Annotated in this window: 83 protein-coding genes and 4 tRNA genes; 35 read left to right on the plus strand and 52 right to left on the minus strand. The window is 38.8% G+C overall.

Going from position 1 to position 96,248, the window contains the following annotated elements; all coding sequences use genetic code 11:
* Nucleotides 1–222: anion permease (locus MMU07_RS13385; protein WP_241126383.1), on the plus strand; the 222-nt coding region annotated here is incomplete at its 5' end.
* A gap of 34 nt (nt 223–256) precedes the next feature.
* Here MMU07_RS13385 and MMU07_RS13390 read toward each other — a convergent pair.
* The 7 genes from MMU07_RS13390 to MMU07_RS13420 all read right to left on the minus strand — a co-directional run bounded on the left by MMU07_RS13390 (nt 257) and on the right by MMU07_RS13420 (nt 7,230).
* Nucleotides 257–745 carry a phage tail protein gene (locus tag MMU07_RS13390; RefSeq protein WP_241126384.1) on the minus strand — a complete coding sequence of 163 codons (489 nt, stop codon included), beginning with the start codon at nt 743–745 and terminating at the stop codon, nt 257–259.
* Between the two features lie 5 nt (nt 746–750).
* A complete protein-coding gene (locus MMU07_RS13395; protein ID WP_241126385.1) occupies nt 751–1,203 on the minus strand; it encodes a phage tail protein in 453 nt (150 codons plus the stop codon).
* A 38-nt stretch (nt 1,204–1,241) separates the two neighbouring features.
* Complete coding sequence (locus MMU07_RS21780) at nt 1,242–2,816, minus strand: phage tail sheath family protein (protein ID WP_241126386.1); 1,575 nt, start codon at nt 2,814–2,816, stop codon at nt 1,242–1,244.
* A gap of 278 nt (nt 2,817–3,094) precedes the next feature.
* Nucleotides 3,095–3,469, minus strand: a complete 375-nt coding sequence (locus tag MMU07_RS13405; protein WP_241126387.1) for a hypothetical protein — start codon at nt 3,467–3,469, stop codon at nt 3,095–3,097.
* A 1,039-nt stretch (nt 3,470–4,508) separates the two neighbouring features.
* Nucleotides 4,509–4,581, minus strand: a tRNA-Thr gene (locus tag MMU07_RS13410).
* 171 nt (nt 4,582–4,752) lie between these two features.
* Entirely contained in the window at nt 4,753–6,606 is a 1,854-nt protein-coding gene (locus MMU07_RS13415; RefSeq protein WP_241126388.1) for a DUF349 domain-containing protein, read from the minus strand.
* Between the two features lie 54 nt (nt 6,607–6,660).
* Nucleotides 6,661–7,230 carry a YqgE/AlgH family protein gene (locus tag MMU07_RS13420; RefSeq protein ID WP_241126389.1) on the minus strand — a complete coding sequence of 190 codons (570 nt, stop codon included), beginning with the start codon at nt 7,228–7,230 and terminating at the stop codon, nt 6,661–6,663.
* A gap of 91 nt (nt 7,231–7,321) precedes the next feature.
* On the opposite strand from MMU07_RS13420, the gene pdxH reads away from it, so the two are divergent.
* The gene (pdxH, locus tag MMU07_RS13425) at nt 7,322–7,957 is read left to right on the plus strand and encodes a pyridoxamine 5'-phosphate oxidase (RefSeq protein ID WP_241126390.1); all 636 of its coding nucleotides are present in this window, start codon (nt 7,322–7,324) and stop codon (nt 7,955–7,957) included.
* Nucleotides 7,958–7,976: 19 nt separating this feature from the next.
* Here pdxH and bshB1 read toward each other — a convergent pair whose 3' ends face one another.
* The 8 genes from bshB1 to MMU07_RS13465 all read right to left on the minus strand — a co-directional run bounded on the left by bshB1 (nt 7,977) and on the right by MMU07_RS13465 (nt 16,796).
* On the minus strand, nt 7,977–8,693 hold the full coding sequence (gene bshB1 / locus MMU07_RS13430) for a bacillithiol biosynthesis deacetylase BshB1 (RefSeq protein ID WP_241126391.1): 717 nt from the start codon (nt 8,691–8,693) through the stop codon (nt 7,977–7,979).
* 37 nt (nt 8,694–8,730) lie between these two features.
* Complete coding sequence (locus MMU07_RS13435; RefSeq protein ID WP_241126392.1) at nt 8,731–9,765, minus strand: peptidoglycan DD-metalloendopeptidase family protein; 1,035 nt, start codon at nt 9,763–9,765, stop codon at nt 8,731–8,733.
* A gap of 9 nt (nt 9,766–9,774) precedes the next feature.
* The gene (gene trxB, locus MMU07_RS13440) at nt 9,775–10,719 is read right to left on the minus strand and encodes a thioredoxin-disulfide reductase (protein WP_241126393.1); all 945 of its coding nucleotides are present in this window, start codon (nt 10,717–10,719) and stop codon (nt 9,775–9,777) included.
* A 196-nt stretch (nt 10,720–10,915) separates the two neighbouring features.
* Complete coding sequence (locus MMU07_RS13445) at nt 10,916–11,779, minus strand: sigma-70 family RNA polymerase sigma factor (RefSeq protein ID WP_113922161.1); 864 nt, start codon at nt 11,777–11,779, stop codon at nt 10,916–10,918.
* A gap of 84 nt (nt 11,780–11,863) precedes the next feature.
* Entirely contained in the window at nt 11,864–14,005 is a 2,142-nt protein-coding gene (pnp, locus tag MMU07_RS13450) for a polyribonucleotide nucleotidyltransferase (protein ID WP_241126394.1), read from the minus strand.
* Between the two features lie 109 nt (nt 14,006–14,114).
* Nucleotides 14,115–14,390 carry a 30S ribosomal protein S15 gene (rpsO, locus tag MMU07_RS13455; RefSeq protein WP_241126395.1) on the minus strand — a complete coding sequence of 92 codons (276 nt, stop codon included), beginning with the start codon at nt 14,388–14,390 and terminating at the stop codon, nt 14,115–14,117.
* A gap of 65 nt (nt 14,391–14,455) precedes the next feature.
* Nucleotides 14,456–16,324, minus strand: a complete 1,869-nt coding sequence (locus MMU07_RS13460) for an LptF/LptG family permease (protein WP_241126396.1) — start codon at nt 16,322–16,324, stop codon at nt 14,456–14,458.
* Nucleotides 16,325–16,400: 76 nt separating this feature from the next.
* Nucleotides 16,401–16,796: an START-like domain-containing protein gene (locus MMU07_RS13465; protein ID WP_241126397.1), complete on the minus strand. Its 396-nt coding sequence runs from the start codon at nt 16,794–16,796 to the stop codon at nt 16,401–16,403.
* Between the two features lie 320 nt (nt 16,797–17,116).
* Between MMU07_RS13465 and MMU07_RS13470 the strand changes: the two genes are divergently transcribed.
* From MMU07_RS13470 to MMU07_RS13480, 3 genes are all read left to right on the plus strand, one after another.
* Nucleotides 17,117–17,190, plus strand: a tRNA-Met gene (locus MMU07_RS13470).
* 50 nt (nt 17,191–17,240) lie between these two features.
* On the plus strand, nt 17,241–17,495 hold the full coding sequence (locus MMU07_RS13475) for a GIY-YIG nuclease family protein (protein ID WP_241126398.1): 255 nt from the start codon (nt 17,241–17,243) through the stop codon (nt 17,493–17,495).
* Between the two features lie 102 nt (nt 17,496–17,597).
* Nucleotides 17,598–17,852 carry a GIY-YIG nuclease family protein gene (locus MMU07_RS13480; RefSeq protein ID WP_241126398.1) on the plus strand — a complete coding sequence of 85 codons (255 nt, stop codon included), beginning with the start codon at nt 17,598–17,600 and terminating at the stop codon, nt 17,850–17,852.
* 359 nt (nt 17,853–18,211) lie between these two features.
* Here MMU07_RS13480 and rplT read toward each other — a convergent pair whose 3' ends face one another.
* The 4 genes from rplT to thrS all read right to left on the minus strand — a co-directional run bounded on the left by rplT (nt 18,212) and on the right by thrS (nt 21,473).
* Nucleotides 18,212–18,556, minus strand: coding sequence for a 50S ribosomal protein L20 (gene rplT / locus MMU07_RS13485; protein WP_241126399.1), 345 nt, complete (start codon nt 18,554–18,556; stop codon nt 18,212–18,214).
* A 110-nt stretch (nt 18,557–18,666) separates the two neighbouring features.
* Nucleotides 18,667–18,864: a 50S ribosomal protein L35 gene (gene rpmI, locus MMU07_RS13490; protein WP_241126400.1), complete on the minus strand. Its 198-nt coding sequence runs from the start codon at nt 18,862–18,864 to the stop codon at nt 18,667–18,669.
* A gap of 21 nt (nt 18,865–18,885) precedes the next feature.
* Entirely contained in the window at nt 18,886–19,437 is a 552-nt protein-coding gene (gene infC, locus MMU07_RS13495) for a translation initiation factor IF-3 (RefSeq protein WP_241126401.1), read from the minus strand.
* Nucleotides 19,438–19,523: 86 nt separating this feature from the next.
* Entirely contained in the window at nt 19,524–21,473 is a 1,950-nt protein-coding gene (thrS, locus tag MMU07_RS13500; RefSeq protein ID WP_241126402.1) for a threonine--tRNA ligase, read from the minus strand.
* A gap of 766 nt (nt 21,474–22,239) precedes the next feature.
* Here thrS and lhgO point away from each other — a divergent pair.
* Entirely contained in the window at nt 22,240–23,445 is a 1,206-nt protein-coding gene (gene lhgO / locus MMU07_RS13505; RefSeq protein WP_241126403.1) for an L-2-hydroxyglutarate oxidase, read from the plus strand.
* A gap of 28 nt (nt 23,446–23,473) precedes the next feature.
* Here the strand turns inward: lhgO and MMU07_RS13510 are convergent, their stop codons facing one another.
* Nucleotides 23,474–24,436, minus strand: a complete 963-nt coding sequence (locus MMU07_RS13510) for a YheT family hydrolase (RefSeq protein ID WP_241126404.1) — start codon at nt 24,434–24,436, stop codon at nt 23,474–23,476.
* A gap of 94 nt (nt 24,437–24,530) precedes the next feature.
* On the opposite strand from MMU07_RS13510, the gene MMU07_RS13515 reads away from it, so the two are divergent.
* Nucleotides 24,531–25,874 carry an amidohydrolase gene (locus MMU07_RS13515; RefSeq protein ID WP_241126405.1) on the plus strand — a complete coding sequence of 448 codons (1,344 nt, stop codon included), beginning with the start codon at nt 24,531–24,533 and terminating at the stop codon, nt 25,872–25,874.
* A gap of 241 nt (nt 25,875–26,115) precedes the next feature.
* On the opposite strand, the gene MMU07_RS13520 is transcribed toward MMU07_RS13515, so the two are convergent.
* Genes MMU07_RS13520 through MMU07_RS13530 form a run of 3 tightly spaced genes read right to left on the minus strand, consistent with a single transcriptional unit; the run spans nt 26,116 to nt 28,059 of the window.
* Nucleotides 26,116–26,802, minus strand: coding sequence for a TIGR04283 family arsenosugar biosynthesis glycosyltransferase (locus MMU07_RS13520; RefSeq protein WP_241126406.1), 687 nt, complete (start codon nt 26,800–26,802; stop codon nt 26,116–26,118).
* Nucleotides 26,803–26,809: 7 nt separating this feature from the next.
* The gene (locus MMU07_RS13525; RefSeq protein WP_241126407.1) at nt 26,810–27,403 is read right to left on the minus strand and encodes a DUF6134 family protein; all 594 of its coding nucleotides are present in this window, start codon (nt 27,401–27,403) and stop codon (nt 26,810–26,812) included.
* 56 nt (nt 27,404–27,459) lie between these two features.
* A complete protein-coding gene (locus tag MMU07_RS13530) occupies nt 27,460–28,059 on the minus strand; it encodes a TIGR04282 family arsenosugar biosynthesis glycosyltransferase (protein WP_241126408.1) in 600 nt (199 codons plus the stop codon).
* A gap of 173 nt (nt 28,060–28,232) precedes the next feature.
* On the opposite strand from MMU07_RS13530, the gene MMU07_RS13535 reads away from it, so the two are divergent.
* Nucleotides 28,233–28,868 (plus strand): peroxiredoxin, encoded by a 636-nt coding sequence (locus MMU07_RS13535; protein WP_241126409.1) that lies wholly within the window; start codon nt 28,233–28,235, stop codon nt 28,866–28,868.
* A gap of 114 nt (nt 28,869–28,982) precedes the next feature.
* The gene (locus tag MMU07_RS13540) at nt 28,983–30,059 is read left to right on the plus strand and encodes a 3-oxoacyl-ACP synthase III family protein (RefSeq protein ID WP_241126410.1); all 1,077 of its coding nucleotides are present in this window, start codon (nt 28,983–28,985) and stop codon (nt 30,057–30,059) included.
* Between the two features lie 13 nt (nt 30,060–30,072).
* On the opposite strand, the gene MMU07_RS13545 is transcribed toward MMU07_RS13540, so the two are convergent.
* From MMU07_RS13545 to MMU07_RS13555, 3 genes are all read right to left on the minus strand, one after another.
* Nucleotides 30,073–30,858: a PhzF family phenazine biosynthesis protein gene (locus MMU07_RS13545; protein ID WP_241126411.1), complete on the minus strand. Its 786-nt coding sequence runs from the start codon at nt 30,856–30,858 to the stop codon at nt 30,073–30,075.
* A 126-nt stretch (nt 30,859–30,984) separates the two neighbouring features.
* Nucleotides 30,985–31,986, minus strand: coding sequence for a bile acid:sodium symporter family protein (locus MMU07_RS13550; RefSeq protein WP_241126412.1), 1,002 nt, complete (start codon nt 31,984–31,986; stop codon nt 30,985–30,987).
* 19 nt (nt 31,987–32,005) lie between these two features.
* A complete protein-coding gene (locus tag MMU07_RS13555) occupies nt 32,006–32,752 on the minus strand; it encodes an RNA methyltransferase (protein WP_241126413.1) in 747 nt (248 codons plus the stop codon).
* Between the two features lie 18 nt (nt 32,753–32,770).
* Here MMU07_RS13555 and tamL point away from each other — a divergent pair, with 18 nt between their 5' ends.
* Both tamL and MMU07_RS13565 read left to right on the plus strand, forming a co-directional pair.
* Nucleotides 32,771–35,185 (plus strand): translocation and assembly module lipoprotein TamL, encoded by a 2,415-nt coding sequence (gene tamL, locus MMU07_RS13560; RefSeq protein WP_472843679.1) that lies wholly within the window; start codon nt 32,771–32,773, stop codon nt 35,183–35,185.
* Between the two features lie 26 nt (nt 35,186–35,211).
* Entirely contained in the window at nt 35,212–35,505 is a 294-nt protein-coding gene (locus tag MMU07_RS13565) for a hypothetical protein (RefSeq protein ID WP_241126415.1), read from the plus strand.
* Between the two features lie 53 nt (nt 35,506–35,558).
* On the opposite strand, the gene MMU07_RS13570 is transcribed toward MMU07_RS13565, so the two are convergent.
* Nucleotides 35,559–36,512: an aldo/keto reductase gene (locus MMU07_RS13570; protein ID WP_241126416.1), complete on the minus strand. Its 954-nt coding sequence runs from the start codon at nt 36,510–36,512 to the stop codon at nt 35,559–35,561.
* Between the two features lie 393 nt (nt 36,513–36,905).
* Between MMU07_RS13570 and MMU07_RS13575 the strand changes: the two genes are divergently transcribed.
* Nucleotides 36,906–37,130, plus strand: a complete 225-nt coding sequence (locus MMU07_RS13575; RefSeq protein ID WP_241126417.1) for a DUF3820 family protein — start codon at nt 36,906–36,908, stop codon at nt 37,128–37,130.
* Between the two features lie 35 nt (nt 37,131–37,165).
* Here the strand turns inward: MMU07_RS13575 and MMU07_RS13580 are convergent, their stop codons facing one another.
* The gene (locus MMU07_RS13580) at nt 37,166–38,383 is read right to left on the minus strand and encodes a S8 family serine peptidase (RefSeq protein ID WP_241126418.1); all 1,218 of its coding nucleotides are present in this window, start codon (nt 38,381–38,383) and stop codon (nt 37,166–37,168) included.
* Nucleotides 38,384–38,696: 313 nt separating this feature from the next.
* Here MMU07_RS13580 and MMU07_RS13585 point away from each other — a divergent pair, with 313 nt between their 5' ends.
* The 3 genes from MMU07_RS13585 to MMU07_RS13595 all read left to right on the plus strand — a co-directional run bounded on the left by MMU07_RS13585 (nt 38,697) and on the right by MMU07_RS13595 (nt 42,115).
* Nucleotides 38,697–41,003: a TonB-dependent receptor gene (locus tag MMU07_RS13585; RefSeq protein WP_241126419.1), complete on the plus strand. Its 2,307-nt coding sequence runs from the start codon at nt 38,697–38,699 to the stop codon at nt 41,001–41,003.
* A 27-nt stretch (nt 41,004–41,030) separates the two neighbouring features.
* The gene (locus tag MMU07_RS13590; protein WP_241126420.1) at nt 41,031–41,624 is read left to right on the plus strand and encodes a hypothetical protein; all 594 of its coding nucleotides are present in this window, start codon (nt 41,031–41,033) and stop codon (nt 41,622–41,624) included.
* Between the two features lie 68 nt (nt 41,625–41,692).
* The gene (locus tag MMU07_RS13595; RefSeq protein WP_241126421.1) at nt 41,693–42,115 is read left to right on the plus strand and encodes a hypothetical protein; all 423 of its coding nucleotides are present in this window, start codon (nt 41,693–41,695) and stop codon (nt 42,113–42,115) included.
* A gap of 42 nt (nt 42,116–42,157) precedes the next feature.
* Here MMU07_RS13595 and MMU07_RS13600 read toward each other — a convergent pair whose 3' ends face one another.
* Nucleotides 42,158–42,673: a hypothetical protein gene (locus tag MMU07_RS13600; RefSeq protein WP_241126422.1), complete on the minus strand. Its 516-nt coding sequence runs from the start codon at nt 42,671–42,673 to the stop codon at nt 42,158–42,160.
* Between the two features lie 139 nt (nt 42,674–42,812).
* Here MMU07_RS13600 and MMU07_RS13605 point away from each other — a divergent pair, with 139 nt between their 5' ends.
* From MMU07_RS13605 to MMU07_RS13615, 3 genes are all read left to right on the plus strand, one after another.
* The gene (locus MMU07_RS13605) at nt 42,813–44,405 is read left to right on the plus strand and encodes an ATP-dependent DNA ligase (RefSeq protein ID WP_241126423.1); all 1,593 of its coding nucleotides are present in this window, start codon (nt 42,813–42,815) and stop codon (nt 44,403–44,405) included.
* On the plus strand, nt 44,395–46,848 hold the full coding sequence (locus MMU07_RS13610) for a ligase-associated DNA damage response DEXH box helicase (RefSeq protein ID WP_241126424.1): 2,454 nt from the start codon (nt 44,395–44,397) through the stop codon (nt 46,846–46,848). Before MMU07_RS13605 ends, MMU07_RS13610 begins: the two co-directional genes overlap by 11 nt.
* Nucleotides 46,849–47,030: 182 nt before the next feature.
* Nucleotides 47,031–48,938 carry a tetratricopeptide repeat-containing sensor histidine kinase gene (locus MMU07_RS13615; protein ID WP_241126425.1) on the plus strand — a complete coding sequence of 636 codons (1,908 nt, stop codon included), beginning with the start codon at nt 47,031–47,033 and terminating at the stop codon, nt 48,936–48,938.
* Here MMU07_RS13615 and MMU07_RS13620 read toward each other — a convergent pair.
* The 5 genes from MMU07_RS13620 to MMU07_RS13640 all read right to left on the minus strand — a co-directional run bounded on the left by MMU07_RS13620 (nt 48,935) and on the right by MMU07_RS13640 (nt 54,797).
* Nucleotides 48,935–50,386 (minus strand): TrkH family potassium uptake protein, encoded by a 1,452-nt coding sequence (locus MMU07_RS13620; RefSeq protein ID WP_241126426.1) that lies wholly within the window; start codon nt 50,384–50,386, stop codon nt 48,935–48,937. The two genes, MMU07_RS13615 and MMU07_RS13620, sit on opposite strands and share 4 nt — an antisense overlap.
* Before the next feature lies 1 nt (nt 50,387).
* Nucleotides 50,388–51,734: a Trk system potassium transporter TrkA gene (gene trkA, locus MMU07_RS13625; protein WP_241126427.1), complete on the minus strand. Its 1,347-nt coding sequence runs from the start codon at nt 51,732–51,734 to the stop codon at nt 50,388–50,390.
* A 101-nt stretch (nt 51,735–51,835) separates the two neighbouring features.
* Nucleotides 51,836–52,495 (minus strand): tetratricopeptide repeat protein, encoded by a 660-nt coding sequence (locus tag MMU07_RS13630; protein ID WP_241126428.1) that lies wholly within the window; start codon nt 52,493–52,495, stop codon nt 51,836–51,838.
* 48 nt (nt 52,496–52,543) lie between these two features.
* Nucleotides 52,544–53,794: a DNA recombination protein RmuC gene (locus MMU07_RS13635; protein WP_241126429.1), complete on the minus strand. Its 1,251-nt coding sequence runs from the start codon at nt 53,792–53,794 to the stop codon at nt 52,544–52,546.
* The gene (locus tag MMU07_RS13640; protein WP_241126430.1) at nt 53,784–54,797 is read right to left on the minus strand and encodes an alpha/beta fold hydrolase; all 1,014 of its coding nucleotides are present in this window, start codon (nt 54,795–54,797) and stop codon (nt 53,784–53,786) included. The genes MMU07_RS13635 and MMU07_RS13640 overlap by 11 nt, the downstream gene beginning before the upstream one ends.
* Nucleotides 54,798–54,929: 132 nt before the next feature.
* On the opposite strand from MMU07_RS13640, the gene MMU07_RS13645 reads away from it, so the two are divergent.
* The 5 genes from MMU07_RS13645 to MMU07_RS13665 all read left to right on the plus strand — a co-directional run bounded on the left by MMU07_RS13645 (nt 54,930) and on the right by MMU07_RS13665 (nt 59,751).
* Nucleotides 54,930–56,021 (plus strand): DUF2891 domain-containing protein, encoded by a 1,092-nt coding sequence (locus tag MMU07_RS13645; protein WP_241126431.1) that lies wholly within the window; start codon nt 54,930–54,932, stop codon nt 56,019–56,021.
* Nucleotides 56,018–57,232, plus strand: coding sequence for an Nramp family divalent metal transporter (locus MMU07_RS13650; protein ID WP_241126432.1), 1,215 nt, complete (start codon nt 56,018–56,020; stop codon nt 57,230–57,232). The genes MMU07_RS13645 and MMU07_RS13650 overlap by 4 nt, the downstream gene beginning before the upstream one ends.
* A gap of 260 nt (nt 57,233–57,492) precedes the next feature.
* Complete coding sequence (locus MMU07_RS13655) at nt 57,493–57,642, plus strand: hypothetical protein (RefSeq protein ID WP_241126433.1); 150 nt, start codon at nt 57,493–57,495, stop codon at nt 57,640–57,642.
* Between the two features lie 17 nt (nt 57,643–57,659).
* Complete coding sequence (locus MMU07_RS13660) at nt 57,660–59,075, plus strand: sensor histidine kinase (protein WP_241126434.1); 1,416 nt, start codon at nt 57,660–57,662, stop codon at nt 59,073–59,075.
* A gap of 1 nt (nt 59,076) precedes the next feature.
* Entirely contained in the window at nt 59,077–59,751 is a 675-nt protein-coding gene (locus MMU07_RS13665; RefSeq protein WP_241126435.1) for a LytR/AlgR family response regulator transcription factor, read from the plus strand.
* 285 nt (nt 59,752–60,036) lie between these two features.
* Here the strand turns inward: MMU07_RS13665 and MMU07_RS13670 are convergent, their stop codons facing one another.
* Entirely contained in the window at nt 60,037–60,795 is a 759-nt protein-coding gene (locus MMU07_RS13670) for a 3-keto-disaccharide hydrolase (protein ID WP_241126436.1), read from the minus strand.
* A 172-nt stretch (nt 60,796–60,967) separates the two neighbouring features.
* On the opposite strand from MMU07_RS13670, the gene MMU07_RS13675 reads away from it, so the two are divergent.
* Nucleotides 60,968–63,505 (plus strand): M14 family zinc carboxypeptidase, encoded by a 2,538-nt coding sequence (locus MMU07_RS13675; protein WP_241126437.1) that lies wholly within the window; start codon nt 60,968–60,970, stop codon nt 63,503–63,505.
* A gap of 158 nt (nt 63,506–63,663) precedes the next feature.
* The gene (locus MMU07_RS13680) at nt 63,664–65,868 is read left to right on the plus strand and encodes a B12-binding domain-containing radical SAM protein (RefSeq protein ID WP_241126438.1); all 2,205 of its coding nucleotides are present in this window, start codon (nt 63,664–63,666) and stop codon (nt 65,866–65,868) included.
* 153 nt (nt 65,869–66,021) lie between these two features.
* Here MMU07_RS13680 and MMU07_RS13685 read toward each other — a convergent pair.
* Together MMU07_RS13685 and MMU07_RS13690 are read right to left on the minus strand one after the other, a co-directional pair.
* Nucleotides 66,022–66,093, minus strand: a tRNA-Glu gene (locus MMU07_RS13685).
* Between the two features lie 42 nt (nt 66,094–66,135).
* Nucleotides 66,136–66,207 (minus strand) — tRNA-Glu (locus tag MMU07_RS13690).
* A 193-nt stretch (nt 66,208–66,400) separates the two neighbouring features.
* On the opposite strand from MMU07_RS13690, the gene gap reads away from it, so the two are divergent.
* Nucleotides 66,401–67,396: a type I glyceraldehyde-3-phosphate dehydrogenase gene (gap, locus tag MMU07_RS13695; protein WP_241126439.1), complete on the plus strand. Its 996-nt coding sequence runs from the start codon at nt 66,401–66,403 to the stop codon at nt 67,394–67,396.
* 5 nt (nt 67,397–67,401) lie between these two features.
* On the opposite strand, the gene MMU07_RS13700 is transcribed toward gap, so the two are convergent.
* The 4 genes from MMU07_RS13700 to MMU07_RS13715 form a co-directional block, all read right to left on the minus strand.
* A complete protein-coding gene (locus MMU07_RS13700; protein WP_241126440.1) occupies nt 67,402–67,764 on the minus strand; it encodes a hypothetical protein in 363 nt (120 codons plus the stop codon).
* Nucleotides 67,764–68,978 (minus strand): BaiN/RdsA family NAD(P)/FAD-dependent oxidoreductase, encoded by a 1,215-nt coding sequence (locus tag MMU07_RS13705; RefSeq protein WP_241126463.1) that lies wholly within the window; start codon nt 68,976–68,978, stop codon nt 67,764–67,766. Before MMU07_RS13705 ends, MMU07_RS13700 begins: the two co-directional genes overlap by 1 nt.
* Nucleotides 68,979–68,990: 12 nt before the next feature.
* Nucleotides 68,991–70,532, minus strand: coding sequence for a helicase HerA-like domain-containing protein (locus MMU07_RS13710; RefSeq protein ID WP_241126441.1), 1,542 nt, complete (start codon nt 70,530–70,532; stop codon nt 68,991–68,993).
* A gap of 92 nt (nt 70,533–70,624) precedes the next feature.
* Nucleotides 70,625–71,032: a DUF4332 domain-containing protein gene (locus tag MMU07_RS13715; RefSeq protein ID WP_241126442.1), complete on the minus strand. Its 408-nt coding sequence runs from the start codon at nt 71,030–71,032 to the stop codon at nt 70,625–70,627.
* A gap of 290 nt (nt 71,033–71,322) precedes the next feature.
* On the opposite strand from MMU07_RS13715, the gene MMU07_RS13720 reads away from it, so the two are divergent.
* Nucleotides 71,323–72,090, plus strand: a complete 768-nt coding sequence (locus MMU07_RS13720) for a molecular chaperone DnaJ (RefSeq protein ID WP_241126443.1) — start codon at nt 71,323–71,325, stop codon at nt 72,088–72,090.
* Nucleotides 72,091–72,286: 196 nt separating this feature from the next.
* Here the strand turns inward: MMU07_RS13720 and MMU07_RS13725 are convergent, their stop codons facing one another.
* On the minus strand, nt 72,287–72,886 hold the full coding sequence (locus MMU07_RS13725; RefSeq protein ID WP_241126444.1) for a tetratricopeptide repeat protein: 600 nt from the start codon (nt 72,884–72,886) through the stop codon (nt 72,287–72,289).
* A 17-nt stretch (nt 72,887–72,903) separates the two neighbouring features.
* Complete coding sequence (locus MMU07_RS13730) at nt 72,904–73,722, minus strand: 2,3,4,5-tetrahydropyridine-2,6-dicarboxylate N-succinyltransferase (protein ID WP_241126445.1); 819 nt, start codon at nt 73,720–73,722, stop codon at nt 72,904–72,906.
* Nucleotides 73,723–74,010: 288 nt separating this feature from the next.
* On the opposite strand from MMU07_RS13730, the gene MMU07_RS13735 reads away from it, so the two are divergent.
* The 4 genes from MMU07_RS13735 (at nt 74,011) to mnmE (ending at nt 78,303) form a co-directional block, all read left to right on the plus strand.
* On the plus strand, nt 74,011–74,883 hold the full coding sequence (locus MMU07_RS13735; RefSeq protein WP_241126446.1) for a glycosyltransferase family protein: 873 nt from the start codon (nt 74,011–74,013) through the stop codon (nt 74,881–74,883).
* A gap of 447 nt (nt 74,884–75,330) precedes the next feature.
* Entirely contained in the window at nt 75,331–75,993 is a 663-nt protein-coding gene (locus tag MMU07_RS13740; RefSeq protein ID WP_241126447.1) for a metal-dependent transcriptional regulator, read from the plus strand.
* Nucleotides 75,994–76,468: 475 nt separating this feature from the next.
* Entirely contained in the window at nt 76,469–76,918 is a 450-nt protein-coding gene (locus MMU07_RS13745) for a thioredoxin family protein (protein WP_241126448.1), read from the plus strand.
* Between the two features lie 2 nt (nt 76,919–76,920).
* On the plus strand, nt 76,921–78,303 hold the full coding sequence (gene mnmE, locus MMU07_RS13750; RefSeq protein WP_241126449.1) for a tRNA uridine-5-carboxymethylaminomethyl(34) synthesis GTPase MnmE: 1,383 nt from the start codon (nt 76,921–76,923) through the stop codon (nt 78,301–78,303).
* Nucleotides 78,304–78,381: 78 nt separating this feature from the next.
* Here the strand turns inward: mnmE and MMU07_RS13755 are convergent, their stop codons facing one another.
* Nucleotides 78,382–79,512 carry an ATP-grasp domain-containing protein gene (locus tag MMU07_RS13755; RefSeq protein ID WP_241126450.1) on the minus strand — a complete coding sequence of 377 codons (1,131 nt, stop codon included), beginning with the start codon at nt 79,510–79,512 and terminating at the stop codon, nt 78,382–78,384.
* Between the two features lie 1,380 nt (nt 79,513–80,892).
* On the opposite strand from MMU07_RS13755, the gene MMU07_RS13760 reads away from it, so the two are divergent.
* Both MMU07_RS13760 and MMU07_RS13765 read left to right on the plus strand, forming a co-directional pair.
* Nucleotides 80,893–83,655, plus strand: coding sequence for an outer membrane beta-barrel protein (locus MMU07_RS13760; RefSeq protein ID WP_241126451.1), 2,763 nt, complete (start codon nt 80,893–80,895; stop codon nt 83,653–83,655).
* 875 nt (nt 83,656–84,530) lie between these two features.
* Complete coding sequence (locus MMU07_RS13765) at nt 84,531–85,919, plus strand: linear amide C-N hydrolase (RefSeq protein WP_241126452.1); 1,389 nt, start codon at nt 84,531–84,533, stop codon at nt 85,917–85,919.
* 334 nt (nt 85,920–86,253) lie between these two features.
* Here MMU07_RS13765 and MMU07_RS13770 read toward each other — a convergent pair whose 3' ends face one another.
* The 6 genes from MMU07_RS13770 to MMU07_RS13795 form a co-directional block, all read right to left on the minus strand.
* Nucleotides 86,254–86,403, minus strand: a complete 150-nt coding sequence (locus MMU07_RS13770) for a hypothetical protein (protein WP_241126453.1) — start codon at nt 86,401–86,403, stop codon at nt 86,254–86,256.
* Between the two features lie 32 nt (nt 86,404–86,435).
* Nucleotides 86,436–87,455, minus strand: coding sequence for a hypothetical protein (locus MMU07_RS13775; RefSeq protein WP_241126454.1), 1,020 nt, complete (start codon nt 87,453–87,455; stop codon nt 86,436–86,438).
* Complete coding sequence (locus tag MMU07_RS13780) at nt 87,421–87,990, minus strand: P-loop nucleotide/nucleoside kinase family protein (protein ID WP_241126455.1); 570 nt, start codon at nt 87,988–87,990, stop codon at nt 87,421–87,423. Before MMU07_RS13780 ends, MMU07_RS13775 begins: the two co-directional genes overlap by 35 nt.
* 80 nt (nt 87,991–88,070) lie before the next feature.
* Nucleotides 88,071–89,054, minus strand: coding sequence for an MlaD family protein (locus MMU07_RS13785; protein ID WP_241126456.1), 984 nt, complete (start codon nt 89,052–89,054; stop codon nt 88,071–88,073).
* A gap of 2 nt (nt 89,055–89,056) precedes the next feature.
* Nucleotides 89,057–89,800, minus strand: a complete 744-nt coding sequence (locus MMU07_RS13790; protein WP_241126457.1) for an ABC transporter ATP-binding protein — start codon at nt 89,798–89,800, stop codon at nt 89,057–89,059.
* On the minus strand, nt 89,801–90,580 hold the full coding sequence (locus MMU07_RS13795) for an MlaE family ABC transporter permease (protein WP_241126458.1): 780 nt from the start codon (nt 90,578–90,580) through the stop codon (nt 89,801–89,803).
* A gap of 375 nt (nt 90,581–90,955) precedes the next feature.
* Here MMU07_RS13795 and MMU07_RS13800 point away from each other — a divergent pair, with 375 nt between their 5' ends.
* On the plus strand, nt 90,956–91,618 hold the full coding sequence (locus tag MMU07_RS13800) for an ROK family protein (protein ID WP_241126459.1): 663 nt from the start codon (nt 90,956–90,958) through the stop codon (nt 91,616–91,618).
* Nucleotides 91,619–91,623: 5 nt separating this feature from the next.
* Here the strand turns inward: MMU07_RS13800 and MMU07_RS13805 are convergent, their stop codons facing one another.
* Both MMU07_RS13805 and MMU07_RS13810 read right to left on the minus strand, forming a co-directional pair.
* Entirely contained in the window at nt 91,624–93,714 is a 2,091-nt protein-coding gene (locus MMU07_RS13805) for a site-specific recombinase (RefSeq protein WP_241126460.1), read from the minus strand.
* Between the two features lie 149 nt (nt 93,715–93,863).
* On the minus strand, nt 93,864–94,820 hold the full coding sequence (locus MMU07_RS13810; protein ID WP_241126461.1) for a sugar phosphate isomerase/epimerase family protein: 957 nt from the start codon (nt 94,818–94,820) through the stop codon (nt 93,864–93,866).
* Nucleotides 94,821–95,014: 194 nt separating this feature from the next.
* Between MMU07_RS13810 and MMU07_RS13815 the strand changes: the two genes are divergently transcribed.
* Nucleotides 95,015–95,881 carry an alpha/beta hydrolase gene (locus tag MMU07_RS13815; protein ID WP_241126462.1) on the plus strand — a complete coding sequence of 289 codons (867 nt, stop codon included), beginning with the start codon at nt 95,015–95,017 and terminating at the stop codon, nt 95,879–95,881.
* Nucleotides 95,882–96,248 lie beyond the last annotated feature (367 nt).

Below are 96,248 nucleotides of genomic sequence, written 5' to 3' on the forward strand. Positions count from 1 at the left end.
GGATTGATGGTCGGTGCGACGATGGCCGCGAGTTGTGCTTTTATGCTGCCTGTAGCGACACCGCCCAATGCCGTGGTATTTGGATCGGGTTATCTCCGGATTCCCGATATGGCCAAAGCCGGCTTGTGGATGAATATTGTTTCTATTCTCGTGATCACCTTGTTTACTTATTACCTTTTGCCGTTGATTTGGGGGATTGATTTGAAGGTTTATCCTTTTTAGGGTTTTTAGAATATCCGAAAATTTGAAAAATAATCTAAAAGGTTTTACTAAACTTTCTATACTTCAAAGTCAAGGTCTCTATCGTAAATTCATTTTTCCCAGATCCTGTGGGTGCAAGTTCCCATGAAATAGGATATGCCTTTTCAATAGACCATGCCGCAAGCTGGATCGGAATATGAGATCCAACTCCTTCTGAATTGAAGGATAATAAACTCAATTTGATATCCAATGGCTTAAATTCAAAATTCTCTATTGCATCTCTACACCATTTTTCAAGTTCTGAACCTTTCATAAGGCACCTTTTGAGCACTAGATTATCGTATTTGATGGATTTGGGAAGGTGGTGGACAAAAATATTGTCCTCACTTTCCTTTTTTACCATTGTTTCTACTGTAACTTTTAAGCCAGAAACCTCCTGAAAACTGCTGTCCATCTTGGAGTTTCCGTTTCCTATAAAAACTACTTCAAAATAGAAAGCAGTTGGTGGTATATACCCTTCCGTAAGGAAACTTGAGGTATCCATGCTGATTAACCGTTAGCAATTGTAAGCCCCTCATGTGAAATTTCAATGATTTCCACAGCCACTTCATTGGCATCAGATTTCATATCCGTTGAAATGATTTTTGTGGGCCAAACATTGGCTAAAGTCCAGGTCATGGTTGGATTTCCTCCTTCGTCACATAATTTGATGACGATATTTTGACGTTCGACCGTGTTCATTTTGATCTTGGTGTACCAATCAAAGAACTTATTGTCCTTCACAAATACACCTTTTTTCATTGTCACATTGTTGTTTTTGACGATTCCATGCATATTGATTGTAGAGAATACGGGGCTATTTCCATGGCTGTATTCTATGGGCTGTGCAGTAACTTCCAATCCACTTACTTCTTGAAAAGGAACGTCTGTGGTGCTTCCCAAATCTACTTTGAAGTAAAACTTGGGTAAGGGCCAATCGCTATCTTCTGCTTCTCCTGCCATGTTTTTGGGATTAATTTTATTTAAGTTACCGTTTTAATTTAAAGTTTTTGTTGTTTGAAAGTGATTACGATGAATTCCGCAGGACTGACAATGGCTAATTTCACCGATACTAGCATCTTACCTTCAAGAATATCTAAGCTTGTCATCGTTGCGCCCAAGCCGATCTGAACATCAAAGGCATCCTCAGGAGATGCCCCTGCCAATGCACCTTGCTTCCACTTTTCGGTCAAGAAATTTACAATCATACTTTTTACAGTCGTCCAGGTATTGACATCATTGGGTTCAAAGATATAAGCTCTCAGTGCAAGCTTAATAGATTGCTCGAGCATAATGATTGTTCGCCTGACATTGATATATTGCCAGTCGAGGCTGTTACCATCTAGGGTTCTTGCACCCCAAACCAAAGTTCCTACACCTGGAAAAGTCCTGATCGCATTGATTGATTTTCCCGAAACATGTACATTTAAGTTCTCCTGTTCTTCATGGGATATCTCCACAGCAGGTTTAATCACAGCATTCGGGGAAACATTTGCAGGCGATTTCCAAACTCCTCTGTTATTGTCCACCATCGTATATACACCTGCCAAAGCTGCGGCAGCTGGCAATAAATTCATCAATCTTCTTATTTCTTCCAAAATTGAGCCATATGTTGGACTTGTTGCCATCAAGCCCAAGTGTAAGTGGTCTTTTTTCTGATTGACAAAGTCATTAAGAGCAACCTCAGGTATTTGTGAAATATTGGGAAATTCTATTTGAAAGGCAATTCTAAAATCAGCTTCATTCTTTGGAAATTCCAATATCAATTTTTGGGCATTTGACTCAGGAAGAATTGATTCCAAATCTATTTCAGGATCAAGATTTTTGAAACTCACTTCACCTTTTTGGACCAATGTGGTATAAAGCCATGGATAATAAGCAGCAGCATAACTCAAAAAATCCGTCCCTATATTCTCTCTGAAAAAATCAATAGGATCGTATCCATCTTCTCTACTATTATATCCATCAAAGAGGTCAAAAATCCCGATTCTGTTTTGCATTTCACCACAATGTATCAAGACTTGCTTGTAAACCTCATAGCATTCCTTCCCCAATAAAACCGCCTCCGGTATAACCACCATGGTAGGTTCATGTTCTTTTTCCAATGAGCGCAAACCCCCAGCAATAGGTTTACCATTTTCATCCTTGCCGTAACCCAAAAGCTGATCCTTATTAATCTTTAGGGAATCTTTTCCCTCATAAGTACCCACTGCTACTATATAACAAGTCTCTCCCCCATTGGCATAAAACAGTCTAATGCTGTTATAAAAAAGTAGATGGTTGTCCTCCGCATATTTTATAGCAAATTCAGTATCTCCAATAATAACCTTACTTCTATCTCCGTCTTGTGGTGTTTCAAGTTTGAATAATGGATTAAAAGCACCGCCAAATAATTCTATATATTCCGCAAAGGAGCTAATCCTTGTGGGGATATTTATAAGTGATTTACCGCTGTGAGAGGCCTTTTCGGTATATCCGATAAATGCGGGTAATGCAGACGAGACCTCTACGACAGAACCTTGGAAGACATTTTTTTCTTCAATGTAAATTCCCGGAGTTTTGAGGTTTTGAGGCACGGCTGGTTATTGGTGGATTGAAAAAAAGTTTTGATTGGTTTTACCAATAATCAATATACCGATTATTTACAAAAAATTGAAATAGGCCGAAATGAAAAAAGGGTAGCTTTTGCTACCCTTTTAAGTTCCAGGATGGATCACCAAATATAGTTCTGAAAGTTTTTGCTAAATGGTCTTTACAATTACCTTTAGCTAATTGATACTAAGAAAGACCTTCGAAATTCATAAAAAATTCAAAGGGCTATGTACTGAAATTTGATTACTTGATATTTTAATTACTATACTCGCTTTCCTTCAGCGGTAAACATATCCATCAACGAACCAGAGGTCACATCGCTATCCTTTTTTACCATACTAATGTAGACATCATATCCTGCGATATTGAAATACGCAACCAAATTGTCACCAGTTATAGTGACAGAAGTCATTTCCTTCTCTGTACCGGATGCGTCTTCGATAAAAAAGCCTTTGGTAATGCCCTCTTCAGTTTCAAAGCGCATCGGGATGGTAGCTGTGCCCTGAGGTGTGTCAAAGACTGTTACTTCCCATTTTCCCTCATAGTATTCAGGGGTAATGTGCGTAAAGCTGGAAAGCGCAAAAGAGGCAGATAGTGTTATCAGTAGGCCAAGGGTAACGGTAAATAAATTTTTCATTTTTTTATCAGTTGATTAAAGCAGAAAATTAAGAAAAAATATTGAGGATTGGGATTGGATAAATAAATATGAGTATCTGTAATGTTGTAAGTTAGAATTGTGGTGGGATTATCGGTTCAAAATCCTCGTCATTAGACGTAAATCTACTGTTCACGCATTTGCTTTACCCAACCATTATTTGTTAGGGTAAGCGTAATAGAACAAATGCCAAAAATAAAGTTAAAGAATACTTGATTATTTGTTTGGCACATTATAGGCTTTTCATGATTGAAAGAAGCGGTTAGCATGATGAAAAAAATGCGAGAATTTGAAAGAGTTTGATTCCATATAGGGTCGGTGGGAATCTTTCGTATTTAAAGTTTTCCACAAGTTTCACCAATGGCCAATGATAAGTTTGAGCCTTTTCTCGGTATCAGGATTTGTAAACATAAAAAAGAATAATAAGCTATCCTCAAAGTATGGAACCTTTCAAAATCCCTTAAGTGTGGTTATAGATCGAAGCCGAACAACGAACTGAGGAGAATTAAATCAGGATCTGGGACGAAAACCTTAAATGGATTGAACTTTCAAACTTTCTAAGAAAACTCTTAAATGAAAAAAGCCACCTAGATTGTTTCTAAGTATCTTAAAATTGAGCCCCCTGCCGGGATCGTCCCGATAGCGCGGATAGCGACCCACTGATTACAGGTCTTTCTATTTACTGTAATTTTCAAGGAGTTTTTGAGAAATTTGGGGATACTTAGCCAAATCCAATAAATACTTCTTTGACCTATTTTTTTTGATGCGTTTTTCAATTTTCAATGCCTGTGATGAAGATTGGCATTCAATCACATAAAAAACTTCCCAAACTCCTGCCCTTTTGGTAAAGGCGCCTTAAAAAAAATGACTATTATATTGGTCGATTCTAACTTCCAAATTCTCTTTGGAACCTATGTAATATTGGTCAACAAGCTTGGAATAAAGTATAAAAACATAAAAGTTTCCCATAAAACCAAAAATTGATATAAAAAGGAAAAGGCAACATTGCTGTTGCCTTTTGAGCCCCCTGCCGGGATCGAACCAGCGACCTACTGATTACAAGTCAGTTGCTCTACCAGCTGAGCTAAGGAGGCATTTTTTTTAATCTGTCATCCCGATAGCAATCGTGACAAGTAGGATTTTATTTTACATTCCGGGACCGTTGTCTCAAATCGTGGTGCAAATATAGCCGTATCATGCAATCGTGCAAAAAGAAAATCAAAAAAAATAAGGAGACATTTGGTATCTCCTTATTTATGAGTGAATTAAAATTCTTTTAGAATTGTTAATTTTTTCTTCAACTTCTCTATTTCACTCTCAGCCTTTTGGATTTTCTCATCAAATTGGTTTTTGAGCTTATCTGCGGTCTTGGAAGCTGCAAAAAATTCAATATTATTTTTCCACAAGGTGACATTATTTTCCAGATCGGTGATTTGTTTTCTAATCCCATGTTCTTTTTTGTTTAGGACACGGTTACTGTTTGGATCCGATTGGAGTTTGTTTAGATTAAGCCTGAATAAGAAATCATCTTTCTCTCCCCCAGCAAAACCAAGGTTCTTCACATATTCATCAACAGCCTCATTGAATTTGTTGAGAATTTCTTTCATGTTTTTTCTTGGAACAAAACCCAAAGAATTGAATTTTGCAATATATCCTTCTAGGGAACTTTCCGAAAGGGAGCTACCCCTTCCCTCCTCTTTTATTTTACTGATAAGTTCCTCTTTGGCTTGCAAATTTATCTCAAACTCCTTGTTGACCTGCTTATTGGAATTTCTTCTATTTTCAAAGAAGGCGTCGCAAGCAACCTTAAACCTTTGATAAAGTTCATCCCTTACCTTTTCAGGGGTTGGACCAATTTGTTTCCACTCCTGTTGAAGCGAGATCATTTGATTTGCTGTTTGTTGCCAATCAGTATTTTCCTTTAGAGATTCTGCTTTTGCTATCAGCTCTTCGGCCTTGCTTTTGTTTTTTTGACGGATTTCGTCAAGTTCTTTGAAGAAGTGGTTTTTATTTTGGAAAAAATGTTTGAAAAGGCCCCAAAACTGCTTATTGATCTCTTTGCCATTTTCTCGTGGTACGGGTCCAATGACCTCCCATTCCTTCTGAAAGGCTAAAATTTCTTTTGTTTTGCTGTTCCAGTCTTTGATTTTGGTCCCTTTATAATCAGCCTCAGCATCAAGCTTCTTTATGAGCGCTTCCTTTTTCTGAAGGTTTTCTTTCAAACTTTCCTTTTGTCCATCATAAAATTCCTTTCTTCGGGAATATACCCCATCGGATGCAGCTTTGAATCTGTTCCAAAGCGTTTCTTGTTCTTCTCTCGGGACAGGCCCCATGTGTTTGAATTCCTCATGCAGATCATTCAGAATCCTGATAGCCTCTTTTAAGTCTTGCATTCCCACCAAAGACTCTGCCTTTTCACAAATCTCCAGTTTTTGCTCAAGGTTTTTTTTCCTGTCAAGCTCCTTTAACTCAAAGTAGATGCTTCTATTGTCATAGAATCTGTCCATCAATGCATTGAAAGATGCCCATAAGTTTTTGTTTTGGGCAGCAGGTACAGGACCGATTTTCTTCCAATCATCCTGAATATGCTTGATTGTGTTGATGCTGTGGGTAGTTTCCTCACCGTCTACAAGCTCTCTTAGTCTGTCGAGAATTGCGTTTTTAGCAATGAGGTTTTTTTCTTTATTTTTTTCCTGTTCTTTCAGAAATTCTATTTTTTTCTCCCGAAATTCATTGAAAGTAGCAAATAGAGACCGGTCATCTTCAGAAGCCCTATACTCAAAATCATCAGCAGTACCACCATTATTGGTAAATTCCTCTAAAGCTGATTCTTTTTCTTTATGAAAAATCTCCTCAAAATGGGATTTAATTTCATTTACCTGACTGTCTATCTTGAGGTATTTACCTGTTTCCAAAAGTTGCTTTAAGGCAGACAAAAGTTGGGACTTAGTGAAATTTGAGTAATCGACTGATTCCGAAATTTCCTCTTCTGGGTCATGTTCGGCCGATTCAGGTTCTGACTCTTTTCCATCAATAACTACAATACCCTGTTCCCCTTGAATAACTTCATTGGTTTGGGTCACCTTGTCTTCTTCAGACACTTCTTTTTCATTGCTCATAATAAAACTAATACTTTTTTGCAGGACGTCTAAAACAAAAGTAATAAAATTGAATCAATTTAGCCTCGGATCAATTGGATAATTTGCCAATAGCTGAAATTCACCCCCCATGTTTTTTAATATGTTTCTCCATAATTCTACAGGGGAATCATTGAAAATATTTTCAGGTTTAATTTTTTCACAGATTATCCAAGTTTTTTCATCCAATTCCTCATCAAGCTGTCCCTCTGTCCAACCTGAATAACCGATAAAAAAACGGATATTTCCACTATTTAACTCCCCTTTTTTGAGCTTTTGGATCAGGGCTTCAAAATCTCCTCCCCACCACAAATCTTCTCCAAGTCGGATACTGCCTGAAAGCGCTTCTTTCCCTGAATACACAAAATGAAGTGTATTTTGTTCGACAGGTCCACCGACATAAACATCAAAGTCCAAAAAAAACAAATCTTCAACAAGTTCACTGATTTTTAATATCGAAAGCTTATTCAATACGAGACCAAAAGATCCTTTCTCATTATTTTCACATATGAGTATGACGGACCTTACAAAATTTTCATCCTGTAAAAATGGCTCAGATATCAGTAGTTGGCCGGCTGAAGGTGTTTTTTTGAAACTTTGACTCATAAAAAAAAGTGTTTGTTTATTTTCTTAAGTTATGTCTAAATTTTATAAATGCAATAAGTCTGGTAATTTTAGAAGAAAATATAAAAAACATATGAAACTTGCAGATATACGCATAGACTATACCCTGAAATCGCTTGACGAAAAAGAGGTGACTATATCACCTATTGATCAATTTAGGAAATGGGTGGAAGAGGCTAATCAATCCAAAGTACATGAGTGGAATGCCATGAACCTTTCAACGGTTCGTCCTGATGGGAAACCTAATTCAAGAATAGTTCTTTTGAAGGATGTTGATACAGGTTTGGTGTTTTTTACAAACTACAATAGTGCAAAAGGGAAAGAACTAGAGAACAACCCCTTTGCAGCTATCACATTTTTTTGGCCTGTATTGGAGAGACAAGTGAGGTTTATCGGAAAAGTTTCAAAAATCACTCCAAAGGAATCGGATGATTATTATTTTTCAAGACCCTTTGCGAGTCAGGTAGGGGCATGGGCCTCTCCGCAAAGTGAGGTAATTCCTGACAGGGCTTATTTAGAGGCCAAAGAGGAAGAATTAATAAAAAAAGTAAATCAAGATTCAATCACAAGACCAGAACATTGGGGTGGCTACAGACTAATCCCTGAAGAAGTGGAATTTTGGCAAGGAAGGTCCTCCCGGCTTCATGACAGGATTCACTATCAAAAAATGGAGGATGATTCTTGGAAAATCGAAAGATTAGCCCCTTAAAGGCATTTGAACCACGGATTTATTTGAGGTCAAATAAATCCGTGATCCCCAAAGTTCTTTCTACTGTAAAGCCTTCTCCAAATTTGACCATAATACTATGTCCAAACTCCCGAGAACGGGACTCAACAAAATCCAAAAATTCGGCTGATGAAATAAAACTCTGAGGCTCTTTGTTGTTGGGATCATAAAACTGGGACCTGAAAGCTTTGATACTTTCAATTTTTACCTCCCAAAAATCGGTTATATCAACTACAAAATCCGGCTTGATATAATTATTTTGGATGTAATGGTAAATATATTTAGGTCTCCATGGATCTTGACTAATCCCTTCTAGAGTAGTTTCAATTTTTCTTAATCCACTCATAAAACAGGCATTGGAAGCCAGAGCACTTCCCTTCCCATGATCGGGATGCCTGTCTGTTATGGCATTTGCCAATACTACCTCAGGCTTATATTTTCTGATTATTTTTACTATTTCAAGTCTGTGGCTATCATCATCTTTAAAAAAAACATCTTTGAAACCCAGATTTTCCCTCACTGAAATCCCTAAGATTTTAGAAGCCTCCTCAGATTCCTTAATTCTGATTTCAGGTGTACCTCTTGTACCCATTTCGCCTTTTGTAAGGTCAAGAATACCAACCTTATACCCTTTGGAAATATGTGCGGCAATGGTTCCTGAACAAGCCAATTCAGCGTCGTCGGGATGTGCTGCAATCACGAGGATGTCCAATTTCATAGTAATAGTACTAACTGATTTATAAAATACAAAATACCTATTTGACTCTTAATCTCCTTCCAACCTTGAGGATAGTAGAGGTAGAAATACCATTCAGCCTAGTCAAGGTGCTCACCCTTACTCCATATCTTCTTGCGATAGAACTCAGCGTTTCACCACTTCTTACCCTATGATATATGGCCTCCTGGGTTTTGATCACATGGTCAAAACTAGATGAAGTGACATCATAGTATTGGCCTTTAATGCTTCCCAAATTAAAATCAAAAACTTCAGTAGGGTTGATAGAAAGTCCTTGAAACCTGATTTCGAAATGCAGGTGTGGCCCAGTACTTCTTCCGGTATTGCCTCCCAAACCAATTAATTCACCTGCTTTAACCTCCTGACCAACCTCGACCCGAAATTTTGATAAATGACCATAAAGAGTCTCAAGCCCATTTTTATGCCTGACTACAACGTAGTATCCATAACCGTTCCTATCATAAGACCGAATCCTTACAATACCATCAAAGGAACTATATACAGGATCTCCAACATTTAACTTTAGATCCGTCCCATGGTGCCATCTATATCTTCTAAATCCAAACTCTGAAGTAATCCGGGTTTCATCTAATGGCATTTTCCAATCAGTTCCAAAAAAGGGATCAAACAACTTTATTTGAATAGTGTCTTTGAATTCTTTTGGGTTAAAATCATAAATATTGATTTTTTTGCTATCCCATGATGAATAATATTCAAATGCAGTAACCCAAATACTGTCAATCAATACCTGTTCGGAAACCTGTACTAACTGGTTTGTAGGTGCCCAATCAAGAGATACGGTATCCTCCGCTACGATACTGAGCCTTTTTTTTAACTCAATAAAGTCCTTAAATAATAGAGAATCAGTGGATTTGGTTATATCCTGCAGGTATTTATCAGGATCAAAAAGTCTCAAATCCCTCAATAAAGGATTTGCTTTTGGTTTATCAGCGGATTTCTTCTTAATTATCTTTGGAAAATTTTGGGCATGGGAATGAATTGATCCCATGCCCAAAAACACAAAAAACAATATCCAGAGACCTTTTATTTTCATTTTTTCAAATTATGCAGATTCTTTTGCAGCAAGATATCTTTCTGCGTCCAAAGCTGCCATGCATCCGGTTCCTGCAGCGGTAACGGCCTGTCTATAAATATGATCTTGGGCATCACCGCAAGCAAATACACTTTCTACGTTTGTCCTAGTGCTTCCGGGAATTGTCATAATGTAGCCATTTTCATCCATATCGATAATATTTTTGAAAATGTCTGTATTCGGTTGGTGTCCGATTGCCACAAAGAAACCAGTAATGGAAAGGTCCATAGATTCTTTAGTAACATTGTTAAATACCCTCACACCTTTTACTTCATCCTCTCCGAGTATTTCCTCTGTTTCAGTATTCCAAAGAACTTCAATTTTAGGATTGTTCAATACCCTCCTTTGCATGATCTGAGAAGCACGCATTTCATTTTTCCTTACCAGCATATATACCTTACTACAGATATTTGCCAGATAAGACGCTTCTTCGCAAGCTGTATCCCCGGCACCTACTATCGCCACATCTTGTCCTCTAAAAAAAAATCCATCACAAACTGCACAGGCAGATACTCCTCTTCCATTAAGTCGTGTTTCACTTTCAATCCCAAGCCATTTGGCTGAAGCCCCTGTAGATATAATTATAGTATCTGCAAGTACCTCATGTTGGTCATCCACGATTACTTTTCGAGGAAACGAAGTGAAATCAACCGCGGTTACTACTCCATATCTGACTTTGGTACCAAATCTTTCGGCTTGTTTTCTAAAGTCCTCCATCATTTCAGGTCCTTGTATTCCTTCAGGATAGCCCGGATAATTTTCTACATCTGTAGTTATTGTCAGTTGACCGCCGGGCTGACCACCTGTATACAAAACAGGATTTAGTCCCGCCCTTGAAGCATATATGGCTGCAGTATATCCGGCCGGTCCCGAACCAATTATCAAGACTTTGATTTTTTCAATTTCGGAAGTCATTTGTTTGAATTTTTTGAAGTTGGCAAATTTTGTTAAAATCCCTTTCACAACAAAGTTAATGGGTGTTAAAATTCCCTAATAAGCTTATAAGAAGTGACGTTCAAGGAGTTAATTTTAAATATTTGCTTTGGTCGGTAATTAAACAAAAAAAGGGGATAAATCCCCTTTAATTTTTATTGAAACTCTAAGAATAAAATTAACCAAGGTAAGGCTTTAATGTTTTACTTCTAGAGGTATGTCTTAACCTCCTGATTGCCTTTTCTTTAATTTGTCTAACTCTTTCTCTGGTCAAGTTAAATTTCTCACCAATTTCTTCCAAAGTCATTGCATGCTCACCGTTCAAACCAAAATAAAGAGTGATGACATCAGCTTCTCTTTGTGTCAGTGTTGAAAGTGCACGCTGTACTTCCTTCCTAAGTGAGTCAGTCATCAATCCGTCGTCCGGTTTTTCATCCCCATCATTTTCAAGGACATCCAACAAACTATTTTCTTCCCCCTGAACAAAAGGAGCATCCATAGATACATGTCTACCGGAGATTTTCATGGTATCTACCACCTCAGCTGCAGTCACTTCAAGGACTTCAGCCAATTCCTCCGGAGAAGGTTCTCTTTCAAACTTCTGTTCAAGTTCACTGAACGTTTTACTTATCTTATTCAATGAACCTACCCTGTTTAAGGGGAGCCTTACAATCCTTGATTGTTCCGCCAAAGCTTGAAGGATAGACTGCCGAATCCACCAAACAGCATAAGAAATAAACTTAAAACCTCTTGTTTCATCGAATCTTTGGGCTGCTTTGATCAAACCGAGGTTTCCCTCATTGATCAAGTCACCCAATGAAAGGCCTTGGTTTTGATATTGTTTGGCTACAGAAACAACAAATCGGAGGTTGGCCTTTGTAAGTTTTTCTAAAGCCAATTGATCGCCCTCTCTGATTCTTTTTGCGAGAACCACTTCCTCATCGGCTGTCAATAGATCTACTTTTCCAATCTCCTGTAGATATTTATCAAGGGACTGACTTTCCCTGTTGGTAATCTGTTTGCTAATTTTTAGCTGCCTCATTCAAGAATAAATTTTCAGTTACGATTCAATTAATAACAGGAATCCAAATAAACAAAGTTCAAAATAATAAATACTCTATTGAACTTAGTCGTTTTTATCAGATTTTTCTGGTTTTGGCAATAATACTTTTCTGGAAAGTTTGAATTTTCCTGTTTTTTTATCCACATCGATAAGTTTAACCATTATTTCTTCACCCGGTTCGAGTACACCTTCCATATTCTCAAGTCTTTCCCACTTAATCTCAGAAATGTGAAGCAAACCATCTTTACCCGGCATAAATTCCACAAAAGCTCCAAATGGCATGATATTCTTTACTTTGCCAGTGTAAGTTTCTCCGATTTCCGGTTGGGCAACAATAGCCCTGATTCTTGAAATAGCGGCATTCATTGATTCCTGATTGTTTGAGAAAATATTGATTTTTCCCATATTATCCTTTTCTTCAATGATGATCGTGGCTCCGGTATCTTTTTGGATTTCTTGAATGACCTTTCCTCCTGGCCCGATCACTGCCCCGATAAGCTCCTTAGGAATACTCATCATAAATGACCTTGGAGTATGTGGCTTGAGATCAGGCTTAGGTGCCGAAATGGTCTTTTTTATTTCATCCATGATATGAAGCCTGCCTTCTTTGGCCTGATACAAAGCTTCTTTCAAAACGCTATAATCAAGGCCCTCTACCTTAAGGTCCATCTGACAGGCTGTGATTCCTTTTTCGGTACCAGTAACCTTGAAATCCATATCTCCCAAATGATCCTCATCTCCCAAAATATCGGAAAGAATGGAATATTTTCCTGTTTTTGCATCAGAGATCATTCCCATTGCTATTCCAGTTACCGGGGCTTTGATCTGAATCCCTGCATCCATCAAGGCCAAAGAACCTGCGCAAACTGTAGCCATGGAAGACGATCCATTTGATTCCAAAATATCAGATACAATTCTGATTGTATATGGATTCTCATCACCTGAAGGAAGGACTTTTTTCAAAGCTCTCATAGCAAGGTTGCCGTGACCAACTTCCCTTCTTCCAACTCCTCTGTTAGGCTTTACTTCACCTGTAGAAAAACCAGGGAAATTATAGTGAAGATAGAATTTGTTATATCCTGAAATCATTGCACCATCTATCATCTGCTCGTCCATCTTGGTACCTAGAGTACAAGTGGTAATGGATTGGGTTTCACCCCTAGTGAATACTGCCGACCCATGAGCCGAAGGTAAATAGTCGATTACCGACCATATAGGCCTGATTTCATTCAGTTTTCTACCGTCCAATCTCTTTTTCTCATTCAAAGTCAGATTTCGGGCTGCTTCTTTATGGATTTTTGAAAAATATGGACCAATAAGGCTAGCTTCAAAACCATGCTCCTCCCCAAGAGAAGCAACAAATTCCTCTTTAACTGCTTTAATTAGATCATATCTTTCTGATTTATTGGCAATCAATTTTGCCACTACCTCATAACATTTCCCGTATAATTCAGCATGCATTTTTTCATATAATGCAATATCTGACTTTTCGTGGTTGTACTCTCTTTTCTTTTCTTTTCCAACAGCAATAGTCAGTTCCTTCTGAATAATACAGTGTTTCTTTATCTCTTCATGGGCAAACTGAAGGGCTTCTACCATTTCATCCTCAGATATTTCATTAGCTTCACCTTCTACCATCAGAATATATTCTTCAGAACCTGCAACTATAAACTCCAATGAAGCAACTTCTAACTGGGCTGGTGTAGGATTGATGATCAACTTTCCGTCAATTTTTCCAACTCTTACTTCAGAAATCGGTCCATTAAAAGGAATATCGGATACTGCTAAAGCAGCCGAGGCGGCAAGACCTGCAAGACAATCCGGAAGAACTTCTGAATCTGCAGACATCAATGTTATGCCAATTTGGGTGTCAGCATGATAATCATCGGGAAATATAGGTCTGATAGCCCTGTCTACTATCCGGCTGATCAATATTTCATAGTCGGAAAGCCTTCCTTCTCTTTTCAAAAAACCTCCGGGGATCTTACCGGATGCAGCAAATTTTTCTTGATAATCGACAGACATCGGAAGAAAATCAACTCCCTCGGTTACTTCCTTTTTAGAAACAACAGTGGCCAGCAACATGGCTTTTCCCATGCGGACAACAACTGCTCCATCGGCTTGTTTTGCCAATGCGCCTGTTTCAATAATGATCTCTCTACCATCCTCAAGGATAATAGATTTAGAAATTACGTTTGGTAACATACAATTTTGTAAATAATAATAAGTGTAGAATAGTTATAAAAGTAAGGCTTAAAATCAGGGGTAAATAAAAAAGTAAGGTTCTCCCATGAGAACCTTACATTGAATCGAGTTATTTTCTAATTCCTAATTCGGTGATAATAGCTCTATATCTTTCGATATCATTATTAATAAGGTAATTGAGGAGACTTCTTCTTTTACCTACTAATTTCAAAAGACCAAGTCTTGAAGAGTGATCTTTTTTGTTTGTTTTCAAGTGGTCGGTCAAATGCTGGATTCTGAAAGTGAATAGAGCGATCTGTGATTCCGGAGAACCAGTGTCGGTTTCAGCTTTTAACCTGCCATGATTTTTAAACAACTCCGCTTTTTTCTCTGATGTTAAATACATGCCTAGTTAATTAATTATATTTTAAAACAGGTACAAAGGTAAAGCTTATAATCGAATTTCAAAAATCAAGACCGAGTTTTAGTGGTTTTATACGAAAATTTGGCTTTAATTCTTTTGAAAAAATCAACATAAATCTCGGGTTCAAACAATCTGGCATCTTTCCTTGCTTGCCTAAGGAAAAAGAACCCAAACGGCAACAAAACCAAATTTGAAAACCAAGTTCCAAAAACAGAGTTGGTGACTCCTTCTTTGGCCCATTTTTCACCTGTAATAGTCAACATGTAAAACAAAATAAAGAAGATGATTGACAACAAAACGGGCATACCCAATCCCCCTTTTTTTATAATAGCCCCGAGAGGTGCTCCTATCATAAACATCACGATACAAGCAAATGCTGTAGTGTATTTTTGATACCATGCTATTTCAAACCTTCTGAACTCCCGTTCCAAGGCATCGATCTGGGTTAACTTTGTGCTAAAATTGTTTTTTATGGTTCGGGCATTGTTCATCCCGACTGTAGCGGCTTTTGACTTGTAATCTCCCTTTAAAATAATTGAGTCTAGTGCTGCTCTTTTTTCATCAGAAAAAGTTAGGGATATTTGGGTTGAAGCGGTTTTTTTCAGGGAATCTTGGATCTCAATATTGCTGCCTTGATCGGAAGTAAGGGTAATAGAATCGAGGTCACTTACCAACCTGTTTAATTTCAGAAGCTTCCTGTTTATATTCTTTTTCTGTCCCGTAGTTTCTAAATTTCCCAAAGTATCAACAGAAACTACAATTTCTTTATTAGATATCTCCTTATTTATATCAATCAGGTCCGGATTAGCATCTTTTTCAAATACCAATTCCTTACCCAATGTAGATACTGAATCTTTATCAGAATATGATCCCTGATTTAATGAATCCAAAGCTTTTGAAGCTATCAAGTTTATATTTTCTTCAGTTTTTTTTTGCAAAACAGCCTTTGCAATTTTAACAGAATCATCTCTTTCTTTCCTTTTTACCACCTCAATCGGTGGAGTCAATTTTCTTTCTCTAGTAAAGTATGGATAAGAAGATTCAGTATTAAGAAAATTATAATAGACTATCTGATTAATTTCAGAGTTCATAGAATCTAGACCCAATTTTAGTTGGGCGATATTTTTTATCGACCTGTTGGTGGACCATAAGTCCTCAGGAGTTCTGTTTAACTGAAAAGAGGCAAGATCAAATACTATCTGATTTTCTGAAAAAGTTGTCCTACTTAGGTCAACCGGTTTTTCACTGATTCCCCTTTGAGATCTGGATTCCTCGTAACTGACTCCACTATACAAAGTCAATTTCATGTAGTTGTCGTTAAAAAAAGGCTCCATTCTCCCAGAATCAGCCATAATCACATTGATATTTCCCTGCCCCTCAGAGTGGTTGTAGATAATGATATCGTTCAACCTTATTTCATCGAGTTTTTTATTGACCTTGATACTGTAATTCGGAATTCCATTGTAAAAAACACCTTCTTTGATATCAAGCGCAGGAGACTTCATTCTGATATCGTACAGCAATCCAAATGTTTTGAGATTTACTTTTGGTACCAGATAATTATTTGATAGGAATGCAGCAACAGTAAGTAACAATACAAAAACGCCAATTGGCACAAGTGCCCTGACTAAAGATATCCCCGCACCCTTCAAGGCAGTAAGTTCAAAATGCTCTCCAAGATTACCAAAAGTCATCAGGGCTGAAAGAAGAACAGCCAATGGTAAGGCCATTGGCGAAATACTGATAACAAAATAAGAAAAAAGCTCCATGTATATCCAAAAACTCAGGCCTTTACCAAAGATTTCATCAAAATACTTGAGCATGTTCACAGTGAGTAGAATAAAATCTACCACCACAAAGGTCAAAAAGAAGGGTCCTATAAAAGACCCCAAAATCAATTTATCTATTTTTTTCATTAACAATTATTACCACTTCAAAGAATTCTAACGGCAAAGGTTAAAAATATTTTCAAAAGAAAAGAAAATACACTGTTTAACCACCGATAATTTCTTTGAGAGAATGAATCAAACTTTCCCAAATAGACTCCAACTCTTCATCATCATAGGAATCACTGTAATCAATGACTTTCAAAAACATGGTTTGGGTAAGTTCGTTCTCATCCACTTTAAATTCTATAAAGGAATTGTCTTTCTCTTCCGGGTTAGCGGGATCAAAAAATTCAAACTTCACATGGATATTTGTCCTAAGAGCTGTAATTCTTGCATAATGGTCTTCACCATCAAAATGAAACTTATAGGTCTTATCTTCATTGATATTCACATCATCTGCAAACCATTCAGCCAATCCGCTAGCCGTACTTAAATATGGAAATAAAATTTTCCTGGAAGTATTGATTTGATAATCAGCAACAAACTTATTTTTCACCATTTTTACTTTAATTTAGTTAACAAAAAGTCACTTTTTTTGGAACATTTTGTTTGCAATTCAAGACTTAAGAACTCATATTTGCAATCCGATTTGGAAAGGTAGCGCATCCCGATAGCTATCGGGAGGTTTGAATAAAGGATTCCTATCCACCAAGGCAATAAGGGGTTCTAAACCAAACCGATTATGTACCCTTCCATTACCAAATAATATTACCTGGCAAGGTAGTTCAGTTTGTTAGAGCGAAGGATTCATATCCGCCGCGGCGGACAGGGGTTCCGATCTAAACTGATAGTACCTGTTCATTTCCTTAATCATTACCTGGCGAGGTAGCTCAGTTGGTTAGAGCGCAGGATTCATAACCCTGAGGTCAGGGGTTCAACTCCCCTCCTCGCTACTCTTAGCTTCTCCTTGTGAGAAGCTTTTTTTATTTCAATTCTTTTTGAGATGTATACTGTATATGTTCTTTATTCCTTTTCGGCCTCAAGATTTTACACCGGAATGACCTCAGATCTCATAACCCGTTTTAAGTTTCACAACGAGAAAGGAATCAAAGGTTTCACAACTCGATTTAGACCTTGGTACTGCATCCATGTGGAGTTTTTTGATGATAAATCAATGGCAATCCAAAGGGAAACGGAACTCAAATCAGGAAAGGGAAGAGATTGGATCAAAACAAACATTCTTCCACTTTACATCTAGCTTGGATTCATATCCGCCGCGGCGGACAGGGGTTCAACTCCCCTCCTCGCTACTCTTAGCTTCTCCTTGTGAGAAGCTTTTTTTATTTCAATTCTTTTTGAGATGTATACTGTATATGTTCTTTATTCCTTTTCGGCCTCAAGATTTTACACCGGAATGACCTCAGATCTCATAACCCGTTTTAAGTTTCACAACGAGAAAGGAATCAAAGGTTTCACAACTCGATTTAGACCTTGGTACTGCATCCATGTGGAGTTTTTTGATGATAAATCAATGGCAATCCAAAGGGAAACGGAACTCAAATCAGGAAAGGGAAGAGATTGGATCAAAACAAACATTCTTCCACTTTACATCTAGCTTGGATTCATATCCGCCGCGGCGGACAGGGGTTCAACTCCCCTCCTCGCTACTCTTAGCTTCTCCTTGTGAGAAGCTTTTTTCAATCTTTTGAGAAGCTTTTTTAATCTTTTCAATTAGCCAATCGTTTCAATTTTCCAAACCTTAGTTTACATTTTTGACTATTTTGACTAAAACTTCGCATAAATGTAAAAGCTTCTTGTAATAGGAGATTTCAATAGAATTTCAGGTTTGATAATTTAAACTTAAGGACATTTGTAATATAGCAAAAAATCCCAAAATAGACCCCATCACTACAAAAAATAGAAATAAAAAAGCCCCTAACCGGGGCTTTAATATTAAAATAAGAAAGTGCGTTCTTATTTTACTTTTTCAACAACAGCTTTGAATGCCTCGGGATGGTTCATGGCTAAATCTGCAAGAACTTTTCTGTTCAATTCGATATCAGCTTTTTTCAACAATCCCATAAATTGAGAGTAAGAGATGCCAAATTGTCTGGCACCTGCATTGATACGCTGGATCCATAATGCCCTGAATTCTCTTTTCTTGGCTTTTCTGTCTCTGTAGGCGTATTGTAAACCTTTTTCGTATTTGTTTTTAGCTACTGTCCAAACGTTCTTACCTCTTCCGAAGTAGCCTTTCGTTGCTTTAAGGACTTTTTTTCTACGTGCTCTTGAAGCAACCGAGTTTACTGATCTTGGCATAATTTTTTGATTTTTTGACCCTTGGTGCCAACTTTTTTCTCAGTTGATCTTGTAGACCGAAGCGCCTGGTGAATAAATAAACCTAATTTTCAAAAGAAACAGGAATCGAATTAACCGATTCTCAACATAGCTTTTACTCTTCCTTCATCTGATTCGTGAACCATTCCCATTTTAGTAAGATTTCTCTTTCTCTTGGTTGATTTTTTTGTCAGAATGTGGCTTTTGTAAGCATGCTTTCTTCTAATTTTACCGGTTCCCGTTAAAGAAAACCTCTTTTTTGCACCTGATTTTGTTTTTACTTTAGGCATAACTGTGTTTGTTTGTTGAAATTATTTCTTTGATGACTTCGGAGCCAAGAATAAAAACATCCGTTTCCCTTCTAGTTTGGGAAGCTGCTCTACTTGAGCATAATCCTCCAACTCCTGCGCAAATCTCAATAACAACATCTCTCCTCTTTCCTTAAATACAATTGACCTTCCCACGAAATGGACATAAGCTTTTACTTTTGCCCCCTCCTTTAGGAAGTTGATTGCATGCTTCAATTTGAAATTGAAATCATGGTCATCGGTATTAGGTCCAAATCTGATTTCTTTGAGAACAGTCTTAGCAGCATTTGCTTTAATCTCTTTCTGCTTCTTTTTCTGTTCGTATTTAAATTTCGCATAGTCAATCACCTTACATACAGGTGGTGTTGCATTTGGAGAAATTTCTACGAGATCAAGTTCGTTCTCCTCGGCTACCTTTAGGGCCTGAGCAAGTGTCAAAACAGCGTTTCCGCCTTCTACGTAGTCACCTACGACCCTGACTTCTCTAGCTCTGATCCTGTCGTTAACCTTGTAAGGCTCTTCTTGTCTCTGTCTGAACGGTGGTTTTCCTTTCAAATTCTTATGGTTATTTAATGAAATTGCGTGCAAATATCGGAATTAATTTGAGATTTAAAAAATTTGCCTCATTATTACCGATTAATTTAATTTTTTAAAGACTCTCCTATTATTTTTTTGAAATAGGATACAAATTCAGCCGGAGAAAGACTTCCAAGATCTCCCTCTCCGTGCCTCCTAACAGAAATTTTACCTTCCTGTTGCTCTTTCTCTCCCACGATAAGCATGAAAGGGATTTTCTTTACTTCAGCATCTCGGATTTTTCTTCCGATTTTTTCATCCCGGTTATCAATCATTCCAATGATGTCCTCATCCTCAAGGATTCCTTTTACTTCCTCTGCATATTCTATGAATTTCTCAGAAATAGGCAAAATTGTAATCTGCTCGGGAGAAAGCCAAAGAGGGAAATTTCCGGCACAATGCTCGATCAATACCGCCACAAATCTTTCTAAAGAACCAAATGGTGCCCTGTGAATCATGACCGGTCGATGCTTTTGGTTATCAGACCCGATATATTCCAATTGGAATCTCTCAGGAAGGTTATAATCAACTTGGATAGTTCCAAGTTGCCATTTTCTTCCCAAAGCATCTTTGACCATGAAATCCAGCTTTGGACCGTAGAATGCGGCTTCTCCTAATTCTGTGACAGTCTGCAATCCTTTCTCAGCTGCTGCTTCTACTATTGCAGACTCTGCTTTTTCCCAAGCTTCGTCTGTTCCGATGTACTTTTCCCTCTTTTCAGGATCTCTTAATGAAATCTGCGCTGTATAATCCTCAAAACCCAAGGCTTTGAATACATATAAAACCAAATCAATGACTTTAATGAATTCCTCCTTGACCTGATCAGGCCTGCAGAAAATATGGGCATCATCCTGAGTAAATCCACGAACCCTAGTCAATCCATGCAATTCCCCACTTTGCTCATACCTATAAACAGTCCCAAATTCAGCATACCTGATTGGAAGGTCTTTATATGATCTTGGTTTATGCTTGTAAATCTCACAATGATGCGGACAGTTCATCGGCTTCAGCAAAAATTCCTCACCTTCATTAGGAGTATGGATCGGCTGGAAGGAATCCTTCCCGTATTTCTCGTAATGACCGGAAGTTTCGTAAAGTGCCTTATGCCCGATATGTGGTGTCACCACTTGTTGGTACCCTGATTTGTCTTGGGCTTTCTTCATGAAGTTTACAAGACGCTCACGAAGCAGTGTTCCCTTTGGCAACCAAAGCGGTAATCCCATCCCGACCTTTTCGGAGAAGGTAAACAACTCCAATTCCCTTCCTAATTTCCTGTGGTCACGCTTTTTTGCCTCCTCAAGCATAAAAAGGTAATCCTGAAGCTCTTTGGCTTTGGGGAAAGTAATGCCATAAAGACGAGTCAACATCTTGTTTTTCTCATCCCCTCTCCAATAAGCTCCTGCAATATTGAGAAGCTTTACAGATTTGATAAAACCCGTGTTTGGAATATGAGGACCACGGCAAAGGTCTGTGAAGTTACCCTGCTCGTAGAAAGTAATTGAACCATCTTCAAGTCCTTCCAACAAATCAAGTTTGTAGGGATCATTTTTTTCTGTGAAATAAGCTACCGCTTCTTTCTTAGAAACTTCTTTCCTGATAAAATCGCTTTTCAATTTGGCCAATTCCAACATTTTGGCCTCAATCTTTTCAAGCTCTGAGCCGTCAAGAGATTTATCCCCAAAATCCACATCATAGTAGAATCCATTTTCGATGGGCGGACCGATTCCGAATTTTGTACCGGGATAAAGCGCTTCCAAAGCTTCTGCCATCAGGTGGGCGGAGGAATGCCAAAAAGTATTTTTCCCTTCTGTGTCATTCCAAGTCAAAAGTTGGACTTTGGAATCTTGGTGAATAGGCCTGCTCGAGTCCCAAACCTCACCGTTTACTTTTGCTGCAAGAACATTTCTGGCTAGACCCTCGCTGATACTAAGTGCAATTTGTAGCCCCGAAACTCCCTTTTCATACTCCCTGACCGAACCGTCGGGAAGGGTAATGTTGATCTGTTGGTTAGACATTTAAAATTTTAACTTGATGAAACATCACACCTTTACAAACAGGTGTGTTTTTGATTTGCAAATATGCGAATTGATGTTGGCTTTTTTTTAAAATTAAAGTAACAAACTCAGAAAAAATGAAATTTCTAATCGCAACGGGCTCTAAGGTTCAGCAAGGATCGTATTGACTTTGACTCCTTATATTTACGATTTAGAGTTCCTCACCTTCATATTAGAATTCTCTTCTCCCCTAATTTATATTTTGAAATTTAGTTAAAATGTAAATGCTAAAAACTAGTTCGATCTTTTTTAAAGATCAATCTACACTCTTACTTCAATCTAAAAAGAATTTGAGTCATGGCTATCTAAGTGTTTGATTGTGAATTATAAAATCATCCTAAAAATTTAATAATATTCTCATTCCCATAACCAAATTCAAGAGAAGTCCTCTCCGACTTCAAAAAGGAAGACTTGACATAAATCGTTCGAATTCAGGATAAAGCTAGATTTATTCCCTTCAAAATGAAATTTCCAAAAAAACCTATCCCCATTTTTGTCTTCAGATACATTTCCATTGTAATTAAATTGTGCTTGGGAAATTATTAAAAAACTCAAAACAAATCCCACAAAAAAAAGTACTCTTTCCTTATTGGATTACTTTAGAACCAAAAACACATGCAAAGGGGTTTTGATAATATTTTAAGTCAAATTTTGTCTTGATTTCTTCTTTCAAATTAACCTATTAAAAATAAATCCCATCATTATATTTGTCTGCAATTATAAAAAAATGACATACGATATCATCATCATTGGAGGGGGAATTGTCGGGCTAGCGACAGGTTTGAAAATCAAACAACAAAAACCTGATCTTAAAATCGCCATTCTGGAAAAAGAATCTGAAGTAGCCAAACATCAGACCGGTAATAATAGCGGAGTGATCCATTCGGGTCTTTATTACAAACCAGGATCGCTCAAGGCCATCAACTGCATCAATGGCTACCATGAACTGATCAAGTTTTGTGAAGAAGAAAATGTTCCTTATGAACTGACAGGAAAAGTAGTGGTCGCTACAAAACAAGAACAGATTCCAATTCTAAACGGATTGCTAGAACGCGGGCTTCAAAACAAGCTCACGGGGGCACGTTCCATTACTTTAGATGAGTTGAAAGCATTTGAGCCCTACTGTGCCGGTGTGGCTGCAATACATGTCCCACAGACAGGAATTGTTGATTATAAGATGGTTGCGCAGGCATATGCCACAAAATTCGAGTCTGTTGGTGGCTCTATTTTTTTAAATCATAAAGTAAACGAAATCAAAATTTTAAATGGAATATCTTATGTAAGTTCATCACTTCATGAATTTGGATGCAAATTGGTGATCAATTGCGCCGGTCTATATTCCGACAAAGTCGCCCAAATGAACCAAATAGAAGACATTGATGTCAAGATCATTCCATTCAGGGGAGAATATTACAAAATCAAAAAAGAAAGGGAATACCTAGTCAAAAACCTGATCTATCCTGTTCCGGACCCAAACTTTCCATTTTTAGGAGTTCACTTTACAAGGATGATGAAAGGTGGCGTCGAGGCCGGACCAAATGCTGTACTGGCATTCAAAAGGGAAGGATATAAGCGAACTGACATCAACTTCTCAGAGCTTGCAGAAACATTATCCTGGCCGGGATTCCAAAAAGTGGCGGCAAAATACTGGAAAACCGGAATGGGTGAAATTTACCGTTCTTTTTCCAAAACCGCATTTACCAAAGCATTGCAGGAACTGATTCCTGATATCAATGAATCTGACCTGGTCGATGGTGGCGCCGGTGTGCGTGCCCAAGCCTGCGACCGTACAGGAGGATTATTGGATGATTTCAGTATCCGGGAAAATGAATTTGCCATCAATGTCCTCAATGCCCCCTCTCCTGCTGCAACGAGTTCCCTGTCGATTGGCGGCACTGTCTGCGAATTGGCTTTGAAGAGGTTTGGGAAATAGAGGATAGTCAAACTGTTCCTGCAAATATTCACAAATCCAAAAACTCCAAAAATCTATACTCCGCCCATGTAAATTCCTGACCGGGAACCAAAAAACCGGTGTGCCCCCCCCTAGTTGGCATTTCAAGAAAAATGTGGGGATGTGTTTCGGCAAGCTTAACTGGAAAACAGCGGTCCATAATCAGCGGGTCATTGAGCGCATTGATGATCAAAGTCGGAATCTGGATATGTTCCATCCAATTGTCGGCACTGACGCTACGGTAAAAATCCTGCGCATCCCTGAATCCATGCACTTTGGCGGTAAAGTGGGTATCAAATGTGTCAAAGTCTTTGACTGATTTGAGCAAATCCAAATCTACCAATCCCGGAAACTGTTCCCCCTTAACCTGCATTTTTGCTTTCAGCTTACCGAGAAACCTGTTTTTATAAAATGCATTTCTCTTTTCTTTCAATGTTGCTGCCGAATCAGGCAGGTTGCAGGGAGTGGAATAAACGGCCGCTCTTTTGATTTTTGAATTGAGGTCAAGTCCGTTTTCTCCCAAGTATTTCAATGTCTGTGCTCCTCCCATGCTGATTCCTACCAGATAATAGGATTCGTAAGTATGGGATTTTTCGACATGGTCGATGACAGTTTTCAGATCGTAAGATGCACCGTGATGGTACAAAATCGGTCCCTTGTTCATCTCTCCGCCACAGGACCTATTGTTCCAGGCCAAAGCATCAAAACCGTGTTTGTTGAATAATTTGGCCAATCCCATCGCATAATGCCTGTCCGAACTCCCTTCGAGGCCATGTGAAATGATGAGGAGTTTTTTGCTTCCGATTATTGACCAATCAATATTCAAAAAATCCCCATCAGGAGTATTGATCTTTTCCCTCGAATATTGGATCCCTTGAATTTTTCTAAAAATACTGGGTATGATCGTTTCCAAATGCCCGTTGAAAAGGAATTTGGGAGGTTTACCATAGGTGGACTTTCCAATCAAAGGCATAAAAAAGGAGAAATCAGTTTGGCGAAAATAAAAACATATCCACAAAACAGGGAATTATTTGTTTTATTTGGTTAACAAAAATAAATGAATCCCAATGAAATTGATCAAAAACACCCTATTCCTTCTGATTATGTCCTTCTTCATTACTGAAATTTTACCGGCACAGTCTGTTGATTCTTACATTGACGGGATCTATCCCGAACTCGATGGGCTATATAAACACCTACACCAAAACCCCGAACTTTCCCTTCAGGAAAAAGAAACTTCTGCGCGCATTGCAAAGGAACTTAAAGCTATTGGCTATGAAGTGACCGAAAATATTGGCGGATACGGTGTGGTGGGAGTATTCAAAAACGGTCCCGGACCCGTATTGCTTATCCGCTCGGATATGGATGCTTTGCCTATGGAAGAAAAAACAGGGCTGCCTTATGCTTCGGTAAAAAAAGGGATCAGCAATGACGGAAAGGACACTTTTATTGCCCATTCCTGTGGACACGATATCCATATGACGGTATTTATCGGGACCGCCAAGATGATGATGGAATACAAAAACTCCTGGAAAGGAACCTTGCTGATGGTCGGGCAACCTTCAGAAGAAAATGGAATGGGTGCCTGGAATATGATGAATGACGGTCTCTATAAAAGATTCCCACATCCCGATTTTGCCATTGCCCTGCATGATGACCCTTTTCTCCCTGCAGGAACCCTTGGATATAAAGAAGGTGCGCTGATGGCAGGTGTCGATATGATGAATGTGACAGTAAACGGAGTCGGTGCACATGGGGCAGCACCGCATACAGGAATTGATCCAATCGTATTGAGTGCACAAATGATACAGGCTTATCAGACCATCGTCAGCAGGAGAATCGCCCCGATGGAACCTGCGGTGGTTACAGTAGGATCGATTCACGGAGGTTCGGTTCATAACATTATTCCTGACCAAGTGGTCATGCAACTCACTTTGAGGTCATATTCCATGGATGTCAGGGAAGAGATGATTTCGGGTGTGAAAAGAATCAGTGAGAACCTGGCAAAGGCTGCAGGAGTGCCTGAAAACAAAATGCCGACTTATTGGATCCGCGAACCCCACACGCCCGCGCTGATAAATGATGCAAATCTGACCAAACAAATGGTGGAGGTTTTCAAAAAGAATATAGGAGAGGAAAAAGTAGTGGAGGTAAAAGCCCAAATGATCGGTGAAGACTTCAGCAGGTTTGGAATGCAGGAAAGGAACATTCCTATCACCATGTTTTACTTGGGAGCGAGTGATCCAAAATTTCTTGAGGAAGCAAAAGAAAAGGGATTGGAAATTCCGGGATTGCACAGCCCCTATTTTGCACCATTACCCGAACCCACCATAAAAACCGGAATCAAAGCTATGAGTCTGTTTGCGATGGATATTTTGAAAAATCAGGATGTGATGATGGAGAAAAAGTAAGCTGATTCTAAGTTTGGTTTGTAAAGACACAAACCATGGCGTCAAATGAGCTAAGTTTGGTTGGCAAAGACACAAACCATGGCGTCAAATGGGCTATAAAAATATAAGTTAACATACAGATGCCATAAGTTCATAATACCTTAACCAAGCTGAATTATTGTTGACTTAAATTTGCATAAGTAAGTTTTCTTCATAGGTATTGATGATATTTTAAACGGAACGGCCATGCTGTTCCGTTTTCTTATTTTAAAAGTCTTGAATAGAGAGTCTTCAATTTTATTGGGGGATGTTTTAAGAAAAAAAGCGCAAAAACAATCAAATTGGCAAGCTGTACCCTTAGCCATGAGTTGTTGTCGTATTTGCGGGCAGAAACTAAAATCCTTTTTGGGATAACCTTAAACCTGTATTTCTTTTTGATCCTCTGAACGATTTCAAAATCTTCCATCAGGCAATATTTCTCATCAAACCCTCCCAATTCCCAAAAGACATCTTTACGAATGAACAAAGTCTGATCGCCTCCCCCTGAAAGCAACCCGTTAAATTGGGTAAACCAGGAATTGATCCTAAGCATGCTATCAGGGGAATCGAAATTATAAGCAAAGCAACCCGCAGAAAACCCATCTTCTATACTTGATTTGATATCTTCATGAAAAGTGGGCAAAATCCTCACATCAGCATGGACAAAGTATAAAATATCACCAAAGGACTCTTTTGCACCCAAATTCATCTGCACTGCCCTGCTTTGGATGCTACAGGGCACAAACCTAAAACCAGCCCTTTCTACGACTTCTTTGGTATTGTCAGTGCTCCCTCCATCCACAACAATCACTTCCTGAAGTTTCTGATTATCAACATTTCTAAAAAGCGGCAGCAATTCATTTATGTTATTTGCTTCATTTAATACCGGAATAATGATGCTAATTTTCATACTGTTCTCACAGGTTTTTCCTTTTCATGACAAAATTTTTGATAGGAAATTCCATTACTGCCTTGTCCAATTTTCCATTGATATAATAAAACCTGTTTCTATTTCCATTGACATTGACCTCGTAATAATCTTTATGCTTGACTACAGGGCAGACCAAACCATACCCTTCAGCGATAAATTCACTTACATTTTTTGGTTCCTCAAAATAAAAAGAGGAAGAGCTGAAAAACATTTTTTTTCTGACTTCTGTATCCAACTCATATTTATAGTTGCGCGAAATGACCTTATAATGGTCATTGACCCAAGTAATGAGCGATCGGAAATTTCCCTTATTGGTTTTTGAATTGACCTCACTTTTGATAAAATGGGTTCCTTTAAAAATAGAAACGGTATGAAAATCAAGCTCAACTTTGCCAAAAAACCAGAAACCTACTTTACTTCTTACATCGATTTGGGAATCATCTCCTGATATTTTTCGGGTAGCGGTCATCTCTCCAATGGATATTCCTGCAATAGAAATGTCATACTCTTGGTAGTCTTGGGCAAACAAACCAAAGGGCAGAAAAAATACCAATAAGCATATTTTGTAGCTGTTTTTCATTTATTTAACTTCTGAAGGTGCCAAATTTCAAAATAATTATGACATCTTGGAAAGGTTTATTCAGGGAAAATTGCAATCATATCCTCTTCCGTGTCAATATCGCGGAGTGTTTTCATCAAATCGTAACTTATTTGGCCATGGTTGAGTATTTCCAGGGTTCTTTTCCAGACTTCTGATGAACTCCATGGGATATTCTCAAAAAGGGCTCCATAGAATTGGCACATTCCGAGTAAATAATATCCCCCATCCAATGCGGGTCCAATACAGACATCTTTCTTTTTCAAAGCTTGGAAAGCATCCTTTATGTCAGCAGTTCTGATTTCCGGACAGTCCGTACCAATAATAATTACCTTCTTGTAGCATTTCTGAAAGAGCGAGAAGAAGGCATTTGACATTCGTTCACCCAAGTCCACTCCTATTTGCACTTTTTCAAAATCAGGCTTGAATTGGCCAAATGAATTTTCTTCGATAAAATCCGAATAAAAAATGGAAATATCTACGTCTTCCAGTTTTTCGATTTGCCTGTAGGTATGCAAAAGCAATGACCGGTATATTTCCAAAGCTTTTTTTTCTCCTATGGTTGCGGCTAGCCTTGATTTCACTTTTCCCAGAACTGCGTTTTTTTGAAAAACAATCAGGGCATTTTCATTTTTCATACTTTTTTGAATTCGAAGCAAACTATCAATATAATCCGAATTTATTTTATTTTTTTATATGTGTCATACCTGATGAGCAGAAACAAACAGAATACTTTTTTTAAATAATGAACTTTAAATGAAAGTGGATAGTTATTTACCTATTATTTCTATAGACTTTAAATATTATATTCATGTCACTAAGATTAGGAGATTTAGCACCGAATTTTGTCGCAGAGACGACTGATGGAAAAATTGACTTCCACGAATATTTGGGAGACGGATGGGGAGTTTTATTCTCACATCCGGCAGATTACACTCCTGTTTGTACTACAGAATTGGGTGCTGTGGCCAAATTGAAATCTGAATTTGAAAAAAGAAATGTCAAAGTAATGGCATTGAGTGTGGATGGATTGGTCGACCATGCAGCTTGGATCAAAGACATCAATGAAACCCAACATACAACAGTTAATTTTCCTTTGATTGCGGACAAGGAAAGGCATGTATCCGAATTGTATGACATGATCCATCCCAACGCCAATGAAAATTTCACGGTACGATCGGTTTTTGTAGTCGGACCAGACAAAAAAATAAAACTGATCATCACCTATCCTGCCAGTACGGGAAGAAACTTTGATGAATTGCTCAGGGTAATTGATTCTTTACAACTGACAGCCAAGTATGCGGTGGCGACACCGGCCAACTGGAAAAATGGCGAAGATGTGGTCATCACACCTGCTATCAAAGATGAAGATATCCCTGCCAAATTCCCAAAAGGGCATACTAGAATAAAATCTTATTTAAGAACTACTCCACAACCAAATATTTGAACCTAGATTAAGAAAGCTCTGCAAAAACAGAGCTTTTTCTTTGTCTGATTTTGGTTGATTTAATTTTTTTATTGCTTAATTGGAACTTGAATCCAATAGCCAAACATCACCACCATGTCAATCTATACTGTCATTATTGGTTCAGGTTCTTACCTGCCGGAAATCATTGTAAAGAACGAAGATTTTTTAAAAAATGAATTTCTGGATGTCGCAGGAAGGAAAATTCCAAAAGACAATACTGCCATCATCCAAAAGTTTCAAGATATCACGGAAATCGAGGAAAGAAGGTACCTGACGCCGGAAATGAATACCTCCGACATGGCTTTTATTGCATCCCAAAGGGCTATTGAAGCAGCGGGGATTGATCCTGAGACTTTGGATTACATCATCGTGGCTCAAAATTTTGGGGAAATAAGACATGATAATAAAAAAACGGATATGGTCCCGACTATTGCGACCAGGGTAAAACATTTACTACAGATCCAAAACCCGGATTGCGTGGCGTATGATTTGCCTTTTGGCTGTCCAGGTTGGGTACAGGGGGTGATACAGGCGGATTATTTTTTCAAGTCAGGTGATGCCAAGCGTGCTTTGATCATCGGGGCAGAGAATTTGTCAAGGATTATTGATCCCCATGACATAGATACCATGATATATTCTGATGGTGCAGGCGCAGTGGTTATTGAGGGTATTAAAAGTGAAAAACCTGTTGGAATCATTGCACATAAGACAAGAACAGATACCCTTACACAAGCGCACTACTTGAAAATGGATGTGTCCTACAATCCTGATTTTAAGGATGATACACTATTTTTAAAAATGAATGGGCGTAAGCTTTATGAATATGCGTTGAATACAGTTCCTATTTTGGTCAAACAAGTAATTGAAAAAGCTGGATTGGGGATCGGCGATATTGACAAAGTTTTGATCCATCAAGCCAATGCAAAAATGGACCATGCTATTCTAGAAAGGACTTTTAAGCTGTTTGGTAAAGAGGACATGCCGGATGAGATCATGCCTATGATTATCTCAAAAATGGGAAATAATTCTGTGGCAACTGTTCCCATCTTGTATGATATGATTGTAAGGAACCAATTGCCTGCGCATCAGTTCCATCCCGGGGATATTTTGGTTTTTGCTTCTGTAGGTGCCGGAATGAATGTCAATGCTTTTGTTTACATCCAGCCATAAATCTCCTTCAGCCTCAAGTGTAAATCTTTCCTATCAGGTAAGTAACCGCATTGCCGGTCAAAATCACCCTCTCTCCTAGTAATTTACAGCCGATTTTCCCTTCCCTAGCGGAAACCTGAACGGCGGTCAATATCTCTTTACCAAGTTTTTGTGACCATATCGGTGTCAAACTAGTATGTGCCGAGCCTGTGACGGGATCCTCAGGAACACCAACTTGAGGTCCAAAAAAGCGGGAAACAAAATCCACGGTATTTCCTTTGGCGGTGACGACCACACCACGGACAGGTAATTTTGCAATCCGAGAAAGGTCAAAATTTAAGTTTCTGATTTGGTTTTCATTTTCAAAAATCAAGATGTAATCCGATTTACCCTTAAAAGCCTGAATTGGTTTTGGATTAAAGGGTTTTGTCAATTGCTCTGTCAGTTCGATCTCTTGAATCAGATCAAGGGGAAAGTCCATCACCAGTTGGTTTCCCTCCTTTTTCACCTTCAAAACCCCTGACCTCGGAGAAAAAAAGGAGATTTCAGAGTCCTCAAATCCCTCATGTTCAAAAAGCACATGTGCTGTAGCAAGCGTGGCGTGACCACAAAGATCCACTTCTGTTCCCGGAGTAAACCACCTCAAAACAATATTTTTCTCCTCTCTGACATAGAAAGCGGTTTCCGAAAGGTTATTTTCCATAGCAATTTTTTGAAGGGTTTCATCCTCCAACCATTCGGTCAAAGGAACAACAGCAGCAGGATTACCTCCAAAAACCTTTTCTGAAAACGCGTCAATTTGGTAGATTTTAAGTTCCATTGGGTAGAATAGTTGTAGTTGTTGAAATGGTTGTAGTTGTTTTAATGGTTGTATCGGTTGTCGTGTTGTCGGATTATCAATGTTTTCTGGGTTGGAGATTTAGAGGAAAATGAGAGTGATTACTGCCTACTGCTTCTGACCGCTGCTCTTGACATCACCCAACTTTTGAGCGATAGCTGAACCGACCATCAGCTGAAGCGCGTGGTAAACCATCAGCGGCAATAACATCACACCAAACACCACAGGATCCGGAAACATCACCCTTCCCATCACGGCTCCCTGAACCAATGATTTTTTGCTTCCGCAGAAAATCACAGTGATCATATCTTCTCTTGAAAATTTCAAAGCCTTGGACAAAAGGTACATCAATCCCATCATCAGGAGGAAAAACACCAACATCAAAACACCAAGTAAAATCAACTGCCCCGCAGTATGACCATCAAACATATTCTCTGAAAACGACTCTGCAAAGGCTGTGAAAATGATAAGAAGAATGATCGCCTGATCGAAATTCTTCAATGTTGTTTGGTGTTTATTGACATACTTCACCAAATACTTATGTACAAATAAGCCCAAGATCACAGGAACCAACACCTGAAAACTCAATTTGATGATGGTATCCGTCAGGTCAAAATCCACCGCAGTTTCCGGTAACATCAGGTCCATCCAAAGCGGCGTGATAAAAATCCCCACCATACTTGAGATACTCGCATTGAATATTGCTGCAGGAAGGTTACCTCCCGCAATAGAAACCATCACCACAGAGCTAGATACGGTGGAGGGTAGAGCGGCGAGGTAAAATGTCCCGATCCAAAAGAGATTTGTTTCATCACCCCAGACTGCATAAAGCAACAAGACAACCAGTGGGAAGATCAGAAACGTCGTCGATTGGACCAGAATATGGAGCTTCCAGTTGGACAATCCCTGCTTGAGTTTCTCGGGGCTTAACTTGACTCCGTAAAAAAAGAAAATGACGGATATTCCGATTCCTGTTATGGCTTTCAAAGGCAAAGGACTTGCCTCAGATCCCCATTCGGGAAAGGCTTTGGCCAAAATAATCATACCCACAAGCAGGAAAAAGAAGGTATTTAGTCCTACTCTGTTAAGGGTTTCCCAAAGTTTGGCCATTTAGATTTGATGTTTGCTTCTATATTGATTGCCTTCTAATATTGTCACAAAAGATTGCCGTAGCTACTGCGACGTTTAGTGATTCTGCATAACCAAATCTCGGGATAGTGACTTTGTGGCTTACCAAGGGCTGAAGTTCTTTGGAGATTCCATTGGATTCATTGCCCATAAGGATAATTCCACCATTTCCAAATTTGGTTTTATGGATAGATTCTCCCTCCAAATAAGCCCCATAAATGGGAATACTTGATTTTTCAAACTGCTTTTTCAAATCCGTGTAAAAAAACCTGATCCTTGTAAAACTTCCCATACTAGCATGCAATACCTTAGGATTGTAAAATTCTGCAGATTCTTCGCTTAGAAAAAGATTTTGAATTCCGTACCAATCTGCAATCCTGATGATGGTTCCAAGGTTTCCCGGGTCTTTGACATCATCCAAGGCGATGGCCCATTCTTCCGAAGACAAACTGATCGGAGTGTTGGGTTTGCTTTTGGCAACGACAAGGGCAGAGTCGTTACTTTGAAATGAGCCCACTGATTCGAGGGTAGATTGGCTAACTTCAAAAACATCCGCCTTTATGGAGTCAAGAAGCCGGGCATGCTCCTTTCCATATTGTGTTGTGAACAATACCTGACTTACTTCATAATCTGACTGAAGCAATTCCGTTACGTTTTTACCTCCTTCCACAAAAAATAGCTGTTCTTGTTTTCGGAATTTTTTCTGTTGTAAGGATTTAATAAACTTAAGCGTATTTTTGCTTAACATTCGGTTAATTGCCTAATTGTGAATAAAGCCAAATATATAAACTTTCTTTTTCTGCTTTTTTTAATTTCTTCCTGTTCTTTGACAAAAGGACTAAAGGAAGGTCAATACCTAGTATATGATGTAAAAGTAAACGGAGCAAAAAAAAGTTCGAAATCGGACCTTTCAGGTCTGATTCAGCAAGTTCCAAATACAAGAATCCCTCTTTTGAACACCTCTGCAGGAATTTCCATTTACAGGTTTGGTGAATGGATTTATGACAGTTCAAGGCATATCAATAAACAGGCTGAATTCCTTACTGAAAGAGACGATCTTAGAATGATCAGTAACGAAAAAGAACTTACCAGAAAACAGATCAAAAGGTTGAATAAAATCAATGACAACCTTACCTCACTTGAAAAAAAACTTGAGTTCGGTAATTTTTTTATGAGAACCGGAAATCCCAGAGTCATATTTGACAGTACGCTGACTTTGGAAACAAGCCGGCAGATGAAATACTATTTGGTCAATAATGGTTTTTTTGATGCTGAGACGGATTTTGAAGCGGCATTTAAAAACCAAAAAGTAAGAATTACTTACCTCATCAATGAGCATGAGCCTTATGTGGTGGATTCTTTTTTTACCAAATCGGATGATGAAGGAATCCTGACCTTATTGGAAAAAAGTCAAGAAAGTATACAAATCAAGGTTGGTGAAAATTATAACCAAAACGCCATCACCAGGGAAAGGCAAAGGGTGGAAGATTTACTGAAAGACAATGGTTATTATACTTTTTCTCGGTCATATCTTGAATATAACGTTTATAAAGATACTGTAGAACACAAGGTCAAAATCGAGGAATTTATCCGAAACCCTTCATTTTCAGATAGTCATAAAGTTTATACATTGGATTCTATCTACTTTTTCATTGATCCTCCTTCAGAGAATTTTGTTGACTATGACTATCATAAAACCTACGGGGATATAATTTTTGAGTTATATGAAGACCGTTACTCCGAAAAAATAATATCCTCTAGGATTTTTCTTGAAAAAGGAAATTTATACAACAGGACAAATGTCATCGAAACCCAAAGACAACTTGCAAACCTTGACTTATTCCGATTTGTTAACATTGCTTTTGATACCTTGGGCAATGTATTGCGGCCCAGAATTTATACCCAATCCAACCAAAAATATTTGATTACAAACCAACTCGGAGCCACTATTACTGAACAAGTTCCAGGGCCATTCTTCAGCCATTCATTGAGAAACAGAAACCTATTTAGGGGAGCCGAAATCTTCGAATTCTTCTTTAGGGCAGGCTTGGAAGGAGTCGTATCAGCTACCGGTGAAGGTGGTGTTTTCAGAAGCCGGGAATTGAATACTTCGGCTTCAGTGATTTTCCCACAGTTTTTACTGCCCTTAAGTGTCAATTCTCTTGAAAGATTAGGAAGGTACAACCCAAGAACAAGAACACTGATAGGGTATAATTATGTGAATCGGCCGGAATATATTCGAGAAAGTGTGAACGGAATCATTGCTTATAATTGGAATACTAGGAACCTCCGGCAACAATATACCGTCAATGCCTTGGATGCAAATTTTATTCGATCTAACCTAAGTGATGATTTCAGAATTTTATTGAAAAATCTTCAGGATCAAGGGAATAACTTGATCAACTCTTTTTTACCTTCATATGTCAGTAGTATTTCGGGTCAGGTAATTTTCAACTTCAATCAATACGGGGCATTTCAAAAAAACAATGCTTCGCTTTGGCGTCTGTTCTTTGAAAGTGGTGGGACAACTTTAAATTTTGTCAGTAGCAGTTTTGTAGAAGAGAGAAACCTCTCTTACTTTCAGTTTCTAAAATTCCAGACAGATTACAGAAAGTATATTCCTATTACCAAAAACCAAACGTTTGCCTATAGACTAAATCTAGGTCTGGCTAAACCTTATGGGGTGAGTGATGGTGTTTTACCTTATGAAAAATACTTTTTTGCAGGTGGCAGCACTGGGATAAGGGCGTGGCAGCCAAGACGGTTGGGTCCGGGATCTTTTGCACCGGAGCTTTTATCTGACGGTTCATTTGATTACAGATTTGAGCAGCCCGGTGAAATTCTGTTTGAAGGCATGTTTGAATTTCGATCAAAAATATATGGCTACTTTGACGGGGCTTTTTTCATTGACATAGGCAACACCTGGACATTTAATGAAGACACTTCCCGGCCTGGAGCAAATTTTGAATTCAATAGATTCTACAAAGAAATTGCAGTGGGAACAGGTGCAGGTCTTAGGATGGATTTTGACTTTTTGGTAGTCAGGTTGGATATGGGAATCAAAGCTTACGATCCTGCACGACTTCCGGGTAAAAGGTATATTTTGAATAATTTTTTCAGGAGTTTTCCCGGACAAAGGGGACAAACGGTATTTAATATAGGTATTGGTTATCCATTCTAAATCTTAGGTTTACAAATCAAAATGCCATGACATTTTCTGAATTCAAAGCTTCAATCAATGAAAAAAATCCTCCAAAAGGTATCAGTTCTCAATTGGAAGCATTGTGGTATGATGGAAAAGGAGATTGGAAAAGGGCCCATGAATTGGCTGATGGACCATCGGATAAACTTTCTGCTCGGGTCCATGCTTACCTTCACCGTAAAGAGGGTGATATTTGGAATGCGGATTATTGGTACCGACGGGCAGACGAAAAAAGACCGGATTTTAGTTTGGAGAAAGAATGGAAAATTTTGGTAGATAGAATATTAAAAATCAGATAAAAAATATTTTGCCCGATGTCTGCATCAGGCAAAATAGCCAATTATTTCAATTATTATTTTTCCCAAAGGTCAGTCAATTTGTATGGGCTTTGTGCACCGGTAAAAAAAGAACCGTCAATAAAACGGTATGCTATTCCAATATTGGCAAGTTTTTCCATGTCACTTTCGTCAAGATTTATTTCAATAGAAGCCAGATTTTGAATGATTCTTTCCCGATTGACAGATTTGGGAATTACTGCGATATTCCTTTGAACAGAATATGAAATTAGAATTTGGGCCGGCGAAGCCATATGCTTAGATGCCAGTTCTTTTACAATATTATTATCCAAAAGACTAGGTTCATTGGATTTTTTGGAGGAAGCTGCGCGGTCTCCTGAACCAAGGGGAGAATAGGCTGTCATCAGAATCCCATTTGCTTTGCAAAAATTGACCAATTTATCTTGGGGAAGAAAGGGATGCATTTCAACCTGATTCATTTCAGGTCCGAATTGACAAGATTTTATTACCTCCTCTAATTTGGCAATGTTAAAATTTGAAACTCCGATGTGCTTTACAAGCCCCATCATTTTGGCCTCCTCCATTCCTTCCCAAGTCTGAACCAATGGGACATCCCTATAAGTAAAAAACTCTTCTCTGGTCTGAGCAAAACTAACTCCTTGTTTAAAACTTACAGGCCAATGAATAAGATAAAGATCAAGATATTCCAACCTGAGGTCTTTCAGGGTTTTTTTCAAAGCAGGGACCACATCATCCAAGCGGTGGTTACTGTTCCAAAGCTTGGAAGTGATAAAGAGTTCTTCTCTTTTTACAAGACCATCATTAAATGCCTTTTGTAAGGCATTTCCGACCTCCTTTTCATTCTCATAAATCGCCGCGCAATCAATATGTCTATACCCAGACTCGATTGCCCAGAGAACTGCCTGATAGACTTCTCCTGGTTTTGATTTCCAGGTACCTAAACCTACGACAGGCATTTTGTCTCCATTGCTAAAAGTGATAGATTTCATGGTTTTGTTTTGGTTTTTTGAACTACACGAAGTTATTAGCTAAATACTGCATTCGGAATGAAAACCTCATTTTTTTGATGGATGTTTTGGAATTCATTTTTTAAAACGGAGAAAGTCACATTTGTTATCATTTAATTTAAAGTGTGCACGCAAAATTACACCTTCAGATTGGGTATCCATTTTAATGCCTTGATCCAAATTAAAACACCCGGTACATGTTATAGAAGGCTGTCTTCCTACTTTGTCTCGCCACCGGGATCCTACAGGACTGAAGGAGAGTATAGGTTTACTTGCAACGAAGAGAATACCTTAATTTCTCTTTATGGAATCTTAAAAAACTTGACAAAAGGAAATTGCGATTGAAAGTATGACTTTATACTTTACTTTTGATTAATGGACAGACAAATACTTATAGACCTGGTCTCAAAAAAAATGCCCTTTGGAAAGTATAAAGGAAAGTTACTGTGCGATATTCCGGAAGAATACTTGATTTGGATGCATAGGAAGGGATTTCCTGAAGGTAAACTAGGCATGTGGCTGAGTACCCTTTATGAAATCCGGCTTAATGGTTTAGAAGAAATTCTTTGGGAATTAAAAAAAATAAACCGCCAACTGTGAAGGTGGCGGTTTGGGAATTCAATGTTATCATCTAATTATCTTGAAATGATTGGGTCTGGACTACTGTCCTTGTCACCGGTAACAAATCCTGATGTCCTTGCTATTCCAAGAAGCAGAACACCTGCAGCATGAGGTGCGGCCATTGAAGTACCGCTAATGGTATTGTATCCGCCACCTTTCCAGGTTGATTTGATACTTACTCCAGGCGCGCAATAGTCGATTGGAGGATTTGCGAAATTGGAGAAAGTAGCAAATCTGTCGTTAATATCAGAAGCAGAAATGGTGTATATATTGGTGCCATTCACCCTAGCAGGAGAATAATTGTTGGCATTTGCAGCACTATTTCCTGCGGCAATTACAAACCTTATACCTTTTGCAGCAGCGGCCAAAATTGCGTTGTCTAAAGCCAGGGAAACAGGCCCACCCAAACTCATGTTGGCTACATCACCTGATTTACCTTTAGCTGCTACCCAATCCACACCTGCAATGACGCCGTCATAAGATCCTGAACCTCTAGAATCGAGTACTTTAATTGGAACTACCGGTGCTCCGGCAGCTACTCCTACGACTCCAATATTGTTGTTTATTGCAGCTATAGTTCCTGCCACATGGGTTCCATGTCCATCTCCGTCGTTAAGATTGGCATCTCTACCGGAAGTAAAAGCAGTAAAACCATCAGCTGTTCTTACATTAAGGTCAGGATGGGTCAAGTCAATACCAGTATCAATTACCCATGCTACATTTGTTCCTGAATAATTTACTGAACCGCCCACTCGGGTAATACCCCAAGGAGTCTCCTGGCCTGTAGTGCCTCCCCCTCCTCCCGGCTTTCCTTTTTGGGCTATAGACATCACCCTGTTTGGTTCTATATAACTCACAGAGGGATCATTTCTCAATAATTCAAGTTGACTTTCATCCAACTTAACTCCAAAACCATCCAAAGCTGCAACATAGACTGCACCAATATTTTCATCTGCAATCCTATATTTGGCCAAAATGCTAGATACGCTTTTCCTCATGGATGCCTGCATGTCTTCATAGCGTCCATCTTTTCTAAAACCCAATGCTTGGGGCTTAAGCACTACAATAAAACTTCCTGGAATGATATCACCATTTTGATATCTCATGACTTGATCTTGGGAATCCATGATTGGGGATTCGGTATTTTCCTGACAGGAAAATGTCACTAGGGCAAAAGCTAATGCTGCGATTCCCGCCGGCTTACCAATAAAACGGTATATTTTTTTGTTCATAATTAAATAATGTTGAAGTGGTTTAAATTACAAATTTAATTTTGCTATGCTAAATAAAATCAAAATAAAAATAAAATTCAACAAAAAAATACAAAATATTAATTTAAGCAAAAAGTTGAAATATTTATATATTTAGGTTCAAGATTATTATTTTTTAAAAGTTTAATAAAAGTCATAACCTATATATTTAGAAGAATATTAAATCAAAAGAGAAGTATTAACAATTTATTTTTGAAATGAAAATTGAAACAAAGTTGCATTAAGATTAGGTCAAAAGATTGGCTTTACGTATTTTTGCAACATAGTTTCATTTATGATTAAACAGATTAGTCTTTTGTTTTCCATTTTATTTATTTCAACCAATGCAATTGGACAGGATTACTGCAACCTTGTAGTTAGAGGGAAAGTTGTCCATGAGGAAAACAATGAACCCATAATGGGGGCATATATCTGGCTTTTGGAAAGCGAAACCGGTGCAGTCACTGACAACCAAGGCAATTTCAGAATTCAAAAAATTTGCCCGGGCGAACATACAATAAGAGTTCAATATTTGGGTCACAGGGAGTTTGTAGAAAAATTAAATATCAAGTCAAACACCAACCTTACAATCAGAATGCTGGCAAAAGATGTCCAATTGGAAGGTGTAGATATCCATGGCCATGAAGATGCGCTTTTGACAACAAACACAATATCAGGTATATACGGAGAAGAACTGAGGAATTCAAGAGGTCAAAATCTTGGAGAAACCTTGAGAAAGATTCCGGGAGTTACTACATTTTCTTCAGGATCGAGTATTCAGAAACCGGTTATTCATGGACTTCATAGCAATCGGATTTTGATACTCAATAACGGTGTCAGGCTAGAAGGGCAACAATGGGGTGCAGACCATGCCCCGGAAATTGACCCATTTGTAGCAAGGGAAATTTCGGTGGTCAAAGGTGCTGAGACAGTCCGATTTGGTCCAGATGCAATGGGAGGCGTAATTTTGGTAAATCCGGCTCCACTGCCTGTCAAAGGGGGACAGAGTGGAGAAGTAGATCTCATAGGATTTTCTAACGGGCGTGGTATTAATGGTTCTGTTGGCATCTTGGGAGGATCCCATAAAGTCAAAGGATTAGGCTATTGGATCCAAGGCTCTTCCAAAATTGCAGGAAATCTCCAAACCCCCGATTACATGCTTGACAATACAGGTGTCAGGGAATTGAACTTTTCAGGCGCGTTGGGATTTAGCAATTCCCGGTTGGGAACAGAGGCTTATTTCAGTCATTTTCAAGCCTCTATCGGTATATTGACAGATTCCCATACAGGCAATCTTTCTGATTTGGAAAGCATTATTGAAAATAGCCGTCCTTTTCGAAATCCGGAATTTACCTATGCTATCCAAAATCCACAATTACGCGTCGACCATCAGCTACTTAAGTTAAAGGGACATTATCATCTTGCAAAAGGAGCAAAGCTAAACCTTCAATATGCATTTCAAAGAAATCATAGGCAGGAATTTGACCGAAGACGGGGGGAGCGTAACGATAGACCTGCCCTAGATTTGGTTCTTTTCACCAATACCTTAGATTTTAGCTACAACCACCAAACAAGGAAAAACTGGAATGGGTCAATTGGTGTGCAACTCATCCAACAAGCCAATTCCAACATTCCGGGAACAGGAGTAATTCCTTTGATTCCAAATTATGATATGCTCAATGTTGGTGTATTTGCTATTGAAAAATTTACAAGTGGCCCATTGGAAATAGAGGGTGGACTGAGATATGATTTCAGACATATAGAAGCAGCAAGGATCAACCGTGGGGGCATTTTGCAGCAGGATAGATTTAATTTTAACAATTTCACCGCATTTCTTGGGGCCATGTACGCCATTTCCCGGAACATTACTTTCAACACCAACTTGGGTACTGCTTGGAGACCTCCGAGCATCAATGAGCAGTTTAGTCAGGGATTGCACCACGGATTGGCCGCTATTGAAATCGGAAATCCTGATTTTGTCAGTGAACAGTCTTTAAAATGGATGAATACTCTAAGTTATTCTCACAGTAAACTTAATGTTGAATTTACAGGATATGCCAACATAATCAACAATTATATATACCTCAATCCTACAGAAGATCGATTTGTTTCCTTAAGAGGAACTTTTAATGTCTTCGAATACCTTCAGACAGATGCGTTTTTTATGGGCGGAGATTTAAGCGCAATCTTGACTATTTCCTCCAATTGGGAATTATTCTCGAGGGGTTCGGTGGTCAGGGCTGAAAACACCAAAGAAAACTCCTTCCTTCCATTTATACCCAGTGACAGATTGGAAACAGGCTTGAGCTATAATTTTCTCACGGGTATTTCCAAAAACAAATCCAGAATTTCTTTGAGTAACCTTGCTGTAGCCCAACAAACCCGTGAACCTGACTTTGACCTTGCTCCTGCCCCACCTGCATATATGCTTTGGAATTTAGGTATTCAAACATCCTTCAAAATGGGTGAGGACAAACTAAACATAGGCTTGCAGGTCACCAATCTCTTTAATGAAACTTATAAAGATTACATGAACAGGTTCAGGTATTTCTCTCATGAACTCGGAAGAAATATATTCCTTAAACTTAATTACGAATTTTAAACCAATTTAATAAATCAATTACAAATCATGAAAAACTACAGCTATTTACTAATCATTCTATCGGCATTTGTCCTTACCTTTTCATCCTGCAAGAGTGATGATCCTGTACCTGAAAATGAGGGCGAAGTCATTACTGATGTAATTTTAAAATTTACGGAGCTCAATTCGGCAGGTAGTCCTACGGGAACGCCTATTGAAGTAAAGGCTATTGATCCTGATGGTCTAGAGCTAGGAAATTCTCCTACAATAGAAACCATCACACTTGGAAGAGGAAAAACTTATCTGTTAGAGATATCCCTTTTCAATAGCATTGAAAATGAGGATATTACTGAAGAAATTGAAGAAGAGAAAGAAGAGCATCAATTCTTTTTCCTAGGATCAGCATTTCAGGGTACAGCAATTTTGACGTATTCTTATGATGACGAAGACATTGATGGCAATCCTGTGGGGTTGAGGGGAATTGTTCAGACTATTGGATTCAACACTGCTCAGATGAGAGTGGTCCTCAGACATGATCTCAACAAGAATTTCACGGGTGCAAACAATCCAAATTGGGAGAATTTTGTACAGGCAGGTGGCGAATCAGACCTCGACATTACCTTTCCAGTGGTATTAAACTGATAAATTCAATGAAGGTGGCTTTTTAAAAAAGCCACCTTTTTACTTATATTGGCATAAAATTTCAAGCTATGAAAAATTTATACCGCCTTTTAATATTTGGTTTTGTCCTTGTTATTTCATTTTCTTGCTCAAGAAAAAAAGAAATTGAAGGTGATCCAAAGGTTTATGCAGAAGCTAATGGTTACCTTCAAAAGTCCTTGGATCTAAGAGAGGAAATCTCTGGTTTTGAAAAGCAGCTAAAAGAATCAGAAATAGACTACAGCGATTTAAAGGAAGAGCTTAAGACATGGGACAAGGATATCATTGAGGTCCCGGGATTTGAGCATTCTCATGATGACGAACATCAGCGCGATTATCATGTACACAATCCCATGAAACCTTTCAAAGATACCGAGCATTTAGATTACCAAAAAGTCATGCATGCTGAAATCGCTCAGCTTCATGAGAAATTCAAATTAATGACTCTCCCAAAGGTAATGGAAGAAAATTGACAAAAAAGAAAAAGGTCATCGGGAGATGACCTTTTTCTTTTATTAATTGAGATAAGGAGAACAAAGGGTCATATCCTCTCTCTTGAAGGCTTGTGGGCTATTGTCATTAGCTCCAATGTTTCCTACCGATAAAATTATCTGATATTCAGGACCAGAATCGGCCAGGTGAACTTTTATGTGTCCATTAAAATTGTTTAAATCATTGAATTTCAATTTGGAACCATCAGAAAGCTTTCCTAATGTGGTTACGCTTTTTAAAGTTCTGATATCAACAGGATCAAGTTGATAAGCTATAGGTGAATCAGGGTTGTCATATGGTCCAAAATGCAAGTGAGCAGGAAAATAGTATGGATCACTATTCTTGTTTCCACTGAGTTGTACTATCAGTTCTAAGTCGCCGTTGAGTAATTCTTTAATCTGAACTTTACCGGTATAATTGAAATCAGAACCTTGATAAAGGTTGTAAGTCAATTCATTGGTGGTATAAATGGAATCTTTCTCCTGTTCACAGGAAATCATAATCAGTGCCGAGAGAAATATGATTGCCAACTTTTTCATTGTAGTCTGGTTTTTTAGGTATTTACGCTGAATATGGCTTGAAGTTCCATACAAACATAAATATACGATTTTAAGTTTTTTCTAGATGTGAACCATGTCACATAATTAAAAGTTTGCAATGAAATAATAATCTCCTTCAATGAGACATTTTGCAGGTCTATATATGCGTCTTGACCAAAGTAACAAAACCTCAGATAAACTCGAGGCACTGAGGGATTATTTTTTGTCTGCTGAGGAAGAAGACAGACTGTGGACGATTGCAATATTTACAGGTCGCAGACCCAAGCGTCAGGTAAATACAAGGTTGCTGCGTGCATGGAGCTGCGAATGGTCAGGAATTCCGGATTGGCTCTTCGAAGAATCCTACCAAAGCGTCGGGGATCTGGCTGAGACGATTTCATTGCTTCTACCGCCTGCTGAACAATTGCAGAATTTTTCCCTTAGTTATTGGATTTGTTATTTGATGGATTTGGAAAATCTTGAAGAGGAGGTCAAAAAAGAGAAGATTTTAAAGGCTTGGCAGGCACTTACCAAGGAAGAACGCTTCATTTTTATAAAATTGATGACGGGAGGATTTAGGATAGGGGTAAGTCAAAATCTCATTACACAAGCTGTTGCTGAAACATTTGGGCTTGAAAAAACAGAAGTTGCCCATCGGATTATGGGTGCTTGGAAGCCTTTCAATACCACCTTTGAAGAATTGATCTTATCAAAAAGGCAAAGTCAAGACCTTTCTAAACCTTATCCTTTTTTCCTTGCATACCCTTTAGAAAAGGAATTGCCAACTTACGGGGAAATCTCCGACTGGCAGATTGAATGGAAATGGGATGGCATCCGGGGGCAACTGATCCAAAGAGAAGGTCAGGTCTTTATCTGGTCAAGAGGCGAAGAATTGGTCACTGATAAATTTCCTGAACTGTCTGCTATGGCTTTGGAATTACCTTCTGGAACGGTGTTGGATGGAGAGATCACCGCATTTTCAGAAGGAAAGCCACTTCCATTTTCTTTGCTTCAGACCAGAATCGGAAGAAAAACCTTGAGCAAAAAAATCCTTAAGGAAGCTCCTGTCAGTTTTATTGCCTATGATATTCTTGAATATTCTGGAATAGATTTCAGGAAAAGGTCTCTCAAAGACCGAAGGCTTGCTTTAGAAAACCTCGTGGTGGAAGTCAATAACAGCAATTTGGAAATTTCACCTTTGGTTCATGCATTTGATTGGGATCATTTGACCTCCCTTCAATCTCAATCAAGAATCAGAATGGCTGAGGGATTTATGCTTAAAAAATCCGGATCTGTCTATGAAACAGGACGAAAAAAAGGATCATGGTGGAAATGGAAAATAGAGCCGCTAACCATAGATGGTGTTCTATTATATGCCCAAAAAGGACATGGAAGGCGTGCAGATTTATACACGGACTATACCTTGGCAGTGTGGGAAGGTGACAAACTCGTACCTTTTGCCAAATCATATTCTGGACTTACTAATGCGGAAATCTCGGAAGTTGACAAATATGTAAAGCAAAATACCCTTGAAAAATTTGGTCCGGTACGTACTGTAAAGCCAGGCTTAGTCTTCGAGATAGCATTTGAAGGAATTCAGGAAAGTCCAAGGCACAAATCGGGAATTGCATTGCGTTTTCCTAGAATCCAAAGATGGAGAAAAGACAAACCGATAGAAGAAGCCAATTCCTTGGAAGATTTAAAATCCCTACTTTCAGTTTATGGCCGATAACACCATCTCTGTTGCATTAGAATACTTTAAGAAAAAAGGATGGTCACCTTTTGAATTTCAGATGGAAACCTGGAAAGATTTTTTGGAGGGGAAATCAGGTTTGCTCAATGCACCGACCGGAAGCGGGAAGACCTTTGCTTTATTCTTTCCAGTCATATTAGATTACATCCGCAAGCACCCGAATGATTGGCAAAAACCAAGAAAAAACGGAATCCAACTCATATGGATTACGCCGCTAAGGGCATTGGCACAGGACATCCAAAAAGCCATGCAGGAAGTTTGTGAAGAAATCGGACTGCCCTGGAAAGTGTCTGTTAGAAATGGGGATACCGAAAATAAAGAACGGCAATCCCAAAAAAAGAGCCCACCGGAGGTATTGATTACCACTCCTGAGACGCTACATATCCTATTGACACAAAAAGAAAACCAACTCTTGTTTCAAAACATGAAGGCCATAATCATAGATGAGTGGCACGAACTTATGGGAAACAAAAGAGGTGTGCAAGTCCAGTTGGCACTTTCCTATATCCGCCATATTTGCCTGCAGGAAATTAGGCTTTGGGGAATTTCGGCTACAATAGGTAACCTTGAAGAAGCTTGTCAGATACTCCTTGGGGATAGGCACCAGGTGCATATTGTAAAAGCCAAAATTGAGAAAAGTATCTTACTCCAAACGATATATCCTGACCAACTTGAAAAATATCCATGGTCGGGCCACCTAGGAATCAGGCTGATTGACAAGGTCATACCAATAATTGAAAAACATAATTCAGTCTTACTTTTCACGAATACTCGTGCCCAAACAGAAATATGGTACCATAATATCATAGAAAATAGGCCGGATTGGGCAGGTTTGGCAGCCATACACCATGGTTCTCTGGACCAGACTGTTAGAACATGGGTAGAGGAATCACTTCATTTTGGCAAGCTAAAGCTGGTAGTGTGTACCTCGAGTCTTGACCTAGGGGTGGATTTCAGGCCTGTAGATGCGGTAATCCAGGTCGGAAGCCCAAAAGGTGTGGCAAGGTTTATTCAAAGAGCAGGGCGATCGGGTCACCAACCCGGACTGCCCAGTAAGATTTATTTTGTCCCCACCCACTCTTTAGAACTGATTGAGGCTGCCGCTCTGAGAAGTGCCATGGAAAACAATGAATCAGAAAATATCCATTGCCCTACCCTGACTTTTGATGTTCTGATTCAGTTTTTGGTAACGCTCGCTGTGGGAGATGGTTTTTTTGAAGAGGAATTGTTACCTATACTTAGGGACACTTATTCTTTCCAAAACCTTAGCGAGGAAGAGTATCAATGGACTTTATCATTTATTACCCAAGGAGGAGAATCCTTACAGGGATATGAGGAATTTTCAAAGGTGGAAAAAGAACCAACCGGAAAATACCGAATCAAAAACAAAAGAGCTGCCATTGTGCATCGGCTTTCGATGGGAACCATTGTGAGTGAGCCAATGCTCAAAGTAAGGTTCAAAAATGGTGCATTTTTGGGCATGATCGAGGAGTTTTTTTTATCAAAACTCAAAACGGGAGACCGTTTTTTCTTTGCGGGTAAAAACCTGGAATTTGTCGCTATCAAAGACATGAGCGCTATTGTGCAGCTCTCGAAGAGGAAAAGTTCAAATACACCTTCCTATATGGGTGGCAGAATATCACTCTCTTCCAAACTTGCCTTAACAATCAGGTTGATATTGGAAAGAACAACTCAAGGTTTTTTTGATTCGCAGGAAATAGCCTATGTTGCTCCTCTTCTGGAACTACAAAACAGAATCTCTTTGGTGCCTGATAAAAAGACGCTTTTGATCGAAAAAATTATTTCAAAAGAGGGGTATCATGTTTTTATTTTTCCTTTCGAAGGAAGAATGGTTCATGAAATCCTTGGCGCACTGATCGCTTATAGAATCAGTGTCAGCTATCCCATGAGTTTCAGCATCGCTATGAACGACTACGGCTTTGAGTTGCTATCAGACATGCCAATTCCTATTGAGGACATTTTGGAGGAAGATGTTTTTTCGGAAACAAACTTGACCGAAGACATCAAAATCTGTATCAATGAAAGTGAAATGGCCAAAAGGAAATTCAGGGATGTAGCCACTATTTCAGGCCTTGTATTTCAGGGATTCCCCGGAAAACCGATTAAATTCAAACATCTTCAATCTAATTCGGGCATACTTTATGGCGTGTTTGAGGATTACGATCCGGATAACTTATTGCTTTCCCAAGCGCATCGAGAAGTCCTAGACATGCAGATGGAGAAAGATAAAGTCCTCCAAGCCATCAGGAGGATCAATTCACAGGAAATAATTCTGAAAACTCCAGGTCAGTTAACCCCTTTTTCATTTCCAATAATGGTGGACCGCTGGTTTAGGGCATCTCTTTCCTCCGAATCTTTGGAGGATCGAATCGCAAAAATGAAAGCCCAATTGATAGATTAAAGGTTTATTCAGCAAGTTTTATTTACTCGTTTTCTCTATACAATCAAAAAAAACTTTTTGACAAATATTAATATGTTTTATGCACAATTAAATTTAATTCATATTAAAAATATTTTGTAATTAATTGGAATAAGGCTATTTTCGAACGATTTTTATAATTCAAAGTAGAAAATAATTCTTCCGTGAAAAATAATCTTATACCAAATTTTATTTTATTATTATCCATCATTTTCCATTTGCCTAATTTGACATTTGGTAATTACCATAATTCCCAAAATAATTTAGCGGACAATTTGCTTTTTCGGTATAGAGAGTCCGAATCAGATAGAGAAAAGCTTGATTTGCTATCTGAATTGGTCAAGGTTATCCATTACTCTGATTCAGCCCAAAAATATTATCCCGAAGCAATAAGACTTGCTAATAAACTTCAAGACCACGAATTGGAGGCTCAAAATCTCAACAGATTGGGGGTTTATTATCGAAATATGAACCTTCAGGAAGAGGCCCTCAAACTATATGAAGAGGCTTTAGAAATAAGTAAAAAAAACAATAATCCGGTTCAGATTGGGCATTCTTTAAACAATATAGGACAGATTTATTTTTATAGAGACCTTTTTGAAGAATCCTTGGAGTATTACAAAGCTGCAGAAACCCAATTTCTGAAAGTCGGAGACCAAGAGGGATTGGCATACAATTACACAGGAATGAGTCCTGTTCTGGGGGCTTTGGGCAAAAACAAAGAAGCTTTGGAGATAATTAACAAAGCCATAAAAATCCGTGAGGAAGAAGGTAATAAGAGGCAGTTGCTTGTTTCGAAATTCAACCGGTCTGTTCTTTTAATGTCTATGGGGGAATTTAACAACGTGGAAGAGGATGTCTTGAACCTTTATCATTATGGCATCAGCAATGACAAAATCAGAGCTATCCATGCCCTTGAGAAACTTGTGGAATTGAACCTGGCGACGGGAAAAATTTCTCAGGCTGTCCAATTCGCAGAAGAAGCAAAATCCCTTCACGAACAAAGACCCAACTCAGAATCGATGATTGAGATTTATGAGATGATGTACCAACTATATTTTGACAGGGGAAACACAGCCGAATCCAAAAAATACCTCTCGCTTCTGGACGAGGAAAAGGAGGTTTTAAGTGCTGAAAGGATAAAAAATTACCTTGCAGGGCTTACAATCAAAAAGCAAAAAGATGAAATAGCCGCATTAAGCAGAGAAAACGAACTGATGCAGTCAAATCAGAAGTTCAAAATGTACATCACCTTTGCTTTATTGATGTTGGCATTTTCACTGTTTGTAGCCCTTTCTATTTATTATAGATCTTACAAAAAAGAAATATACAATATCAGGAGACTCAGGGAAAAGCAGTTAAAAATCGAAAGTCAGGCTGCTGAACTCAACAGGTTGAATATTGAAAAGGATAAAATATTCTCCATTCTTGCCCATGATTTAAAAGCCCCCTTGGATTCACTTTGGGGAATGGTAAAGCTTATCAATGAGGATAACCTGAGTCAGGAAGAATTTGAATCTTATCTACCGATTCTTTCTCAAAACCTAGGGAATAACTCTATGCTCTTGGAAAACCTGCTTATCTGGTCGAGAAGTCAGATGAGGGGCATGAACACTCAATTTTCAAAATTCAACCTACACGATTTGGTCGATCAAAATCTTACTTTCCTCTCTGGATCGGGTTATTTTAAAGGTCAGGTTTTGGAAAACTATATTCCAAAATTCATTGTGATCGAAGCTGAGAAAACCATGCTTGAAATAGTTATCAGAAACCTCCTTACCAATGCCCTGAAATTTACCCATGCAAATGACAAAATTACTGTTGCATTGGAGGAAGAGGATGATTTTTATACCGTATCAGTTTCAGATCAAGGTATTGGTATGACTGAATCAAGCTTAAGCAAGTTGTTTGGCAATGAATTTTATACCACTACCGGTACACATCAAGAAAAGGGTACAGGATTGGGATTATTGCTTTCCAAAGAACTGGTAAGGAAAAACCGTGGAGAAATCTGGGCCAAAAGCCAGATAGGTTCAGGGTCTACTTTTTGCTTTACACTTCCCAAATTCTAGTTAGCCCTCCAAAAATAGGGAGTGAAAAGGACCAAGATAGTGAAGAGTTCGAGTCTTCCTAAAAGCATCAAAAAACTAAGGAATACTTTTGAATACGGGTCAAAAAATGCAAAATTATAGATTGGACCTACTTTTCCAATTCCCGGCCCTACATTACCCAAACAAGTCGCCACGGCACCAAATGAGGTAAGTATATCATATCCCATAAGTGAAATTACTACAGATCCCGTCACAAAAATCATCAGATAAATCAACAAGAAATTCATGATATGGGTAATGATTTTCCCGGTAACTCTGTCTCCATTAATTTTTAAGGGAACTACAGCCCTTGGGTGAACAATTCTTTTGAACTCAAGCCAACTGTTTTTAAAGAATGTCAAATGTCTGACAAATTTGATCCCGCCGGCTGTAGAACCGGCCGATGCACCCAAAAAAAGAAGCATAAAGAAAATCAAAGTCAGTCCGTCATTGTATGATGTATAATCGGCAGTAACAAATCCTGTAGTAGTGATCAGAGAAACAATCTGAAACAAAGTATCCCTGAAAGCTTTTTCCAAATCATGACCTGAATAAAAATAAACGGGAACAGCTAAGAAAAATGCCAGTACAATGATGGTTGAGGCATAGGCTCTAAATTCGTCAGATCGCCAAACCCTATCAAATTTGCCAGTCAGTCCGAAATATATGACGGTAAAGTTGGTGCCTGCCAAAAACATAAAAACAATGGCTGAATATTGTATAAAAGCAGAATCATAAAAGGCCAAACTTGCATTTTTGGTAGAAAATCCTCCTGTTGCCATGGTAGTCAATGCATGGTTGACAGCATCAAAAAAAGTCATTCCACCAAAATAATATAAAACACCAAGCGTAAATGTAAGCCCTACATATATCAACCAAAGCCTTTTGGCAGTCTCTTGGATTCTGGGATGAAGTTTATCCGAGGTAGGCCCCGGAGACTCCGCCACAAACAATTCAATACCTCCAATTCCTAAAAGCGGAAAAATAGCTACTGTCAATACGATGATACCTAGACCACCCACCCACTGTGACATGCTTCTCCAAAATAGAATTCCTTGGGGGACCACTTCTATGTCAGTCAATATACTTGCCCCTGTGGTGGTCAATCCTGATACAGTTTCAAATAAAGCATCACTGAAAGTATGCGTAGTACTACTCAAAATATAAGGTAGCATACCAAAAATTGACATGAAAACCCAACTAAGGGTCACGATCAAGTAACCTTCTCTTTTTCTGATATTTTGGTCCTGCTTTGCAAATGAAAAAAACATAACTGCCCCTACGAGAAGAGAGGCAGAAGCAGACATTAACAAAGGATAATGGTCACCACTGTCAAAATAAAGCGAAAATCCAAGACCAGGAAACATCAAAAGGGACAAAAGCATCAACAATGCCCCCATTACTTTCCCAATGGCTTTATAGTGAATCATATCAATGAAAAAGTTTCTCTAAAGCTGCTTTGGCTGCAGGCAAAGCCAGTACTATCGCCTTATCGTCTACATGAAGAGTAAAATCCCCATCGGGAATAAAAACTTCTTCCCCTCGAATGACTCCTGCTACAATAGCGGTATCCGGAAAATGAAGGTCTTTTAGGGTTTTTTTGGTCAACCTGTTTCCCTTTGTAATGACATATTGAATGATTTCTGCATCTACGCCGTAGATACCTGAAACAGCTTCTACCTTCCCTTTTTTCAAAAATCGGGTAATCTGATTGGCTGCCACCAATTTTTTATTGATCAAAGAGTCAACCCCTATACTGTGTGAAATGTGGATATATTCCCTGGTGTCCACATGTGCTATGGTCTTATATACACCGTGGTTTTTGGCGCTTAGAGATGTAATTATATTAGTCTCTGATGATTCGGTAAGAGATATAAAAGCCTCCATTTGTTCCAAACCCTCCTCGATCAACAGTTCGATATTCTTATAATCACCGTTGATTATAAGTGTATTATTGAGTCTTTCTGAAAGCCATTTGCAACGTTCTTTATCTCTGTGGACCAGTGTGACTCGAAATTCATCCTCAAGCTTTAGGGCAGTTGCAAATGCCATATCATCTCCACCGATGATCATGATATTTTTGATGCTGACTTTTTTCTCTCCAAGAAGTTCAATGATAGACTCGACGGCTTTCTTATTGGAGATAAAAAATACGTGGTCATTGTTTCTGATTATGGTATTTCCTCTCGGGATGATTGTCATTTGGTCCCTTACTATGGCCACAATCCTGATATCCCCAAACAAGGGGATATCTTTCATGTCAGAAATCTTCTTGTTGAACAAAGGGCTATATTGGTCCAAAGAAATACCGACAATATTGAGTTTTCCCCCTTCAAATTCAAATACTTCTGTGAAAGTGGAGTTTTTGATCATGCGGTATATTTCACCGCTACAAAGCATAGTCGGTGAAATAATATTATCGATCCCGATATTTTTGAAATAAATCTCATGTTCAGGTTCTAGGTAGTCATGGTTACGCACCCTTGCAATTACCCTTTTTGCACCGAGTTGCTTTGCCAAAGTTGCCGCCACAATATTGGTTTTTTCTGAAGTGGTGACAGCCATAAACATGTGAGTTTCCTTCAGATTGGCATTGTTGAGCACTTCTAGCGAAGTAGCATCTCCCATGATAGTCATTACGTCAAGATGCGAGGAGGCATTATCCAGGGCATCTTTGTCGACATCAATCAGGGTAATATCTTTGTTTTCATAACTAAGTTGCTCGGCTAGATGGTAACCCATATCTCCGGCACCTGCAATGACGATGTTCATTCCCATTTGGTAATTTCAATAACAGCCAGGGGTGTAAAAGCTTTTCCTGACCAAATCGGGCAAAAGGTAGGATGTTTTGTACCTAAGAACAATAAGAATTTTGATTTTTATTTACAAAAGGATTGGAGATACTTGTCAGTCTGTGTGTTTCCAAGTCTTTTGGCCTCCTTCCAGTCTTCACAAGCTTGGACATTGTTTTTTACTTTGTAATAACAAAATCCCCTATTAGTCAATATATCGGCATTGGAAGGGCTGTGTTTAAGTGCGTTGTTATAATCAATTATAGCTTTATCGTGTTGGCTTGATTTTAAGTAGCAATTACCCCGATTAAAATGATAAGCCCAAACCAATTCAAATTCTTCACCATTGATTTTACTATACCTGATGGCATCAGAATAGGCAGTAATCGCCTCTTCTATACGTTTTTCTCTTTGAAGAATGTTTCCAAGGTAATATGCCATTTCATCATCTTCTTCAAAAATTAAAAGTCCCGCCCTCAAGGTTTGAATTACTTTCTCCTTTTTTGATTGCACTTGACCTCCTGCCCTATAGAAATTCAAATATGCAGGATGAAATGAAGGATCATCCTCAATTACTTTTTCCAGAATTCTGGCTGCCATTTCATAATTTCCATCTGAAATCATCAATACCGCCGCATTGTTAATTTCAATTGAATTTTCCCTTACCTCGGGATCCAAATCAAAAATCTGTTGCGCAGATGAAAAAAAACTAATGAAAAGGCAAAATATTAAGCTGAAGAATTTCATTGGGAAGAAATGTTTTTTCAAAAATAAGAAGGAATAATATCCAACCAATCATTCCAACAGCTTTCTTCCCTCCTCCTCCGGCATGATTTCCACATCCTTTAACTTTCTCTGAATTACCCTTGTCCTTGTCCCTACCAATTCATCTAAATCGCTGTGCGCTTCATGAATTTTCTTTTGGGCTTTGCTAATCAGGTCTCCAAATTTGGAAAATTCGGATTTGACGGCCCCCAATACTTTCCATACTTCACTGCTTCTCTCCTGAATTGCCAAAGTCCTGAAACCCATCTGAAGGCTGTTGAGCATGGCAGCCAATGTGGTCGGTCCGGTAATGATGATTTTGAAGTCTTTTTGGAGGGATTGGGCAAGATTGGGTTCTCGGATAACTTCCGCGTACAGACTTTCCATGGGAAGGAAAAGCATGGCAAAATCGGTGGTAAAGGGTGGATGAAGATACTTTTGACTGATATCCTGGGCGGCTTTCCGGATGGCTTTGAAGAGTTCGGCCCTTGCCAAATCTATGATAAGCTTGTCTCCGGTATCATAGGCATCCTGAAGTCGATAGAAAGTCTCTTGCGGAAATTTGGCATCTATTGGCAAATAAACCGGCCCGTCCTCCTTGCTTCCGGGCATTTTGATGGCGAATTCCACCCGCTCAGAATTTCCCTTCTTGACGGAAATGTTACTCGCATACTGTTCGGGGGAAAGGATATTTTCCAATATCCCATGCAATTGGTATTCTCCCAACACTCCCCTGCTTTTGACATTGCTAAGCACCCGCTTTAGGTCTCCTACTCCGGTTGCCAGGTTCTGCATTTCCCCAAGTCCTTTTTGAACAGCCAAAAGTTGATTGGTCACCAACTCAAATGATTGGCCTAATCTTGCTTCCAATGTCTTCTGCAATTTCTCATCGACCGTTTCCCTCATTTTGTCAAGCCGCTCTTCGGTAGATGCCAACATCCTTTCCTGTTTGAAGATCAAGTCTTGGAATTTTTCTCTTTGCAGTTCATTGAATTCTTTGACATTTTCTCTGAAAATCCTTCCAAAATCCTTCAAAACCTCAGATTGTTCTTTCGAATTTGCCCTTAGAGAGTCAAACACCAAACCAAACTGACGCAGCAAACCTTCCTGAATTTCTGTCCTGTTAGCAGCCATCTGCTGTGCGAATTCCTGCTTTAATTGATTCAAAGCCAATTGATTGGAATCCTTGTCAGACTTATTAGTTTGGATTTTGATGACTAAAAAAATGACAAGTAAAAACTGACCTATAAAAAGGATAATCAATAAGGTATCAACGGTCATGGCTTAAGAATTTTGGGGTGGAAAAGTAATCCCTTTCTGCCTGAATCCCCAAAAAAGAAAGATATTCCAAGACAGTCTCCGTCGGTATTTCTTCCATCGGAACATGTCCTGCATTTTCAAAAACCTTCAGTTTGGAACCAGGAATGGCCTCCGCGAGCCTTTCTCCATTTTCTAACGGAATCCAATTGTCATGTTTTCCCCACATGATCAGCACAGGCATAGTAAGCTTTTCAAAATCCACGTCGTAAGATTTCCTAGTGGTCAACCTGTCCAAAGTTGCCTGACGGTTTCCTTCCATTCTCAACAGTTCGTAATACCTGGTCAACATCTCATCTGTGATTTTGGAATGGTCATGAAAGACCTGCTTGAGGTTAAGCCCAAAAATGAATTTTGGCGTGCATTTTAGTAACAACTTGTTGAAAATAGGGTTTTGGGCAACTTTAAAAATCCAAGCACCTGAGTTGTAGGATTTGCTTTGGGCGGTGTCAGTTTTGGTTTTTGGCCTTGCACCGGATGAATCGATAAGGTTAAGCGTCAAAATCCTGTCAGGTTGGTCTGACGCCATTTTTAGCGCTACTCCTCCGCCCATACTGTTGCCTGCTACATGGAATTCATCCAAACCCAAGTGATCAGCAATACCAAAAACCAGTTTGGAATAATCTTCAATACCATATCTTTTTTGGCTATCAGGACCTGAAAGGCCATGACCGGGCAAGTCCATAGAAATGGTCATAAAAAAAGGGTTCAACTCATTTTCCCAAGCCTCCCAGGTATGGAGAGATGAAAAACTTCCATGGATCAAAAAGATGGGTTCACCTTCTCCCCTGACCTTCACGTGAACGTTTACACCATCCACCTCCAAGAAAAAAGAGTTTTCATTGCTGTATTTTCCTATCAGTTTTTCGGAAGAAATATCACCTCTGTAGCAGGCCAATAACCCAAGAATCACTACCAAAACAAGGAATAATATAACCTTAAGCAACTTGAGAATAAGTCTTTTCATGAATTTTCGTTAAGTTAATCTTCAGGCAAAATATCAAAAATCAAGCTATTTATAACCCCAACATGCCAAATATATGCGCCTGTCTGAAAAAATCACCTTTATCCCTTATATTCAAAATTCAAAACCATCGACATGATCAGATCTTTGTTCTTACTGCTTTTCTTGGCAGGCTTCCTTTTGTCCTGTCAGCCAAAAATAGAAACCTCCGAAATTCCCGACCCCATACGTCTGACAGAAGCTGAGGCCAATAGACTTTCGAAACTTCCCCTGCATTGTATGCAAACAGAATATCCCAATAAACTCAACCAAACTTTGGGAAATGAATCTGAACTGAAGGGCCCAAAAGCACTTCATCCCGCATTTTATGGCTGCTTTGACTGGCATTCAAGTATGCATGGTCATTGGATGTTGGTGAGTCTTTTGAGACAATTCCCCGACTTAGAAAATGGAGAAGAAATCAGAAGAAAATTATTGGAGAATATCAGTGCAGAAAACATTGATGTAGAAGTCGCCTATTTTAAAGGTCCTTCTGATCCAGGTTTTTCCAGGACTTACGGTTGGGCTTGGATGCTGAAACTCGCAGAGGAAATCCATCTTTGGGATGATCCTTTGGCAAGGGAACTGGAAAAAAACCTTCAGCCATTGACAGACCTCATGGTGGAAAAGTACCTTGAATTTTTGCCAAAACTCATTTATCCCATCAGAGTTGGTGAGCATACCAACATCGCATTTGGCCTGTCATTGGCTTATGATTATGCCAAAACCTTGAATCACGTTGGCCTGCAGGAATTGATTAAATCCAGGGCATTGGACTGGTTTTCTAAAGATGAAAATTGCCCTTTGGTATATGAACCAAGCGGTTTTGACTTTTTGTCGCCCTGCTTTCAGGAATTGGATATCATGCGGAAAGTGACGTCCAAAGAAGATTTTCGACCATGGGTCAAACAATTTTTACCCCAACTGGCGAATACTGATTTTGCTTTGGAGCCGGGAAAAGTCAGCGACCGGACTGATGGAAAATTGGTTCACCTTGACGGACTTAACTTTAGCAGGGCTTGGGTGCTGTATGGTTTGATCAAAGATTATCCTGAGGAATATGGCCACCTGATGCAGGTAGCCAATGTGCACATCAACTATTCCCTTCCATCTATAGTGGATGATAATTATGAAGGGACGCATTGGTTGGGCACTTATGCCATTTATGCTTTGCAGCAGGCACCATGAGTTGGAGGAAATACATCGGTCCCGGGCCGATTGTTGCAGCTGCTTTCATTGGACCTGGGACGGTTACTGTTTGTACGCTTGCGGGAGTAAATTTTGGTTTTGACCTTCTTTGGGCAATGGCTTTATCCGTCATTGCTACGATTGTCCTTCAGGAAATGGCAGCTAGAATCGGATTGGTCACCCAAAAAGGTTTAGCTTCGGTCATTTCGGAAACCCTTCAAAAAGGAATCCTCCGTTACTTCTCCATTTTCCTAGTGATGACAGCCATCGTTTTGGGGAATGCTGCTTATGAAGCAGGAAACATCAGCGGAGGTGCATTGGGTGCTGAATTATTCTTTCAAACTCAGATTTTAAACCTTGGACAATTGGAAGTAAATCTGCTCAATCTTTTAATAGGATCTTTTGCTTTGATCTTATTATTGACCGGAAGTTATAAATCGATCAGTAACTATCTGACAGGTTTGGTGATTTTGATGAGTATTGCTTTTTTGGGAACTGCGATCTTTTCTAAACCGGATATATTGGCTTTACTTTCAGGATTTAAACCAAGCATCAATCCTGAGAATATCTTCACCATCGTCGCCCTGATTGGTACGACGGTTGTTCCTTACAATCTTTTTTTACATTCATCTCTGATTTCCCAAAAATGGAAAACCATCCAAGACCTCAAATATATCAGGGTTGATACCCTAATTGCTGTCATTTTGGGAGGATTGGTTTCCATGGCCATCATCATTACTGCCAAAGCCGGATCTGCAACCGAAGTCAACTCAGCGGTTGATTTGGCCATTGGGTTGGAGCCCTTAATGGGCAAAATGGCCAAATACTTTATGGCTTTCGGATTGTTTGCTGCAGGAATCACCTCTGCGATCACAGCACCGTTGGCAGGTTCATTGGTCATTGCAGGGAGTTTTGGCTTTTCCACTGACCTTAAAAGTCTTCCTATGCGGATCAGTATTGTGGGAATTTTGGGTTTGGGCTTAGTCTTTTCTTCATTTGGGATCAAACCGATCCAACTGATTCTCTTTGCGCAACTGGCAAATGGTGTTTTGCTTCCCTTATTGAGCGGTTACATTCTCTGGTTGGTCAATAAAAAATCTGTAATGGGAATCCACACCAACAGAGTATGGATGAATGTTTTGGCTTTCGCAATCTGGCTGATCACGTTATTGCTTGGAGGAATGAGTGTTTGGAAGGGGCTAGCAGGTTGAAAGGTTGGAAGATTGGAAAATTGAAACTGCGTATTGTCACTCCTAACTGAAAACTGCAACTGCCTACTGCTACTGATAACTGTAAACCGCGACTGTTAACTGTAAACTGACCACTGCCCACTGAAAACTACCTACTGAAAAACTGCCCACTGAAAACTGCCTACTGAATTTCCACCCCAAATTCCTTTCGCTTCATCACATTTTTTTGTGGTACTTTATTATCAGGCTTATCCTTGTCAAAGAATCGACAAACCTAAAGCATGAAATCAAAGACTCCCTGTTTCATTTTACTGATAGCAGCCATATTATATAATATTTGGCTGATAGGAAAAGCGGAAGAAGAAAAACAAAAACTCAAAGCCACAAATGGGATTTCGGTTCCAAAAAATAACCCTACCCAGTCCAAATAATTAAGAAAACCAATCCCATGAAAGAAAAACCTCTACCCTTTAGACAAATTGAATGGTGGGTGATGACAATATTGTTTGTTACCATCATTTTAGCCAACATTTTCCAGTCCAACTTCTACTATTTTGAACCGAATGGGTCGGAACTTACAAGGTATTTTGCCAAAATCCTGATACCTGTTATACTTTTCCTTTCTTTCTTCTTGCACCATCAGGTATTGATTCCGAGCAAAGAAACCAGAAAACGTAAATCCACTTACTACATTTACTCCTTCCTCATCCTCTTGATGTCCTTCATTTTTGTTGGCGGATTTTCAATGATGGGTGAACTCGCTCAAAACTTCGCAGCACCCTACTATTTCAGTACGGTAGGCCTTTATATTGGATACATTTTGTTGTGTGACGTGATTGAACAGATTTTTCCTGCAGGAGAAACGAAAGACTTTCAGCCTTATAACCTTGTAAGAGTAATTACAATTTTCGCCTTTGCGATGTTGTTTTTGTTTGGCTTGCAGGATATTATCGAAAGCTGGATTCCGCTAAGCTACACGATCGCCATCCCTGTGATGCTTGGCATTGTGCTTTATAATTACTTCTTTATATACCGAAACAGAAAGAAAGAACGGAATAAGCTAGCCAATTCCCTATTTGTGTTGTTGATATTGGCATTGTGTTTTTTCTTTTTCATTTTGGCAATTGAATACTCGAATGTAGGGATCTTGGTCATTGGATTGGCGGTGGTGATATTTGTTGCCGGCCTCCTTATCCCCTTTTCCAACCTGCTGTTTAAAAAATATGATCACCTTTTAGGTCAGATAAATACGCTAAGCTATAGGGTGGACGAAGGTTCAGCCAAACTCTCCTTACTCAGGATGCAGATCAATCCCCATTTCCTTTTCAATATCCTGAATACCCTGTATGGAACAGCCTTACAGGAAAACGCAGAAAGGACTTCTGAGGGAATCCAAAAGCTCGGAGACATGATGCGCTTTATGCTTCATGAAAACAACTTGGACAAAATCCCGCTTGCAAAAGAAAAGGAATACCTGATCAATTATGTCGACTTGCAAGTACTGCGCATCAAATCCCATGACAATGTAGACATTGATTTTAGGCATAATCCTGAAAACTGTACAGGGGATATCGCGCCGATGTTGCTTATCCCCTTTGTGGAAAATGCATTCAAGCATGGAATCAGTTTCCAAAAGAAATCATGGGTCAAAATCAGCCTGCGTTGTACGGATGGAACCATCCATTTGGATGTCAACAACAGTATCCACCGAAGCCATGAAGATGACCCTGAATCCAAGTCAAACGGTATCGGCTTAGACAATGTCAAACAGCGTCTCCAACTCCTGTATCCGGAGAAGCATGAACTTGTCATTCGGGAAAACGAAGTAGAATATTTTGTACATTTAACCATAAAACGCTCCTGATATGCTCCATGCAATAGCCATAGACGATGAACCGATGGCCCTCGAGGTAATCAAAGCCCATGCAGCGAAAGTGCCTTTTTTGGATTTGCGCAAGGTATTCACAGATGCAATCCTTGCCTTGGAATACATCAGAAGCGAGCAGGTGGATTTGATTTTCCTCGATATCAAAATGCCCGATATCTCAGGGCTGGAACTCGCCGCTTTGATTCCGAAAGACACCATGGTCATTTTCACTACAGCTTACTCAGAGCACGCTGTGATGAGTTTCGAATTGGATGCGAAAGATTACCTGCTCAAGCCTTTTAACCTCGGGAGGTTTTTAAAATCCTGCCAAAAAGCACAGGAATGGCATGAACTGAAAAAAGGAAATGCAGCAGGGACCATTTTTGTCAAAACAGGCTATGAGCAGATCAAGGTCAATTTCGACGAGTTGCTCTTTTGTGAAGCAAATGGAAACTATGTGAATTTCCAACTCCCAAAAGATAAGATCCTCAGTAGAATGACCCTGGCAGAAGTCGAAAAAATCCTGCCTTCCAATTTTGTCAAATCCCACCGTTCTTTTTTGGTGAATATCCAACATGTTCAAAAAATCGAAAGGCACCAATTGACTGTAGGCGATAAGCTCGTCCCGATCAGTGTCAGTTACCAAGAAGGATTGATGGATAGGTTGAAGTAGGTAGGAAGTTGGGAAGTGGGAAGTTGGGAAGAATAAGACCGATGACCGATGACGGTTGTTTGGGATGAGAGAAAGAATAAAAAGTATTTGATATTTGAAGGTATTGTTGCAAGAATGGCAAGAAAACAGAAAACCTATCCTTGTGACTTCGACCAGAGGGAAAAGTCTTTTTGAGGTAGGAAGTTGGTGGTATGGAAGTGGGAAGTTTGGAAGTTGGGAAGAATAAGACCGATGACCGATGCTGTGAATTTTCATCGGTCATCTGTCATCCTTCATCCGTCATTTTCACAACTTCCTCACCCAAATATTCCTGTAGCTAACCAAATCTCCATGATCCTGGAGTTCTAGCGGCATTTCAGTAGCATGGGCTTTGTAATTAGGAATTCCGATGTATTCGGTTGGGCCTTTTATTTCTACATTATTCTGTACCAAAATCCCGTTGTGAAGCACAGTCACTCGTGCAGGAGATACCAACATGCCATCCGCATTGAACTTTGGAGCGGTAAAAATCACATCATAACTGTTCCATTCTCCCGGAGCTTTCATCGCATTGACCAAAGGAGGATGTTGCTTGTAGATACTTCCCGCCTGACCGTTGGAATAGGTTCTGCTTTCATATGAATCCAAAACCTGCAATTCATATAAAGACATCAAGAATATCCCTGAATTTCCTCTTCCCTGTCCTTCGCCTTTGATCACTGTGGGAGCAGACCATTCGATATGAAGCTGCATATCCCCAAAACCTTGCTTTGTTTTGATCGCACCGGTTCTTGGTACGACGGTAAATGCGCCGTTTTCAACTTTCCATTGTGGGGCACTACCATCCTTTGCACTGACAAAGTTGTCAAGGTTTTTTCCATCAAATATGACAATCGCATCGGAAGGGGCTTGTCCCAATTGGGCAGCTGCTGTCACTTTTCGGGGAACGGGCTCCCAAAATTCAGTGGCTTCAGGTGGAAGTTTGATGTCTTTTTGTTGGGCAAATAAAGGCGTTGCAGCCATCAGGGCAATCACAGTCAAAGAGGCTTGAAAATGCTTTTTCATAGGTTATTTGGTTTAATTGTTGTTTTTGGATTTTATGGATTCAATTTGGAATTCGATCATTGAATTCTTTGAAGTTCCAAATTAAGTCAATTCGCAAGCTTTCAAAAGCCGTTGATGGATTTTTAGTTTGGCTTGTGCTAGCTTACAGGTAATTTCCTCCAAATTTAAACCTATGCAAAAGAAACTACTACTGATAACTTTGCTCTTGCTCCATATATATTCTGCAAAAGCCCAAAAAGAATATTATTTTCCGGAAGAAACTTTCTCCAATGACATCCCTAGTCCCTACTCTTACTTGGGTTACCACGTTGGGGAATGGCATACCCGATACGACCGTCTTGTGGGATATTTTCAGTTGTTGGCTGACAAATCGGATATGGCTGAGCTCATTACCATCGGCTATACCAATCAGCTCAGGCCATTGGTTGTCCTTGTGATCAGCAAGAAAGAGAATATTTCAAACTTGGAATATATCAGGACTAACCATTTGAAATTGGTAGATCCTACTTTGCCCATGCCTGATGTCAGTGGCATGCCGGCTATCGTCAACCTTGCTTATAGCGTCCATGGAAACGAACCTTCTGGCGGTGAAGCTTCCATCCTGACAGCTTATTGGCTTTTAGCTTCTCAAAGTGACCTTGCCAAAGAAATCAGAAACAATGCCGTGGTCATGATCGATCCCGCCATCAATCCCGACGGAAGAGATAGACATACCAATTGGGCAAACATGCACAAAGGAACTCCGCCTGTTGCAGATCCGTTGGACAGAGAACACAATGAAATATGGCCTTCAGGACGTGTCAATCATTATTGGTTTGACTTGAACAGAGATTGGCTGCCTTTGGCACAAGTGGAATTACAAAGCAAAATCGCTTGGTATCATACCTGGTATCCAAACGTGGTGGGAGATTTTCACGAAATGGGAACCAATGCCACTTACTTTTTTGAACCTACTAAACCATTTGGCAGTGAAAACCCCGTGATTCCAAGAAAAAACTATGAGGAAATCAACAATAAGTTTGCGGCTTACTTTGCAAAGGCTTTGGATGATATCGGCAGTTTGTATTGGACCAAAGAAGTTTTTGACAACAGCTATCCGGGATATGGATCGACCTATCCGGATATTCAGGGTGGATTGGGATTGGTTTTTGAGCAGGCAAGTTCAAGGGGCCATATCCAAAGCTCTCAGCGTGGCGATATTACTTTCCAATTTACGATTCGGAACCAGCTCAAAACTTCCATTGCTACCATGGAAGCAGGGGTCAAGGAAAGAGAATACATGCACAAATACTTGCGTGAATATTTCCAAACTGCCATCACTGAAGCAGGTAAAGACAAAGCAAAAGGGTATGTTTTTGGAGATGAAACAGATGAATCTAGAAACAGATTATTCTTAAAGTTATTATTAGATCATAAGATCAAAGTACTTGAAAATGATAAAGATATAATCTCAGAAGGAAAGTCATTTAAGAAAGGAAAATCCTGGATTGTCCCTTCTTCCCAACCACAATATAGGATGGTCAGGACTATGTTTGAAAAGGTGACGACATTTTCAGATTCAGTATTTTATGACGCATCTTCTTGGACGATGGCATTGGCATATGGCATGCCTTACGCGACACAAACAATAGTTAGCGGAAAAGAAATCAAGGAACTTCCAAGTCAAACCTTGACCTTCCCTGCCGATGGGAAATATGTCGCATATATGGTGGATTGGTCTGATTATTTTGCTCCCAAATTTCTACACCATTTGCAGTCTGCAGGGGTTCATGTCGAAGTAACAGCACAAACTTTTACTTCAAATACCGATCAAGGCTCAAAAGAATTCCCTGCAGGTTCATTGGTCATTCCAACAGCTTTCCAAAAACTTTCTCAGGAAGAATTGAGGAAAGCATTGAAAGAAGCAGCTGTTTTGGCAGGCCAAAATGTATTTGCTAGTACGACAGGATTTAGCCTGAAAGGGATTGACTTGGGTAGCGGAAGTATTTCAGCCATCCAAAAACCAAAAGTCCTTATGCTTGTCGGTCAGGGAACATCCCAATATGAGGCAGGGGAAATATGGCACCTGATGGATACCAAAGTTGGAATGCCAATGACAAAAGTGGATTTGAGTATGTTTGGCAGGGTCAATCTGTTTGACTACACCACTTTGATCTTGACGTCAGGAAATTATTCTAGCATATCCCCTTCTCAGATTGCCCATTTGAAAGATTGGCTTTCAAGAGGAGGAACCATCATTTCTATGCGGAGTGCAAGTCAATGGCTTCAAAGTCAGGGAATTGTTCAGGAAGAATTTGTTACAGCCGAAGAAGCAAAAGGACCTGAATCCGTTCCATTTGCAGACTCGAGGAACTTATCCGGAGCACAGGAAATCGGTGGAAGCATTTATTTGGGAAAATTGGATACTACCCATCCTTTGGGTTTTGGGTACAAAAACTCAGAAATTCCTGTTTATAGAAATACAACCCTTTTCTTCAAACCATCCAAAAACAAGTCCCAAACACCGGTTAGGTATTCTGCAAATCCTTTGCTCGGAGGATATGTCTCTCCGGCAAACCTTGAAAAAATCAAGCAAAGTTCTAGTGTTTTGGTTTCGAAAGTCAGTCAGGGAAGGGTAATTCACTTTATCGACAACCCGAATTTCCGCGGCACATGGTTTGGAACAAACAAGCTGTTCTTCAATGCCATCTTCTTTGGCAATAAAATGTAATTTTTTAGAACCACAAAAGGAACAAAGAAAAATATAAGTAAGCTATTCATCGTCAATTAGCGATCTTATTCCTGTTCTCTTTTGTTGTCTTTTGTGGTTCATAAATTTTTATGACTAATTCCCATATTTTATCGAAATTTGGGACAAAATTATTTGCTGTGTCAAAATCAATTCTGCTTCTTACGCCTCCTTTTACCCAACTCAATACCCCTTACCCAGCGACGGCTTATATCAAAGGGTATCTGAATACAAAAGGAAAAAAGTCTTTTCAAAGTGATTTAGGCATCAAGGTAATTTTGAGGATTTTTTCAAAAGAAGGTTTAACCAAAGTATTTCAATCTATTGAAAATAAGGATATTAAAATTTTTTCAAACAATGTACAAAGGATAGTCAAATTACAGAAAGACTACCTTCATACCATAGATCCTGTCATCCGATTCCTGCAGTTTGACAATCCTACCTTGGCATACAATATCTGTGATGGTGACTTCTTGCCACAGGCTTCCCGTTTTGACCAATTGGATGATTTGGATTGGGCATTTGGAACCATGGGCATCCAAGACAAAGCAAGGCATTTCGCGACTTTGTACCTGGAAGATATCGCAGATTTGATCAGCGAAGCCTTAGATCCACACTTTGGTTTCAGTCGGTATGCAGAGCGATTGGGAAGGTCGGCGACTTCATTTGATGATTTGAATGAGGCCTTGGAAGATCCCGAATCTTTTACCGATCAGTTTTTACTGGAGGAATTGGAAAAACTGATCCAAGAAACCGATCCTTATTTCGTATGTCTTTCGGTACCTTTCCCAGGCAATCTTTACGGAGCCCTGCGTTGCGGAAAATATATTAAGACCCATTTTCCACACATCAAAGTCGCTATGGGAGGCGGTTATCCAAATACTGAACTCCGGTCAATCAATGAGCCTCGGGTATTTAACTTTTTGGACTTCATCACTTTAGATGATGGAGAAAGGCCGCTGACTTGCCTGTTGGAGCATTTGGATGGTGAAAGAGGGCTTGAACAACTCAAAAGAACCTTTGCCTTGATCGATGGAAAAGTCACCTACCTCAATGGCGCAAAAAACACCGATATCCCCTTTAGCCAAACAGGCACGCCTGATTACTCGGGTTTACCTCTGAATAAATACCTCTCGGTCATAGAGATTGCCAATCCGATGCACCGACTTTGGTCGGATGGTCGTTGGAACAAGCTGACGATGGCACATGGCTGCTATTGGAAGAAATGCTCCTTCTGTGATGTGACCTTGGATTATATCAAAAATTACGAGCCAATTAGTGCCAACATCATCTGTGACCGGATTGAGGAATTGATTGCACAGACAGGAGAAACGGGCTTTCACTTTGTGGATGAAGCGGCTCCTCCCGCCCTGATGCGGGAATTGGCCATCGAAATCCTGAAGAGAAATCTCAAAATCACTTGGTGGACCAATATCCGCTTTGAAGAAAGATTTACTTACGACCTTTGCCGATTACTGAAAGCCTCGGGCTGTATTGCTGTTTCCGGAGGTTTGGAAGTGGCATCAGACAGGTTGCTGCAGATGATGCAAAAAGGCGTGACAGTATCCCAAGTGGCCCGTGTGGCTAGGAATTTCACAGAATCAGGCGTGATGGTTCATGCTTACCTGATGTACGGTTTCCCGACGCAAACTGCCCAAGAAACCATTGACAGCCTAGAGATGGTCAGGCAACTCTTCATGAACAATATCCTGCAATCAGGATTTTGGCATTTGTTTGCGATGACTTCCCATGCGCCGATTGGGATTGACCCAGGTGCATTTAAAATAGTCCGTACCGGACCTGAAAAAGGACTTTTTGCGGATAACGACCTGAGTCATGAGGATCCCAATGGTGCTGATCATGAATTATTCAGTGAAGGCCTAAAAAAAGCCCTTTTCAATTACATGCATGGGATCTGTTTTGAGTTTCCTTTGCAGGAATGGTTTGATTTCAAAATCCCAAAACCATCCGTCTCTCCAAATTTTATCTACAATGCCATTCAGATCGAAACGGGAAATGTCCTGAAACCCAATGCCAAAGTGATTTGGCTGGGAAATGAACCCGAACTGGAAAGAACTGCTTTTGTGAAGAAAGGCAAAAAAACAGAATTGTGGCCTTTGGTGATTGAAAACAAAAATGGAACCGATGAAATTTTGGTAAGGCAGGAAGAAGGAGAATGGCTGGAAACAATCCTTCGGGATATTACACCCAAACTTGGGAAAAAAGAAATGACCTTTGCGGAGTTTGAAGAGAAATATGTAGCTACAAATTTGGGAGATTTTGACCGCTTTTTAGGTTCCAAGGTCTGGAGGTCGCTCTTGGAGTATGGAATGGTGTTGGTTTGATATTATCCCCATGTCAATCAAGGTAGAATTAAAAAGAAAAACCCGGCCTAAAAGACCGGGTTTTCATTCACTTTAACCACTAACAACCATAAAACAAATTCTTCATGCATACTCTCATATGCAATCCGAAGGATGAAAAACATCAATTTGTTGTAGTCGATACGGGAATCGAACCCGTGTTTTATCCGTGAAAGGGATACGTCCTAACCCCTAGACGAATCGACCATGCGGTCAAAAAGAAAACACTGGATTTTTCCAGTGTTTTTGTAGTCGATACGGGAATCGAACCCGTGTTTTATCCGTGAAAGGGATACGTCCTAACCCCTAGACGAATCGACCATTTTTGTGGGTTTTGACCTCTTTTTTGAAAGGTGTTGCAAATATAGCGGGTTTAAATAAGAATGCAAAACAAGACAAAAAAATATTTGGTTTTGGTAGTCAAAACATTGATAACTAACCGAAAAAAAATATTGGAAGCCTTTCCCCGCAAATCCTTACTTTCGCCTTTCAATAATATCCCAATTAAGCTAACATGAAAAAAACGAGAGTGGCCATCAATGGTTTTGGCCGTATAGGGAGGTTGACTTTCAAGCTTTTACTTGAAAAGGAAGACATCGAGCTCATCGCTGTCAATGACCTTACGGACCCTGTTACGCTTGCCCACCTGCTTCAATATGATTCTGTTCACGGAAAATACCCTTTTGCTGTCAAAGCAGTAGATGGCGATATTATGGTGAAGGGAAAAACTATCAGGATATTTGCTGAAAAAAATCCGGAAAATATTCCATGGGGAGACCTTGATATCGATATCGTTTTGGAATCTACAGGTAAGTTCACTGAAAAATCACTTGCCGATGGCCATCTCAAAGCTGGGGCAAAAAAAGTAATCATTACCGCACCCTCTTCCTCCAAGGATGTACCGACAATTGTTCTTGGGGTCAATGACCATATTTTAACGGGTGAGGAAAGCATTATTTCTAATGCCTCTTGCACTACCAATTGCCTTGCTCCTATGGTCAAGGTGTTGGAAGATAACTTTGGTATTGAGAAGGGGTTTGTTTCCACCGTGCATTCTTATACCAATGACCAAAACCTTCATGATGCCCCACACAGGGATTTGAGAAGGGCACGGGCTGCAGCTTATTCCATCATTCCAACTACAACCAACGCAGCCAAGGCCATGGAGATTGTATTGCCTGAATTGAAAGGGAAAATTGATGCTTCTGCGATGCGGGTACCCGTTCCGGATGGTTCATTGACGGATTTGGTAGTGCTGTTACGAAAAGAAACGACAAGGGAAGAATTGAACAATGTATTCAAAAGAGAATCTGAAGGAACTATGAAAGGAATAATTGAGTATGAAGTAGCTCCAATAGTTTCTATAGATATCATAGGAAATCCCCATTCATGCATATTTGATTCTGCATTGACTTCGGCCAAAGGAAATCTTGTAAAAATTGTAGGATGGTATGACAATGAATCCGGTTATTCCAACCGATTGGTTGATCTAGTCCAAAAAATCAGATAGAGATTTTAGCTTTCTTCCACATCCAAGTGTTGCCCAACCTGATCAATGGCATCTTGCACGGCATCGAGAAAGTGCTCAAGGTGGGTGATAAAATCCTCATTGAATCCCTTTTCAGAAAGAATATCTTTTCCTTCTTGAATCACATCACTCAAAATATTGATTTCAAACAATGCAAGAGCAGGTTTTACCTTATGCCGGATCTGAGAGATAATCTCTAGGTCTTGCAATTCAGAGCCTTCAAGGTATTTTTCCTTTAACTCTGAAAGTGATTTATATAAAGCGCTTACCAGTTCTGCTCTAAATTCAGCATCACCTTCAGCCATTTCTTCTATTCTGTCAAAATTGACAGGCAGTTGGTTTTCGAGCATTATTTTTCTGGTTGACCTGCACTTACTCCTGCTACATAACCGGTACTCCAGGCGGCCTGAAAATTGAATCCACCTGTAATTCCGTCTAAATTTAATACTTCTCCTGCGAAAAACAGACCCTCAATAAGTTTGCTTTCCATCGTCTCAGGATTGATCTCATCCAATACCACCCCTCCGGCAGTTACAAACTCCTCTTTGAATGTAGTCTTTCCATCTACCTTGACAATATAGCAAAAAAGATTTTGAACCAATTTATTGAACTGCTTTTTTGGCAAATTTTGCCAAATAATGTCTTGCTCCAGCTCCGATTTTTCACAAAGATGTTCCCATAATCTGCCGGGTATTCCAAATAACGGATTTGTGGTGATTTTCTTTTTGGGGTGATTTTTTTGAAAGGACAGAAGCTCCATATTTAGCTTTTCTTCCCCCAAATCATTAAACCACCTGATATGAGCCTTGGCTTTATATTGTTGGTCAAAAAGCCAATTCGCTCCAAAAGCGGAAAGCTTCAGAACAGCAGGACCACTCAAACCCCAATGCGTAATTAATAATGGCCCCCGATATGCCATTTTAGTTCCCTCAAGCCTTACAAAAGCATCAGAAAGAGATATTCCCATCAATTTCCTGATCGGCTCCTCAGGGGTATTGAAGGTAAATAAGGAAGGGATCGGCTGTTCAATGCTGTGTTTAAAACCTGAAAGAAAATCAAATCCTTCCAATTTTGGATTTCCTCCGGTACATATTACCAATCTATCAAATATTTTTTTTGTTTGATCAGAACAAACTTCAAATTGAGAATTTCTTTTGAAGATTTTTTTGACTGAGAAGGAATAAATAACCTTCACCCCTACTGCAATAGCAGCAGCTTGTAAGGCATTGATGATGGATTGAGAATCATCGGAAACCGGAAATATACGACCATCAGTTTCGGTTTTCAATGCCACACCACGAGATTCAAACCAGTGAATTGTGTCTTTCACAGAAAAATGTCTGAATACTTTCTTAAGGAATTTTTCTCCTCTTGGGTAGTTTTTTGAAAGGGAAGATATCTCAAAGGCAGCATGGGTTACATTACACCTTCCGCCACCTGAGATTTTAACTTTTGCAAGTGATTTGGTTGTTTTTTCCAGAATACTAACTTCGGCACCCAATTGAGCGGCGTGAATGGCGGCAAAATAACCTGCCGCACCCGCACCAATAACCCCTATTTTCAGCTTATCCAAAATTTACCTTCTTTTACTCCCTGAGAAAGAACCCAATATACCCCTAGTTAATTCCCTGAAGATGGTCCTTCCAATCTGTCGAACCATGGTATTTTTACTGAGTTCATCAATGATAGAGGTCTCCTGAACAGGTCTTCCTTTTGATTTGGATGGTGCAGAAGGCCGGACTAGTGCTTCTTGAGCAGCAGCTTCTGCCCTGCTTATTTTTTGTTCCAAAAGCTCAAAAGCACTTTCCCTATCTATTTCTATATTGTACTTTTTGACAAGAGAAGAACGATTAACCAAAATTTCTATTTCCTCGCCGGTCAAAATATCCATACGAGACAAAGGGGGCCTCAAAAGCGTATGTGCTAAAGGTGTAGGTATTCCTTTTTCATTTAAAACTGTCACCAAAGCCTCTCCGATTCCCATCGAAGTCAGTACCTCATCGGTCTTGTAGAATGTGGACAAAGGATAGTTCTCTGCAGTCTTACGGATAGCCTTTCTATCTTTTGCGGTGAAAGCCCTCAATGAATGTTGGATCTTTAAACCCAACTGCCCCAATACATTATCAGGAACGTCAGTCGGAGTCTGAGTACAGAAAAACACGCCAACTCCCTTTGACCTGATCAGTTTCACAATTGCCTCTATTTTGTCAATCAAGTCCTTTGATGCTGTGGAGAATACCAAGTGTGCTTCGTCTATAAAAAGGCAAAGTTTTGGTTTATCAGAATCACCTTGCTCCGGAAATGTCTCATAAATTTCAGACAATAGACTAAGCATAAAAGTGGAAAACAACTTGGGCTGATTTTGAATATCTGTCAAACGGATGATAGAAACCACTCCTTTACTGTCCACCGTTCTGACAAAATCATTCACATCAAAAGAAGGTTCTCCAAAGAAATTCTCTGCCCCCTGCTGTTCAAGTTCAATGATCTTTCTCATGATGGTATTCACCGTCGCAGAAGAAACCGCTCCAAATTCTTTGGCAATTTCGGTTTTGCCTTCATTGATCACATACTGTAACACTTTTTTGAGATCTTTCAGATCAAGTAAAGGTAAATGGTGTAGGTCACAGTACCTAAAAATCAATGCGACCACACCTCTTTGGGTGTCATTCAGTTCCATAATCTGAGAAATCAAGACAGGTCCAAATTCAGAAACCGTGGCCTTGAGTTTTACACCTTTTTCATGGCTGATAGACATCAATTCCACAGGCAATCCAGTGGCCGCAAAATCAATCCCTATGAGGTTCGATCTTTTTTCGATATGGGAGTTTATTATTCCCGCTTGGGCAATTCCCGATAAATCTCCTTTCAAGTCCATTAGAACAGAAGGAACTCCATTGAGAGAAAGCTGTTCAGCAATGACCTGAAGGGTTTTGGTTTTACCGGTACCTGTGGCTCCTGCTATCAAACCATGCCTATTTAATGTTTTCAAAGGGATTTTGACTTGTGCTTGGGGAATGGGTTCATTATTCAAAATTCCTGTCCCAAGAATGATATAATTTCCCTTAAAGGTGTAGCCTTGTTCTAAATGTTGTTTAAAATCTTCTGCTTTACTCATGGCAAAAATGAATTGGGTTGAATATTTCAGCTAAAATAAAAAAACCTGAATACAAATAGCTGTATTCAGGTTTTTATTGGATTGAATTGAGGTTAATGGGTCACCATAGGCTCTAGGTGTTTTGCCTGCCCAATAAAATCCTCAACTTGTGAAAGTGCAGGAACTACTCGGGTTAGTTTTTTCTCTGCATTTGTTTCCGTTAATGCTTTGTGAAGGTTTTCCGCATTCCGGGTTCTTAGTTCCTTGACTGTATCTACACCGGCAGCCTTAAGCAATTCGGCAAATTGACTGGCAATGCCATTTATTCTAAAAAGATCAGCCATATTGACCCAATCAAGAATAACTCCTTCTCCTATACCACTGGCTTCAGCGATTTCTTTGCGACCTTTTTTGGAAGCTCCTTTTTCCAAAAGGCCTTCAACAGTTGAGATTCCCGCGGCTGCAAGTTTTTCTTTGTAAACAGGACCGATACCTTCGATCATGGTGATGGTTTTTGCCATAAAATTTAAATTTATAAGTGAAAGAAATAAATTAACAAAATGAAATGAACTGATTATGCCAATCTTTTATATTGGCTTCCTCCAAATGAGTTTAGGCAAATTAGTTTGGGAAAAATTGCCTATTCCTCTAAAGAAGGTTACATGTTTAACAGAAAATTTAAAAACACATGAATAATCCATCCAATATTTTCATTTTTTTCCAATATTCAAACAATTTTTTACCATTGTTTTGTTGATTAAAGGTATTTACTTTGCTTAAAGTTTAAAAAGTAAGATTACCCAATTTACCAATGATTCTCCCCTCACCTGAATTTTATTCAAAATTTCTTTACAAGATCTTTATTGCTGGATCATTGGTAATTTTTCTGAATTTCTCAGGACAGGCACAGGTAAAACCCAGCCTTGGAGGATCATCTAAATTGATGAACAGTGCTTTGGCTGAAATGGAAAAAAAAGACTTTGAAAGAGCCAATGCTTATTTTCGGCAAATCATTGAAAATAATCTTTCAATCCCACCCGAAATGCCTTACTATTTTGCGGAGACCCTCTTTGAGCTGGGTCAATACGACAACAGTCTCAATTTTCTGAATAAATACCTTGAAATCAATGGGTATAAAGGTGATAATTATGAATCTGCTAAAACATTAGAGACCAAGCTTAAAGCCAATATGGCGGGCATTTATAATTGTAAATTGTGTGACAATAGAGGGTACCGCTATTTGAACTGTCCCACCTGCGAAGGCAAAAGACAGATAGAACAAGCCTGCATATATTGCAAAACAAGGGGTGTAGTTGGCTGTACAAAATGTAGGGGTTCAGGATTGGTGACTAAAAAAAATGTATTCAACATCCTTGAATATTACGAATGTGACAAATGCGGAGGGGAAGGAAAACACACCTGTCCAAAATGTATGGGAACTTTAAAGGAATTGAGCGACTGCAGGACTTGCAGGGGTCAGGGACGACTTCTATCTGAAGAAATCTGTGACCATAAACCAGGAAATCAACCTAGGCATTTTTCAACAGGATTTGAAAAACTGAAGGAAATGAGCCATTGAGGGATGGTTATTGGTTATTAGTTTAATGGTTAATTGAGTAAGGGTAATTTGTTATTTATTTTTTGGTCTCTGAGCTTGTCGAAGGGTTGACAAAGGGTTATTTGGTTAGGTGTTATTGGTAATTGCATTGTTGGGTAAAAATAAAAAAACCTGAGAAGACTCAGGTTTTTAATTTTGCCTTCTAGAAAGAGGATTTTTACTTACAATATTTTTCTAAAGCCAACTGAGCTTCTTGGAAGTCCAACTTTAGCGCCGCTTTTATGTCTTCACAACCAGATTTTTTCTTATCAGTGGCGAATTTCAACATTCCTCTGTAATAATATGCCTGACCAAAGTTTTTGTCCATTTGTATGGCTGCACTATATTCCTTCATGGCTTCTCCTGTATTTCCGATTTGATGTAAAGCCCTTCCTTTCAGAAAATAGGCCATAGACGGAGCGCCCGGGACCTGAACTGCATAATCAGCATAAAGCAAGGCAGAAGTATGGTTTTTCTGTTTTTGATAAATATTGGAAAGACTCATCATGACTTGGGTATTTTTTCTGTCGATCGCAAAAGCCGCCAGAAAATCCTTTTCCGCATTTTTGAATTCTCCTAATTCCTCGTAAGCCCTACCCCTATTATACAACCCCTTGAGGTACTTTGGATTATTCTTCAATATCTTATCATATTCGGAAATAGCCTCTTGGTACTTTTCTTGACCAAACAAGGAATCTCCTTTTTTAGAGGTATTTTCCGAACAGGAAGATAACATTATGCCAATAAGGGTGGCAAAAAACCAATTCTGTACTTTCATTTTGGTAATTGTAATCTTTATACGGCTACATTTTTTTCTCTTAATGCATCGTTTAGTGAGGTTTTCAAGTCTGTAGAAGCCTTCCTTTGCCCAATGATCAATGCACAAGGAACCTGATAATCTCCCGCAGGAAACTTCTTGGTCAAAGATCCGGGAATAACCACGGACCTTGCCGGTACAAATCCTTTGTATTCTTTTGGTTCAGAACCGGTGACATCAATGATTTTTGAACTAGCAGTGAGTGTCACTCCTGCTCCGATCACAGCTTCTTTTCCGATCCTCACACCTTCTACGATGATTGCCCTTGAGCCGATAAAAGCACCATCTTCGACGATAACAGGGGCTGCCTGAACGGGCTCTAAAACCCCTCCGATACCAACTCCCCCGCTGAGGTGGACATTTTTACCTATTTGGGCACAAGAACCAACAGTTGCCCAAGTATCAACCATCGTGCCACTATCGACATATGCTCCGATATTTACGTAAGATGGCATCATTATAACCCCACTAGCCAAAAATGCTCCATACCTTGCTACTGCATGCGGAACTACCCTTACACCCTGCTTGGCATAATTGGTCTTCAATGCCATCTTATCATGGAATTCAAATGGACCAACCTCAATAGTATGCATTTTTTGGATCGGAAAATAAAGAATTACTGCTTTTTTAACCCAATCATTGACTCTCCATGAACCGTCTTCTAAAGGCTCAGCAACACGAATTCCCCCGCTGTCCAATTCACTAATGACTGTTTTGATTGCTATTTCTACTTCTTTTTCTTTAAGTAAATCCCTGTTTTCCCAGGCCTTTTCGATAATTGACTTTAATAATTCCATATTTTTGATTTCTGTCTTTCAAATTTTTATTCTGCTATGTCGCAAACCCAAATTATAATCGCCTCAGTGCTAAAACCACTCAAAGATCCGAGGCTATATTCAAGGTTTGCCTTTTCACTGCGTGAAACAAATAAATACCTTATTAACATCATAGGATTTTCTACAAAAAAAGAAAGCGATGAAAAAAACATTAAATTTCATCCTGTTTTTTGGAAAAAACGAAATCATCCATCGAGGATCTTAGTAAGTCTGAGATTAATTAGAATCATAATCAAAGTCCAACCGAAATTGGTCATAATTACCACTTTTGAGATCTTGCCGGTTGCCATTTTAGGAAAATGGCTGATAGGTTATAAACTGATCTATGACAGACGGGAAAATTACATCCTAAATCTTGAACAAAACAAAACCCTGAAAGGCTGGAAAAAGAAACTTTCCAAAGGACTTGTAAGTTTTATTGAATATTGTTCAAACCCTTTTATCGACCACAATTTTTTTGCGGAAAAGGTTTACCAAAAGGAATTTCCTAAGGTTGGGAAACACACTATATTTCAAAATAAATACTTTGACCGTGGAAATGATATCAAACCTATAAAATTAAATGCAAACAAAAAACTAAGGTTTATTATCTCAGGAACCATTACGGAAGTTTATGGAATCATAGAAGGTGTTTCTTGGTTTCAAAGTATAATAGCCTATTATCCAAGCGCCATTCTGACCGTAATAGGACATGCTCCAATGAAGGAATACCTTCAAAAAATTTCAAAAATCAATATTGACCCAAGGTCAATCCGCCTTCAGATTTCAGAAATTCCTGTACCCTATTCAGATATTCTTGAAGCATATCAGGAAACAGAAATTGTCCTACTCCCATACCATCAGATCCCAAGCATAAGTCCTAAAATCCCGAGCAAATTATATGAAAGCATTGCCCTGGGAAAACCCTGTCTGTTTCAACACAATCAATTATGGGAATCTATCTGTTCAGAATATCCAGCCGGGAAAGGTATTGATTTTTTGGACATTGAAAATGCCAAATCAAATCTTGACAAATTTTTACAAACAATATTTTTTGAGAAAAAACCCGGTGAAGAAGTATTGTGGAAAAGTGACGAAGCAAAATTTTTGGAAGTTGTGGCGCGGTTGACCAATAAGCTCTAACCATATTCTTTTATCTGCACAACTCTAAACCTTTTAAAGAGACCCTTCGATTTGGTTATGGCGACCAACAACTAGCACCATCTCAGTTTAAGGCGAAGGGGACTTACCGCTGCTGAAGCGTTTTTAAGATTCTCGCCATCTTGTATTTTTTATCCACCGTAACCAAAAATGTTATCCACTATATTTCCTGATTGGAAACCCATATTGACGGTATGGAAACTCCAAAAACTTAATAAATCATCTAATAAAACACAATCAAAAACAACTTTAAATTATTGATTATCATTTATTTAATTCTTTTTTTTAATATATCTAATTTTATTTTTAGACAAATCTAAATCACTAATCACGATTCTAAATGAGTTATCAACACCCGATTTAGATGGTCTGAAAATATTTTTAAGTCCAGTCTAAATTTCTATCTTTGGGTTTAATCCGAATAAATCTATGATTACCCTCACCTTTGCCGAAGAGAATTATCTGAAAGCTATCTACCATTTGTCTGATGGTGGAAAGAAAGGCGTTTCGACCAATGATGTCTCCGCTGAAATGAAAACAAAGCCCGCATCTGTATCGGACATGCTGCGGAAGTTGGGAGAAAAAGATGTCATTGAATACCGCAAATACTATGGTCTTCACATTACTGAAGAAGGAAAAAAACTTGCCCTCCAAACAATTCGCAAGCACCGCCTTTGGGAAGTGTTCTTGGTGGAGAAATTAAAATTCTCATGGGATGAGGTCGATGAAGTCGCCGATGATTTGTCCCATGTTAAATCACAAGTTTTGATACAAAGGCTGGATGAGTATTTAGGTTTCCCCAAATTCGATCCTCATGGGGACCCGATTCCTGATGAATACGGAGACGTGCGTACACGTCCCCGTCTCCCAATCAATGATCTTGACCTTGGTTCAATAGGTCAGATCGTTGCTGTCAAAGACAGTAGTCCGGCATTCCTACGATACCTGGACAAAGTGGGTGCCTATATCGGTGCCAGGATCAAAGTGATGGACAAGACAGAATTTGATGGTTCTGTCGAAATCTTGGTTGATAATAAAAAATCAATTTTCATGTCAAAAGATGTGGCGGGGAATATTTTGGTGATGGTATGAGGAAGTGGAAAGCTGGGAAGTGGGAAGTTGGGTAGGAATAATAAGGGAGTTTTTTTAACCGATGACGGATGACAGTTGACCGGTGATTGGATGGGTAGAAAGGTTGTAATGGTTGTAGTTGTTGTAATTGTTGTCAGGGTAGTCTGCTTCTCGTTGTCAAGTTTTCAAAGTTGTATAGAAATCAAGTCTAGATTCCTGTGTCATGTATCTTGCTTCTTTTTTTGTGGTCTGCTTCGTTTTATCGTTGTAGTCGGGTTGGGAAGTTTAGGGAAAAAGATTATTTGATTAATTGGTTATTTGGTTAACTGTTTCTGTCGCAATCCTGAATTATTAATTCATCATCCTTAATTCTGAATTTCCCCAAGTCTCGCCTCTCGCTTCTCGTCTCTTGCCTTTCCAAAAAGACTTTTCCACGAAATTGAACTTCAAACCAATGCAAGTCGTTAAATTTGAGAATTAAATGATTGACCAAAATATGAAAAAACTATTTGGCGCTTTACTGATCACCCTATTCAGCTTCCAAATCGCAACTGCACAGGACAAAATCACTTGGCTGACATTTGAGGAAGCAGCAGCCAAAACGGCTGAAAACCCTAAAATGATTTTTGTAGATGTCTACACCGATTGGTGTGGATGGTGCAAGAAAATGGACAAGGATACCTTTACCAACCCTAAAGTCATTGGGTTTATCAATGAGAATTTTTATGCTGTCAAAATGAATGCTGAAGACAGCAAAAGAAAATTCAATTTCAAAGGCAAAGAATATACCGAAGCCACGATGGCTCGGGCCATGCGGGTAAGTTCCTACCCCAACTTTGTGATAATGGATGCCTTGATGGAAAATATCGCTCAATTTCCCGGCTACCGAGAACCTGCTCCCTTTCTTTCCGGAATGGATGATCTCCTCAATAAATTCGGTAAGTAAGCATGTCATTTTCCCTGCACCAAAAAGAAGATACCATTGTGGCATTGGCCACCCCTCAGGGAGTCGGTGCCATTGCGGTCATCAGGCTTTCGGGAAAAGATGCCATCAAAATCACAAACACTGTATTTAAAGGGAAAGACCTGGAAAAGCAGGCTTCCCATACCGTTCATTTTGGAACTATCCGCGATGGAGACAAAATCATCGATGAAGTCTTGGTCTCCATTTTTATCGCACCAAAATCATTTACCAAGGAAAATGTCGTGGAAATCTCCACCCATGGATCCTCCTATATTGTCAATCAGGTTCTCAAACTTTTGATCCGATATGGTGCCCGACCCGCCAAACCGGGGGAATTTACTCAAAGGGCTTTTCTCCATGGGCAATTTGACTTGGCACAGGCGGAGGCAGTAGCTGACTTGATCCATTCAGATTCTGAGACCTCACATCAGGCAGCCATCAGTCAGATGCGTGGTGGCTTCAGCAGTGAGATTCAAAAACTCAGGAATGAACTGATTCATTTTGCTTCCATGATCGAGTTGGAGCTTGATTTTGGGGAGGAGGACGTAGAGTTTGCAAACAGGAACGACCTAAAAGTCTTGGTGGAAAAATTGCTTCGTGCTGTAGAACTATTGATAGGAAGCTTTGACTTGGGCAATGTGATCAAAAACGGTGTTCCCACGGTCATCGCCGGGAAACCCAATGCAGGAAAGTCCACTTTACTCAATGCGCTGTTGAATGAAGAAAAAGCTATCGTATCCGAGATCGCAGGTACAACCCGAGATTTTATCGAAGATGAAATCAATATCGGTGGTGTGATTTTCCGCTTTATCGATACAGCAGGATTGCGGGAAACGACGGATATCATCGAAGCGATCGGTGTCAGCCGGACACAGGAAAAAATGAAAACTGCATCTCTGATTCTGTACCTTTTTGACCTGACGGATACCGATATGGTTGAGATCAATCGGGATATTAATAAATTGGAAAATCAAGGTGTTCCTTTTGTCAAGGTGGCCAACAAAATAGATAAAGCCTCTACTGATTTTGTCTGCGAACTGAAGGCAAAGTATCCTGATACCATATTTATTTCTGCAGGTCAAAAGGAAAACCTAGAGGCGTTGAAAAGCCGCATTTTGGAGTTGGTCAATTTGGACAAGTTCAGGACAGGCAATACCATCGTCACCAATATCAGGCATTATGATTCCTTGGTCAAAACACGGCAGTCGTTATTGGATGTATTGGAAGGTTTGGACAGGCAGATCACCAATGATTTTTTGGCAATGGATATTCGCAGGTCTTTGCATTATCTTGGGGAAATCACGGGAGAGATTACCACCGATGATTTATTGGCCAATATCTTTTCGAAGTTTTGTATCGGGAAGTAACTCAGTGAAAAGTGATTCTTCGAATTCCGATAATCAAGCGATTTGGTCTGCTTAAAACAAAATTACTTAAAAAAATATTTAAGTTTCACCAAATATTTTTAGCTTGAACCGCTTGATAATATTATAAACTATCGGAATTGGGTCTTTAATCTTATATTTTAATGGTGTACTATTCCAAATGTAATCAAAATTAAAAAGTAAGGATTTGTCTTTTTTAATATACAGTTTTAGCCCTTGCAAATTGACATAACTGATCAGCTTATATTTTTGATTCTCAATTTTTTTATTTAATGCCAAAAGTACAAGCAAGTGAGGGAAATTGACACCGGCCATCAGTGATCCTGTAAGTGAATTCCAGAACCTAGGATTAATCTCTAAAACATAAAAAACTTCTTTTTTAGGGTCATAAAGCAAGTCAATATTTGCCACCCCGGACCAGTGAAGCGATTTCATGAGTTTTCCAATCATTTCAATAACCTTTTCATTATCCACAAACTCCATTCCCATTTGAGCTGTAAAAGGTTTCGAATCCCAAAGGTTCCCTTTTTGTATTGTATATGCCAAAATATTGCCGTCAAAGCATAGCACATTGCAACAAAAATCTTCCCCATTTAAAAATTCCTGTAAAACAAAGGATTCGTTTACACCGCATTCCAAAAAATGTGAAACCAATGCCTCCTTGTTTTCAAATTTAATTATTCCTTGGCCATTTCCGGATTTAAGAGGTTTTGCTAAAACAGGAAAGTCTAATTTTAATTTTTCTTTGTCCAAAACCAATTCCATAGATAAAGGAACTGTTTTAGGACCTAAAATACCTATTTCGTGAAGGTGTTCGGCTAATAAATCTTTGCTACCTGCCACCAAGAAATCAGAGAAAGCAGGTAATGGGACAAGTTTATTGCTATTTAATTGGCTTTTATTTTTGATTAATTTTCTGATGCTTTTTTCCCAAATGGGCATTATGACATCAATTTGATTTTCTTCAACTACTTTATTGATTTCATTTATCCAGTCTAACTCATTGTTTTTTTTTGGACAATGTAAAAATCGATAAATATATCTAGAATAATTTAATGGAAGATCTTTGATTGTTGACATAACGTATAGCCTGATGTCACTTCGGTGCGACATACAATAAATTACTTTCAGCAAAATGGCTTTTTCTCCATCAGGTATCAAAACAGAATAAAATTCACTCGGCTTTCTCATCCAGGCATTCATTTATCTTGGGTTGTTTTTGTTTGTTTTTTTGGGGAAGGTCATAATCTTAATCTATTTGCAAGTAATTATGATTTCCATTCAACCTCTAATTTACAAAATTTGCAGGTTGCCACTTAACCTTATAAAAACCAAAAGCTATTCGATTTACAACAAACAATAATATGAATACATTTTTAAAACAAAATGCATATCCGCTTTTACTGCCATCTCTATTTTACAAAATGACCTGGACTTCCCTCGGCCAGTGGTGTTATTAGAGATATACATTTAAAACGATATGTGTATCCGCTTTCTTGTACGTAGCCAAACAATAATTTGTTGGAGGAGTCATTAAACACCCATGGACAGTGGACTGTCATCTGTGGACGAGTATCCGCATTCGATACAACCTCCTATAGCCCAAGGTGCAACATTGCGGAAACTCATATAAAACAAATACTATTCTTAAAAAATCGATTTAAATAATGAAAAACTCACAGAATTACTATTTTTTTTCCATTAACCCTATATTCTTCTTGAGTCTGGGCGTTTGCCAGGCAGGTAAGGATGACCGAAGTCAGAATCCCACTATCGGAACGATATACCTTTCATTTCAGTCAGCAGACTAGGATTAAAATTGATACCAGGTCTCCCGGTAATTGCGCATTTACTTTCAAAAAAAATGATCAACTCATTAAGGTAAATAACCTCAATAAGTATCGAAATAAGGTTTTTTTGATTGATATTCGTTGTTTTCCCTATTGAGGAAATGATATAGAAAAAAATTCAATTTTCTTGTAGGCCAAAATAAATGAAAATGTATTGCTGTCCTCTTATGAGTATGTGATTTCTCACAGAATGGTTTTTGCAGGATCAACAATCGGAATTTGAAATTGTTAGAATTGGAATGGATGAATTCGGCTTTGCCACATTTCTCCATTCCAATCCAATCTAAAGTTATCCGTTCATTGAACTTGCCAAAGTAAAGAAAAATAACATTTGGCTAATGGAAAAAAGTGGATAATCATATGAATGAATTTTATCTCAACACTAACTAGCACAAAACATCATTTTCAGTTAGCATATAATGTTGACCTGGTTTTCTTTAAGCATAAACCTAATTCAATTGTTGGTATAAAAATCAATATTAACCCAATTTGAAATTACCGAACTTTTTTGGAATTGTCACAAATTACATTTTAAGACTTTATAATGGACACTTATCCGGGAATTAATCTATATAAGTCAAGCGGCGTTTCTTCGAGAAAATAAACCACTCAGCAAATAAAACCTTCATTAAGGAGCCGGGAGACCCTAAGTTTGTTTTTCAGGGACGGATCAATGATTCTATCCTTTTGAATTATAAAAAGTTACAATCAAAACATTTCAATGAAGTACATATTATCGATTTTCATTTTTGGTTTATTTACCCTTCAAGGCTTTTCTCAATCATTTAATATAAAAGGAGTCGTTATGGTGGAAGGCAAACAGGAGGCTTTGCCATTTGTAAATGTCTTGCTATTAACAGTCGGAGATTCTTCCCAAGTGACAGGAACAGTTTCAGACATAGATGGAAATTTCGCATTTTCAAGCATAAGGCAAGGTGATTATCTTCTTAAAGTACAGTATTTGGGGTATAAGGATTTTTTTCAAACCATAGACCTGACTTCAAACCAAGATCTTGGCATCATTCCCATAAGTGAAGTTGCAACTGACCTCAATGAAGTGGTAATAGAAGCAAGAAGGTCCACCGGAACTCAAAAAGGTGACACAACCCTGTTCAATGCAGATGCCTTCAAAACCATGAAGGACGCGAGTGCACAGACTTTGATAGAAAAACTGCCGGGTGTAAGTTCAGAGGATGGAATTTTACAGGCCCAGGGAGAGGCAATCGCCCAGATCCTTGTAGATGGCAAACCGTTTTTTGGTACAGATGTAAAGACCGCCCTCCAAAATCTTCCTGCCGAGATCATTCAAAGCATTGAGGTTTTTGACCAAAAGAGCGAAAAGTCCCAATTGAGTGGTTTTGATGATGGAGAAAGGCTCAAAACCATCAATATCATTACCAAAGCCAGTAGAAGGAAAGGCCAATTTGGTAAAACAACAGTAGGTTATGGAACAGATGACCGGTATTTAGCAGGTGCCAGCATCAATGCCTTTGATGAAGAAAGGAGAATCACTTTTACAGGCTTGACAAACAATGTAAATATCCTTGATTATTCAAGCGACCCAAATGCCCAAGACAATACTAATCCTCAGCAAGGGGTAATCACTACCAATATATTAGGATTAAATTATACTGACTTGTGGATAGAAAAAATCAAAGTGACAGGCAGCTATGTTTTTACCAAAAGGGAAAATGTTGGTATTGTGGACAGATTCAGGGATTTTGTCACCACTGATGATTCTGATAAATTTTACAGAGAAAATAGTACCGATATCAGGATCAATAACCGGCATCAGGCCAATCTTAGATTGGAATATAATATTGATGAAAAAAATAGGATCCTTTATATCCCTAGATTTTCCGCAAGGTATGAAACCGAAAACTCCGGTTTTATTGGAGAAACAGACAATGGCTCGGATTTGATCAATTCAGTGAAAAACATTAAAACCGGTGAATACCAAGATTTTGATCTTTTCAATAGATTCCTTTACAGCCATAAGTTTAACAAACCAGGAAGAACGGTAACCTTTAGGACTAACTTTGCCAAAGGTTGGAATGAGGATCTGTCTGACCGAAAGGCAGAAAATAATTTTTATGAAGAAAGCGGCAATCACCAAGAATTTATTGACCAACGAACCACCAGAGAAAGGACAGGAGATTTTTGGCAAAGCCGCGTTTCTTACACCGAACCTTTGGGACAAAGAGGTCAAATGGAGGTGGAATATCAGATTGGCAACAGGTTAAACGATTCGGATAAACTCACTTTTAATGTAGAAAACGGGGATTTTGAAACCGGAAATCTTTCCCTCGATACAGCATTGAGTAATACCTTTCAGAGTAAATACCTTACCCAAGAACTAGAGTTTGGCTATCAGTTTCTATCAGAAAAACTAAAGGTACAGACTGAAGTTGAGTATCAAGATGCCCGACTCAAAAACGACCAATTCTTTCCAAATCCAGACATTCTGAACAAAACATTCCGAAATTTTACACCAACTGTGAGGATGGAATATAAATTTTCGACCAATACAAACCTGCAGTTTGACTATGATACCTACACCAATGAACCTCAGATATCACAGCTTCAGGCAGTGATCGACAATACCAATCCCCTGCAGTTGCGGACAGGAAATCCTGATTTGGACCAATCCTATACCAATCAAATCAGATTTAGATTCCGAAGCAACAATCCCGATACAGATAAAAACTGGAACATATTTGCCCAATCGAGGTTTGTCGACAATTTTATTTCCAACAGTATCCTAATAGCAAGTGAACCTACAGAAATACAGGATGGCATTACTTTGGAAACTGGTTCGCAGTTAAACAAACCGGTAAACCTTGACGGATTTAAAGATTTTAGGTCTTGGCTAAGTTATGGAATGCCTTTGGGGTTTATCAAGTCTAACTTTAATATCAATGCCGGTCTAGGATTTACCCAAAGACCAGGGCAGGTCAACGACCAAATCGGGTTTAACAATTCAAGCAGGTTGAGTACCGGATTTTCTCTAAGCAGCAATATCAGTGATCAGGTAGATTTCAATGTCTGGTCCAGATCCTCTTTTAATGAAGTAAATAACAGCCTCAACTCCAGTCTCAATAGCAAATTCTTCCAACAAAGATTCAGGGTTAATTTTAACTGGATAATATGGGAAGGAATCATATACCGACTCGATCTCAACCATCAGATTAATTCAGGACTCTCCCAAGGATTTGACACCAATTTTTCATTGGTTAATATGAGCGTGGGCAAAAAAATATTCCACAACCAACGGGGCGAAATCAGCTTGATGGTTTATGATTTGTTTGGTGAAAATGCGAACGTAAGGAGAAACATCACAGAAACTTTTGTGGAGGACATCCAGTCCAATGTGCTTCAGACTTATGTTATGCTAAGTTTTACCTATAACCTAAGAAAGTTTAGCAAAGGAATGGATGAGCGTGATTATGCCGAAAGGTATCAGAATGAAGAGAGTTCCAATTAACCTAGCCTCTAACATCGATTACAAATTAAAATTCAATTTCAACTTAAAACCTTGAGACCTTCAATATTTTTTCTAAGGTAGATATATTCATAAGCTCAAAATGCCGGAAAATTAAAATTACTTGGCAACTTATGGAATCAATTTAACTGTTTGTAAGCAATGGTGCCAGTAATTCCGATATCCATTATTTTTTTTCAGGCTGAAAGCCCCCTTTACAAATATATTCAATCTTCCGGACTATCTATGGAAGAATGAAAACCTACCTGCAAAGAGGCTTACATCCATTTTTCATTCAAAAAAATTTTTAAAGTAGCATTTTTGACTAAACTGATTTGTTGTTTGATCATCGGGATGGTATTTATAAAAATTGAGATTCCAATATATTTTTTAGGTTTCATATTACATGAAAACAAAATATGTCTATCAAAACAACCAATTAAAAGAACTCATTTTCATTAGGATATCGGTTTGACCCTGTTTTGGAAATCAAAAATGGATATCAATAAAATTATTATATAATTTTTACTTAATAATTTAAAATTTATTTTATTGATTATCAGTATTTTATAAAAATTAATAATCATTATAAATATATTTTATTGTATTTCAAATACATTTAAATGTATATTTGAATATCAATATACTTTATAATCATGGACACACTTTCAGGTATCAGGAGGTTTTACCATGAATGTTAAGGGATTTCGCTTCATTGCCAATAACCCCTCTTCTCCAATCAGGACGACATCTTGTGCATTTAAGGCCATAGAAGAGATTCAACATAAGCGACTAATCCTCTGACATGATTGCGTAAACTCATAAATGCTAAAATCAATTAACCTATAAAGTCTATAATTATTAAAATCATAAGCGGCATGTATAAGTACCGAATTCTAATTTTGGTCCTTTGGGGTGTTTTGAGTTCCCCAAGTTTTGGCAGTTCTGCTTTTTTCAGCAGGGACCAAACCATGTTATTAGCCAAAAACTTTGATTGGAAGGCTGGTCATGGTTATATATTTAAAAACAAAAAAAAGCAAAAAAAATATGCTTATGGATTTTATGGGACAAACCAAGCCCAATGGGTTTCACTATATGGTTCTGTCACGTTTAATCAATTTGGAAAAGAATTCCCCGTAGGCGGCATCAATGAAGCGGGTTTGGTTGTAGAACAACTTTACAAAGCCTTTAGTATTTATCCTAACAATGGTCAACCGAGTATTTCCGAATCAGAGTGGATTCAGTTCCAATTAGATAACTATGCGACGGCCTCGGAGGTTTTAATCCATCTTCATGAACTTACCATTCACCCTATAGAGACAGTTCAATTTTTTATTGCGGACCAATCAGGAAATGCTTTTGTAATAGAATTCACAGAAGGAAAGCCAATAATCCATCCGATTGAAGGTACAGACCAAGTTATTACAAATGCTGCTTATCATGAATGCCAAAAATATTATGAAAGCCATAAAAATAAAGTTGATAAAAATTCAAGAGGTGATCTTGATAGGTACGTCCAAATCAAAAGCCAATTGTCAGAAGTAAGCGTCAACAAAGCGGAGGAGGCCTTTGATGTTTTAAGGAAAAGTTCTGAAAACCAAGATCATTATAAAACCTATTGGACCATAGCCTATAATCTTAGCGAGATGAGTATTGCTTTTTACTCGAGTTCTCACAAAAACATAAAAGAGATCTGTTTAAATGATTTGAATTTTGAAACTGATTCTGAAATTGAGGTAAGTCCAATAAATTCCCCCACTTTTCAATTTAAACCTTTAACCGAAAACATAAATGGCCATTTAATTCAACAGAGTTTGAAAATGATCCCCCTTTCATTGGATATTGACCTTTTGGCGGAACACCTGATGGATCCAAGTAAACAACATATTGATCAAGTATATCAAAGCAAACACTTTAATTTAGTTCTCAGATTCAAAACCAACAAACCATCAGGAGTGGTCAGCTATATTTTCAGGAATGAAAAAGAACAGGCAAAGGCAAAAACAATCGGACTAAGACCAGGGCAATTTATTGTAAACAAAAAGGAAACAGTACAGGTAATTTACGGGATGCCCAAAGGAGAATTTGATCTTGCTTGTTTTCAAGACCCTGATTTTAATGGGAAATTGGACAACAGACTAGCAGTAAATCCCAATAGTTATGGTTTTCTGCGAACCCAAAAAGGAAGCTCAGGCCCTCCTCCTTTGTACGTGGATACCCGAATAATATTGAATGAAAATACGGACATTACTATAAAAATCAAATAAATAATATTTATGAAAATAGATTTAGTTTATTAGATAAAATCGTTTTTTTTTAATTTGGTACCTATATTCTGACCTGCGAAGAAACAAAGACGCCTTTTTATTTGAGGCAATAATGTCAATTAATACATCCTTATTCATGCCCTGGGAAAATACATTTACTCCTACTAACGGGTTTGAGTATTTGTATCATCAATGAAAAGTGTCGCCATGCGGAGTTCCCGTATTGGCCTTTCCCCTACTCTTTCGACCAAATCCAAAGTTTGTACAATGAAGGGGATAACACATCCTGCAATCCGGCACCTTTGAAGTCGAAGCCATGCATTTGGGCAGCAGGTTATCTAAGATTTGTAGAATGGAACTTCCAATTCTGAGTCCTCGGATCTAGGCGTACACCCCAGCATCCTCCTTTGATGATTACATCATTATTTCCGGCCTTACTCATGTCTCCGAATCCCAATCCGTGGAAAACTAGCCAAAATTTCATCTATTCCGGATTTTCATTATAATTCAGATTTTCTAAGTATTTTCTATGAGAGTTCTGTGATACTCCATGGCAAGGTCAAGGTACTTTTTTCCTTTTGCCAATTCTTGGGTTCTTTTTTCCTGAACCTGCTCGGACAAACTGTTCAATAGGTACACTTTGGCCCGGACGTTTGCCCTAAGGCATTTAAAATATAGAAAAATTGATTTGTCTTCTTCTTTGGGGAAGCAAGTCAAATTATGGTTATAGACTTCCAAAAACACATCTGAAAGGCCTTTCCTACCATGAAACTCCAAATCCATGCAGAGAAAGGCGATTTCATAGAGAATATCAATCTGCCTAAAGGCATCCTCAAATTCAATACAGTCAAAAAGTACGGGCTTTTTGTAGATAAAAATATTTCCGCTGTGTAGGTCTCCATGCACATCCCTAATAAATCCTTCCCTACTCCGTTGTAATAACCTTTTGCCATGTTTAGCCAAAAAGTAGTCACTCCATAACGTCAGCTTGGTAATAACATCAATATAATCGGAGCCAAATTCTTTTAAAACCACTTCTTGAACAGTGGTCAAGTCATTGAATATTGTCCTAGCCTGTTCATAATGATGATCTTTAGCGATGATTTCAGCATTTTTATGAAACTTCGCGGTCTGTTTGGCAATGAGAGAAATACTGATTGGATTGACTTTGTTTTGCTTGAGAAGCACATCCATTCTTTTGCCACTCCGCATTCGCTTCATACAAACCACATAATCCTTTACTTCGCCCTGTCCAGCGCCAATGGACCAATTGTCATTAAGGAAAAGAATAGGCTGAACTGAGAGATAAATCGGTGAAAAACGCCTGTTGAGTTCCAATTCCTTTTCGCAATACTTCTTTCTTTGCTCAAGAGTGGAATAATCTAAAAATGAGAGTTTGATGTTTTTCTTGATTTTAAAGGCATGATTTCGGCCTAGAATCACCCAAGAGATATTGGTCTCTTCTAAAACTCCTTGTATAGGTTCACCTTCAAATAATCCTTCAGACATCAATATCTTTACCTCTTGCCTTTCCATAGTTTGATTTTATAAATTTCTCAGCCAATTCCAAACTTTCACGGAGGTTAGTGTCGGTAGAATTTATCATGATATGATCTTCAAGAATAGGTTCAAATTCAGATTTAATCCTCATATACACATCCATATCGGCTTCGCTGTCCGTTCGAGGTTTAGAAAGCCTTTTGGCGATCAATTCCTCCGACGCAGTAACATGGATAATAAAGAGTTGCCATGATAGGCTTTTTGACAAAAAGATAAACATATCACGGACTTGTTGAAGATAAAAAGTTCCATCCAATACAAGGCTATTTCCAGATTTATGGATCTTTTTAGCCCTATCGAACATTTCTTCATAGACAGATAGTTTATTGTCCAACTGATAACTTCCCATCAGGCCTAATTCCTTTCGGAGTTCATCACTTCCAAGATATTCTGCATGGATTTTATTGGCTAAATTTTTTGCAAAATAGCTTTTACCTGATCCCGGAAGACCCATTACCATGATTATTACTTGGGCTGATTTCGAAACTTTATCCATACCTCTCCAATTCATTCCGGGGTATATTTGATAAACAACCGTTCCCTAGTTGTTCAAATTCTGATGTTTTACATCGGAAAGTGCTTTTATCATTTTCACCTCTTTTTTTCCTCTTTCTTCAGTTCCTTCTCCTGTTTTCTGTAATACTTACGAAAAAGGAAACTTCCTTTCAGAGCCTCCATATTTTGATTAAAATTATAGGTACTCTGTTCGATGTTGACCATACTGTTCATAAGGGTCTCCCGCATGAGACTGTCTTTGATTATCAGTCCAGCAGAGCCTTCTCCTGATTCAATGTTGTTCACTATTTTTCTGATTTCTTCCATCATCATGGCGGCCTCAGAACTTGTTTTTAGGATATTTTCGATGGATTCACTCAGGTTTTCAGCCATTAAAGAGTCTGTAAAAGCCTGTTGGATAATCCCTTTCCCCTGCTCAAAACTCTCTACAAGCTCCTTACCTGTCTTAGCGAGTGCCGCGGCGTTAGAACCTGCCTTTTTAAATTCCAAGATTGTATTTTTGATTTCTTGCGGAAGATGCTCATCAGAAAGTAATGACCAAAGGCTTTCACTTTTATTCAATTTATCAGAAACTTCCGAAAGGTTTCTGAGGGTGATTTCGAGATAATCACCTGTGATACTTAATTTTTCAAGCATTTCATCCGTATCAAGTGCGGGCTTAGAATATAAGATATCACCTTCTTCGATAGGTAAGGAATTGCCTTGCTGGGGAAGGATGTGGATGATTTTATTTCCCATCAATCCATCGGTATTGATGGAAGTGATTGCATTTTTCCTAATGAAAGGTTGCATTTTCTTATGGAGGTAAAGGGTGATGTGAATAGATGAGTCATTAGCCATTTCTATTGATTTGACAGTTCCAACATCGATTCCCTGAAACCGGACATTGTTTCCGGGTACCAGGCCATTTACATTTTCGACTACAGAAATGATGGTGATTGATGAACCGAAAATATTTTGGTTTTTTCCGATCATATATAAGGTATACACAAGGAAAAGCAGACCGGCGAGTACCATCAGCCCTAATTTCGAATTTTCAATTTTCTTTTTCTCTTTCATAGTCAGTCGAAAAACTCCCTGATTTTGGGATCTTTGGATAAACGAAGATTGTCATAAGTATCATCAGCATAACTCCTTCCTTCGATCAACATGATCACCCGGTTGGAAGTAATTCGGATACAATTCATATCATGGGAAATGATCACAGAGGTGGCATTGTACTTTTTTTGCATGTTGACCATCAGCTCACTGATTTCCCTTGCGGTAATGGGATCCAATCCTGTAGTTGGCTCATCATAAAGAATGACGCTGGGATTTAAAATCAGTGCCCGGGCCAACGCAATTCTTTTTCTCATTCCACCGGAAAGTTCAGAGGGCATCATATTTACCGTATGTGACAGTCCAACATCTTCCAAAGCTTCTTTGACAGCACTTTCAGCATTTTTTGCCCTTTCTTCTTTGGTCCAATGGATTCGCAGTGGAAATTCAAGATTTTCCCTGACAGTCATGGAGTCATATAGGGCATTGCTTTGGAAAAGAAACCCTACTTTAGCTCTTAATTTATCCAGCTCTTCCTGATCAAGGTCATTGATATCATGGTTCAAAACGATGATCTGACCGGAATCCGGACGAATAAGGTCAATGATACATTTTATCAAAACTGATTTGCCCGAACCTGATTTTCCCAAAATAACAAGATTTTCACCGGGATTCACATCCATAGAAAAGTCTCGTAGCACATGGTTATCACCAAATGATTTATTGATATTTTTTACTTCAATGACCGGTTTCAAATCTTTTTTCATTTATGTCAAACCGAGAATATCTGTAATTTGAACTGCAATCAAATCGATAATAAACACCAGTAAAGAAGCTACGATTACAGCTGTGGTTGCTGATCTTCCCACGCCTTCTGTTCCTTTGGTTGAATTATACCCTTTATATGTTCCTATTATTCCAATGGCAAAACCAAAGAAAAATGTTTTGATCAAAGAAGGAAGCATATCACTAAAATCCAATACTCCAAACACCTGAAACCAATACAAATGCCAACTGACCTGACCCCTGATATTTACACCCAAATAGCCACCATAAAGCGAAATGGCATTTGCCAAACTCGAAAGAACGGGCACCATCAAGGTTGCAGCCATTACCCTCGTCACCACCAGATATTTGAAGGGATTGGTCCCGGAGACTTCCATGGCATCAATCTGTTCTGTTACTCGCATAGACCCTAACTCTGCCCCCATACCGGAACCGATTTTTCCGGCACAGATCAAAGCTGTAATCACAGGAGCGATTTCTCTTATCAACGAAACAGAGACCATAGAAGGGAGATATGATTCCGCTCCAAATTCAACCAAAGTAGGTCTTGACTGTATAGTCAAAACAAGCCCCATAATAAATGCTGTGACCCCGACAAGGGTTAATGTCTTATAACCTATCCAATAGCACTGATTCACAAACTCGTGGTACTCCTGCTTGGGCTTGGAAACTTCTCTAAAAAACCGGGCCGTAAACCTGGCAATATCACCGATTTCATTCAAAAATTGATTCTTATCAATATTTGGGATTTTTAGCTTCATTTTGAATGTCCTTTGCCAAAGATGACGATATGCCGATCAAAAATTAGCGTTGATAATCAAATAATTCCATGATGTTTATCATGTTTTTTCAAAAAAGAGTATTTGGGAAAAATTAATCCAAACCTATTTTTAATAATCGGGAAAAATTCAAGCCGGCTGTTTAAACCAATACACTACCAATATATTTACTTAGAAACATACTGACTTGTCCCCACTAGGTTAATTTCCATTTTTTTTAGGAGACCATGCCAATCCTATATGCCTTTATTCTAATATTTTAGCTTTCTTAATTGAAATTAATAATATTCTTCTGTCAATTCTTCATTTGAAAGAGTAAGTCTATTTTTTAACTTGCAGTACATAACCCCTACAAATTTGAAAATACTAGTCATCGATATCGGAGGAACAAACGTCAAGGTAAAGGCAAATAATGATCAGGAAAGGAGAAAAATACCTTCCGGAAGTTTTATGAATCCTGAGAAAATGGTTTCTGAAATATTGGAGTTTACCAAAGACTGGGAATATGACTACATCTCGATAGGGTATCCCGGAATTATCAAAAAAGGTAAAATAATGACTGAACCCAAAAATCTTGGGCAAGGATGGATTGGTTTTGACTTTGAGTCAGCTTTTAGGAAACCGGTTAAAATCATGAATGATGCCTCTATGCAGGCCTTGGGATCCTATCAGGAAGGTGTACTTTTATTTTTGGGATTGGGAACCGGGTTAGGTTCAGCGCTAGTGGTAGACGGCAGCGTGGTACCTATGGAATTGGCTCATCAAGATTACAAAAAAGGGACTTTTGAGGATTATGCCGGATTGAGGGGCCTAGAGAGAATGGGACAAAAAAAGTGGCAGAATCATGTCCAAAATATCATTTCAAAATTCTCCGAAGCATTCTTACCTGATGATGTAGTCATTGGCGGCGGTAATTCCAAGCTTTTATCCGAACTGCCAACAGGATGTAGGTTTGGTAATAACAACCTTGCATTTCAGGGAGGATTCAGGATGTGGGAATACATTACTGAACATCAATAAAGTTTTTATTTTTTAAATGGCCTTACTTTCCTTTCCTCATTTTCAATGTTATCCCCATTATTGGGAGATTTTTTTTCTAAATCCTTTTGCAAAAGATTTTCTCTTGATGGCTCTTTTTCGTAAATGGGCAAGAAAAAGTGATGAGGCCTTTTTATAAATCGAAGAAATAAAATCCCAAAGAGTTTTCTGCTTTGCTTGAAGGTAACTTTTCTTGACTTGATTGCTACAAAAATTGCCAAAGAAAAACTCACCAAAAAGTTCATCGCTCCTATACTAAAAACCCCTGCAATGGATAACAAAACTTGACTAAATGTAAGTTGATCTCCTATTGAGGCAAAAGCCAACCCAAAATTCCCACTCGCAAATGTAATATGCTGTATATCAAGCGGAAGACCGAGAATTACCCCTATCGTACCCATAAAACCCAGGAAAATCCCCAGAAAGAAATTTCCTGCCAAACTTCCTAAGTTGTTATCAATGTAATGGCTAAACCCATCTGTCCTTTTCTGACCCATAAACCTGACCAAACCTTTATGGATTTTGATCCGCTGAGGAATTTTATTATAAACACTCTTATTGTCATAGTATCCAGAAATCATTCCAGATAGGAATAAAAAAACACCTGCAATACCGGCATGGAAGATTGCAAGGCTGTTTAAAGGATCCATTTCTGCAATTAGCTTGAATGCTTTCTCATCGCCAGCTATATGGTTTCCGGAAAAATGATGATACCCAAAAGCGATCAAAAAAGCCACCGGAAAGGCAATAACAACATTTCCTACAAAAGCTATGAATTGAGATCTGAAGATTTTGACCACAAACTCAGAAAGGTTACCCAAGGCAACTGATTTTGGTTTTTCTACTTCGTCCAGTGCTGCCGCTAGTTTGGAGGCCGTCATTGCGGGTTGCTTGGTAGCCAAAGTGGAATGGGTCAGGTGTATGCCTATAAATCCTAAAGAATAATTCATACTATACATAAAGGCCTCTCCAAAAAGCGGTAACCTCAGATAATAAATCAACACCTTGATAACGGACAAGAAGCCAACAATAAATCCTCCTCCCATGGAGGAAACCAACATTTTCCACCATTCTTTTGCGGAATTGGCAATATAGTGCTCACCGGTTTTGCCGGCATGTTCGGTAATTTGAAAGGCAAGCAGGTTGACATTATCCTCAATATGATCGCTTAGACTATTCCTCCTATTTACAGCTCTGACTAAAACCTTGAGTAATTCAATTTCCCCTTGAAAGTCTGATTGATTATCTGATTTGGAGACCAATTTCAAAAGGGATTTGAGCCTTTCAATGTTTTGTTTGAGCCGGAGGAGAAGGTAGGACAGGTGGAGGTCTGTCCCAAATTTGCGCTTGTTCTTACGGATCAATAGGATGTATTCCTCACACTGAGACAGCATGACCATGAGGTGTTTGTAATCTGAGTTCTGATCGATCTTGTCAAAATCCAGGTCTTTTTGATACAGATCTACATAATCAAAAACCGATTTGTTTTGAACGATAAAAGGCGAATCAAAATACTCCAGCTCAGGGAGTTTTGAGAGAATTTCTGGCTCCAAGCCCAATGCTGCTATCCTTTGAGAAACTACCAGAATACTGTTTAGGGTCTGAGATATCAATTTTTCCTCTTTGGGAAGGTTTTGTATTTCAGTCCAACCCAACAATTGGAAAAGCCCGGCATAGGTCTCATTCGAAATTTCATTGACCCATAGAAAATCCCACTTTTGATAAAAAACAGATACAAAAATGGTCATGACATCCTTTTCATCATATACCTTGGGCAAAAAGTATGTATTGATTCTATCAAAAGCCTCAGAAAAAAATCCCTTGTTGGTCAGAATACCTGATTCTGTGAAAATCTGAATGTACTGTTTTTGATCAAACAAAGTCTCCAGATAGCATCGGAAAAAAGCAATATGTTCAGGATTTTCTTTTAAACTGTCAGCAAACCCTTTTATATTTTCAGTGGCTAAAGAAAGGTTATTTTTGGGAGGACGGATCCTTTCTACAATCGTCAAAAGCAAATCTGAAGATTTATCCTGATGCTGAACTTTTATAAGCTCAAGAATATCTGAAAAGTCCATTTAGCTCAAAAATTAAATATTTGTTGACTATCATAAACCGATAATCCCTTTTCGGGTTCCATTTTACAGGTTTATAAAGATAACATTGTCTTACTTAAAGACTTTACTTTTTTGCTTTTGCCAACAACCGATTTTATTTTCTGAACCAATTAAAAGCCAACTGTCGCCAAGGCCTTGTTAATTGCCAACTTATTTAATTGAAGTGCAACATCATTTTCCATGTCATTCAATTCTTGATTGAAAGGCTCCGCCCTGACCGGACCATCATAACCGATATCAAGTATTCCTTGGAGAAAATCCTTGGTATTGATTACCCCTGTTGACATCGGAAGTTCTCTTTTCCCATCCAGTTGGGTTTCCCTCGTAAATCCTAATCGGGCATCATTGAGGTCGACCACCACGACATCTTCAGGTTTTAGTGTTCTTAAATCTTCCAAGGTGTCATTGGCGCAGTACCAATGAAAAGTGTCCAATACAAATCCCACATTACTTTCTCCGATTTCCCCGATCAATTCCTTTCCCTCTTTCATGCTTCCGATAAAAGGATATCGGTTTTGGGTCATCATTGTCCGCATCCCCAAGTATTCTAACCCAAACCGGATTCCGTGATCCTTCATCACTTTAGCACATTCTCCGAGTCGGTAAGCATGTTGCTTCATATTTTCATTATACGTCAGTTCATTATGAGAAGAAATGATCCAAGTGATGATGCGAGTGGCACCTTGCTTTTCCATCGTCTGACAAAATTTCCTTAAAACCTTGAAGTCATCATTAAACCTTGTATTATCCTGCCGGAATTCCACGGGAATATTGGTAGAGTCGTAGCTGATTCTGTTTTCCTTCATTTTGATAAGGATTTCATTTAGCTGAGCCTCCGAATAATTTTCCATCACTTCTTGGGTGAAAGGACTTATTGCCTCATATTGGTATTTGATGGCATAATCCAGGGTTTGGGCAAAATTGGCCTTGACACCGATAATTCCGGGATTAAGAGCGATTTTAAATTTTCTTACTGCCTTAATCCCTGCCGTTAATGTTGAAATCGGTGAGCTGACAAGGGCTGCTGTAGCCAAAGATGTCGCCTTTACAAATTCTCTTCTTTTCATTGTCTAGACATTTTGTAAACAAGATACACGATTCGTCCAAAGTTCAAAAGCAGATATTGACCACAGGATTGACCCAGTTACCGAAAACAGTTTAATTGTTTGACAAAAAATTATACTTTGATAATTTGAACAAAGAAAAAAGCAAACCAAAAACTCAGGTTTGGAATTTTGAAAAACCATAAACCCAAAGCACCATGATCAGATTCTTCCTACTTTCCTTGATTTTCATGTTTTTCGGCTATCCCGCTTTAACCCAAGAAAGCAAAGTATTCGATGAACTGACCCTGTCAAGCAAGATCTTAAACATGGATCGGAAGTATGCGGTGTATATTCCACCGGGATATGAATCTTCCCAACGCTCCTACCCTGTGCTCTATTTGCTCCATGGTGGTGGAGACGATCAGACAGGTTGGGTACAATTTGGAGAAGTACAGCATATTGCAGACAAAGCTATCCAAGAAGGGAAAGCTACTGCCATGATTATCATTATGCCTGACGCAAATACTGGCAAAAGGGGCTATTTCAATGATGTGAACAGTGAATGGAGGTATGAAGATTTCTTTTTTGAAGAATTGATGCCGGCAGTGGAAAAGAAATATAGAATCAAGTCTGAAAAAAGATTTAGAGCCATTGCGGGACTTTCTATGGGAGGCGGAGGCACCTTTTTCTATGCCATGCATAGGCCGGAACTTTTCTCCTCTGCCTGTCCACTGAGTGCTTCACTTAGAAATACAACATTTGAAGAATTCAAACAGGGACTACAGACCAACAAAGTGGAGGTGAAAAATGAATCAACTCTCCAATCTTACTATGAAAGACATAATGCCATTCAGCAAATCTCCCTCGGTGATGTTGAAAAAATGAAATCTATCAAATGGTATTTTGACTGCGGTGACGATGACTTTCTTTACGAAGGAAATAGCTTGGTCCATATTGCCTTGAAGAAAAAAGAAATTCCACATGAATTCAGGATTAGGGATGGTGGTCATACATGGAGTTATTGGAGAACTTCTTTGCCGGAGGTATTGGGTTTTGTATCAGATACTTTTCACCAGAAATAAAGCATTCTGAATTCATTATGTCCGAAGATTGTTCAATTTCAATACAGTTTAAAATTGCCATAAGTGTTTAGAGGGCCATAAAGGTCATTTTTTCTACTTGGTACAGGTATTGATACGTTTTAGCTAAAACAAACAAATATGGTCAGTTTCCTTCTTTGGTACATTTTATTTATTCTTTGTTGGCCCATTGCCATTATGTCGTTGATTCTTTACCCAATTATTTGGTTGCTGTTATTGCCATTTAGGTTATTGGGATTTGCCGTAGACCTTTCGTTTTCATTTATCAGGAATATGACTCCCCCTAACTTCACACGTAAGTCTGAACTGCCGCAATAATAAGTCTGTCAAATAATTTTTCTCCGAAATA

Source organism: Cognataquiflexum nitidum, assembly GCF_022538055.1.
In the GTDB taxonomy this organism is placed as follows: domain Bacteria; phylum Bacteroidota; class Bacteroidia; order Cytophagales; family Cyclobacteriaceae; genus Cognataquiflexum; species Cognataquiflexum nitidum.

Coding starts and splice junctions, on each gene's coding strand:
- MMU07_RS13390 (WP_241126384.1), bottom strand. CDS start 745: ATGGATACCTCAAGTTTCCTTACGGAAGGGTATATACCACCAACTGCT.
- MMU07_RS13395 (WP_241126385.1), bottom strand. CDS start 1,203: ATGGCAGGAGAAGCAGAAGATAGCGATTGGCCCTTACCCAAGTTTTAC.
- MMU07_RS13405 (WP_241126387.1), bottom strand. CDS start 3,469: ATGAAAAATTTATTTACCGTTACCCTTGGCCTACTGATAACACTATCT.
- MMU07_RS13415 (WP_241126388.1), bottom strand. CDS start 6,606: ATGAGCAATGAAAAAGAAGTGTCTGAAGAAGACAAGGTGACCCAAACC.
- MMU07_RS13420 (WP_241126389.1), bottom strand. CDS start 7,230: ATGAGTCAAAGTTTCAAAAAAACACCTTCAGCCGGCCAACTACTGATA.
- pdxH (WP_241126390.1), top strand. CDS start 7,322: ATGAAACTTGCAGATATACGCATAGACTATACCCTGAAATCGCTTGAC.
- bshB1 (WP_241126391.1), bottom strand. CDS start 8,693: ATGAAATTGGACATCCTCGTGATTGCAGCACATCCCGACGACGCTGAA.
- MMU07_RS13435 (WP_241126392.1), bottom strand. CDS start 9,765: ATGAAAATAAAAGGTCTCTGGATATTGTTTTTTGTGTTTTTGGGCATG.
- trxB (WP_241126393.1), bottom strand. CDS start 10,719: ATGACTTCCGAAATTGAAAAAATCAAAGTCTTGATAATTGGTTCGGGA.
- MMU07_RS13445 (WP_113922161.1), bottom strand. CDS start 11,779: ATGAGGCAGCTAAAAATTAGCAAACAGATTACCAACAGGGAAAGTCAG.
- pnp (WP_241126394.1), bottom strand. CDS start 14,005: ATGTTACCAAACGTAATTTCTAAATCTATTATCCTTGAGGATGGTAGA.
- rpsO (WP_241126395.1), bottom strand. CDS start 14,390: ATGTATTTAACATCAGAGAAAAAAGCGGAGTTGTTTAAAAATCATGGC.
- MMU07_RS13460 (WP_241126396.1), bottom strand. CDS start 16,324: ATGAAAAAAATAGATAAATTGATTTTGGGGTCTTTTATAGGACCCTTC.
- MMU07_RS13465 (WP_241126397.1), bottom strand. CDS start 16,796: ATGGTGAAAAATAAGTTTGTTGCTGATTATCAAATCAATACTTCCAGG.
- MMU07_RS13475 (WP_241126398.1), top strand. CDS start 17,241: ATGTATACTGTATATGTTCTTTATTCCTTTTCGGCCTCAAGATTTTAC.
- MMU07_RS13480 (WP_241126398.1), top strand. CDS start 17,598: ATGTATACTGTATATGTTCTTTATTCCTTTTCGGCCTCAAGATTTTAC.
- rplT (WP_241126399.1), bottom strand. CDS start 18,556: ATGCCAAGATCAGTAAACTCGGTTGCTTCAAGAGCACGTAGAAAAAAA.
- rpmI (WP_241126400.1), bottom strand. CDS start 18,864: ATGCCTAAAGTAAAAACAAAATCAGGTGCAAAAAAGAGGTTTTCTTTA.
- thrS (WP_241126402.1), bottom strand. CDS start 21,473: ATGTCTAACCAACAGATCAACATTACCCTTCCCGACGGTTCGGTCAGG.
- lhgO (WP_241126403.1), top strand. CDS start 22,240: ATGACATACGATATCATCATCATTGGAGGGGGAATTGTCGGGCTAGCG.
- MMU07_RS13510 (WP_241126404.1), bottom strand. CDS start 24,436: ATGCCTTTGATTGGAAAGTCCACCTATGGTAAACCTCCCAAATTCCTT.
- MMU07_RS13515 (WP_241126405.1), top strand. CDS start 24,531: ATGAAATTGATCAAAAACACCCTATTCCTTCTGATTATGTCCTTCTTC.
- MMU07_RS13520 (WP_241126406.1), bottom strand. CDS start 26,802: ATGAAAATTAGCATCATTATTCCGGTATTAAATGAAGCAAATAACATA.
- MMU07_RS13525 (WP_241126407.1), bottom strand. CDS start 27,403: ATGAAAAACAGCTACAAAATATGCTTATTGGTATTTTTTCTGCCCTTT.
- MMU07_RS13530 (WP_241126408.1), bottom strand. CDS start 28,059: ATGAAAAATGAAAATGCCCTGATTGTTTTTCAAAAAAACGCAGTTCTG.
- MMU07_RS13535 (WP_241126409.1), top strand. CDS start 28,233: ATGTCACTAAGATTAGGAGATTTAGCACCGAATTTTGTCGCAGAGACG.
- MMU07_RS13540 (WP_241126410.1), top strand. CDS start 28,983: ATGTCAATCTATACTGTCATTATTGGTTCAGGTTCTTACCTGCCGGAA.
- MMU07_RS13545 (WP_241126411.1), bottom strand. CDS start 30,858: ATGGAACTTAAAATCTACCAAATTGACGCGTTTTCAGAAAAGGTTTTT.
- MMU07_RS13550 (WP_241126412.1), bottom strand. CDS start 31,986: ATGGCCAAACTTTGGGAAACCCTTAACAGAGTAGGACTAAATACCTTC.
- MMU07_RS13555 (WP_241126413.1), bottom strand. CDS start 32,752: ATGTTAAGCAAAAATACGCTTAAGTTTATTAAATCCTTACAACAGAAA.
- MMU07_RS13565 (WP_241126415.1), top strand. CDS start 35,212: ATGACATTTTCTGAATTCAAAGCTTCAATCAATGAAAAAAATCCTCCA.
- MMU07_RS13570 (WP_241126416.1), bottom strand. CDS start 36,512: ATGAAATCTATCACTTTTAGCAATGGAGACAAAATGCCTGTCGTAGGT.
- MMU07_RS13575 (WP_241126417.1), top strand. CDS start 36,906: ATGGACAGACAAATACTTATAGACCTGGTCTCAAAAAAAATGCCCTTT.
- MMU07_RS13580 (WP_241126418.1), bottom strand. CDS start 38,383: ATGAACAAAAAAATATACCGTTTTATTGGTAAGCCGGCGGGAATCGCA.
- MMU07_RS13585 (WP_241126419.1), top strand. CDS start 38,697: ATGATTAAACAGATTAGTCTTTTGTTTTCCATTTTATTTATTTCAACC.
- MMU07_RS13590 (WP_241126420.1), top strand. CDS start 41,031: ATGAAAAACTACAGCTATTTACTAATCATTCTATCGGCATTTGTCCTT.
- MMU07_RS13595 (WP_241126421.1), top strand. CDS start 41,693: ATGAAAAATTTATACCGCCTTTTAATATTTGGTTTTGTCCTTGTTATT.
- MMU07_RS13600 (WP_241126422.1), bottom strand. CDS start 42,673: ATGAAAAAGTTGGCAATCATATTTCTCTCGGCACTGATTATGATTTCC.
- MMU07_RS13605 (WP_241126423.1), top strand. CDS start 42,813: ATGAGACATTTTGCAGGTCTATATATGCGTCTTGACCAAAGTAACAAA.
- MMU07_RS13610 (WP_241126424.1), top strand. CDS start 44,395: ATGGCCGATAACACCATCTCTGTTGCATTAGAATACTTTAAGAAAAAA.
- MMU07_RS13620 (WP_241126426.1), bottom strand. CDS start 50,386: ATGATTCACTATAAAGCCATTGGGAAAGTAATGGGGGCATTGTTGATG.
- trkA (WP_241126427.1), bottom strand. CDS start 51,734: ATGGGAATGAACATCGTCATTGCAGGTGCCGGAGATATGGGTTACCAT.
- MMU07_RS13630 (WP_241126428.1), bottom strand. CDS start 52,495: ATGAAATTCTTCAGCTTAATATTTTGCCTTTTCATTAGTTTTTTTTCA.
- MMU07_RS13635 (WP_241126429.1), bottom strand. CDS start 53,794: ATGACCGTTGATACCTTATTGATTATCCTTTTTATAGGTCAGTTTTTA.
- MMU07_RS13640 (WP_241126430.1), bottom strand. CDS start 54,797: ATGAAAAGACTTATTCTCAAGTTGCTTAAGGTTATATTATTCCTTGTT.
- MMU07_RS13645 (WP_241126431.1), top strand. CDS start 54,930: ATGATCAGATCTTTGTTCTTACTGCTTTTCTTGGCAGGCTTCCTTTTG.
- MMU07_RS13650 (WP_241126432.1), top strand. CDS start 56,018: ATGAGTTGGAGGAAATACATCGGTCCCGGGCCGATTGTTGCAGCTGCT.
- MMU07_RS13655 (WP_241126433.1), top strand. CDS start 57,493: ATGAAATCAAAGACTCCCTGTTTCATTTTACTGATAGCAGCCATATTA.
- MMU07_RS13660 (WP_241126434.1), top strand. CDS start 57,660: ATGAAAGAAAAACCTCTACCCTTTAGACAAATTGAATGGTGGGTGATG.
- MMU07_RS13665 (WP_241126435.1), top strand. CDS start 59,077: ATGCTCCATGCAATAGCCATAGACGATGAACCGATGGCCCTCGAGGTA.
- MMU07_RS13670 (WP_241126436.1), bottom strand. CDS start 60,795: ATGAAAAAGCATTTTCAAGCCTCTTTGACTGTGATTGCCCTGATGGCT.
- MMU07_RS13675 (WP_241126437.1), top strand. CDS start 60,968: ATGCAAAAGAAACTACTACTGATAACTTTGCTCTTGCTCCATATATAT.
- gap (WP_241126439.1), top strand. CDS start 66,401: ATGAAAAAAACGAGAGTGGCCATCAATGGTTTTGGCCGTATAGGGAGG.
- MMU07_RS13700 (WP_241126440.1), bottom strand. CDS start 67,764: ATGCTCGAAAACCAACTGCCTGTCAATTTTGACAGAATAGAAGAAATG.
- MMU07_RS13710 (WP_241126441.1), bottom strand. CDS start 70,532: ATGAGTAAAGCAGAAGATTTTAAACAACATTTAGAACAAGGCTACACC.
- MMU07_RS13715 (WP_241126442.1), bottom strand. CDS start 71,032: ATGGCAAAAACCATCACCATGATCGAAGGTATCGGTCCTGTTTACAAA.
- MMU07_RS13720 (WP_241126443.1), top strand. CDS start 71,323: ATGATTCTCCCCTCACCTGAATTTTATTCAAAATTTCTTTACAAGATC.
- MMU07_RS13725 (WP_241126444.1), bottom strand. CDS start 72,886: ATGAAAGTACAGAATTGGTTTTTTGCCACCCTTATTGGCATAATGTTA.
- MMU07_RS13730 (WP_241126445.1), bottom strand. CDS start 73,722: ATGGAATTATTAAAGTCAATTATCGAAAAGGCCTGGGAAAACAGGGAT.
- MMU07_RS13740 (WP_241126447.1), top strand. CDS start 75,331: ATGATTACCCTCACCTTTGCCGAAGAGAATTATCTGAAAGCTATCTAC.
- MMU07_RS13745 (WP_241126448.1), top strand. CDS start 76,469: ATGAAAAAACTATTTGGCGCTTTACTGATCACCCTATTCAGCTTCCAA.
- mnmE (WP_241126449.1), top strand. CDS start 76,921: ATGTCATTTTCCCTGCACCAAAAAGAAGATACCATTGTGGCATTGGCC.
- MMU07_RS13755 (WP_241126450.1), bottom strand. CDS start 79,512: ATGAGAAAGCCGAGTGAATTTTATTCTGTTTTGATACCTGATGGAGAA.
- MMU07_RS13760 (WP_241126451.1), top strand. CDS start 80,893: ATGAAGTACATATTATCGATTTTCATTTTTGGTTTATTTACCCTTCAA.
- MMU07_RS13765 (WP_241126452.1), top strand. CDS start 84,531: ATGTATAAGTACCGAATTCTAATTTTGGTCCTTTGGGGTGTTTTGAGT.
- MMU07_RS13770 (WP_241126453.1), bottom strand. CDS start 86,403: ATGAAATTTTGGCTAGTTTTCCACGGATTGGGATTCGGAGACATGAGT.
- MMU07_RS13775 (WP_241126454.1), bottom strand. CDS start 87,455: ATGGAAAGGCAAGAGGTAAAGATATTGATGTCTGAAGGATTATTTGAA.
- MMU07_RS13780 (WP_241126455.1), bottom strand. CDS start 87,990: ATGAATTGGAGAGGTATGGATAAAGTTTCGAAATCAGCCCAAGTAATA.
- MMU07_RS13785 (WP_241126456.1), bottom strand. CDS start 89,054: ATGAAAGAGAAAAAGAAAATTGAAAATTCGAAATTAGGGCTGATGGTA.
- MMU07_RS13790 (WP_241126457.1), bottom strand. CDS start 89,800: ATGAAAAAAGATTTGAAACCGGTCATTGAAGTAAAAAATATCAATAAA.
- MMU07_RS13795 (WP_241126458.1), bottom strand. CDS start 90,580: ATGAAGCTAAAAATCCCAAATATTGATAAGAATCAATTTTTGAATGAA.
- MMU07_RS13805 (WP_241126460.1), bottom strand. CDS start 93,714: ATGGACTTTTCAGATATTCTTGAGCTTATAAAAGTTCAGCATCAGGAT.
- MMU07_RS13810 (WP_241126461.1), bottom strand. CDS start 94,820: ATGAAAAGAAGAGAATTTGTAAAGGCGACATCTTTGGCTACAGCAGCC.
- MMU07_RS13815 (WP_241126462.1), top strand. CDS start 95,015: ATGATCAGATTCTTCCTACTTTCCTTGATTTTCATGTTTTTCGGCTAT.